This window comes from Chryseobacterium sp. LJ668 (assembly GCF_019613955.1).
GTDB lineage: Bacteria > Bacteroidota > Bacteroidia > Flavobacteriales > Weeksellaceae > Chryseobacterium.
Window position 1 is genome coordinate 3250758 of the sequence record NZ_CP080443.1, and the last position, 115343, is coordinate 3366100.

Below are 115343 nucleotides of genomic sequence, written 5' to 3' on the forward strand. Positions count from 1 at the left end.
TTTCGGACGGTATTTTCTTGCAGATACTATAAAGTTTTCCATAGCCCAAAAGTAAGAAATATAGTTCTAATCTGAAAGTATAAATTTTCAAATCAAAACAATATCAAACTTAAATTTCCAGTAATAATTATTTCTTCTGGTACGCAAAATCTATGATATCAGTTATTGCTTTCTCAATTTTTTTTCTTCCGGCCTCAGATTTTGTATCAATTCCACAGAAAGTGCTCCCATTGTGCGCCGTGTACAGATTAAGATGATAAATTCCTGCAACAAGCAATGCGGTAATAGCTCTGTATTCTTCAGATTTTTCTCCAAAATACGGATCTGTGATATTTGTAAATAAACTTTCACCTACCTCTTCACGTTGCTCAAACAATTTTTTCAGAATAAGACGGCTTTCAGATAGTTCCCAAACAATTATTTTTTGTAGCTCTTTATTTTTTCTCAATCCTTCAAACTGATTAAGTAAAGCGATTTTAGACATTTCTTTACCACCGTCAGACAGATCGACATCCATCTTTTTTTCATCTACCCTGCTCCAATAATCCTGTGATCTTATATATTCATCGATCAACTTGTCTGTACTTCCAAAATACTCATAGATTAATTTCTTATCAAATCCTGCAACAGCAGCGATTTTACTTACCATCAATCCAGAATAACCTTTGGTTTTTAAGATCTTCCCTACTGCGTTCAGTAGTTTCTGTTTTGTTTTCTCTTTATCCCTTATCGGACCTTGTACAACTTTTCTAGGCATGGTCTATTATTTAATATTGCAAAAGCAATTTATTATTTATAATTTAAGAGCTGAAACTCTGAATTTTAATATAAAGAGAATAAAAACAGCCCTATTATTATATTAAACATCATCCTTATGTTATAGTGAATTGTATAAATTCCCACATTGAGGATAAAGATTTATAATAAATACGATATTAATATGGATTTGGATTTGGCTATAATCTAAATTTTATTCTTGCAAAAATTTATATCAAATTTCTCACAAGTATTTTTAATGATTCGTTAAACTGGTATTATTTTATAGATATGAATTAACGATTTGATAAAAAGCTCTTTAACAACAAAATCACATATATAAATTTAACATAATGTATTTATTTAATTCATTTTTTTAACAAAAACAATATTATTTGAATAAATACAAATTAAAACACTAAATTTTTATCTTTCAAATATACTTATTTTGGAATCGTTTTTGATAAAAAATAATTTATAAATAAACTTTATTTTAATAATAATAGTATATTTATACACTAAATAAAATCAAATGAATTTTGAATTGCTAAAAGATGCGGTCGCTTTGCTGGAAGAATTTGATATCATCAACAAAAAATCTTCATACCCTTCTTCTATTGAGGGATTTAAGTTGTGGATATGTGACAATGAATCTCAGAAAAAATCCGACTATGATAATGAAGCTTACTGGGAAGGCAAAGAAAATGGCAGAACCATAGAAAGTGCCATTACTACACTGATTGTTCATCTTAATCGATACGCAAAAACATATTCTAAATCTGCAATATCAGATTCTGATTTTTCTACACAGGAAGATTTCATTTACCTTATTAATCTTAAATCTTTTGGAGCTATGTCTAAAATCGATTTAATCAAAAAAAATATTCATGAAAAGCCCGTGGGAAATCTAATAATCAACAGACTTTTAAAACAAAAATGGATTGAACAAAACGACTCACTTGAGGATAAAAGGATAAAATTGATTAATATCACAGAAAAAGGTCTCGAAGTACTTGAAAATCAGATGCTAAAAATTCGTCAGGCTACAAAGATTGTTTCAGGTAATCTCAGCCAGCAAGAAAAAATGGACTTGATCAGAATTCTCAATAAATTAGACCAATTTCATCATCCGATTTACAGTAAAAATGTCAATAATAAAGATCTCATTGATACCGTTTATAAAGATTTTTTAAGTGAAAGTAATTAATATGAAGAAAATAGCGGTAATAGGATCAGGATTTTCAGGGTTGTCGGCAGCGGCTTACTCTGCCCAAAGAGGACATGAAGTTCATGTCTTCGAAAAAAACAGCAGTTTAGGAGGAAGAGCCAGAAAATTCACGACTGACAATGGTTATGTTTTTGATATGGGACCAAGCTGGTACTGGATGCCCGATATTATCGAGAATTTTTTCATCGATTTTAATCAAAAAACTTCAGATTTTTACGAGCTCATTCCATTAAATCCGCAGTTTGAAATGGTTTTTTCTGATGGAACGATGAAAATTCCACATGATTACAGTGAAATGCGACGCTTGTTTGAAGACACAGAAGCAGGTGCCGGGAGAAAGTTAGATGAGTTTATGAGTGATGCAAAATATAAATATGAAGTCGGCATGCAAGATTTTGTCAATAAACCTTGTCACTCATGGTTGGAATTTGTATCGCCAAAAATTGCTAAAAGTGCATTGAAACTGGATCTGCTTTCCAACTTTCACACTTTTGTAAGAAAATATTTTAAAAATCCTAAGCTTATCATGCTGATGGAGTTTCCCGTAATTTTTCTTGGTGCTGCTCCGAAAGATATTCCGGCATTGTACAGTTTGATGAACTATGGCGGTTACAAACTGGGGACTTGGTACCCGATGGGCGGATTTTCAAAAATCATTGATGCTATGGCAGAAGTTGCGAAAAATCAGGGTGTTCATTTTCACTTAAATTCAACAATAAATTCCATACAAATCAATCAAAATAAAGCTACGGCAATATCGGTAAATGGTGAAGATATTGAATTTGACACGGTCATTGCATCTTCAGATTATCATCATACAGAAAACAGTCTACTACCGGAAAAATACAGAAATTACAGTGAAGATTACTGGAAAAAACGGACTTTTGCCCCGTCTTGTTTGATCTATTATTTAGGATTTAAAGAAAAAATACCCAATCTTAAACATCATACTTTGTTCTTTGAAAATGATTTGGATTTGCATACAACAGAAATTTATGATGATAAAAAATGGCCTACAAAACCATTATTTTACGTTTGCTGTCCTTCAAAAACCGATTCTAATGTTGCACCAGAAAATTGTGAAAATATATTTCTTTTAATGCCGGTTGCCACTGGTCTTGAAGATACTGAGGAAGTAAGAGAAAAATATTTTAACGAAATGATTGCCAGGCTCGAAAAACATACGGAAACAACTAATTTAAAATCTAAGTTAGACTATAAAAAAAGTTATTGCATCAAAGATTTCAAAGAAGATTATAACGCATATGGAGGAAATGCATACGGATTGGCCAATACACTCTCTCAAACCGCTGTTTTAAAACCTTCATTAAAAAATAAAAAAGTCAACAATTTATTTTATACCGGGCAATTGACCGTTCCAGGACCGGGAGTTCCACCCTCGATCATTTCAGGAAAAATTGCGGCTCATGAAGCCACCAAATAATTTAGTTATTATGAAAAAACTTTTTGACGATCTATCTTATAAGATCAGTAAACAAACCACTAAACAATACAGTACGAGTTTTTCATTGGGAATTTTGGCTTTGTCACCAAAAATCAGAAATTCAATCTATGCAATTTACGGCTATGTACGTTTGGCTGACGAAATTGTTGACAGCTTTCATGATTTTGACCGTTCTACTCTACTTAGTCGTTTCAGGGAGCAGACCAATCAGGCACTTGAAGAAAAAATTTCATTAAATCCTATTTTACAATGCTTTCAGGAGACCATCCACAGGTACGAAATTGATCTGGCATTAATTTACCAGTTTCTTGACAGTATGGAAATGGATCTTCAGAAAATAGATTATAACTCAGATTTATACAAACAGTATATTCTAGGCTCAGCTGAAGTGGTGGGTTTAATGTGTCTGCATATTTTCGTTGACGGAAATAAAGAGCAATATGAAATTCTGAAACCTTCTGCGATGAAATTGGGTTCAGCTTTTCAGAAAGTCAATTTTTTGAGAGATTTGAAAGATGATTATCAGATTTTGGGACGCACTTATTTTCCGAATGTTGACATTACTTATTTTGATAATTCTGTAAAAGAACATATAGAAAATGATATTCAACAGGAGTTTAAGGAGGCTTTGGAAGGCATTAAGAATCTTCCGAATGCAGCAAGATTTGGGGTTTATCTGGCATACAGATATTACATTTCTTTATTTCGGAAAATCAAAAGAACTCCTGCCAAAAAAATTATCAATCAGAGAATCAGAATTTCAAACGGAAGAAAGTTTTCATTGATGATGAGCAGTTACGTTCAGTATAAAATTTCTTATTTATAGAATAAAATTTACTTTAAAATTATAAAATGGTACACCAGCTCAAAAGAGAACAACAATTAAATTGCGATATAGAAACTGCATGGAAATTCTTTTCATCTGCAAACAATCTTTCTAAAATTACTCCAAAAGACATGAACTTCATTGTGCGTACTCAACTGGAAGATGACGAGATTTACAAAGGAATGATCATTGATTATTATGTTTCACCTATGTTGGGAATTAAGATGGATTGGCAGACAGAGATTACCCAGGTCAATCATCACCAAAACTTTACAGATTTTCAAAAAAAAGGTCCCTATAAATTATGGAATCATTTTCATGAATTTATACCCAATGAAAAAGGCGTTTTGATAAAAGATACAGTAGATTACGAACTTCCGATGGGATTTTTAGGAGAAATCGCGCATAAGATTTTTGTCAAAAGCAAGCTCGAGCATATTTTCAGTTACCGCTATAATATTTTGGAAGAAATGTTTAATTCTAAAAAGCATCAATAATGAATTTTTTAATCGTTTTTTTTACATTTTTTATTATGGAAGGTATGACCTGGATGATACATAAATATATTATGCATGGCTTTTTATGGACACTCCATCGCGATCATCATGATCATAGCAATGAGGGGCATATGGAAAGAAATGACTATTTCTTCGCTATTTTTGCGGTTCCTACAATTGCAATGATGTATTACGGAACGGTGAATAATTTTAATGCTTACTTTTATATTTCTATCGGGATTACATTGTACGGAATGGCATACTTTTTTGTACACGATATATTCATTCATCAACGTTTCAAACTTTTAAGAGATACACAGAATCCTTATTTATTGGCAATAAGAAGAGCTCACAAGCAACATCATAAGCACACAGGGAAAGAAAGTGGCGAATGTTTCGGGTTTCTATGGGTTCCGGTAAAATATTTTAAAATGTATTTCAACAAAAACAAAAAATAGAATCATGTGGCAATACACCTATCTGGCGATCAACTTTTTCACCGTGATTATTTGTTTTTTATTTTCATTTCATCCGAAAATACAGTTTCATAAACATTTTAAAGCATTTATTCTGGCTTCTTTATTAGTTGCCTTTTTTTTTATTGTATGGGATGTCTGGTTTACAAAAAATGGAGTTTGGTGGTTTAATGACAAATATTTGATTGGCAGCCGGCTCTTTGGGCTCCCGATTGAAGAACTGATGTTTTTTATCTGCATTCCATTTTCATGTGTATTTACTTATTTTTGCTTAGATAAATTTTTTAAACTTAATTGGAAAGGGCAGACTGAAAGAATATTTGTCATCGCTTTAATCACAGTTTTATTATGCTTATCCTTCTATTTTGAGCACAAGATATATCCATTTGTAACTTTTCTCACAACCGCTACCAGTCTTTTTGTTCTTTATTTTATTCTAAAAGTCAGATGGATAGGCAAAGCGTCTTTGATATATCTCATTTTGATGCCGGGATTTCTGACGGTGAATGGAATTCTTACCGGAACGGGGCTTGATTCTCCTATCGTGAATTACAATCCTGCGAAAATCATTGGGTTAAGAATTTTCACCATTCCTGTGGAAGATACAATTTATGGATATGAGATGATTCTCTGGAATCTTTTTTTCTTTAAAAAATTCACCACAAATGAAAAAATCAAAATATAATTTGAAATTCTCATAATCACATACCACATGAACAATGCAGGGCATAATATTTGCAAGAGTTTCACTAACTCACTTATACCACAAATATTATGAACGTTACAGATTTAAAAATTAAAAATCTGGTAGATTATAGAGGCCAGATTTTCACAATTACAGAAATTTTTCAAAATGATAAAAATGATTATTCTGTAAAAATTGAAAATGAATATCAGAGCCTTGCTGTACCTGCAGATGTTATTCAACCTATTACTATTAACGAATACTGGCTGGAAAAATTCGGATTCTTAAGAACATATAGTTCTGATCATAGAATACGATATGAAAGACCTGAAAATTTTATAAAATATGACATTGATCTTAATTCTAAAAAGATCGCTGACGGTCTAAAAATTTATGGAAATGCAATAAAATGCAAATATATCCATGAATTTCAGAATATTTTCTCAAGTCTTTTTGGTAAAGAAACCGGAATTTCTTTAAAAAGTATTTTTAAGAACGAAGCTATTGCTTAAGATATTAGCAAGAAAATCTAAATCCTCAACTTTAAAAGCTGAGGATTTATTTATTACTATGATTATGTAATTCTTTTCTTGTTACTGGCCTGTACCCAGTTTCCTTTACCACAATTCTTGCAGTTGCCTGCTGTACCTATCTCCTTTTCCTCCGTAAACCCACAAAATGTACATGAATATTGGCCCACATTTACTATCACCTTCAGAGGTTGATCCAAGGAATGAGGCAAAATGGGTAAACCAAATTTCAAATCTTTTTCGTCATAAAAGAATACACTGATGCCTCCGGATGTTTCTTCAATAGCCATTTCTATCTGTCCCAAATGAGAAACTCCTTGTAATCTTAATTCAGAAAAAAACTCATCGCTTCCTAAGTTTTCTTTTTTAAAATTATCAATAGAGAAAACACCGTCTTGTATCAGACATATCGCTTTTCCTTCCAACAAATTCTCAAATTTTTTAAATCTACCAATGAAATAAGTCAGCAGACTATAAAAAGGAATGATGACCATAAAAACAACAATAGATGAGGCAATTCCAACATCTTTGTAAAACATAGGATCACCTGCTGCAGAGCCTAAACCGATAATAACCACCAATTCAAAAACTGATAGCTGCCTTACGCCTCTTTTTCCCAGTATACGTAAACCGATAATGATGGTCAGGAACATGATGATGGTGCGGAGCACAATTTCTAAGAGGAAAATCCATTCTTCACCACCAAGTAAAAATTCTTTCCATTCAAAATTTGAAAAAATCGAGAGATACATATGTATAATTTATAAAATGATCACAAAAAATACGCCATTGAAGATTGACTATAATAAAAACCTCCGGATCTGAAATTTCAAATTCGGAGGTTTCCACTTTTAATACAAGTTTAATGTGACAATTTACTACTGCAAATCAAAATAGCTACTGTATTTACTCTGCTTGATTTTCGTCACGAAATCATCATAGGCAGGATATCTTATTCCGGTTGCAATATCAATAACAATCTTATTAAGATTTGGTTTAAGCTTTAATCTGATCTGATCAAAACTATAATTATCAGCTTCAGATAAAAAGTTTTTTATCTCATTAAAATTAATGCAATTTTCAACGAGCGTTTGCTTTGATTTCTGAAACGGCATTTCATCAAAAAAAAATTTAATTCGTTCCATATATTTTAGATTTAGTGGTGATTGCTAAGATACGAAAAAAAATCAACAATTTTATGATTACGATCACATTATCAGCAAACTACCGAGGTATAATCAGTTCATAAAACTTTTCTAAAACCTACGAAAAATCTTGTGGTGGTCTGATTTTAGTAGTATAGATTAAAAGTGATTATGGATGCTAAAAATACATCAAGAATCGCACTGGGTGCAATGCTGATCGGTGCAGGAATCGGACATCTTACATTTGCAAGAAAAGAATTTCGGGCTTAGGTTCCGGATGTTATTCCAATAAAAAAAGATGATACGATCGCATATTCAGGAATTGTAGAAATCGCTTTGGGTGCTAGTATAATTGCTTCTCCATCAAGATACAGGAATATATTAGGTAAAATTACTGCTTCATTTTTCATTGCAGTTTTTCCCGGTAATATCTCACAATATCAAAACAGAAGAGATGCCTTTCAATTAGACACTGACAATAAAAGGCTGGCAAGATTATTTATACAGCCACTTCTTATTATATGGGCCTTAAAGTCAATGTGTAAGTAAATGATTAAATATTAAATTTGAAAATATGTTTAAAAAAATTTTAGCAGGTATCGGAGGCGCAATCGTCTTAAATATTGTACATGAAACAATTAGAAAAAACTTCAAAGATGTTCCGCACATTAATGAGCTAGGCGAAGAGGCTTTGCTAAAGCTTACAGGTAGTACACCGATAAATATTTCGGGGAAAGATAGTTTATATGCCGCAACATTGGTAGGAGATATTGTAAGCAATGGCATGTATTATGCAACTACAGCAACGAAAAATGATCTATCTTCCGGCTTGGTAGCAGGAATCTCAGCAATTATGTTGCCTAAACGTATGGGATTAAATGATCAACCCGTGGCAGAAAATATGCAGAAAAAGGCAATGACGGTTGGCTATTACATTTTAGGTGCTTGTGCTACTAAATTTATTTATGACAAAATTAAATAGTCAAGATTCTTAAGTAACTTCTGTTTCCTTAATTCTATTTTTAATAAAGTCAACAGGCCGAATTCCATTCTGTTCTAAAAACACATTTGAGAAGCTCTGCCTGTTGCTAAAACCTGAAGCTGAAGCAATATGTTCTATAGAATATTTCCTCCATTCTCTGTCATCATATATTTTTTGTGTAGCATAATTGATCCTGAGAATATTGATATAAGTGTTGAAATTATTTCCTTTGTATTCGTTGATGACCTGAGACAGATATGAGGTATTGGTTTTAAACTGGTCTGATAATTTTTTAAGGGTTATCCCTTTTTCAAGATATCCTTTATTCATTTCAAAATTATTAATATCGTTTAAAAGCTTTTCAACGATGGTTTTGTCTAATTTTACATTTTTACTGACATCATATTTCAGAGAAATCTCAATATTTTCTGTTACCTTGGCTTCCTCCATCTTTATCAGTAACTGACTGTATTTCTGCTGAATCTGTTTCTGTTTTCTGCTTCTGTAATATACCAATGCACCAAGCAATAAGATAATAACAATGCAGATTATCAACAAAATTTTTCCAAACGAATTGGTTTTTTCGAGGTCTTCTTTTACCTCTAGCAGACTTTTAGTATCATAATCCCTGTGTATTCTGGTCGATAAGTATTTGAAATCTGATGATATTACACTGTCAACCTTTAAAAGCTGGTTAGTATAATACAATTGGTTCTCTGCATCATTCTTTTTTTTATAGTAAGTAATAAGTTCCTCATAATTATTTCTGAGTTCAGGAAGAATAAATTTATACTTATTAAAAATTGAATCTACTTTTTTATAATTTCGCACACCAAGATCCGGATTACCAGTTTTTGTGTAACTCTTTCCTTTATAAAAATAGACATAGGAGGCCCATGTAAAATCATTTACTTTGATAAGAGAAGGAAGTGCTAGATCAAATTCTTTGATAGCTTGAGTATAGTTGCCTTTTGAGAATTCAGAAATACCTATACTTTTTTTAAAATAACTGTTTTCAAGATTAAAATCTTTATTTTTCGGAGTAGATTGTTCAGCTTTTTTCAACAATTGGTCTGCCTGATCAAATTTACCTAAAGCCTGATAACATATGATTGCTTGATGTAAAGAATTTAGGTAACCTTTGGTATTGTTATAGATTAGGTTTTCATGCAAATCAAATTTAGTCTGTGATTCAAAAAAAATAATACACTCTTTAAAAATCTGCAAAGCCTCCTTATAATAACCCAAATAACTTTTAATAACCCCTATATGATACAAATTCTGGTACTTTAAAAATCCGTTTTTAGAATCTTTAAGATATTCATAAGCTTTTAAATATTCGTTTAGTGCGAACTGAAATTCCCGGTAGTTAAAATAATAGATAGCTCCTTTGCTCAAATAAGAATCCCCAATGAAATCACTATTACCCGTCTGCTTTGCTGCAACTATAGCGCTGTCAGCGTATTCTATTTTCTTGTCCTTAGAAAATAAAATTGCATCTTTGTAAGCCTGAAACAATTCTTGATGATTTTGTTCAGATTTTGCCTTAACAATATTTTTATTTAAGTAAATAAATGCTCTTTGGTCATTCTCCTCAAAACTCCAATATTTTTTTCTTACTTCAGAATAAACATCCTGTGAATATAGATATGAAATAATGAAGAAAAAAAAGAAAGAAATTATTCTTTTTATCATCTATTAGTTTCTATAGAAATTATATCCAAATTTAAACAAAATGTTCAACTATTACAACCTTCTTTGTGAAATAAGAAATAACATTTAATTAAATAATAACACGAGCAAAACGATTAGTTCTTGTAAAAATTTGTAAATTTTTACAAGATTATTTATAATATTTCGCTCTTTATTTGCATTATGAAAAGTTCATTTATATATTTGTATACTTTAAAAATTAAAATAAATCTTTAATCATGGTACAAAAATATTTTTTCATTTCAATTATGCTTATGGGCTTAACGCTTATATCTTGTCGCCAGTCTGAAGAATTGAGTACTAATGAAGAGGTTACTACAAATGTTCAGAATATAACAGCTAAAGATAAAGGGAACGAAAATCCAAGTGAGGTTGCAAGAGATTCTACCGATGTAAATCTTGACCCAAATGATCCTCCAAAATCAGGAACTCACTGGAAAATTAAAAAGTAGATACGCACACCAATCACAAATATTTATTCATTGTATTAATCACATTTTAATATTATTAAAGCAAATCTTTACAGATTTGCTTTTTGTTATTCCCACAACTAAAGCATAGTTTCTGGCGTAATTGGTAAATTTCTGAAGCGTTTTCCGGTTGCATTGAAAATAGCATTTGCAATTGCTGGTGCTGCCCCAATGATGCCTACTTCTCCTAAACCTTTTGCTCCACTCGGGTTAAGATTCGTATCTGGTTTGTTGATAAATGAAACTTCAATGATTGGAGCGTCTGCATTCACAGGAAAATGATAACCAGCAAGATCATTTGAGATAATGCTCCCAAGCTTTTCATCAACAGACATTTTTTCCATAAGAGCCATTCCGATTCCACCTATTGCTGCGCCCGAAATCTGATTAGCTGCAGGTTTTTCATTAATGATTTTCCCACCGTCTACAATAACAACCATTTTGTCAACAACTACTTTTCCGGTCTTTGTATTTACTTTAACCTTACAGAAATGCGCTGCTGAAGAACAAAAAGAAAATTTCTTCTTCTCTTCTCCCGCTTCTGATGAAGCTTCTACTTCAACTACTTTTAAATTATTTTTAGTGAAAATATCTTGATAAGAAAGGAAATCCTCACCCTCTTTTTTATAGAAAATACCATTATCAGAAAGTATAATATCTGTAACAACAGCATTTTTAAATTTCTCATTTGAAATTGAGGCATATTCCGCAAGTTTCAACTTTAGAGCGTCACTTACTGCAGCCACTGCTCCACTTATAGATGATAGTCCCGTACTTCCTCCCTGACTTCCGGCTGGTGGCAAATCTGAATTTCCTAATTCAATTTTGATTTTATTTCTAGAAATACCTGAACGTTCGTGCATGATATTTACCATACCAGTACCTGTACCTGTTCCTATGTCGGTCATTGCGGTCTGCAAAACAATATTTCCATCTATGGTCATTTTGATTCCAGCACCGGCTTTGTTTCGTCCTGCGTTCCACATTCCGACAGCCATACCGTAACCAATCTTCCAATCGCCCTCTGTTACAGCTCCGGGTGTTGACTTTCTCAAATTCCAGCTGATCATTTTGGCTCCTTTTTCTACTGCTTCTTTCAGGAAATTGGTTGACCACGGCAATCCGGTTTCAGGATTTTTTTCGAGGGCAAGATTTTTATATCTTAACTGTATAGGATCTATTTTTAGCTGATAGCTCAATTCGTCTAAAGCACTTTCTACTGCAAAATCACCAGTGCAATCTCCGGGGCCTCTCATCCAAGTTGGTGCGCTCAGATTTAAAGGGACAACAGCATTTTCAGTTTTCAAATTATCAAACTGATAAATCAACCTTGTTACTCGTGTTATCCCATCACTGAATTGGTCATAAAGTGCACAGCCGTTTTTTGCCTGGTGCAAAACTCCGGTGATTTTACCATCCTTATCTGCACCTAATTTAATTCTCTGCCATGATGCCGGTCTGTATCCTACAGAATAAAACATTTGTGGCCTTGTCAACATCAATTTAACAGGTCTTTTAACTTGTTTAGCTCCTAAAACTGCTGCAAGAGCATGTGGCCAAACTTTTAACCCTGAACCAAAACCACCACCTACAAATTCACTGATGACCTGAATGTTATCAACAGGGATTCCAAATAATCCTGAGAAAATCTTTTGCACATTGTTGACTCCCTGATTTTTGTCGTGTAATCTCAGTTTGTCATCAGCATACCAGTGAGCAATCGTTGCGTGCATTTCCATGGGATTGTGAATCTCCGCAGCAATAGTATATTCCTGATCTACATAAAATGGTGAGTCGCTCCACGCTTTTTCATCTCCTCTTTCTTTGCCTGCCGGTTTTAGGTCAATTTTATCTTTTGCTTTATTAAAATCAACTTCAAATGGCTCTTTTGTATATTCAATCTTAATTAAAGTAGCAGCATATGTGGCTTCCTCTAATGTTTCAGCAATTACCAAGGCAACAGGTTGTCCTTTAAAGTAAATCTTATCTGTATGAAAAACGGGAAGTCCGAATTTTGATTCTTTTATTTTAGTTTCATCTGCAAATCCAGGAACTGAAGGTTTTTTAAGGTGAGAAATAACATCTATCAATCCTTCTGCCTGCATTGCAGCTTCAGTATTGATAGACCTTATGGTTCCGGAGGCTATTTCACTTGTAACTAAAACCGCATAACAGAGATTATCCACTTGATATTCCGCAGCATATTTCCCGAGCCCTTTTACTTTTGCAATGGCTTCAACACGACCTTCTAAAGGCATGTTAAATTCAGTTTCATCATCAAAAAATCCCATGTTTTTACTCTTTAAAATTTGTTATAAATAAAACTGTTATAAATTGGAAGCATTTTGCAAAGCCAGCTCGATTGCACCTCTCAACATCTTAACTTTATATCCGTTGTGAGCTAAAGGTTTTACTTTCTCAGTTACAATTTCTGATGCTTTTTTAAATACTTCCTCTGATACTTTTTTACCTTTCAGATAATCTTCGGCTTCGTACCATCTCCAAGGTTTGTGGGAGACACCGCCTGAAGCTAATCTCACGTTTTTAATTGTATTCCCTTCCATTTCCAAAGCTGAGGCTACAGAAATCATGGCAAAAGCATACGAAGTACGTTCTCGCAGTTTTACGTAGGAATATTTTTTATGAAATTCATTTTTCGGAACTTCAATATATGTTATGACAGCGTTCTGAGGTAAATTATTATCTAACCAAGGCGTATCTTCCGGCAATTTGTGAAAATCTTTGAACTGAATTATAAATTTTTCGTTTTTAGAATTAATTCCATGAACATTTGCATCTAAGGCGCTCAAAGCAACACATAGATCAGATGGATGAACCGCTACACACTGCTCGTTATAGCCTATTATTGCACTCATTTTGTTATCGCCATTCAAAGCACTACAGCCACTGCCTGGTTTTCTTTTATTGCATGGTGTTGTGATGTCGTAAAAATAGGGACATCGTGTTCGCTGTAGTAGATTTCCGGCAGTACTTGCCATATTTCTGATCTGTGGAGAAGCTCCTGCTAAAACCGCTTTGGTTATTAACGCATAATTTTTCAGTAAATCAGAATCTGTCGTTAAAGCCGTATTTCTAACCATTGCCCCAATGTTCACCGACTTTTCAGACAATTTAATCTCCATTGGCAAAGCATTAGAAATATCAACCATCCCATCGGGTTGTGCAATATTTTTCTTCAGAAGATCAACAATATTGGTTCCTCCGGCGATAAAATCTTTTTTTGCGTTTTTTAGTTGAAGCGCTTCAGCAGAGGTCTTTGCTTTTTCAAATGTAAATGGTTTCATAATGCTGCCACTTTTTGTATAGATTCAACAATTCCGTTGTATGCACCGCAACGGCAGAGATTTCCGCTCATATATTCTTTTATTTCTTCAACAGAACCAGTGCGACCTTCTTTCACGCACGCAACCGCCGACATGATCTGTCCAGGTGTACAATATCCACATTGAAATCCGTCACACTCGATGAACGCTTCCTGCATCGGATGAAGCTGATTTCCAGTGGACAAACCCTCTATTGTTGTAATTTCTTTTCCCGGAACCATTGCAACTAAAGTTAGACAGCTTAATGCTCTTTCGCCATTAATATGAACGGTACATGCGCCACATTGCCCGTGGTCACAACCTTTTTTAGTTCCGGTAAGATAAAGGTTTTCACGAAGGACGTCTAAGAGTGTGGAACGACTGTCTGTTTTAATTTCATGTAATTTTTTATTAACCGATATTTTTATGGGTAAGATTGTTTTCTTTGGCAGAATAAAATCTTTAACGTCCTGATAAAAAGCTTTGACAGATGTCGGAATTGCAGAAAATAATGCTACAATAACTGTACTTTTTAAAAAGGATCTTCTGCTGTGATTAGTTTTGTCAGACATATCTGATATTTTTTTTGAGAAGGGCTGAATTAATTTATTTGAATCTAATTTTTAAAAATGATTCAATGCTATCAAATTTAATGAAAACTTCCAGTAAAAGTTACTAACTAAATCTAAACTTATAGTTATACAGCGTAATTTATAATCGAAATAAATTAAATTCATAATAAAAAATCCAACAAAATATTTTCTGTTGGATTGTATTATAAAACTTACAAGATTTACTGAATCACATAGCTTAATTTGCTGACTGTATGTGCCGAAAAATATCCTAACGCACCATTGCTGATATTACTCGGAGGGTTTGAAGGGGTGATTCCACCGCCGGGACCGCCACCATCAATAATCTGTAACAGTGCAGAAAAATAAGTAAAGACATTGGTATCGATACACTGCATTTCTACATAAATGGTATCTCCCACTTTTGTTTTTTCAGTTTCGCCGTCTTCATCATCATTCGGAAGCAACAAAGGTCTTTGATTCAACAATCCGTTGTTGACATTATCGGAGAAAGCTTCATATATTTTTTTTGAATTATTTACCCTGTAGCTAAAAAGATATCTGTTTCCCAACGAGTAAGGATCTGTAAAAATAGGCAATAGTGTATATGATAATTCCCCTGCGACCATAAAAGAATCTTGCTGTAAATCTTCAAGCAAAACAGGTTGCGGCATTGTACTCGTTGCAGTATACTCTTTCCCTTCTGCTGAAATTTTTAAAGTATATGTTCTTCCCGGCACAGCAGTAAAAGTTGTCGTTTGATAAATCCCCTGACCGATATGATTTAAAGTTTCGGTCTGTCCGGTATTGTCGCTTAATACTACTAAAGCATTACTTACGACCGGATACATATTGTTTTCAGTAAATGCCACAGATTTATTAATTTTCACCTGATAAGGCCCCGGCTGATTGGTTACATTTGCTTCAATGACGATATTTCCGCTTTGATCATCTAAGTCTAAGTCAATTTCTTTCTCACAACTCGTCAATAAAAATAGTGAGACAATGATTAAAAATATATTTTTCATATGTAGTGTACATTGTTTTTTAAGGTCATCTTTAATGGCTTACCTTGATTGATTATGCACCTTCAATCATGGCGATTTCATTAAATTAAAATTTAAAGTTATACGTTATATTGGGTACAAATTTGAAAAGTGAAGTCTGCATAGCACGAGTTGTTCCCAGTTTTTCAGGGTTGTCTTCAAACGCAATGGTATAAGCATTTTCTCTTCCGTAAACATTATAGATTCCGAATGACCATGAGCTTTGAAAACGTTTGTTGTTGCCCGGTTCATAGGTTGCACTCAAATCCATCCTGTGGTAGGCAGGCATTCTATCTGCATTTCGTTTGCTGTATTGAAAGATTGTTTGTCCCAGAAGTTCATATTTCCCTGTCGGGAACGTCACAGCATTTCCTGTACTGTAAACAAATAATCCTGAAAAGGACCATTTAGGATTCAGCTCATACGTTGCGACTACTGATAAATCGTGTGTTTTATCCTGTCTCGCATTATACCAGTTGTTATCGTTGATCCCGTTTATTTTTCTTTCTGTTTTTGATAAGGTGTAGGAGATCCATCCAGTCAGTTTCCCGCTTTTCTTTTTTGCAATAATTTCAAAACCGTAAGCTCTTCCTTTTCCAAATAATAATTCGGCTTCTACATCAGCTGCGGTATCAAATGTAATTTCTGCTCCGTTTTTATAGTCTATTTGATTCTGCATTAATTTATAATAAACTTCTGCATTGATCTCATAATTATTGTTATTGAAGTTTCTGCTATAACCTGCGCTGATTTGATCTGCAATTTCAGGTTTTACCGTATAGCTGCTTCCAATCCACTGATCGGTGGGGTTTCCGCTGCTACTGTTGCTAAGCAGGTGAAGATTCTGAGTATTTCTTGCATAACCACCTTTGATACTGCTCACTTCATTGATCCTGTAATTAGCCGTAATCCGCGGTTCCAGATTGATATATGTTTTTCCGAATTTGCCTTTTTCTAAAAATTGACTGTCGGTCAAAACTCCGTTATTATAAGTATTAAAAGTATCTCCACCTAAAACGCTGAACATTGATAATCTTAAACCATAATTTACCGTCAGCTTTTCAGTTGCTTTAAAATCATCGTTGATATACAATGCATTTTCCCATGAATATCTGGAATTTCTAGGAAAACTGCTCACACTTGTTCCCGAAGCGCTGCTCGGTGTAATTGTATGGTAAATTGATTGAAGACCAAAACGAACGGAATGCTTGTTCCCTGCAAACCATGAAAAATCCTGCTTCAAATTCCAGTCTTGGATCTGCGAATCTAATCCAAAAGTATTGTCATTGCTCGTAAGGCTGACTTTGTAATCATAATTGCTGTAAATGAATGAAGTATTTGAGAATAATTTGCTATTGATGATGCTGTTCCAGCGCAAAGTAGCTGTAGTATTTCCCCAATCGGTAGCAAATGTGTTACCCAATCCCAAAACATCTCTTCCAAAATATCCGGATATGTACAAACGGTTATTTTCGTTGATCTGGTAATTGGCTTTTAAATTTAAATCATAAAAGTACAGCTTGCTGTCTTTAAAATCATCTGTTGCTTTTAAGAAAACATCGGCATAGGTTCGTCTTCCTGAAACGATGAATGAAGATTTTTCTTTCTGAATAGGCCCTTCCACACTTAATCTACTACTGATCAAACCAATTCCGCCATTGACGTTGTAATCTTTGTTGTTTCCGTCTTTCATTTTAACATCCATTACAGAAGAAAGTCGGCCACCGTATTGTGCGGGACTGTTTCCTTTAATGATGCTTGCATCTTTTAGGGCATCACTGTTAAAAGTGCTGAAAAATCCCAGTAAATGTGATGCATTATACACGGGTGCTTCATCCAATAAAATCAAATTCTGATCGGTTGCACCTCCTCGTACGCTGAATCCGCTGCTTCCTTCTCCGTTACTTTTGATGCCGGGTAAAAGCTGAATGGTTTTCAAAACATCTTTTTCGCCAAAAAGAACAGGAAGTTTTTCTATGCTTTTGATGCTTAACGTTTCTGTCCCCATCTGCGCTGATGTCAGATTTTTATCTTTTTTTACTGCTGAAATGATGACTTCATCAATTTGTGTTGTCCTTTCTTTTTCCTGGTTTAAAATCAAATCTAATTTTACATTTTGATCAAGTTGCACGGTCTGCCTGTAGTTCTCATAACCACCATATGCAACGGCAACAGTATAATTTCCCTGTGGTAGAGAAAGTGAGTAAAATCCATATTCATTGGCTGTGATATTGATTGTGGGATCTTCTTCCACTTTTATTGTGGCCCCGATAACGAGTTCGCCGTTCTTTCCGTCTCTTACTGTTCCGCTGATCGTCCTCTGTTCCTGAGCGAAAGCTGTAATGCTGAAAACGGAAAGCCCGATTGTGGTAAAAATTTTACAATAGTTTGCCTGCATTCTTAGATGATGTTAAAATATTTTGTACTTGAAAGCCTAAAGATAAGCTTTAATTAAGCCGACCTGAAAGTGAAGAAACGGATAAAGTGACTTTTAATTGTTTTTGATTATATGAATTTTCGTTCATGAAAAAATCCTCAGTCTGTGAGATAGAGGATTTTTAGTCATACAAAAAAAACAATAACTGATTGCTAGCTTTTAATATATTTCGCTACCTTATCTTCCAAATCATCAAGATTAAAAGGTTTTGCCACATAATCATCTGCCTGTGCACTTGCGGCCAATGTAACAATATCATTATTTGCGGTTACGTAAATTACCGGAATATGCTTGTAATCATCATGGCTTTTCAGAAGTTTTGTAGCTTCTACACCGCCAATATTGGGAATCCAGTTATCCATCAAGATAACATCCGGCTTAAACTGCGAAACTTTTTGTATAATGTCATGTGATGTCTCTGAAATCTCGACTTCATATCCTCCTTCTTCAAAAATGATACTGATGACTTCAAGAATAACTTTATCATCATCAAAAATCAAAATTTTCTTCTTGCTCATATTTTTATTTAATTTATTTAATGAAATTATTTTACTGTTTATTTAACTGATTGATATACTCTGCCAATTCTTTTGGCCCTATCAACAAATCATAATCTACCTGATCGGCTGCCTGTCTCGGCATATAATCAACTTCGGCGGTTTCCGGGTTTTGAATCCAGACTTTTCCTTTATTTTTTTTAATGTATTTTAAACCTTCTACTCCATCAACACTGGCTCCTGAAAGCAGAACTCCCACCATGTTTTCTCCAAAAGTTTCTGCGGCAGATTTGAACGTTACATCAATTGACGGTCGAGAATAATTCATCTTTTCTGAACTGTCAAGAGAAACCGTCATCTTATTTTCAAACAACAGATGATAATCTGCGGGAACTATATATATCGTGCTCTTCTGAATATCGGTTTTATCTTCAATTTCAACGACCTGCATGGAAGTAAACTGTTGCAGTAATGTTGGCAGAATACTTGATGAATGAGCTTTTCTGTGAACAACCAAAAGAATCGAAAAACTAAAATCTGCTTCAAGATTTTTTATCATGTCAATAATTACCTGCAGACTTCCGGCAGATCCTCCGATGACGAGTATTTCGAAATTGTTGTTTTGCACTTCCATTCCAGTAACTAATTATGGTCTACTTTTTTCCAGATTTTCTGATCATCAATCTGGTGATAAAATTTATCTAAATTGGAGAACCGCAGAGTTTCTTTTGATCCTAAAGCGAGATAGCCTAAATTTTCTAAACTAGCATTAAAAAGATTAAAAACTCTTTCCTGCAAAGCTTTTTCAAAATAGATCAGCACATTTCTGCAAATGATTAGCTGAAAACTGTTGAATGAACTATCTGACACGAGATTATGTGTCGATAAAATCAGTTTTTCTTGCAGGCTTTTATCAAAACGTACGCTGTCATAATTTGCAGTATAATAATCAGAAAAATCTTCTTTCCCGCCGGAAAGCATATAATTTTCAGAATATATTTTCATCTGATGCATCGGGAAAACCCCTGATCTTGCTGTTTCTAAAACTGAAGGATTAATATCTGTACCGTAAATAAGACACTTATGATACAGATTGGCCTCTTTCAGCAAAATAGCCATAGAATAGGCTTCTTCACCAGTCGCACATCCTGCAACCCATATTCTTATCAACGGATATGTTCCCAGCTGGGGCAAAATTTCTTCTCTCAGCTTTTTAAAAAAATGTGGGTCCCGGAACATTTCTGTTACATTAACCGTAATTTCCTGTATGAAATGTTTGAGATAATTAGGATCGTTAAGAACCGTATATCGGAGTTCTGCAAAGCTAGTAAAACGGTCAATGAGACAGATACGATTGACCCTGCGTTTGAAGGATGCTCTGCTGTATAAAGAAAAATCGTATCCGTACAAATCGTACACATCTTTGATAAGATATTCTATTTCTTCATCTTTTACGATACTTGGTTCCAGCATTTAAGATAATTTTTCTATCGCGATTAAGAGCAAATCTACATCAATCGGCTTTTTAATATAATCCTGAGCTCCTGCATCAAGACATTTTTGACGGTCTTCTTCCATTGCCTGTGCCGTCACTGCAATCACAGGGATATGACTGATTGACGGCGTTTGGCGTATCAATTTAACGGCTTCATATCCATCCATTTCAGGCATCATCATATCCATCAATACCAAATCAATCGCAGGATTTTTTTCTAAAATCTGAATAGCATCTTTTGCCGTTGTACAGGTTTCCAATTCAAAACCGCGGGCTTTTAACGTTAATTTCAGAGCAAATATATTACGGGGATCATCATCCACAATCAAAATTTTCTTTTGCATAAGAGATTCTGTAATTTAACTTTCGTATAACCAGACGCGCAACAAAGACAGCAGCTGATCTATATCCACAGGTTTTGTAATATAATCTGAAGCACCCGCCTGTATACATTTATCACGGTCACCAATCATTGATTTTGCAGTTACTGCGATAATCGGAAGCCTTTTGAATTTCGGCATTTTCCTAATTTCCTGAATCGTTTCATAACCATCCATTTCCGGCATCATCATATCCATCAAAACAACATCGATATCCTGATGTTCGTTGATCTGCTCTAGAGCCTGAACACCATCCATCGCAAGAACAACCTCCACTTTATATTTTTCTAAAGCTTTAGTCAGAGAAAAAATATTACGGACATCATCATCAGTAATCAGAATTTTTTTACCACTGAGAACTTCTGTTAATGACCCTAAAGTTTTATTTCTGATGGTTTCTACCGAGCTGTTTTTCTCTTCAACCAAATGTAAAAATAATCCTACCTCATCTAAAATACGCTGGTAAGAATGTGCCGTTTTTACAACTATAGAATCAGCATATTGTTTTATTTTTAATTCTTCCGAAGTTGATAAATTGCGTTCTGTAAAAATAATAATCGGAAGATTTTCTAATCCTTCATACCCTTTGATAGATTCTATAATTTTATAGGCGTTTCTTCTGTTTGGCCCGATATCTAAAATTACACAGTCGACCTGATCGGTATTGAAAGCTCTCACGCTATCCTCCACATTATCTTCTACAGAAAGCGAAATGTCAAAATTGCTTAGGAAATAAGACAATGCATTGGCATGTTTAGCATTTTCTTCTACAATCAGCACTTTTTGCGGAGACTTTTTCAGGGCATCCTCTATTTTTTTGAATATGCCGTTCATCTGTTGCAGTGCAACAGGTTTATTAATAAAATCAATTGCCCCTTTCATCAGACTTTCCTGCTTTACATGTAACGATGACATCATATGTACCGGAATCGGTTTGGTCTGAAAATTAGATTTTAATTCGTCCATTACCTCCCAGCCATCTTTTACGGGAAGCTGAACATCCAAGAGAATTGCAACCGGACGATACTGTATCGCAGCAGATAAGGCCTGGTCTCCCCTTACCACTACTACCCCTTTATATTTTTGCATTCTTGCATATTTTAGTAATGCTTTGGCAAAATTGGTATCATCTTCAACAATTAAAATAACTTTATCATCTTTTCCGATGCTACTTCTGTCGTCGTCTACATCGTCAGGTATTTCTAAAGTTTTGAATGATGCTGAAATATCACCTTCATTGTAATCAATTATATGTTTAATTTCTTCCACATCTTCTAAAATGACATTTACCAAACTTTGATCTGATCCTGAATTTGACTGAACAACTTTCAGTTCTTCTTTTACCGGAATGATTAAACTGAATTCGCTGCCTTCATTGACTTTACTTTTCAGTTCTAGATAACCACCTAATAATTTAGCAATTTCACGGCTGATTGACAAGCCTAAACCTGTTCCGCCAAATTTACGCTGTGTAGATCCGTCTGCCTGCTGAAAGGCCTCAAAAATAATTTTCTGCTTATCATCCGGAATTCCGATTCCGGTATCCTTTACGGAGAAAATGATGAAATTTTTATTTTTCGGGTCTTTTTTAATATTTAATTCTACACTTCCTTTTTTTGTAAATTTTAAAGCGTTTGATAAAAGATTTCTCAGCACCTGATCCAAACGCAAACGGTCGGTTTCTAAGGTTTTTGCCAAATCATCTTCAATATTGATGTTAAATTCAATCCCTTTTTCTTTTACCAAAGGATTTATTAAACTTTTTAAATCATTTACCACTTCATCAATTACAACATCCTGATACTCAAGAGACATTTTACCGGATTCTATTTTGGCTAAATCTAGAATTTCATCAATTAATGTTAAAAGGCTACTTCCGGAACTCTGAATGACCTTTGCTGATTCGATCTGATCTTCGTTTAAGTTTTCATCAGGATTTTCTGCCATCAAACGGGAGAGAAGCAAAATTGAGTTCAATGGTGTTCGTAACTCATGCGACATATTTGCTAAGAATTCAGATTTGTACTGAGTACTGAGTGCGAGCTCTTCGGCTTTTCTCTGAATTTCAATATTGCGTTCTGCAATAAGATGGTTTTTTTCTTCAAGTAATTTTGAGCGCTCTTCCAGCTCGGTGTTGATCTGCATCAATTCTTCCTGTTGTACCTTCAGCTCTTCTTCTGAAGCCTGAAGCTTTTGGGTCTGAGCCTCGAGCTCTGTATTTAGATTTTCTAATTCAGAATGCTGAACCTGCAGCTCTTCTGACTGTGCTTGAGTTTCTTCCAATAAACGCTGCTCTTTCTCACGGCCTTTGGCGGAGCGTAAAGCAATACCAATATTTCTGCTGCTTTCAACAAAATAGTCGATTCTGTCCTGATCGAAATTTTTATCTGAACTTAGTTCTAAAACTCCAATGGTCTGTCTGTCAATCGTCACAGGAATTAACAAAATAGCTTTGATTTTCATTTTGCTGCCTGCAAAAGTGACTGCAAAGTCATTTTCATCTAAATCATTGTAGGCTTTCGGCTTTTTCTGGACAAAAACCTGCCCCACCATTCCTTCTCCCGGATCAAAAAACTGTTTCATACTGTCTTCTAATCCAAAAGAGCTGCTTAGTTTTAATTTTCCGTTATCTTCTATTAAATAAATAGCACCATTGATGCAGTTTCCGTATTCAATTAACTGATTGAGAGCGTCTGTAGTTACCTGTTTTATAGATTTGTTACCGACCAGAGATTCATTTAATAAGGCCAGACCTTTCTGACGCCAATCACTCTTATTAATCTCATCAAAAGATAGTTTAAGAGAATCTGTCATATGATTTAATGATTCTACAAGATCGCCTAAATCACCATCAAAATCATCTACTATTTTTTGATTGTAATCACCATTTGAAACCCTGTTGGCTACCTGCTGAATGATATTTACACGTTTAGAAATTTCAAGCTCTTTTGCTTTTAATTCTTTCTCTAGTTTGTCTCTTCGGAGTAGATCATTGCGCAGCTTTACATAAAAAAATGCTGTAACAGCAATTGCTGCCATAGATGAAAGTATGATAAATAATACTGTTGTGTTGGATGAGCTGTCTAGATCTTTATTCTTTTTTTCGAGTCCGTTTTCTTCAAATTTTACAAAATCGCGGACAAGAAGACGGCATTTATCCATGTACAATTTGCTCATCAGGATCTGCTCTTGAGTCATCGCAACACCTCGACGTTTATTTATTACAAACTGCTTTAAATTATCAATATTATTATTGACATTTTGTTCAAGGGTTTTCAGGCGTTGGAGTTGAGAAGGATCGGTAATATCTAATGATTTTACATAATCAATTGATTTTGAATATTCGGCTAAGCTCTGATTGTAAGGCTCTAAAAAACTTTCTTTTCCTGTCAGCTGATATCCTCTGTTCCCTGTCTCTGCATTCAAAATTGAAATTAAAACATCTTTCACAGCCGTGACAGATTTTCTGCTTTTTGAAACACTTTCACGGTGCTGCATCTGATTTTTAATGCTTAGATACGATGCGACCGAACTCGCTATTAAAATGAATATAGAAAAACCAATTCCGATTTGGAGATTTCTTATTACTTTTTTCGGCATAAAAAAAATTAATTTAAAGGTAATGTAAAATAAAATGTAGATCCCTGATCTATCTTACTGGAGAGGCCAATTGTTCCGTGGTGTTGTTTGATAATCTCTGAGCAGATGTATAAACCGATGCCCATCCCCTGAAACTGTACAGATGATTCTTCAACCCGGTAAAACTTACGGAAGACAGCATCCTGTTTAAAATCAGGAATTCCTATCCCGAAATCTGTGACGCTTACCTTCACTTCATTATCATCTACGAATGTGGTAACAATAACCTGATTGTTTTCCGGTGAATATTTGAGAGCATTGGTTAAAAAATTAATCAATACCTGCTCAATACGAATCGCATCAAAAGAAATCAGCTGATTAATTTTGCTGATATGGCGGTCAATTTTTACGTTGGGATTGTCGTGTGTCTGCACTATAGTATCGATCGTATTATGAAGCAGGGCTTCCAGATCGGCAGGTTTTTTATTGATTTTCAATTTACCGTTTTCGATCTTTGAAACATCCAGCAAATCTGTGATCAGCGTATTTAATTTTTCTACCTGATCTAAAGCTTTGGTTACAAAAACGGCTTCCGTGCTTTCGCTGTAAGATTTTAGTTTTCTATCGAGAAGCTGCATATAGGCCTTGATACTCGTAAGCGGTGTTTTGAGTTCGTGGCTGGCAATACTCAGAAATTCATCTTTTTCTTTTTCAACTTTTTTCTGGTCTTCAATATCGGTAAAAGTGCCTACCCAGTTTTTTACTTTTTCGTTCTGATAAACTGGCGACATTCTCAAAAGATGATATCTATACTCGTCGGAATCTTTATTTTTGATTCTTATTTCCAGTTCCAGAGCTCTGCCTTTTTTTCTACATCTTTCAAATTCTTCTTGTATATTGAGATCGTCTTCATGTGTCTGCGGAAATTCCTGATCAGACGATGAATATTCAAACCATTTTTTGTTTACAAAGTTCACATTACCATTTTCATCTAATGTAAAAGCGATTTGTGGCAATGCTTCGAGCATGAGATGAAAGTGGTCAATCTCAGATTTCATAGATACCTGCGCTTCTCTTCTACCCTTTACTTCCAGCTCCAGACTTTGTTGCGCCTTTTTCATTGCAATACTATTTTCCTGTAGGTTGTAAAAAGTTTTTACTTTGAGCAATAAAATTTCTGGATCTATAGGTTTGGTCACATAATCCATCCCGCCGGAATCGTATCCTTTTGTAATGAATCTTTTATCCGTATTGACTGCAGATAAAAATATGATGGGAATTTCTTTGGTCTTGCTGTACCCGGCAAAAGTTTCTGCCACTTCAAACCCGTCCATACCGGGCATCTGGACATCTAAAATAATCAATGCATAATTATTTTTCAATGCTTTTCCCAATGCTTCTTCACCAGAATTGGCAGTATCAACCTGAAAATCTTTGGATTCTAGTAATTTCTTTAACGAATAAATATTATTTTCGTTATCATCGACAATTAAGATCATAAAACGTAAAATAAACTTGTAAGAGGTTCATACTTGTTTAGCAATCAAAAATACTCACAAATTTTTAGAAAACATATATTATTTAAAGAATATTGAACCGATATGATATTATGGCAATAATAATTATGAACATAATATCTTAATGATTAAAGATCAATATTGTTTTATAACTCATTTTTAATACCACAATGATCAAATATTGATGCCTACAAATATCATTTTGCTAATAAATGATAAATTCAAAATTACAAATGACTTTCTAGAAATTTAAAAATGGCATACTTTATTCTATGTCTTAAACTAAATTTAAATTATGACCTATAAAGAAGCATTGCAACACAAAAAAGAATCATTAGAAAAAGCTGATGAATCATTACTAAAACTATATCACCTTGTTATCACACCGGCCAATACTGAGGAAAGCTATAAATACATCGAAGACTTTACAAAAGATCCTGACTCTTTCGATGATGAAAGCTGTAAAAAGTATTGTACAGATAATGAATATGAGGTTGTAAGCTTTAAAAAAGAAGAGGACAAATAGAAGTAACTGCTATTGTAAATGAAGATGGATTTTATTCCATCTTTTTTTGGGTAAAAAGCATTATTATTGGAAAAAATAATAAGAGGTAGTTGTATACTAACAAGCTAATTAACCGGAAGTTGTTGGCGGATAGTTGAAGTATCCGGATAAAGTTTGTAATAAACAATCAAATTACGTTTGAAATGTTTTGTCTGATTATAAATTAAACTGCGTAAGCAGATTTATTCATAAAAATATTTTTCCCGGAAATTCTGTTTTTTGTGATACTGTAAATAATTTCTACCGAAAAAAATGAGAGCTCATACAATACGTATCTGGTATTGCTGACTGTGTTTTCGTTAATCATTCTACCCTGATTCAGTACCATATCATATTGTGCATCATCGGGAAGATTTGTAAAATCGTAGTAAGAAATGTTCATTGCTATATACTTTTTGATAAAAACCAATTTACATTATTGATTTACTAATCATAAGCAATTTATCGACCAATTTTTTAAAATCTCTGAAAATTATTTCTTTTTTAAGTCTCAATAAATGATAAAGAGAAATTTAATGCTGTTAATTTAATATTTTTAGCATCATCTTATTTTTCACAGGATTGGCATACATTGATAAAAAGCTTTGCATAGAAATAACATCGGATGTATCAATACGCATTTCAAGCCTTCGTTCAAATAATTGTTTTTCCTGGTCTGTATATTTTTCAGAAAAATGATTTGTTTGACCTAATAAATCATAAGCAATATAATTAGTAGGCCAAAGCTGGTAATTTTGTATAATGGAAGCATCAATCATCTGGGCAATTGCCTGCAGTTGCTTATTTTTATTATCACAATCTGGACCTAAATGATCGAACTGAGAATTTAAAACATCACCGGCATGAAGGTGAATTCGCTTTTTCTGTCCGAGAACACCACTGATCATTGTTGCAAAATCTTCATCTTTATCTTTTACATAGACCTCATCGTTATGCTTTGCCAAGAGTTGTGGCATTTTAAGAACATCAGTCGGGTCGTATTCATAAGAAATCGACAAGGGAACAATTTTTAGTTTTTTAAAAAAATCGGTTAGTGACATATTTCCGGCTGCCATAGCAATCATTTTAAGTACACCCTGCTGCGTAGAATCATTACCATCTTTGGTACGCCCTTCACGCTGAGCAATCCAGACTGAGCGTTTTTCCTGATGCAATAATTCAAAAATATATTCAGATAATAGCCTGGAGCTCTTCAGTTGATCACGCAATGGCAAACCTCTCTGAACTAAAAAATTACGGTTTAGTTTCGCCAATTTATGAATAAACGATTTCTCAACAAGATTATCCCCGATTGCTGAAGATGTCATGATAAGGCCGCTTTCCAGCAATACCAAATTGAGCAGCGAGGTATCTAAGATAATATCTCTGTGATTGGATATGAAAAGATAAGTTGTATTCTTGTCGAGTTTATCAAATCCTGAAATGGTTAATCCTTCAGAACTTTTTTCAAGTATGGTACGAATGGTTTGCGATATAAAATTTCTTTGAAAATCAAATATCGAATGAGTATCGTTAAATTTCTTTAGCCAAATGCTCTCATCGACTTCAGGAAAGGTAAAATTCATCAGCGCTTTCATCATTGGATGACGGGCTATGCTTTGCAGGGCTTCATTGACTTCACTATCATGAAAAGACCGGATATCATCAAACTTCGACATGGGATCAGATTTAACAGCTGCAAAAGAACAAAAATTTTTTCAGGAGTGAGTAATAATATTTGAATACATTTATCAGTTTGATAACATATTTTTACTATCATGTTCAGAAAATTAATTTTAAACATTTCTGTAATTTATTTGAATAAATCAAAATGGTTTTCTGATTAAGGCTATTTGTCAGCGGCACAACCTTTGAAGTATTTGCTGTTACAATATCTATTTTATGAATAATAAAACAATATTAGAAAAAGCAAATGCTGCAGTATCAGAAGGAGACCATGAGACTTTTCTCAGCTATTGCACTGATAATACAAAATGGACATTCGTAGGAGACAGAGTAATCTCAGGAAAAGAAAAAATACGGCAATATATGGCAGATGCTTACAAAAAACCGCCAAAATTTGATGTTGACTACATAATTGCTGAAGCAGATTACGTAACAGCTGTGGGAACCATAAGCCTTTTCGAAGACGATAATCAATGGGTAGATTACTATTACTGTGATGTCTGGAGATTTGAAAATGGTAAAATGGCTGAACTGAGAGCTTTTGTGATTGAAAAATAGCTGAAAAAATAATCATTTAAATAAGAAGTATTAAAATATCCGTCACGTTGAACATGAAGAAATTAATCTCAACCCTTATCGCAGGTACCGCGGCAACAGCTGCCGTTATTTATTTTTCTGGTTACGGATATATATTTAAAGCTCTTGCCATCAATTTAAAAAAAGGTCCTTTTACGCCTTCTACTGATGATGAGGAAAAGTTCCCATCCCGAGAAGTTCCCAATTTACATCCTCAGCCATGGGAAAAAGATGCCTCTTATAACAGCATTATCCTTAACGAAAATATTCTTAAAGATCTTACAAAAACACGGGCATCATCTCTTGTCATCATACGCGACAACAAATTGCTTTATGAGCAATACTGGAAAGATCACGATGCATCTTCATTGATGAATTCTTTTTCGATGGCTAAAGGTATTTTAGCCATTTTAGTTGGCTGTGCTATTGACGATGGCTACCTGAAGTCTGAGGATCAGCTGGTATCATCTGTATTTCCTGTTTATAAGTCCAGCCATTTTGGGAAATTTCTTACTATCCGTCATCTGATGATGATGCAGGCTGGCTTAGACTGGAAGGAAGAATACCATCATCCTTTTGCACCCAACTCTAAACAGTATTTTGTTGATGATCTTGCAGAGCAGGCATTCAATCTTGAAATAAAAGAAATGCCGGGAGAAAAATATGAGTATCAAAGCGCAGCAGCCCAGCTTTTGGGTTTGGTTTTAAAAAAAGTAATCGGCAGAGAACTTTCAACGTATCTTTCAGAAAAAATATGGCAGCCTCTGGGAATGGAATTTTCAGCTAAATGGAGCACCGATGAGAAAGGAATGGAAAAAGCATTTTGCTGTATTCATGCGACTCCCAGAGATTTTGCAAAAATTGGGCAGCTTATCATGCAAAGCGGTAGCTGGGAAGATAAACAGATTATCAGTAAAGAATATTGTCAAAGGCTGCTGGCTCCTACAGAACTCAATGATGCGTTTTGCTATACCATTTGGGCAGATGATGAGAGCGATATAAAATACCGGTTTTTTTACGGATTTCTGGGTCAGTTTATCATTATGATTCCCGAAAAGAAAATGGTAATTGTAAAAACGGGATTTTATAACAGGCTGGATGTTGATAAAAAACAACGGCCACTTCAGGTGAAGCTACTTACAGATGAATTGTGCAAGATCTGTTAAATTCATCGTCATTGAAAAATAATGGATTCTTTATGCAAAAAAAAGTTATCTCCGAAATACCTCTGAGATTTTCATCACATCGATATTTCAGAAATAACTTTTAGCAGATTCATTGATGAAACACTACTTCATCAATTGTCTGGTAATTATTTTACGGCAGTTTTCGTCTTTTCAGATTCCATTAAATGATGCTCTAAAGTAGGAACAGTTTTGCCTGCGAAAGTTTTTAGTGAAGTTTCAGAACCTTCAGAAGCTTCTTTTTTGAATTCTGCGATATCTTTTTTATGATCAGTAACCATAAGATCAGCATACATACGGTCAAATTCTGCACCTTTCTTCATTTTCAGATCGTCATATTTTTTTTGTTGGTCAGCATTCAAACTGCTTGGCAACGTATATCCTGTTGCGGTTGCCCATGCTTTCAGTTCGTCATTGGCTTTACCATGATCTTTTGCCATCATTGCGCCTAATGATTTTACAGCTGCATTGGTACCATTACTTGCTGCAAGCTCACCCATCATTACTTCCATCATGCCTCCTGTTGCTGCTGCATCCGCAAATTTTTTGTCCTGATCATTAAGAGATGCCGCTGCATTCGTAGCGTTTGGTGTTGCAGTAGAATCAGCAGGTACTGTAGATGAATCCATAGAAGTTGCTGTTGTCGTAGAGTCTGCAGACTGATCACCTACAGTAGTTTCTTTTTTGTTACATGCTAACATAGCAGTAATCGCCAAAATTGATAAGATTGAGTTTTTCATAAATATATATTTGGTTGAGTAAATTGCAATATGATATTGCTTGATCTTGTGGTAACAATTTGTTTGCCAAAATTTTAATTAAATGTTTCATATCTGCCTTTATATTAAAAATTTAGATATATTTATATATACTTAGATATAAACTTCTTTTTTTAATACATTTTTTTCATTTAAATCGTTAAGCTTTGACTTCATAGTTTAATTTTAATTTTTCAGAACACAGTCGAGTAAGCAAAAGTTCTTTCGCATTTTTGCTTTTTCTACATTTATAATACTCTACAGATTTCATGGTATAAAATTGGTACAGATTAGAAAGAATTTTCTTTGGAAATTTTTGCAGCTATAAAATGCATCTTTTAAAGAAAAATAATTTACACTAATCACAAAAATCACATCATGAACCGAGACGGAAACAACAAAAGCTTCTGGGAAAGCACAATTAATAATGATCTTCCCAAATCCCAAGTTAATACAGATTACGATACCATTATTGTCGGTGCAGGAATAACAGGTGTCACCTTGGCGAAAGAATTACAAAGCCGCGGGCGAAGCTGTCTACTGATTGAAAAGGAAAATCCCGGCTTTGGAACAACCGGTGGTACAACATCTCATCTTAATAATTTTTTTGACTCCTCTTACGATGAAATCATTGACAACTTCGGTGAAGAGCAAGCAATTTTATTGGCAGATGCGGCAAAAGAAACGATACGTTATGTGAAACAAAACGTTTTGCAGTATCATATATCATGCGATTATAGTGAGTGCAATCATTATCTTTTCAGCGTAGATGATAAGCAGACCAAACAGCTGGATAAAATTCTGGAAGCACATGGTAAAGTAGGTATTCCAACCGAACAGACCTACACTATTCCATTCGATTTAGAATTTAAAAATGCTATAGAAATAAAGGGTCAGGCTCAGTTTCATCCATTACGGTACATTAATAAATTACTAAAAGAATATACCAAACAAGGTGGAGCAATTGTTACCGAAACTCAGGTTACAGATATTGAAAATAAAGACGGACGGATAACCGTAAAAACAAATACAGATTCTGTTTATACCTCAAATAATCTAGTCTGGGCAACTCATATACCTCCCGGAAACAATAGATTTAGTGTGCTTTTGGCACCATACAGAAGCTACGTTGCTACATTGAAACTAGACAATCCGGTAAAAACCATGGCACAGACTGCTGATCTCTACGATCCTTATCATTATGTGAGATATCACAAATCCAATGATGATTACTATTTGATTGTCGGAGGATTTGATCACAAGACAGGGGATGAAAATGACACAGAAAAACCATTTGAAGACCTCATGGAATATGTGAATGAAAATTTTAAATACAAAGAAGTGGCGGCAAAATGGTCTTCACAATATTATTTATCTGCCGATGGCCTACCATATATCGGTAAAATGCCGGGTGAAGAAAATATCTATATCTCTACAGGGTTTAGCGGTAACGGTATTACCTTCGGAACCATGACCTCGCTTGTTATTCCTGATTTGCTTGACAATAGAGAAACTGAACTCTCAAAGTTGCTTTCGCCCAGCAGAATAAAACCTGTAGCAAGTGCCAGAAATGTCATTAATGAAGTGGTCTCTGCATCTGTACATTTTGTAAAAGATAAGTTCGTATCAGATAAAATTGCTGAGCTGGAAGAAATTAGTAATGGTGAAGGAAAAATCATCAAACATGATGGTAAAACTTACGCCGCATACCGGGACGCTAAGTCTCAGCTTCATCTGTTGAGCCCGGTTTGTCCGCACACCGGATGCAATGTCACCTGGAATCCTTCTGAAATATCCTGGGACTGCCCTTGTCACGGCAGCCGCTTTGATATTGAAGGCAAACTTTTAAACGGACCCGCAATGTCTGGTCTTGAAAAAATTGAAGAGGTAGAATAAAATTATATGATATCACCTTTCAATTAAATCTTTAAAATACCACTAAAATCAAGAAACTTTGATCATAATTTTATAGCAGTCCGGTTCCAGACCGGACTTTTTTTAATGCTCGTCATAAGGCATATCAACAGGTTTTGATTCTGGTGAACCTTTCTCTCTCAGCCAGATAGATAAGATGACTATTGATGCAACAGCTAAAAACTCGCTTTGCCAATTTTGGAAAGATTCAAACCAAAAACGTGAGTCTACAATATATTGCTGTGCACTTTCAAAAGGAAGTTTTTTTGCAATCTGTTCTGTACGGTACTCTACAAAGCTTCCGTAGAAATGAAAAATAAAACTGACCAAGAATAGTAAACCAAATGCAATTGACAGAGAATGTTTATATAGACTGAGCCATACTCCACCTCGTTTTACAGGCCAGGGCGCTCTGGGATGTACTTGAGGCTCACGATCGACATCTTCCTTTCCTTCTATTGGCTTAGATTCGCTTGAGCCCTTTTGCCTTAGAAAAACCGTAAGCAGTACATACAGCATCATTTGCAAAAACTCACTTTCCCAATTCTCAAAAGTTGCCTGAATAAAATGACCGCTGTGCAGATATTCTCCTCTGGTGAGTAACTTCTGGCCCTCTTCTGCTAATTCTTTATTTTCAGTTTTCCATCCCGTTACAAACTGTCCATACCAGCAGACGATCATGAGCGTTATCAGGACGATACCGAGACTATTGCGATAAAAAAAATTATGTTTTGCCATTGTATATTTTTATAAACATTAAATTAAGTATAAATTTTGGTTTGATAAATATTTTTAGAATTTGATGCGCTGGCAATTTGCAATTTATAGTGTCTTAAAATTATGATTTTAATCACATCAAAACGAGAGAATTTTTAACGAGTTAAATAGTATTATCTACAAATGTCACCTCGCATTTACTAGTAAAATATATTCAGACAATAATATTATAAATAAAAAGACCGGCATAATGATACCGATCAGTTGTGTAAGCATATTAATAGCTTACTCCGTTAAGATATATAAGAATTTGTGTTCTTCCTTGTTATTATGATAATTAAAAGAGATAATTATTACTGGTAATTTATTGCATGTATTTTATTTTATTTATTTGTGAAGTTACACATAAAAATTCTTTTATATACATAATTTAATTAAAATTTTTATTCATAAACATATAATTTCTTACTATTTGCAATCTATTCAACTTAAAAAGATTTTTTATATCTTATATTTGACAAATCGCAGGAACCAAAAGAATAGCTTTAGTCATTATGTCACATATTTTCAGAGCGTACCGCTATACTGTCGCTATACTCATTCTATACTCAGAATATTTTTGTATATTATAGAATCTGCGTTTTTTCTGACAGATTGGCAGGGAGGTCGGTAGCGGTTACTGTTATCTTATCTTCGGTCAGATCAGTATTCTGCACAGTGGCAATATAGATCCATTCTGCACCCTGCATCACTGCTGATCCTTCTTCTACGAGGCTGCCGTCTGAATTTTCTATTTTTACCATTACTCCTGTAACGCCAAAATCATCTGTTACCGTCACTCTTATGGTATCCCCTGGATTCCCGGTGTAAGCAGAGAGATCCACGGTTTCAATATCTGGTGCATTTAAAAGGTCAGCAACCGCCACATTAAACGTAGTTTTTCCCTCGCTCTTATCTGACATTCCTTCATAAAGCTCTTTTTTATCGGGATCTGCCAGAACTGATTTTGCATACAATATTGCTTTCTGAAATTTGAGCCTATGAGCCTGCTGTTTTTCTGAAGCTTCCCCTGTACGTTCTCTTGGTACTTTAGACACGATGGTTTTACCATTTCTTTGGCTAAATACCAATAAGTCCCTTACTTTTCCACTTAATCCGTGGGTCACAATATTATTTTTACTTTCTGCCATTTTTGTGTTTTTAATTGTTTATCTAAAAATATTATTTGAGTTATCACGATGTACAAATATAGATTGTATCAGATAAAATTAATAATCGAACTTGTAGATTTTTATCTACAAACTGTTAATTTTCCTAATAATTATAATTTAATTCAGCCAAAAGTTTTAGATTTGCAACAGAAACCCATTGATTTTGAAAAATTTTACTATTTTGCTTTCCCGTAAAATTGACGTGCTGAATATAATGCATTCAGGCATTTTTCTAAAATGCATAAGTTTCCTTTTTCTTTTTTTTCACATTTGTTTTGTATATGCTCAGGATCATGTAGACCTCCAAAATCGGGATTCAGTATCAGTAATAGTGATCAAAGGCGGAATAATATTTTCATCTGATGAAAGTTTTAATCAGCAGATCCTTAAAAAAAGATCCTCATTACAGGTTCACATGTTTCTTATACCGGTGATAGTGATCAAAAACAGTGGGCAAGCTCAGACTCGGAAACAAAAAAATCTTCAGATAAAACTACGATCGCCAAAATAAAAAATGGTCAGAAAGATAAAACTGCGAAAGACTTGCATGATATTGCGGCAGAAATAGCTAAGTATGAGGCAAAGAAGGAAAATTTTCAAAAGAAATATATCAGTTTACCTCTATCCTCTTTAATTTTTACTGGTGTTCAGAGTAATGGTAAAAGCTTTATAAGCCCTACATCGTTTCAATACAAAGTAGATAAAACAGACAGTAGAAAAATTTATCTTATTATTCAGAATGCTCTTGATTTTCTATATCACAAGCAATACACCTACTGTAACAGCCAGCCTCTACATGAGTGTTACTGCATTATCTTTTCGGTAAGACCACCGCCTTTTTTCATTTAAAATAAATTCAAATTTTACGTATGTCTCTAAAGATTAATTTAAGACATACATTTTTAAACACATAATTTAAAAAATGAAAAAAATAAATATTCTTTTTTATGCTAAATCATTAGCATTCATATTCCTGTTCTTTTCCTTTTCTGTTGTATATGCACAGGACACCGACGGAGACGGGACCGCAAACTCAATAGATCTTGATGACGATAATGACGGAATTTTAGATGCTATAGAATGTACAGCAAGTAATACGGTAACCAACCCTTCTTTTACAGTGAATGCTGCAGGATGGACATCAAACCCTTCTTGGATTGCTAATGCAGGAAATGTAAGCATTACCGATAATAATGTAACCAATGTAGATATATCGCAGTCATTAAGCAATCTCGCCAATACAAATAGCGTTATTCCGTTAACGGTGACGATAGGTGCGCAGGATGGAAGTAATGCGGCAGGTTCTACAGGAAGTCTGCAGATATTATTAAACAATACCCTTTTTGCCACCATCAGTAACAGTACAACAAGAACTGTTGGAGTTAATAATGTTACCATTACCCTTTCGAATGGCGCAACCTCTACATTTACAGCTTTTAGTACAGCAAGTGTTACGGGTTTCACACGGCAGACCTTTACCCTGAATATTCCCAATACTGGTATTCCAAGTACTTCCACATTAGTATTCAGGGCAACTATTGCCTTGGATGACTGGTTGCTAGATGATGTTTCGGTACCGGTATTTTCCTGTGACACAGATGGGGATACTGTTTTTAACCATTTAGATTTCGATTCTGATGGCGACGGATGCTTTGATGCCATTGAAGGTGACGAAAATGTGCTGCCTTCACAGTTAAATGCCAACGGAAGCATTAATACTACAGCTACGGGAGGCATAGGAACCACTGCAGGAACCAATAACGGGGTTCCTAATCTTGTGAATTCCGGCGGAAGCGCAGATATAGGCGGCGATATTGGACAGGGATTTGCCGATTCGCAAAACAGTACCGTAAATACCCAGTGTATTGACACAGATTCAGATGGAATTCCAAATAACATTGATCTAGATGATGACAACGATGGGATATCAGATAGTAATGAAGGCTTCTGTATCTCACAGGGGGTATACTCTTTTGATAGCACGGCAACATTAGCCGCTGCATCTTTCGGAGCTAATGGCGGTACTTTTAATCTGGTATATAATCTTACATCAGGTACAGCAGTAACTGCCTTGGGAAATAGTTTTACAGTTCCTTTTACGTATTCAGATTTAAACAATGCAGTGAATGCACAAAACCATATCTGGAACTCATTCGGTACCAATTCTACTTCTTTTCTTATTATTCCCGGTACCACTTCTTTATACACCGGCTTACCGGCGACTAATACTACGAATGAAGACACCACTGGGGCTTCACCTGCTACAGCAGACGGCAATTTCAGATTCCTTTTGAGATCCGGCGCAATTTTACAGCTGGGAACTTTTACCACTACCATAGGGAATTTGCCGGTGGTAACGGGCGTGTCTACCTACAGCAGCAATACTTCTCTGGCTTTATTTTCAGGCTTTAATGCAACTTCCGTAGGAGGAAGTATATTTAGTGACGGGTACTATGCCAAAATGCAGCTTCAAAATACGGCAAATCCTGTAAATACAGGAAATACATTATCGTTGCCGGTAAATTATGGCAGCAATTATGTATGGGATTATACAGCCTTTACAGCCAATGCAGGTACAGGAGCGAATGCTGTAGGAAGAGGCCTTGTTACTATAAACCAGAATACCGTAACATACTGTAATCACAGGGATACTGATAATGACGGAACACCGGATTATCTTGACCTTGATTCTGACGGTGATGGATGTTTTGATGCCCTTGAAGGAGACGAAAATGTTCTTACTGCACAATTGAATCCTAACGGAAGCATTTCAGGAGCAGTTGACACTCAGGGTGTGCCTGTGCGTGTAAACACTGGTGGATCTGCAGATATAGGATCAGATCAGGGACAAGGTGCAGGCACTTCAACCAATTCATTGAATCAGGATGCACAGTGTATATCGGCAGTCGGATGTACCAATACGATGTACCTTTCTCAAACGAATATTTTATACAGTATTGGGACTGCAACAAATCCTTTTACCTATACCCAGATTGGATCACCTGCGGCAGTAAACTATAATGCGATAGGGGTTAACCCACTCGATGGGTTTATATATGGATTGATTCCTAATACCACTACGCTTATCCGTGTGAATGCAGATGGTACTACTAACACACTTGGGAATGTAACAGGGTTGCCGGGTGGGGCATCAACCTATATTACCGGAGAAATAGACAACTTAGGTAATTATTATGTGAAAGCCGGCGGACTCAATAATGAACTGTATAGGATCAATCTTTCTACCTTAACGGCTACATTGATTACGCTTTCAACAAGTGTTAATCTCTCGGATTTTGCATACAGTGTAAGTACAGGACTTTTATATGGTGTCAATACTTCAAACGGTCAATTGGTTTCAATTAATCCGAATACCGGTCTGGTTACCGGAATAGGAATTACACCCGGCGGCCAGAATTTTGGGGCTATGTTTGCCTCCAGTACCGGTGAGATCTATGGTGCTAACAATGTGGGTGGATTTTATCAGTTTAATATCATTACCGGGAGTAGAGTGTTGCTTTCCAATGCACCTGCGAGTAACGTAAATGACGGGGCACATTGTGTGACTGCTCCGATAGCTTTTGGAACCGATCTTTCGGTAACCAAAACAGATGGGGTGACCACCTATGCATCCGGTACAGTCACTACGTACACGGTAACTGTGAGTAACAGCGGCCCGACCGGAGCTCAGGGAGCCACGGTTTCAGATCCGGTTCCTGCAGGAATTCCTGCGGCCAATGTGAGCTATACTGCAGCAGTATCCGGTGGGGCAACCACCTCGGTATCGGGTACGCAGACCGGTGCCATCAACGATGTGATCAATATTCCGATTGGTGGTACAGTAACCTACACGGTTTCGGTAAGTATTCCTTTTGCGTATACAGGAAATCTTGTGAATACGGCAACCGTTACCGCTCCTTCCAACATCACCGATAGCAACACTGCAAATAATACGGCAACGGATACCGATACTCAGGCGGTATGCTACAGACCTGTTGTAACGACTGGTACTATATTAAATACCAATCACGGAATCACTTCTCTGAACAGAGCAGGAAGCGATGCAGCGTCAGGTAACTGGCCAATGGTAAGAAAAGGAGCATGGACTGTTTTAGAATCAAAAACAAAAGGTTTTGTATTGAATAGATTAACGACAGCTCAGATTGCAGCGATCCCTGCAGGAAATTTAGTTGAAGGTATGATGGTTTATAATATTACATTAGATTGTCTGCAGGTTAATACCACAGGAACTCCGGCAGGATGGTCTTGTTTTAATAATCAGACATGTCCGTCGAACTAGAATTTGTTAATAATTAAAGAAAATTAAAATGAAAAATATATTCACAGTACTATTTGCATTATTTTCAGTATTTGTTTTTTCCCAAGTAGCTATCGGGAAAACAACAGTGGCTTCACCATCGGTCTCCTTAGATTTCGGAACTGAAAACAAAGGAATTGTTTTGCCATGGGTTACCTCTACAGGCGCAGTTACCGGTGTGGTAAATGGAACAATGGTTTATGATCTTACTGATAAAAAAGTAAAAGTAAAATATAATGCAGCCTGGAAGGACTTATCTGTAAATACTCAAGGTACTACAGTTGATCCTTTGACTTCTATTGACGGAGTTACCATTCAAAATGCAGGGACCGAAGATATACTTGCGAAAGTGGCAATAGGAACGCTTTCTGGAACCCCCGGTATTTTAGTTCTGGAAGATTCTGACAAGGCAATGGTTTTGCCAAAAGTTGCTAGTCCGCATCTTAACATCATTAATCCGGCTCCCGGAATGATTGTTTATGATACGTTCAATAAGCAGCTGGCTGTTTTTAACGGTAACGTCTGGTCTTTCTGGAAACAGTAAAATTATTAACATCACTATAAATGAAGCCACTTCTTTTCGAAGTGGCTTTTTTGCTCAATCAATTTAACATACAAGATCTGACGTGGTTTTTACGTTTTTCAGTTATAGAGGCGTACCCATCAGTAATCAAATGCTTTCAATGCTGACTTTAATTATAATCTTTTTATGAACAAACCATTTCATTGAATAAGAAAAGCCATTCTGCTGAATGGCTCTCCTTGTTCCTTTATAAGTGGTCTTATCATTTTAGTTTTCTCAATTCAGAAATTATTTAATCGTAATTGACATATTCGGAACCACAATATCACCTGTAGACCCGGAATAACGTTGTGCAAATATTTCTATATAATCATTATTCACAAGTTCTGTAGTTCCGTTGATAGGAATTACCACAATATCATTAGTAGCCGAGCCTCTTCCGTATACTTTGAACTGGCTTAGCACCGTTCCGTTCTTTGCAATATAGATAATATACGTTCCTGCTGCAGGCACCTGAAAAGATACAGAACCTGTAATCTGGAATATTCTCTTGTTTTTCCCAACATACTTTAATCTGTTTGGTACTCCGTCTGTTGAAAATCTAAATAAATTTGAAGAGGTAGAAATTGAGCTTAAAGTACCAATTTTCACAATATTACTTGGATTGCTAGTGTTGAAACTAACTCCTATACCACTTCCTACAGCATAGTCTACGGTAAAATCTCCAACTGCATTGTTGTCAGATTCTGTCGGGATGCCGGAAGATCTTACGATCCAGTTATTATTAAAATTATATCCGGGAAATGTTCCTGTAGTATATGGCTTAATATAACCTGCCGAATTGGTACCTGTAAAAACTACAGATTCCAAAATTCCGCTTCCTACTGACAGACCGGCCGTAGAAACATCAAAGCCAGTCGCGGTACCAAGTTCTACATGACTGAAACCACCCTGTTTTTCAACCAGACTAAATGCACCTGTCAACTTTTCGTAAGTGCCTGAATTATTACCGAACCAACCCAAATTACTGAGCAATAACTGCGATATGTTGTTGTAGGTGATCCCATTGGTATTCCCTATAAATTGTACAATGCTTAAGAAAACCAAGCCAAAGCCGGAAATTGTTCCTACAGAATTGGAGCCTGTAACCACACAATCTCTGAACACAAGGTTTTGTGCAGCGGTTCCATTAAGATTAAATACATTTCCTCCTGTAGCAGTTATTGTAACATTTTTTATACTTCCTCCTGTAGCGCCTTCGAAAATATTCCCGGTTGGACGTATAATAATATCATTATTGGTATCTATGCCCTGAATATATGAATTGTTGATATCGATAGGAAAATCAAACTGTACCTGGCCATTAATCTCATATAAAGTATTGGCATTCATCACATATTTTGATCCGCCACCCGCTGCTAGTTCAGCAGATAGTACGGTAGATAAAACATCTGTCGATTTTATACGCTTAAAATTTGATCTGGCAGTTAAACCACTACTTACAGGCGACCAAGACGCTGTAGAACTCGTATAATAATGAAACAATTTTAATGTAGTATCGTATACAAGTAAGCCATCTACAGGTGTAGAAATTGCTATTCTCTGTGCTGTGGTCATCCTTGGAGCCAACATTCCTTTCGTTGTAGAGCTGAGATCTAATATAGAACTTGCATCTGGCGTCGTAGTACCAATTCCTACCTGAGAAAAAGCTAAGTTACAACATAGAAAAAGTGCTAACAGCGATAATTTTTGATAATAACTAAAAATAAAGATCTTAATCATAATGGGTATATTTTATTAAATTCAAAATGTTAAAATAACCATTATCTGAGTTCGATCAACTTCGCTCAAAAAGCTGTGTCAATTGATTATAAGACTTAAAAACTGAGAACACACGATAAATAAGATTATTAAATACCTGCAAATGTAATCTAAATAAAACATAAAATACTATGATTTTGCTCATAATAATCAATTATATTTTTTTATTATTATAAAATTTTTAATAATATTTTGTTTTTATTAAAAATTCATTAACATCTATTTTCAGTAAATATCAGGTATCAAGCCGAGAACTGCTAGAAATTGAAAATAAATCAATACGCCAAATGATGACTGTAGGCAAAGATTTAGATAATAAAATTTTAAATTATAATTATAAAAAAGATAAAGATTATTATAAAATATTAAGAATATTTTAATTACCAAATTTTTTTGTATTGATTTTCTTTTCCTTTACTTTGATGATAAAATCAGGAACTGTTGATATTTTCCCTGCTGTAATCTGGATTTTCTGAGTTTTAATTTCTGAGAAAGTATTATTGGGAAGTGACGATTCGCTCAGAACGACTGTGTAATCTCCGGTCGGAAGAAAAGAGCTGAAATTACCTTCATCGTCCGTAAATATTTTCTGCACGGGCTGATCATCTTTTAAAATACTGAAGGTAATGCCAGAGCCTCTTCGCTCAAAATCAACTGCAGTTTTTACATTATAATCGAATGAAACCTTCCCTTTTAGAGAACCATTTTGATGAAGAGGTATCAAAAGATCATGAACATAGCCGTCTACATTAAATTCAGCTTCGTCATAGTACCACCCTTGCTGGATCAACTGTTTCAGATTATATTTTCCAAAAGGAACGCCTTTATATGATGCTTCACCAAATTTATTGGTCTGCAATGCGACATTATTGATAGTGAGAATATAATCTGCGGCAGGCTCTTCATTTTCATCATAGATATTGTTGCCATTGGTATCGTAAAAAGCATATGCTTTAATATTAGATTTTTTAGAAGAGTTTAAAACATTTTTACGGAGATTTAAACTAACGCCAACTTCAAATGTCATAATGCTGCTATTAACAGCTCCTGAAGAATAGTTATACCAAGATGAATTTAAAAATGCACTAAAATTTTTTCCGCTATATTTTGAATTGATAAAAGCAGATGGCGACTTGCCATAGACTGCATCATCAATATAGGATACTCCGGTGCTGAAAATAATTTTATCTTTAAAAAAGCTGTCATTATAAAACAGAGAGAAAGTCATCTTTCTGTATTCTTCCGTTCCTATTAATGTTGAAAATGCATATTCGGACAAGTAATAGCTCCCTGACTGAAAAATAGTATTGATATTGAATTTTTTGAAGCTGTAATTACCACTTAATTTCATCTGAAACTGCTTAGTTTCAGATGATGGGTATTTGACCAGTCCTGTCTCTATACCTACTATCAGAGTTTGCCTAGAAGGACTATTGACCCAGGATATCTGCTCAATTATACGATGAGCTGTCATACGTCTGACATCCTGATCGTTCCAGCCAGAAAACAGATTATTATAGCTGTTTGAACCTTCATTTTGATATTGATACAGTATATTGAATGTAAAATCTTTTACTTTAGGAAACCTGTTCCCGATCTCAAATCTTTTATTTTGCGACAGCTGAGCCCTGTCATAGAAGAAAAACTTTGGTGAGAAATCAGAAATACTGATGTTTGCATGCAGACTCTGTTTTTTAATCTGAGTCGAAATGTTCTGCTGCAACAACAGACTTCCTCTTCTGTTTCCGGGATAGTAATCTGAACTGTAGAAATAATTCCCGTTGAGATAAAACTGATCAATTTTCCCCGAATAATTAGTTTCAGCGGCCATAGAAGGCTTTACAGAAGTTTGAGATTCATACACACTTACTCCGCCGTTAAGCTTTGCATTGACTCTCCAGAATTCATTAAAGTCATAGTTGCCTTCAGTTCCCAAAGTGTGATGCTTCACCTTTTCGAACGGATCATGGCGGTAAATATAAGCGGCAGATAAATTCCGGGTACTGTTGTTAGACTGTAGAGTTCCTTTCGTAAAAAAGCCGTATCCGTTTTTTAGCCAGCCGTTCTTTTCGGTAAGATTAAAATTCTGATCTACGAAACCTACTTCCAGCTTCTGATTTTTCGAAAATGTATGAACGTACTCAGCACCTCTTCCAACAAGAGTCATATCCAAAAGCTTATTGATGCTTCCCACATTGTATTCGCTTTTTCCCTGTCTGAAAATAAGATTGGTATTGGTGACCAATGGATTTTGTTGGCTGTTTAGAATGGCGATATTTCCTCTTACAAATAGAGATCCTGCGGACAGATTAACTCCTCCGGAACCTGTTATCTGAAAAATATCTACTTCTTTTCCAACTTTTCTGTAGCTCGTGGTAATCTGGTTCTGATTTTCTTCTGAAAAATTATACAGATCAAGATTCTGGTATTTCTGAACACTTGATATATTCTGTACACTTATATTAGCAGAACCAAACAGTTCTTTTTCAGGATTTCTGAAGCCCGTAATGCTAATCACAAAATTAGACTGTCTTGCTAAAGCTTTTGACGGAAGATAGGTAAAGGTAAATACAGAATCTTTTTTAGCCTTGATGCTTGCATTCTGTTCAAAAAAAATATTGGGTTCTGACGGGTCCGGAAATTTGCAGACTACCGTAAGATCCTGAGTAACATTTCCTGTATTTGAAACTTTCACTTTAACTGAAATGGGATCATCTGCTAAAGATCGATAATAAGAGGTCACAAGCGGACTGATCGTAAGACTGGAATCTATATTGATGATATGCTGAATCTCTTTCTGAACCATTAAAGCTCCCGACTGGCTTAGAAGTCTGGTAACAATTACAGAAGTTCCTGCATCAGCAGCTTCATCAATCATCATTTTTACGGGTATATATCTGACTTCGTTTGGTCCTAAAGTGATCTGGAGATCTTCACCATTAATGTTTTTGAAACCTTTTGGGCATACAAAATTCAATTTTCCCTGAAAAATTTCTGATTGTTGATTTTTGACAGTAATGACCAAATTGAGCAGCCTTGATTTTTGTGCTGATGCAATATTTTCAACATCTAAAATAATATTTGATTCAATTTTTTGTGCGCGAAAATTACTGCCCCCAAAAAGAAACAACATTATACTTAGAAAAAGCTTTAATTTGAAAAAACGCATTGAAAAATATTATTGAGGCATAATTTCGTACTGAAGCGTTGTAGCATAATCTTCAGGCTTTGCATTGATCAGGCGTTCATCTTGCGGAGATGTAAAATATTTTATATCGTAATTATAAGATGTATTTTGAGAACTGATAGCCTGAGCCAACGTTTGGCTCGACATATTTAAAGTGATAGGATGTACCGTCTGATTCGGATGATCCAGAGGTGACAGCAACAAATGAATAACCCCTACAGGAATAGAAGTGCCCGTAGAAGAAATAAGATCGTTTTGCAGCGATCTTACTTTAATCTGAAAATTGCCTGTACTTGTTACCATCAATCCGTTTGAGTACGTAACAGAAGTTCCGTTAATATAATCCTGCATACTTTTAAACTCTAAAACACCATTCGCTGCATTCATATTTATTTTGAGTGTCATCACATCGGCCGGTGGTGTTCCTGTAATATTACCGATCTGAAACTGAAACTGATGACTTATCTTCCCTATAACAGAGTTGTACTGATCGTATGCTGTAAACTCAACAGGTGCCGTAAATTTTGTCCATGCCGGAAAGGCTGCGAGATATGAACCTCCTAAGGCCGTCATGGCATATTTCAACTGCAGATTATAATAACCATTAGGCTTTGCAGGTACATTATACAGCGGCGCATTAGACTGAGGAATCAAAAAAACTTCACTATTTTCCTGAAGCATTACATTCAAAGAAGCACCAATCTCAGCAATTGACGGTATTGGGTTGGGATATGACTGGCCGGTAGATGAGATCGGCTGAAAAGCTATTTTATTCGCAGGAATGATATAGGCACCATCGTTAGACTGAATACTCTGCTTGAGTCTTACCGACAGCTTCCAGTAAGGTAAATTGATATTTCCATTTCCTGCAAATGTTACGGTATAGGCATCAGGGTTTGTTTCACCACTGTATGAACTGATCTGCATATACCCATTGACCCACGAGGTAAAGGAAACCTGTGCTTTTGCAGATATACATATGAAAATAAATAGTAAAAAATGAAATTTACTCATAATTAAAATTTAATTCTCCAATCTCCAACGATGAAGGGTCTCCGTAGTCGATCATTACCGATGCATTGTAAGATCCTTTTTCAAGCACACTTCCCATCGGAATAGTGATTTTTCTGAGATCACCTGGTAAGGTATAAAAAACTATATCATCAACTGGAACTTTTTTCCCTGTACTGGTGTTGATGATTTCGGTTGAGATCTTTCCGTCTACCCAGATCGAAGACTGATTTTCAAATTGTAAAGCCAGATTGCTTTTAGCTTTATCAAATTTCAGATCTTTTATTTCGACTTTTTTGGTAACAGCCTCTGCAGATTTATGGAATATTTTAATACCCGAGCGAATACTTACCTTAATATTTGCACCTTTACTGTCTACATCATCCACAGGATTCATTTGGCTGATGTACAAAAGCGCGGTGTGCGAAGAAAGAGTATCTTTAGCAATAGCGGGAACCGTGATGGTAACATCCAGCTCCTTTCGTTCTCCAGGCGCCAGTGTAAAATAATTGTCACTTTTTTTTACAGAAATCCAGCTTGCACAAGAATTCTTCAATGTATTGGCAGCGTGCATCATGTTTTCTCCGTATTGGTCATATTGCCAGTCACCAAGACTTACTGCAAGATCAAGAGAATTTTTTGTGCTTACGTTGGTTACCGTAATTTTTTGCGTACTGCTGCTTCCTGATCCGGAGTCGAAATATACTCTGGGAGGCGAGACTGAGATACCGGTCTGAGCACTGATCTGGATCACTAAAAAATAAAACAGGAAAGTAATTTTATTCATTATAATTTTTTAAAATAAAAAAAGTGTCACAGTTTCTCATGACACTTATTAATTTTGATCCGAAACCAATTATTGGCTTACGATCGTATAAGTCAATTCAGTAGTATATACTGTAGGGTCCTGACCTGCGATATAATTGTCTATATACGCATTAGCACCTGCACCCTTATACTCTATGTTGATTTTTTTGTTTACACCACCAGTTGTAGATGTTACCAAAGTAGCTTCATTAGCTGATAACTGTACGTTTTGTGCATACTGAGCTCCATTTACAGCCTCAGATCCTGCAGTAGCTTTAATCTGGATCGTGTTTGCCTGGATACTCTTACCACCATTTTGCATAGCTGCATTAGCACTTTTTACTTTCACCTGAAAACCTCCTGTACTGAATACGTTCAAATGATCCGCATTAACAGAAGTTACACCATTGGCATAGTCATCTTTTGTTACGTAATCAAGGTTTACGATTTTTTGAGCGTTATTTACCACCAATGTTTGAATTGGCTTTAATCTAACGTTTAATGTTACATTTTGAGCATTAACTGTTGCGAACCCCAAGACAGCAAGGGAGCCCATCACGAATTGTTTCATTTAAAATTGTTTAATTGTTTCTTAGTAAGTTTCTGGGTGCAAAATTACTCACTTTTGACATTATGGAATTGTGAAAAAATACCTAAATATTGTGAAATTTAACAGTGATTTAAAACAATGTTAACAGTTTGTTTTTATTAAATTATCAATCATAATATTAATATATTAACTATAATTCAATATGATTTATTTATGAAGAAAATAATTTGATGACTTTAAATATTATGTAAACATATTGAGAAAGAATATTTAAAATAAAAAACTATTCATCGCATAGTATTATTATTAAAAAAGTATATTTTACTCCTATAAATTTAAATAATCAGAAATATGTTGAATGATTAATTTTCAGTCAGAAAGACGAAAACAGAAAAAAAGATAAATTGGCAGGCTAATTCGTTTGCTAAATTGTAACAACTCTCAACTCAGACGGTTTTTTACCGGTATGTTTTTTTATAAAATTACTAAAGTTACCTTCATCACTAAATCCCATATCGTAAGAAATCTCAGAAATCGTCATATCTGAATATTTTATAGCTTTCTCACATTCAAGTTTAATTTTATCAATAATGATCTGCTTTGCCGATTTGCCATAAACATATTCTGTCATTTCGGTAAGCCTTCTCGCAGATAATCTCAACTCATCTGCATAATAAGAAACTTTTTTTGCAGTTTTGAAATCGCGCTGAAGCAAAATTTTAAATCTGTTCACATTTGAAACAAACATTAAGCGTTCGTCATTTTCACTATGGTGTTCTTCAACGTGCAAGTAGGCATCCAAAATCAAAGCTTCAATTGCGTTATGTACCGCTGAAATATAAAGGCTTTCGTCTTTATCTTTAAATTTTGACAATCGCTCTACCAATATAATCTTATTGTAATCGGTATTGCCAAAATAGGGAGCAATAAAAATTTCTGATTGAAAATTATAGAATACCTGAGAATTCAGGAAGAGACTGTCTTTAGATGACCGATCGTAGAAATCTGATGAAAATGCGATTACATAAATCTCTTTACGATAGGCATCACCGAATTCAACATCTTTCTGTGGGCCTATAAAAACAGCATTTCCCCCTTTTATATTGTAGTTGATTTGCCCTACGGTAAGCTCAAGATCTTCTGAAACCAAATATATATTGTAAAAATTTGAGGTATTAAACTTATTGCTGTAATTATTTCTTTTAATAATGTCGCTCACCAAAGTGATACTAAAACCTATTTTTTCAAGTTGATTTGTTATTGTATACATCAGAACATTAGTTTAAATCCCATTACCGAGACGCTAAAATACAAAAATAAACAGTTATTAATATTAATAAATTGTAATAATACACTTATATGTGATGATTCATTTAAAATCAGGATCTTTTACAACTAAATATTTAATTATTATTTAAAATCATTGAAAACTTACACAGACAGTACCATTATCGTATACTTTTTCCCCATAGTAGAAACATAATGATTTATTTGTTTAAATACAGGATGTAAGTCAATGCATAATTATAAATTGTGAAATAATCTATTGTTTTTTTATATATTTACAATAAATTATGAATAATTCATGAAAAAGAAAGTTGTCCTTATTCAGGATAATGCTGAGATTTTGGATGCGATGGATGAAGTTTTGAAAGATGAGGGCTATCAGGTAACCTCTTCATTGACTACTGAGCCTATCGAAAAAATTGAACATATTGAGCCCGATGTCATTATTGTTGATGATCACATTAAGGGCCATAAAAAAGGTTCTGAGGTTATAGAAGAAATAAAATCTGATCCTCAAACTGAGGATTTATCAGCAATCCTTACCTCCACATCTATTAATCTAAAAGAGAAAGCAGACGAATGCGGAGCAGATGATTATATTGAAAAGCCATTTGATATAGATCACCTTATTGAGGTTGTCAAAAAAAATACCTAGTTATGTTATGTGTTAACACCTTTTGGCAATTCAAAACTTATTTCATTAATTATTAAAATGTATTTATAATAAGGTCTGATTCTTTTTCAGATCTTTTTTGTGAAATCTACTTAACATTACTATATCCAAAATCATTTAAAAGATAAACGATTTAAAAATATTTATTTTTTCTTGCATAGTTGGCTTTGTTTTTGCCAAGCAAGGGTATGAAAACTATTTTTATTGTAGAAGATGAGACAGGCATTAGAGATGCATTGCAATTGCTCCTGTCATTTGAAAATTATGATGTACGTTCTTTTTCTACCGTAAAGGCGTTCAACGAAAGGGACAAATCTGCAGTTCCTGATATTTTTATACTGGATGTGATGCTTCCCGACGGATTGGGTACAGATTTGTGCAATCAGCTTAAAAAAGAACCGGAAACTTTTGATATTCCCGTTGTTATTATCAGTGCACATGCTAAGGCTGAAAATATCATCAATTCTTGTGAGGCAGATGAATTTATTCCTAAACCTTTTGACATAGATGATGTTCTGATGAAGATTGAAAGACTGACTAATTAGGCAGATAAGATTAATATACAATTTACATATGATTTATTAGTTTTATGCAATCAAATATCCACCTGTAAATTTTCTTGAAACTACCTCGCTCATACTATCATCATACTGACGCCGCCTTTCTTGCAAAAGATTTGTTAGGAAAAGTATTGTTGACCTGCAAAGATGGCAACTTAACCGCCGGGATTATTGTAGAAACAGAAGCCTATTTTGGTGTCGATGACAAAGCATCGCACGCATTCGGCGGAAAACGGACATCCCGCACTGAGGCGATGTATCAGGAAGGCGGCACGGCTTACGTTTATCTATGTTATGGCATTCATCATCTGCTGAATATTGTTACATCAGTTGAAAATGATCCCAAGTGCGTCCTTATCCGGGGCATTGAACCTTTAATAGGTTTAGAATTCATGGAAATAAGAAGAAAAATGAAGGCTACCAGGAAAGAAATTTCATCAGGACCCGGCTCTGTTGCAAAAGCGCTGGGAATAGATTCTTCATTTAATCAAAAAATATTCACAGGAGACGAAATATACATTGAAGATCATGGGATATCTTACGAAAGTTCCCAAATCAGCACTGCAGCAAGAATCGGCATTTCGTATGCGCAGGAACATGCAGATTTGCCTTTACGCTTTTATGTAGCAGATTCTAAATATGCAAAAAAACATAATTTGAATTAATAATATTAAAGTTTTTTTGTAATGCTTATAGGTTTCACCTCATACAATTTCAAAGATTGTAATTGAAGAAAATCATTACTCATTTCAAGACCCTTTTAATAAAAAATTTTTCCGTCCACGATTTTTACAAAGTTTTCCTTCTCCATCAATTTAACGATCCTTACCACAGTCTCCGTTCTCAGGCCGGTCATTCCAGCTAACTGTTTTCTGGTATAAGGTATCTCATACTGAAAACGTCTGAACTTCTTTTCTTTAATTTTGAGGTAATCAATCACCGCCATGATCCTGTTTCGGGAGTCGCTGTAAGCCACTTTGTTCATAAGTATCTGATGATAATTAATATGCAGGCAGGTGTATTCATACAACTTGACTGTTGTCTCAGGATTTTTTTCCAAAAGCTTATAAAATTCATCTCTACCCAAAGCATAAACTGTGATCTGACTTAAAGCAACTGCATTAACCGTATAAAGACTTTCCGAAAAGAGAAATGTTTCCCCTACGGGATCTCCTATTCCGGAAATCTGGTGAATAAACTCATTTAGCCCAATCTTGTCACTGGTAATTTTTAGGCTTCCGCTTTTGATCTGATAATAGTTGTAAGGATATGTATGTGTTGAAATAAGATACTCATCTTTTTCCAGAGTGATAATCTGAGCTCCATGTGCTTTCAGCAATTGTTCATCAATAATCATAATCTGCCATTTAATGATTAAGAAAGTTCAGGTTACGTTTAAGAATAAACAAAAGATGAGCTTTACGTATAATTTACTAAGATACAAAGAATTACTCAGAGATATTGTGATTAAGGTCACAATCACACTTTACCCTGATATGATACATTTAAAGATTAATTTTCATTTTATAATGAATACTTTAGTTTAAAAACAATTATCTATTCAGAGTATGTTTTAAAACATACTTTTTACGAAATACATTTATTATCTTTAAAACCTGAAATCTGAGATCGGAACTTCCCTTCTAAATAATTGTACAGTACGAAATTTTCATGAATTATAAACTTGAGCGCCAGCTAAAGGACTCACACTCTAAAATAATATTTAATAACATATTTTTTGACACCTTTAAAATAAACATTATTGAACGATATACGGGGCGGATGAATTTTAATCCTACTCTATTAGAAGTTTACATTAAAGTAAGAACATTAGATGACCAACTTATCAAAAAGAAAGATGGCAATATCCGAATACATCTTGTTGGTGAAGAATTTATGATCTATAAGAGACTCGCTGGAGTTTTTAATTCGCTACGATATCAAAATAAACTTGAAGTCCGCGAAAGTGCAGATCAGGATTTCGTCTATTTTATTATCCGGCTGGTGATTGCTAGTTATGAACTAAGCTGATAAAGTATAATACTTAATATTCACGGGCCTTAAACGATAATATATAGAAATCAGCTATTTAAAAAAACTGTATCATTACTATTTAATATTAATACAATTTGCCTTCAAAAGCTGTACTCCGTGTATATAAATACCAGGTCTTTAAATCCTACCATTTCAGCCTTTTCTATAATTTTGGCTATTACTATTTAATGATTAACTTTACTTTTCACTGAATTAATCTTTATCCTATGAAAAAAATAATACTGTTTCTATTATTTCCTTTCTTTTTAACTGCCTGTGGTGACGATTGCTATAATGCACCGCAGCCGATTCTCTTCGAATTTGTAAATGCTGATAACGAAAACCTGATTACAAATGGAACTCTTGGTACATTTTCGATACGTGATGAAAACCAAGTGGGAATACAGTTGACCAAAACAGATGACGGAAAAGTTATTTTAGAAAATGTAGGATCGTATAACGGCACGAAAAATTACACTTTTTATTCTTCAGTTAGGGTTTTTGATTTTTCTATAGAGTCTTCTGAATTTAATAGTGGATGTGAGGGTTACCAGATCGACAAATTGACCTTTAAAGGTATCGGCATTGATGTCACAGATGAAAAGGGATATTATAAGATTATACTGAAATAAGGAAATTTTGCCTTAAACTTTTCGCATTTAAAATTGACAACTCCACAACTTATGGTCCATACATTTTCTGACAACGATCAAATCAGAGTAGTTTCTTCTTTTTCAGAACTTATAAATACTCATTTTACGGAAACCCAAAATACGGTTGGCTGGCTCAGAAATTTGGATGGAGATTTTAAAGAAATAGTATCAAAACTTCAATTAAATGAAAGCATAACTGAAGTTTACCCGAAAGATATTTTGGAGTTGCAACTATCAAAAGAAGGCAGCATTGCACGGGAAATTATCCTGCAAGATTTACAATTATTAACAGATTTCGGAGCAAAACCATCACTTAATTTACTCAAAAATTACGAACGAGATACAGAGCTTGACTTCATTTCAACAGATGTATATTCTTATCATATCGACCGCTCTCCCATCGCTACCGATACTTTTTTGTGCACGTATTATGGTGCTGCAAGCGATATTTTACCTAATGAAAAGGCTGTGCAAAAAATTTTAATCCCTGAAATCAGAGAAAAACTGAAAGAACTACACAACGATACTGATGCAGAATTCGAAAACTTTTTGGAAGACTGCTGTTTTGATCTGCACTATCAGCCAAAACCCAATGCACAGCCAATAAATTTAGGCATAGGAAATCTTTGGAAATTAGCTGTAGATTATCCTGATCAAAAAGCTTTGCCCTGCATTCATCGTGCTCCTGTAGAAAATGATGGTGAATATCGATTGTTGTTGATTTGCTGACAGATCAGATCAAATGGAAGAAATAAAAATTAAATCATTAAATTTACACAAACTATTGATTAATGGGTGTTCTCAAAAGAAACAATGTCACTGTAAGCGGGAATGGAGAAAATGTGCTTTTTTTTGCTCATGGCTTTGGTTGTGATCAGAATATGTGGCGCTATGTGGCACCTGCATTTCAGGATAATTATACAATAGTACTTTTCGATCATGTAGGCGCAGGAAAATCAGATCTTACTGCATATTCTTTTGAAAAATATGATCAGCTTGATGGCTATGTGGATGACATCATCGAGATCGCCAGAGAGCTTACTATCAATAATGCAGTATTTGTAGGACATTCTGTAAGTGCAGTGATGGGACTTATGGCTGCAAACATTGCTCCCGAACTTTTCAAAAGCCTGATACTGGTGGCGCCATCACCATCATATATTAATCAGGATGGTTATGTAGGCGGATTCAGCAGACCTGAGATTGATGAACTGCTTGAATCATTAAACAGCAATCATTTGGGATGGTCTATGACAATGGCACCTGTCATTATGGGAAATCCTGATCGAGAAGAGCTGGGTAACGAGCTTGCAAACAGCTTTTGCAATACTGACCCTGAAATCGCTAAACATTTTGCCCGTACTACCTTTTTAACAGACAAAAGATATATTTTACCTGATACGAATGTGCCTGTACTTATACTCCAGTGCAGCAATGATGTAATTGCGCCTGCAGAAGTTGGACGCTACATGCACAAAAACATTCCCGAAAGCAAACTTGTCATTATGAATGCAACCGGGCATTGTCCCAATTTGAGTGCTCCGGAGGAAACCATTGCAGCGATTAGAAATTTTTTACATGAATCATAATTCGGCTCCCCTTTCAGAAGATTTTGACGATTTTTTTGAATCTTCTTTGTGCGGATTTGTCGTTACCGATCGTGATGGAAAAATCACCCGCATCAACAGATGTGCAGCGATATGGCTCAATGGAAGTGCAGATCAATTTCTTGAAAAACGTTTTTCTGAAATTTTATCAGTTGGCAGTAAGATTTATTTCGAAACTCATCTTTTTCCTTTGCTCCGTATGCAGGGACAATTTGACGAAGTGGCTGCCGAATTGATGGATACGGGTAATGGAAGAATGCCTGTTTACATCAATGGATATGAAAGAAGAGATGAAAATAATCAGCCCCAATTTATGCGATTCACCTTATTTAAGGGTTCAGACAGAAGACTTTATGAGGAAAATCTTAAAATAGCCAAAAAACTTGCAGAGACAGAACTTAATATAGAAAAGCAAAATGCAGTCATCAGAGAGCAGTTCATAGCAGTTTTGGGTCATGATCTGCGGAATCCGCTTGGTGGCATTATGAGTGCAGCTCAATTACTTACAAGATCAGACTTATATGACCGTGATAAAAAACTGGTAAGTATCATACACAACAGCTCAAAAAGGATGTACGAGATGATCAATAACATCATGGATCTCGCACGAGGCAGATTGGGTGGAGGTATTTCGATCAATCCGGTTGCTGTAGATTTAAAGGAGCTGCTGGATCAGGTGAGTGACGAATTACAGGTAAGATGGCCACAAAGAACTATTGAATCAAGATATAATGTCAACAATTTGATAGATTGCGATGCAGCACGCATTTCACAGATGGTTTCTAATCTTTTGGCTAATGCCATTACACACGGATCGTCTGATACTCCAGTGCTGTTAAAAGCCGAAGCGAATGACCGGTTTTGGGAAATTTCGGTAACCAATGAGGGCAACCCAATACCTGAAGAAATTTTAAAAAATCTATTTCATCCTTTCCATCGAAATCATTCAGAATCTCAGCACAATGGTTTGGGTCTGGGATTATACATAGCATCAGAAATTGCAAAATCACATAATGGCGTACTGACGGTTACTTCAGATAATAAACAAACCTGCTTTACATTTCGTGCTCAATTGTAAGTTTTCAATTTTACCGTAGAATTTAAAATGATTATTTTCAACAATAAATCATTAGTATCATTTTTGTACTAAAAAATTATCATAATATTTTTTAAGACTTATAAATTTGATAATTATGCTAAAAAAAGGAGACCATGTAAAATGGCAGTTTCAAAATGGAGAAACTTACTGGATCATCACTGAAATTCATACAAAAGATTTTATATTTATGAATCGCCGGCGCAGAGCATCTGAAGATCAGCCTCAATACGAGGTCATCAGTGAAAAGACTGGCAAAAAAGCAGTACATAAAGGCTCCGCTTTAAAGAAAAATTAAGCATACAAAAAAGAGCAGATAAAATAATTATCTGCTCTTATATAACGTTTGAAAGTTATTTAATGAAGTTAAACTAATTTAACGTTAACTGCATTAACTCCTTTGTTTCCATTTTGTAAATCGAATGTTACGACATCATTTTCACGAATGTTATCTACTAAACCTGAAGTATGTACGAAAACGTCTTGACCACCTGTTGATGGAGTAATAAAACCAAATCCTTTGGTATCGTTAAAGAATTTTACTGTTCCTTGTTGCATTGTAATATGTATTAAAAATTATTGTTCTTATTTAAAAGGATTACATCCTTAAGTGCTTTGATCTAAAAAACCAAAACGATAATAAATTTTTGAAAAAAAAATATGGATGAGTAAAATTTAAGAGCGAAAAATCGAACTTCTTAAAAGGTAGAACACCTAAATATTAATAACAAAATTGAGCGGCTGTTGTGATGTCTGAGTTAATAATCTCATTCAGTCTGATCAGTTGCCTTATTATTCTACAAACCTACAACAATTAAATGACATACACAATTTAAAGTGAGAATTATTTTAAAACATGTGAATGAAGATATATTTTTACATTAAAAAAATAAATTACGGTATAATGATTTAAATTTGACTTTATATAATTAACTAAAAATGGAAAAATTAGCCAAATTTATATTAGTCCTGTTTATTGGTGCTTTTGCACAGTTAGGATATGCTCAAAAAGCCATCTCAACAAAAGAATCAAACAGGTACACGATAGAAGACTGTGTGAACACTTTTGATGTGAATAAAGCTGTAAAAACGAAATCGGGTTATCAATATTGGTTTGCAGATAAAAAAAATACTGAAGAGAATACCTTGAAAATGAGCATTGTTGAGCCTGGGAAATCTACACACGAACCTCATCGCCATCCCGAGGAAGAATTTTTCTATATACTCGAAGGAAAAGCCACTTTTTATCTTGACGGCAACACAGTGGAAGCCGGACCAAATACCAGTTTGTATTGTCCTCCGAATGCCGAACATGGTATAAGCAACGCAGGAAACAGCAACCTAAAATATTTGGTTATTAAAAAAGATTTACGATAAAATAATCATTAGGATTAAATTGATCTTGCTTTAATATTATTTTATCATTCCATTTGAGATGTTTTTGGCTGACTTCTTGCCATCTGTAAATGGAATGGCAGCATGATAGTTCAAAAATTAAATTTTTTATGAAAATATTTCTTACAGGTGCAACCGGCTACATTGGTAAAAGGCTTCTTATTCAACTTCTTTCCGGTGGGCATGAAGTCATTTGCTCTGTAAGAGACAGCAGAAGATTTGACACAAGCCTGTATACAAATCATAAGCACAATCTCACCATTATCGAACAAGATTTTACTGATGAGAAAACGCTGAAACCAATCGACCAAGACATAGATGTCGCGTATTATCTTATTCATTCCATGTCTGCAAATAATAATTTTAGTGAATCTGAAAAAATCTCTTCTAAAAATTTTTCTAAATTAATTTCCGGGACCCGATGTCGACAGGTGATCTACCTAACCGGAATTGTTAATTCTGAAGTATTATCTAAACATTTGCAATCCAGAAAAGATGTTGAGGAGCAACTAAAGTCACCCAACTACAAGCTAACTGTTCTAAGAGCAGGTATCATCATTGGATCAGGTTCTGCTTCTTTTGAAATCATAAGGGATCTTGTGGAAAAACTGCCTGTAATGGTTGCACCTAAATGGTTGAAAACACTTTGCCAGCCGATAGCTGTGCGTAACGTAATCGAGTTTTTAACTGGTGTCATTGACAAAGAATATACTTTTAACCGGCATTTTGACATCGCAGGACCCGATATTTTATCATACAAACAAATGCTTTTAATATTTGCAGAAGAACGAAAGCTAAAAAGAACCATTATATCCGTTCCGGTTTTAAGTCCTAAAATCTCTTCGTATTGGTTATATTTTATCACTTCTACTACTTATGCTCTTGCAAAAAATCTTGTAGACAGCATGAAAATCGATGTAGTTGCCGAAAAGAATGATCTAGCGAATAAGCTAAACATTAAACTCCTGAGTTATCGTGAAAGCTTAAAACTGAGCTTTGATAAAATTGAGCAAAATGACGTACTTTCAACATGGTATGATTCATTCGGAGATTATAGATATTCAAAAAACGTGTGGAATTTTTTAGAAGTTCCTAATAAAGGTGTATTTAAGGATAGAAAAGAAAGAAATATTGTAGATGAACAGCACACTATTCAGAAGATTTTCGGGATTGGCGGAAAGAATGGGTGGTACCATGCTGATTATTTGTGGAGCATCAGAGGGTTGATCGATAAGCTGTTTGGCGGTGTTGGTCTGAAAAGAGGCAGAAAAAATCAGGAGATGCTTTCAGCCGGAGACTCTCTTGATTTTTGGAGGGTTTTGTATGCAAGCCGCGATGAAAAAAGATTACTCTTATTTGCCGAAATGAAATTGCCGGGAGAAGCATGGCTCGACTTTCAGATTAAGGATGGAAAACTCATACAGGAAGCAACTTTTCGTCCGGTAGGTTTATTGGGTAGACTGTATTGGTATGCTTTCCTACCCTTTCATGGATATATTTTTAACGGAATGATTAAAAAATTAATAACCGGTTAAAATAAAATTCTCGCATAGTTCATCATAATATTAATCCTAATATCTCTATTTAGCATTATTTGTTACTTTTGATTATTTGAATATATATAAATACTCGTGATACCAATTCAAATTTTATCTTCTAATTGTTCCAGAAGATTCACCAACCTGAGAATTTTGTGATGAACCGTTTTGAGTGTTTTGTGACGAACCATTTCGAGAGTTTTGCGATGAATCTATTCTGGAAGGATTTGGAATAGCCGCATTCTGAGATTCCTTGTTCAGACTATCTGTTGGCATTGATGAAGAGTTGTTAGTAGGAATGCTGTTGTTATCGGCAGATGCCGAATCTGTATTGTTTGAAGACTCTTTAGATGCATTTTTTGTGCAGCTGATGATCGCAAACGCTAAAACAAGTACTGTAGTGATAACTAATTTCATATTTATTTCTTTGGTGTACTCAAATTTATCATTATCATCACGAGGAAATTATGACTTTGCGCATACCATACAGTAATTTTGAAATATTAATCAATCGGAATCAGAAAAACCAGTAATCGAGTGGATTTGATGTTTAAATTAAAATAGATTAGAATATTTCTAAAAGCTTATACTTTATTATAAATCATACCTAAATCATTATGATTCTTGAACTTTAAGATAGAAATTTTCAAGCCGCTTGAGACCTTCAATCAAAACTATTCTCGGACAGCCAATATTTATTCTTAAAAAACCTTCTCCTGCGGCTCCGTACATTGTTCCTGAGTTTAGCCAGAGTTTTTCTTCCTCTAGTAAAATTTCTGATAATTCCTGGGATGTTTTTTTTATAAGACTGCAATCTAGCCAAACCAGGTAGGTAGCTTCTAAAGTGATCACTTTAATGTCAGGCAGATATTCTTCAATATAATTTTTTAGATACAGAAAGTTTTGATATACATATTCTTTCAATTCCTCCATCCATATTTTTCCATTTTTGTATGCGGCAATCAATGCTTCAACAGCGATAGGATTCGGATAATCTGTTTCCTGAATCTGCAGCGTTTTCTGAATTTTATTTAAATATTTTGCATGATTACCAACTACGTACGAAATCGGCAAACCCGCCAAATTAAACGTTTTGCAAGGTGATCCACAAGTAAAAGAAACAAGATCATGATTTTCGGCGATCGATGCAAAAGCAATATGATGATGGCCTTCAAAAACCAGATCTGCATGGATCTCATCTGAAACAACGATAACCTTATTTCTCGAACAAATCTCAGCAATTTTTTCAAGTTCAATTTTTGACCAAACTTTACCCACGGGATTGTGAGGATTGCAGAGTAATAAAAGTTTGGTGTTCGGATCCGAAGTTTTTGCTTCAAGATCAACGTAATCTATCTGATAATTGCCGTTTTGAAAGATCAGATTATTCTCAACAATACCAAACTGACAGTTTTTACCAATGGTGTAAAAGTGATTGTAAACTGGTGGTTGAATAATTATATTCTCACCGGATTTCACAAAAGTTCTTACAATAGCGGATAGTGTCGGGATCATTCCTGGACCGGGTAAGATCCATTCTTTTTTGATATTAAACTGATGATTTATTGCCCACCAATCAATAATCGCTTCAAAAAAGGCGGGTGGAGTAATGCTGTAACCAAAAACTCCCTGCGATATCTTGTTCACAAGTGCTTCAGTAATTTCGGGCACTGTTTTAAAATCCATATCTGCGACCCACATTGGCAACACTTCTTGATTTTCAGCCAGATCCCATTTTACAGAATTGGTATTTTTTCTGTCAATGATTTCGTCAAAATTATATTTCATCTTTCTCCTGTTAATTTGAATCGAGATAATGTTTCAGATCTGATATTGTCTTTATTTTAAGTTCTTTAGAGTGCGTTTTTCGCATCATCAATGCATAAGAATTATTAAATCCGAGCGGCTGCAGCCATTGAATTCCATATTGCTTTTGAAATTCGGAATTGACGTAATTATAGGTACTCTCAGAATTTTTGGCAACAGATGAAAGTTTTTTTTCGTCAGTTTTTAATAAAACTAAAAGTCCGGTTCCGGTATATTCAGGGTAAAAATCGATGGCATCATTCATCAATGCATCAAAGCAAATTTTAGTTCCGCCCAATCCTGTTTTGGTTTCTACTTTGTAATCGGTATAGCCTTCAATTAACATTTTATAAACTTCTGCCAGAATATACTGCTCCCCGAAAATTTTTGACCCGATCACAATCGTTCCGGCATTTTTGTTTCGTGGATTTTTAAACAAATGAGATTTTATTAAAAAATCTCTGCCTATCTTTTCGGGGGTCTGATGTAGATAATCTGATTGATAATTAAGATCTGTCATTATAGAGTCTGTGAACTTTCCTGCTAACAGATTAAGCGTTTTTTCAAGGTCAGGAAATTTCTGTAAAGTTTTTGTTTTAATAATTGGCGCAGCAAAATAAGGCGGAAAAATCTTCTTGTCATCTTCTAAAACATATAAATCATAGGCTTTAATCCTGCCGTCCGTAGAATATCCGCTGATCAGATCGAGCTCGCCTTCATAAGCTGCTTTGTACATGATTGCATCACTGACAACTTTTGGATTCACATTCAAACCGTACACAGAACGCAAACCGAGATTACCATCCTGCCTTCCCATAAATTCCGGTGTGAAGCCCGCTTTTAATTTTTGGTCAGACTTAGATGTAAGCCAATAACCTGCTCCAACAACTACAAATATGGCAGGAATGGCATATCTTAATCTTCGAAGATTATAATATTTAATTTTTTGAAAAATAGCAATGAGCTTATCCAACAAAACAGCCAATAATGCAGCAGGAATTGCTCCAGCCAAAATCATATTGGTATTGTTTAATGAGATTCCTCCAAAAATAAATTCACCCAAACCACCAGCTGCAACAAAAGATGCCAAAGTTGCCACCCCGACATTGATGACCGCCGCCGTTCTGATTCCTGCAATAATAACTGGCATTGCCAATGGAAGTTCAACCTTAAAAAGCAATTGCATCCGATTCATTCCCACCGCTTTTGCGGCTTCTATGACTGCAGAATTTACCTCCGTAATTCCTGTGTAAGTATTTCGGATAATCGGTAACAAAGCGTAGATCAGTAAGGCAGCAATTGCAGGTGTTACACCAATTCCAAAAGCCGGAATCATAAAACCCAGCAGGGCAATACTCGGAATGGTCTGTAAAATTCCTGCAAAACCCAAAACAGGGCCTGATAATTTTCTTTTTCGGGCAATCAATATTCCTAGTGGCAAGCCGATGATAATTGCCAAAAGCAGTGATAAAAAAGTCAGCCCCAGATGTTGCACAACCTGAGTCAGTAATTTTTCTTGCTGGCTGATAACAAACTGCCATAGAGTTTGCTGTGTCATACAATCTGTAATTTTCGGTACTCGTTAAACGCTTTGATCACCGCTTCGTATTGGTCTGTGTTTTTATTGTCCGAACTTAATTTCTGTAATATTTTCCAGATAGTAGAATCTTTTTGAAAACCAATTTTAAGATCGGCAAGAAATGGGAAAAGTTCTTTTAAAACGGTGACTTTATATTCTAGTAATAATCTGTTTTCTGCGAAGAAATTTTTAACAAAATCATTTTTAGGATGATAAAGGATTTCTTTTGGTGTTCCTACTTGAATGATCTTTCCTTTATCCATTAAACAGATGCGATGTCCCAGTTCAAAAGCTTCCTGAACGTCATGAGTGACGAGAATAATCGTCTTATTTTTTAATTCCTCTAAAGATTTAAATTCTGAATGAATAGTAGCTTTCGTAATGTTGTCTAATGCGCCAAATGGCTCGTCCATCAATAAAATAGGAGGATTAGCAATCAATGCTCTGGCAATTCCTACTCTTTGCTGCTGACCGCCACTTAATTCGCTTGGAAAAAGATTGAGAATATCTGCAGAAAGGTTAAGTTTGTGTAAAAGTTCTTCTGTGCGGCTTTCGATCTTTTTTTTGTCCCATTTCAGGAGCTTTGGAACTGTTGATATATTTTCTTTAATTGTGTAGTGTGGAAACAAACCCGAATTCTGCATCACAAAACCAATTCTCATCCGCAGGTTCTCTACTTTTTGATCACGGATATTTTTTCCGTCAATGAGAATATTTCCTGAGTCAGCTTCAATCAGCCGGTTGATCATTTTCAGGGTCGTTGTTTTGCCACAACCGCTTATCCCCAAAAGTACCAAAATTTCTTTATCATTTGCATGAAAGGAAATATCGTCTACTGCTCTTCTTCCATCAAAATTTTTGGAGACTGATTCAACTGTGATCATACGAAACTATTTAGCCAATCTGATTCCTGTGAACTGCCATTGCAGATGGGTCGGGAAAAAATTGCGGTAGGTATTTCTGCTGTGACCTGCAGGAGTCGCTTCTGAGGCCCCACGAAGAACAGTCTGGTTAACCATGAATTTTCCATTGTATTCTCCGACAGCACCTGCTTCTTTTTTGAAACCGGGATAAGGCAAATAAGCAGAGTTGGTCCATTCCCAACGTTTTCCCCAATCGAAAAGTTCTGATGCAACTTCCCATTCTGCTTCGGTTGGTAAACGCATTTCTTTCCAGGTAGCAAAAGCTGCCGCTTCAAAGAAACTGATATGACAAAGTGGTTCATTAAGGTTAATTTCCTTTAAGCCATTTAAGGTGTAATGCATCCATTTCCCATCAACAAAATGCCAATATAATGGAGAGTTTGCACTGTTCTGTTTTACCCAGTCCCAACCTTCAGCATGCCAATGTCTGAAATCTGAGTAACCTTCAGCTTCCATAAATTGCAGATATTTTCCGTTGGTCACGAGATGGTTTGAAATTTCAAAATCATTCAGGTACACTTTGTGCCTTCCTAATTCATTATCAAAACAAAAACCTTCACCTTCAAAACCAATTTCATAAACTCCTTCGCAAATTCTAATCATTTCCGGTTGAGTAACGGTTTGATCTTTATCTGTAATCTCCTTTTTGTAGGCAGGAAAAAGCGGATTATGTCCTAAAATATATTTAATATCTGTCAATAATAATTCCTGGTGTTGCTGCTCATGATTTAAGCCTAATTCCAACAAAGCTTCAATGCTTTCATTCATTAATTTATTTTGAAGAAAATCATTCATTCTTTCATCAACATATTCTCTGTATCTGTAAACGTCAGCAACAGAGGGACGGCTAAGATTTCCTCTATCTGTACGGATTACTCTTGCACCAACCGTTTCATAATAGCTATTGAACACAAAATTATATTGCGTATCAAAAACTTTATAATCCGGAATATTAGGAATGAGAATAAAGGTCTCAAAAAACCAGGTGGTATGTCCTAAGTGCCATTTGGGTGGACTAACATCTATGATGGGCTGCACGACATAATCTTCTATTTCCAGAGGCTGGCAAATTGCAACGGAGTGATTTCTAATGTCTGAGTAGCGTTTTACCCAGTTTGTAGCAATAATTTCTTCAATGTTTAAAGTTGGATCTACTTTCATCTCAATAATATTTGATTAAACCACCTGCCAAATACAATCTACAAACCATTTTCTGTCGTCATTGATCTCATCAAGAATGTGAAATCCTGAATTCTCAGCTAGCCTTACAATATCATCTCTGGAAAATTTCTGCGAAATCTCCATGTCAATAACTTCATTTTCCTCAAAGCTGAATTCAAAAGTACCGATATGTACATTTTGTTTTACTCTACTTACCAGGAAACTTTTACACGCTCCAGAAATCGGGTTATATGTCTGATAATGCTGAAATTCAGATACGTCGAAATCAGCATCGAGTTCACGATTAATCCTTGAAAGAAGATTCAGGTTAAATGCGGAAGTTATCCCTTCTGCATCATTGTAAGCATTGAGTATCGTATGCGGGTTTTTCTTTAAATCAAATCCAATTAGGAGAAGATCACCCTGATTCAGTTTTCTTTTGAGCTCATGGCAAAAATGATAAGATTCTTCCATATCCATATTTCCGATATTGCCCCCTAAGAAAAGAACTATTTTTCTCCTTTTTGAAATGCTGGTGGCTTTATTGAGCATATCAAAATAATCACCTTCTAAGGCTATAATGTCTAATGAAGGAAGATCATCAGCTAATTTATCCTGTAGCACAGAAAGAATATTTCCTGAAATATCAATCGGCATGTAAGTGAAATCAACTCCTTTATCAACAAAATATTTTAAAAGAAAAGATGATTTCTTTGCATCTCCCGCCCCTAATTCAATCAAATCAAAAGGTTCTTTATTGGATAATATAGTGTCTGCTAATTCTTTAGTTTTATTTTTAAATATATCCAATTCACATTGGGTCAGATAATATTCAGGCATATTCATAATCTTCTGAAAAAGCTGATCACCGGTCTTGTCATAAAAGTATTTTGATAATAATTTTTTCGGATTTTTATTCAATCCTTCTAAGACATCAGATCTAAAACTATCGGTAGTGGCACTTTCCGCGTGTAATTCTGCATCAAGTTGTTGTTTCATATAATTTTTTTGTTTTTAAGCTTTAGCAACTATCTTGCCGATACATAAATTGCATCACTTAACGGTGTGACTCTCAAATTTCATGTAATTTAAAAATACGTTTTATTTTGGAATGCAATTTATTTGTTTATATTTTTAATAAACTTTTGAAAAATAATCGAAGTAATTTTGTTTTCGTGGTTATCAACCGTTACGTGCGATGCATATATATTGATGAAAAGCTTTCTTAATTATTGAATAAAATAATTCAAAATTTCGAACATTATACAACACAAAAATACAAGGTGTAAGGATCAACTCCATTTCCTTGCTTAACCTTCACCATACTACCGTTTTCATACGCTAGATTAAATTTAATATTTGCTTGATATTAGCGCAACACGAATTGACTACTTTTGCCAAGCATTGCTACAATGTAGTTCATTATAATGAAGTATTTTGAAAAAATATATTTAGATTACAAACATCAGGTATACTTTTTTGTCAAAAAGTTTATTTCCAGTACGGAAGATGTGGAAGATGTTGTACAGGAGATTTTTGTACATCTTTGGAAACATTCTTCCGCGCTAAAAAACCCGCAGACTTTAGAATCTGTCATCTTCAAAACTGCTCAACAGGAAGTTTCTAATTTTTACAGAAAAAACAAAATGCTCTTTTCATTTTCGGATGAAACTTTGATAACAGACGAAGCCGATTCAGAAAAAACGGATCACGAATTTAAAGAAGAACAGCTATTAAAAATACAAACCCTTTTGGAAAAAGTTCCCGAAAGAAGCAAAACTTTTTTTTATAAAAACAAATTGGAAAAAATAAGTTATTCACAAATCGCAAGAGAAAATAACATCTCTAAAACAGCCGTAGAAAAGCAAGTAAATAAAGTCATCCGGCACATCAAGGCTAATCTTAGTATGTTTTAACGAAATATTAACCAGTTTAAATAAATCATTAAATCCATCTCTTCGGGGTGGATATTTTTATTTTGCTGCGTAATCATAATAGTATGAAAGATTCTCAAAAACATTTTAGAAAAATCTGGACAAAGGTTTCCGAAGAAAAACAGGAAATGGATTCTGCGGCTGATTCCAGAATCTGGAACGGAATAGAAACGAGAATGAAGCAAAATAATAAACGAAATTATTATTGGATGACTGCGGCCGCTGTTTTGGTACCTTTATTCGGGATCCTGTTATTTTATAAAGATTTTGAGACGAAAAAACAAAAAAATAATTTCTCTGCTATTGTATTGCAAACCAATGAGTCTTCAAAAACTTTCAGATTATCAGATCAGAGTATAATCACCTTAGAACCTCACAGCAGGTTGTCCATCAATAAAGATTTTGGAAAGAAATACAGGAATGTACAATTTGAGGGGAAAGGTTTTTTCTCGATCGCAAAAGATAAATCCAGACCTTTCATCGTAAATGCAGGTGGCTTTACTGTTGAAGTTTTGGGTACAAAATTTTCAGTTGATCAAAGATCAGAAGAGAAAAAAGTACAATTGTTGGAGGGAAAAGTAAAAATAGATCACAACGGCAAACTAACCTACCTCTTGCCCAATGAAAGCTGGAGTACCTCTCCGACAAAAAATGACTTCCATTTTTATGCAGTAACAACTGTACAAACTTTCACTTTTGAAAATACAACATTCGAGGATGCTATATCTAAGATAGAAAACAAATACGGAATAAAAATTACTTATCCCAAAAGCATTGCTAAAAACCAGGTTTCTGGGTCGTTCTCAGGAAACCTGAAAGAGATTCTTTCGATCATCAATTATCCGTTTAATCTAAAAACTACTGTTAAAAATGAATATGAAGTAATACTATATTAAAAAAAACAGCACTAATAATGTGGCGTTATCAGTGCTTGTAATTAATTTAAAACCCGCTTAAGAATAATAGATTAACTCTTCAAATTTATGAAAAAAACTGCAATTTCTATTGCTTTACTCGTCGCTATGGGAATTCCTGTGCAAAATTATGCGCAAACCCAGACCAACATGCCCGTAACAAACAATCAGGGGCAGGTATCACTCGTCAAAATACTTAAAAAATTAGGAAAATCTACCAATACTGAATTCTTTTATTCTGCTTCAGATTTTAAAAATATCTGGATCGATGAAAGCAAAATCAACTATTCATCATTAAAGCAAAGCTTAGATTATCTAAAAAAGAGTGTTCCTTTAGATTATCAAATCCAGAATAATACAGTAACTCTTAGAAAATTAATTTCTAATAATTCTCTTACTGAAAATGAAATAAAACCCCAAAACGACACGATAAATCAGCAGGAGAAAAAAATTGAAGAAGTTGTAGTTGTTGGTTACGGTACACAAAAAAAATCCATTATCACTGGGTCCGTATCTGTAGTGAAAGGCGCTGCAGCAGAAGGACAGCCGATACTTTCAGCCGGAAATCTTTTACAGGGTCTAGCGCCGGGCGTTACAGTAACTACACAAACCGGTGCACCGGGCGGGGATGCGGGGAATATCAGAATCAGAGGGATCAACAGTTTTGGAGGTTCTGACACCAATCCTCTTGTGATCATTGACGGCGTTGCGGGAAATATCAATGATGTTGATGTAAACATGATTGAATCTATTTCCGTACTTAAAGATGCTGCTTCTGCAGCAATATATGGCTCAAGAGCAGCGGGTGGGGTTATTCTTATCACCACAAAACGGGCTAAAGGAAATAAGCTGACAGCACAATACCGAATGTATACCGGTTGGCAAATGGCAACAGCAATACCAAAGGTGACCGATGGTCTTACCTATATGAAAGTATTTAATGATGCCAGTATGAACGACAACGGCACAAAGATTTATACTGATGAAGCGATCAATGCTTTTAAAAATGCATACGACAAAAACCCGGGTAACTATGATTGGCAGAAGGCCATTCTTCAAGGAAGCGGATTTCTTCAGGATCATTATTTTTCGTTATCAGCAAAATCAGGAATTATAAGCGTATCACCATCATTTGGATATTCAAATCAGGAAGGAATTATTAAAAATACCGATTTTACAAGGTTTGTTTTCCGAAATAATATGGACATCACGCCGAATGACCAATGGAACATCAGACTTGATATGTCATTTATCAATAAAGACAGAAAACAGATCGCAGATGAAGGCACCGTGTGGAATTATCTCGGAAGAATGCCGACCAATATTCCTATTTACTATGGCAATAATTATTCTGACGGATGGGTAAAGATCAATCCGGTCGGTTTTATCGAAAATGGAGGAAACCGCAATCAGAATAATTTAGAATTTATAGGAAATATGAACATTTCTTATAAACCTACAGATTGGTTAACATTAAAAGGTATGGTAGCTCCACGCTATCTTACAACGAATATTCATCTCTTCAGAAAAAGTGTGCCCACCTATTACGAAGATGGAACCGAAGCCGGTTCTGCCAATACTTTTACAGAACTTACGGAATCTGCGAGACGCCAGTTTTACGGAACCTATCAGTTTCAGGCGGATGCAAAAAAAGAATTTGGCAAACATAGTTTTGAGCTTCTTGCAGGAGCTTCCAGAGAAACATATAATGAAAAAATCTTATCCGGATACAGGAGAGATTTTCTATATGACAATTACGAGGTGTTAGACGCCGGTGCAGATAACGAAACAAAAGATAACGGCGGAGCAGAATACGAATGGCTTCTGGTTTCTGCATTTGGCAGATTCAATTACAATTACAATCAAAAATATTTATTTGAGGCCAACGTAAGATACGATGGTACTTCAAGGTTTATCGGCAAAAACCGTTGGGCAGTTTTCCCTTCATTTTCTGCCGGATGGGTGGTTTCAAGAGAAAGCTTTTTCGAAAATTTACGAGAAACAATCAGCCTTTTAAAATTCAGAGGTTCTTGGGGGAAACTGGGAAATCAAAATATCAGTTCGTCGTACTACCCTTTCTCAGAACCGTTATCCCTAGGAAGTACTTCTATGAACGGAGTTGTCTATCAAACAATCCAGCAATTAATCATGTCTAATCCTGATCTGAAATGGGAGGAGACTACCATGTCGGGTATTGGCGTCGATTTATCTCTATGGAGAAAATTAGATTTAACCTTTGACCTGTACAACAAAAAAACAGACGGAATTCTTTTAAGATTAAATACTTCTCAGCTTACAGGTTTGGAAGCACCTGTACAAAATGCAGCAACGGTAAGCAACAAAGGTTGGGAAATCGGTGCACAATACAATGAAAGATGGGGAGATTTTAAAATAAATCTCGGTTTCAATCTTTCTGACGTGAAAAATGAAATTATCGACATGAAAGGTCAGTCTTCCGGAACATTGCTTCGTCAGCAGGTTGGCTCTTCGGTGAATTCTATTTACGGATTTATCGCTGACGGATTATATCAAAGCCAAGCAGAAATCAATGCCGGTCCTACACAATTCGGAACTTTAAAACCCGGAGATATCAGATATAAAGATATTGCAGGAGCTTTCGATGCAAACGGAAATCCGATCGGAGACGGAAAAATTACTGATGCCGACAGAACCATTATCGGTAGTACAATTCCGAGATATACTTACGGGTTTAATATGGGCTTTTCTTATAAAGGCCTTAAATTATCTGCATTAATACAGGGAGTTGGAAAAGTTGACGGTTATCTGGATTCTCACTACGTAATTCCTGCCGTCAACTCAAGTGCCGTAAAACCTTGGCAACTGGATTACTGGACACCGGAAAATACAGATGCTGAGTTTCCACGAGTTTCTCTCACTTCCACAAACAATACACAAAACTCAACCAAGTGGATGAGAAGTGCAGCGTATATGAGATTAAAAAATGTACAGATTGGCTATGAATTGCCTAAATCTTTTACAGATAACACCTTTCTGCAGAGCATTTACCTCTACCTCAACGGACAAAACCTTCTGACATTCACAAATTTTTATGAAGGGTACGATCCAGAGATTAATTATAATCTCGGAAGTTCCGATGGCGTTGCTTTGGGAGGGGGAAACTACTATCCGCAGGTAAAAACATTCTCATTCGGTATTGATGTTAAATTTTAATGATAAAAAAATGAAAAACCTTTTAAAAATATTTTTATTGGCCATCATCACTTCTTGCTCAAGTGATATGGATTTAGAACCTCTTAACGGCCCCACTTCCGGAACTTTCCCTGCATCTTATGACGAAGGAAAAATGGGACTTTTTGCAGCATACAGAAATCTCAGCACGATCGATGCTGCGAGTACACCAATTTGGCATGTGATGGATAATATAACAGACATCGGTTATGCAAGACCGGGAACCAACTACACTTCACCCATCACAAGTTCTATCACCACGACCAATGCATTAACCATAAAACCATGGGAAATTCATTATAAAACCATTGCAAGATGTCATGCAGTACTTGACAAATTAGATGGCATTTCAGGACTTACCGCTGCTCAAAAGGCAGAGCTTGGTTCAGAACTAAGATTTATCCGTGCTTATGCGTATTCTCAACTGATCGAGCTTTATGGTGATGTTCCGCTGATTAAATCAGCAGTCACCCTGAACAATTCTAACGTGGCAAGAACTCCTGTTGCAGAAATTCAGCAATTTATTATTGCAGAACTGGGAGCAGTTGCTCCTCAGCTTCCGATTTCCCAATCGCAATACGGAAATGTGCGTGCTTCACGTATCGCAGCCTTGATGCTGAAAGCAAGAGTTGAACTTTACTCAAAACAATACGCAGCAGCGGCGGTTACTTCAAAACAGGCTTTGGATGCAGCTGCCGGTGTCTATAGTTTGACACCATTCAATGCTTCGGTCAATTTTGCAGGTAAAGATCACACCGTGGGAGAGCCCGATCCAAGTAACATATTTGGACATAATGGTTTTTCAACGAGCAAAGAATGGATTTGGGTGGCAGAATTCAACAAAAATGTACCGGGATATCTTCATAATCAGCAATATTATGCAGCATCACGTCTCGGTAAAGGAGTTTGTTATTGGGGACCTACTCAAAATCTTATCGATTCTTACGAAATGACAGACGGTCTGTCAATACTGGAATCTCCGCTGTATGACAATGCAAATCCTTTTAAAAACAGGGATCCACGTTTAGATATGTATGCTGTACGTCCGCATTCAAGATATCTAGGATACCAATTTGAGCCGAATACATCTTTCGTAAAAGTAAACAACTACTGGTCAGCCGGAGTACCAACTCAGGTTACGAATGCCGATGCGACCAATGCGTATCGTTCTTTCAGTGGTTATCTCTGGAGAAAAGTGGTGGACATTGCTGATTTTAATTCAACCTCAGTAAGTGGAAATTCAGATTTGAATGTCGGGATTTTCAGATTATCAGAATTAATGCTGATCCATGCAGAAGCAAAAATAGAATCGAATCAGCTCGATAGTTCTGTGTATGATATGATTAACCAAATCAGAATACGTGCAAAAATGCCGGCTTTACCTACAGGAATGTCTCAAGCGCAATTGAGAAAAGCACTTCGATATGAAAGAAAAGTGGAATTGGCCAATGATGGACTACGATGGTATGACATCAGACGTTGGGGGATTGCAAATAATGTGATGAACGGATATTTATATCTCAACCGTAACGCCAACAACTGGAATAAATCTGTAGTGACCGGCTTTGATGAAAGTGCAAATCCTATTTATAATCATTCACAGGCTTCAGCATCTTTTTCTACACAGCAGGTGGTTTATACAATCAATAAAGACGAATACTGGCCGATCCCGCAATCGGAAATGGATGCGAATCCTAATTTAAAACAAAACCCCGGATATTAGATTAATATGAAGAAGAATATATCAATATTGCTAATACTATTGTCTGCAATAGTTTTTGGGCAGGAAAAATTTCAGACTCCAAAATTAGACCATGAAAAATCATGGAGTATCATACTCATCCCGGATACTCAAAACTATGTGAAATGGAACAGAAATCAGCCTGTTTTAGATCTGATGGTACGATGGATTGAGGATAATATTTCTCCCCTCAATATTAAAATGGTTTGCCAGGTCGGAGATCTGGTGGAGCATAACAATATTTTGAATCAGGGATATGACGGCGACCAAAGTGCAGATGACCAGTGGAAATCTGTGCAGTCAATCCTGGGGAGGCTCAACGGAAAGGTACCTTATGTAGCTGCTACAGGAAATCATGACTTCAGCATTAATGAAGTAGGCCGAAGATTTTCACGCTACAACGAGTTTTTTCCTTCTAATTTTAATTATTTAAATCAGAAATATTTAGCACAGAACTTTTTTAATGATGCCGGCGCACCAAGCATGGAAAACTCCGTTCTGGAACTGAAAGGATTGAACGGGGTGGACTATTTATTTTTCAGCCTTGAATTTGCACCCAGAGATAAAACTTTGGAGTGGGCTAAAAAGGTTTTAGATATGCCTCAGTACAAAAACCACAGATCAATTCTAACGACTCATGCTTTTTTGAATGACAAAGATAAGAGAACGGATAAAGAGAATTCTTGGTTTATGTACGAGCCTTTTCTGGTCAACAATGTGCCGCAAAAATCTAAAACCATCCTGCTTCCGGAGTCTAATAACGGAGAACAAATATGGCAGAAGCTAATACAGCCGTCTCAAAATCTACAACTTGTATTAAGTGGTCATATTTCTGGTGAGGGTTTCCGTGTAGACCCTAACAGTTATGGAAAAAACGTAAACCAGATGCTTTTTGACATGCAGAGTGAAGGTGGTGGTCATCGTGATGGTAACGGTGGTGACGGCTGGCTCAGAATTATTGAGTTTTATCCCGATAATAAAACGGTGAAAGTGAAAACCTACTCTCCCCTTTTCGGTATTTCGCCGGTCAGCCAAAAAAATGCTTACAAAACAGACCCGAGAAATGAGTTTACTTTTAAATTTTCTGAATAATAACATTCGCATTTTTTGATGATAATCCAATATTTAAAGACTGCTTGATTACAAGCAAATTTCAGAAGTATAAATATGGCCGTGCAATTAAAACTGATGTCACACAACTGGAATTAATCGTTATAAAGCTGAATGGCTACTTAAAAGCTAATTCAATAGAATATGTTAAATGAGTTAGAGAGAACAAGTGGTATCGAAATACATGACTCTATTAAACTAGCAGGAGTACAGGAAGTAGAATATTTAATTGATAAAGACCAACTTATAAAAATTTGGATTATAATGAGTTTGAATTAGTATGGTTGATAAATGAGATAAAGCTTGGGCTAATTTAGATAAGACAAAAAAGCAAGGTAGTATATCTTTAAATCTTTAAGCGGGTGTAGGAGTAAATTTTTCAGCAACTGAATTTTCACGTCTATTTAATGCATCATTAACAGGGCCAATTTGATGGTTGGGAAATGAGGTATTTAAATCGGTAAAAGTTTATTGACATTGCTCAGTATCTTTTCTAACAATAGCTTTTTACCATATGGTAAGTCCGTTGCTCAGAATATAAAGTATCTTTAGATCATGAAAGAGTTTATTGACTACATCTTGCAGTTTGGTCATTTGAATAAGCAGCAAATTGATCTCATTACAAGCAAAGCAACAGAGCTTGACCTTCGTAAAGGCGAATATTTTTCGGAAGCTGGTAAAATTCCCAAACAAGTTGGGTTTATTCTGGAGGGAGTTGTGCGTTTCTGCTATTATAACAACAAAGGTCAAGAGATTACTCATCACTTTATTGACGAGCTCAATTTTGTTTCGGATCAACAAAAGTTTGAGGCACAAATAATAGCTTCTGATTACATTGAGGCAGTTACCGACTGCACACTGCTTTTTTTTTCGAAAAAAGATTGGGACGAAATAGGAAATACTATCGTTGGTTGGGATGTTATTACCGGGCTGATCTTAAAAAACTGTTTATTAAAAACAATTGAAAGAAGAAGTCCATTGGTTTCAGAAGATGCTACTACACGTTACTTATCATTCATCGGAATGTTTCCAAATCTTGTCAATCGAATACCACTTTCTTACGTTGCTTCTTACTTGGGAATTACCCAACAATCATTAAGCAGAATAAGAAAAAATATTCGATAAAATCGCTTTTTACCATTTGTTAAACGTTTTCTTCTATGAGATCCCGAAATTTGTATTATTAATTTAAATGACAAAAAAATGGACAAAAAAGTAGTATTAATTACAGGTACAAATAGTGGATTCGGATGGCTTACTGCCAATAGTGTAGCAGCTTTAGGACATAAAGTGTATGCTACGATGAGAAATACGGACGGAAAAAATGCCAATAAAGCAAAAGCCTTAGCAGAGGTAGAAAACATCACTATTCTTGATGTATCATTAACTGATGAAGCAAGTGTAAAAAGTGCAATCGACACCATTATAGCTAAAGAAGGAACCATTGATATCTTGGTAAACAATGCAGGTATTTCAATGTTTGGTGTTGCGGAAAGTTCTAGTCCTGAAGATTTGCAGAGAATGATCGATGTTAATGTGGTCGCTCCCTGGAGACTGATGAAACTGGCATTACCTTTTATGCGTAAACAATCAGAAGGTTTAATTATCAATATTTCGAGTGGATGGGGTCGATTCTCAGCTCCTTTTTTTGCAATGTATGGTGCATCAAAATTTGCTCTTGAAGGTTTAAGCGAAAGTTTGCATTATGAATTACGACCATTTGGAGTTGATGTAGCCATTATTCAACCAGGCTCGTTTCCTACCGAGATGTCTCAGAAGGTTCAATTCGGTTCTGATACATCCGTTATTGATGATTATAAAATGATCGCTGATATTCCGGATAAAATATTTGGAGCAGTTGGTCAAATGTTTGAAAGGGTAAAACCTAATCCACAGGAGGTTGCAGACGCAGTAGTAAACCTGATCAATTTGCCAAAAGGGCAAAGACCGCTAAGAACAGTTGCAGACCCATCAACAGGCGAAATTGTTAAAACAGCTAATGACGCGGTAGAAACCGAATATACAAAAGTTTTAACAGCGTTTGGAATGCAGGAACTTTTGCCATAATTTAATTTAAAATACTCCAAAGTTTCTGGCTTTGGAGTATTTTTTTTGTTTCAAAATTAGAATTCTCTATGATAAAAACGTTTCTATTTTAAGCCGTTATATAAAATCTAACCATTCATTTTTAATTCGGCTAAATATTGGTGAACCTGACTGATTGCCATAGAACCTTCACCTACCGCAGAGGCCACTCTTTTTACAGACCCTTTCCGAACATCGCCGACGGCATAGAAACCGGGAATACTCGTCTCAAGAGATTGTGGCTTTCTTTTTTTGTAGATAGAAGATTCAGCCATTGCCGATTCAATAACATCAGGACCTGTGTAAATAAATCCTTTATCATCCATTGAAACAATTCCGTTTAACCATTCCGTGCACGGTTTTGCTCCTATAAAGGTGAATAAATTTGAAATACCTATCACTTGTGTCGTGCCATCTGTATCAAGTATCAAAGATTCCAAATAATGCGTTCCATTAAGCTGAGTAATATTGCTGTTCTTATGAACGATGATATTCGGAGTGGTCTCAATTCTCTGAACCAGATAATCGCTCATTTTGGCTCCAAGATCATTCCCACGAATAATTACATGAACCTCATGAGCATGTTCTGCTAAAAACAATGCAGCTTGGCCCGCAGAATTCCCGCCTCCAATCACTCCTACCAATTCATTTTTACATGCAGAGGCATTCATTCCTGTAGCTGAGTAGAAAACTCCACTACCTTCAAATTTTTCAATATTATCTACCGGCAAACGTCTGTAGTTGGCTCCGGTCGCTGCAATGACAGATTTTGCTTTAATGTTTTTACCATTTGAAGCGCACAAGATGAAGTAACTACCATTGTACTCTACTTTTTCTGCCTTCTGCGGGATAGAAAGCGTGCATCCAAATTTCTGGGCCTGAATGTATGCCTTATTGGCGAGATCATTCCCGGATATCCCGGTCGGAAAGCCTAAGTAATTTTCGATTTTTGAACTTTTTCCGGCTTGTCCTCCCGGAGCATTTCCATCAATGGTAATAACAGACAGTCCTTCTGAGGCGGCATATACACTTGCTGCCAAACCCGATGGACCCGCTCCTACTACCAGAACATCAAATATTTCATCCGTAAATTCAATTAAAACACCCGTTTTTCTTGCAATTTCAGCAACAGTAGGTTTTTTCGAAATCTCTCCTGAAATGCTTATAACGATCGGTAAATCTTCATTTAGCAGACCAAAACTATGTAAAAGCTCTTGAGCTTCTTCTGAAACATCGGTATTGAGGAACGTGTGCCAAATGTGGTTTTTTTCCAGAAAATCTCGTAACGCATAAGTTTCCTTAGATTTTTCGGGACCAACCACTTTTATACCCCCATTAAATTCTTTCAACATGGTTTCCTGTCTTTGAATAAAAGCAGTCAAAAGAACATCACATATATCGCTGTGCTTCGATATGATTTCTTTAAGTTGAATAGGTGTAATGCTAAGAACGGTAGTGCCTTTTAAAGCATAGGCGCTAAATGGTATACTTCTGTCGGATAGCATACTGTTATCACCTGTAAATTCATTGATTCTATGAGTTGCCAATACTTGATTTTTATTAAACGGATCTTTGATGACAACTGCTCCGTCTAAAATGACATAAAAATTATATGCGCTATCCCCAGCTTCAAAAACTGCGGTTTCTTTTTCAAAGGTCATTACGGTACCTGACTCTTTTAGAATACTGATTTGTTTTTGGGTGAGTACCGGAAATCTTGGATCAGTCATTGTTTGTAAAATTAAATGATATGGATATTTTTTTATGTTTGAATTTTTTCACCTTTCATCGACATGCAGTAAGTGGAATAATCTGAATTAAGATTCCTTATACAATAATGCCCCGGAAGGACATTTTTCTATTTGCGTCTTTAAATCTTTCACAGATGCGTGTTCACAATTAAGCCATGGTGATGCTTTTGGATGTAAACCTGCGGCAGGCTTTTTACACCAACATCGGCATGGATGCACATTTTGGGTTTCCAAACGATAGTGAAATCTCTTTTTTATATTCTTTTTATATCTCCCAAAATTAATTATTGTTTTGTAATACGTCTCTAATATTTTTTTCTTTTTTGAACATCGCTGCCGCAAAAGGACATAACGGAATGATTTTCATTTCTTTTTCCCTAGCCATCTCAACAATTTTGTACAACATTTGAAGACCAACTTTTTTACCCATGTATTCTGGCTCAACCTCAGTGTGGTCAATGATGAGCAAATGTTCTCCTGCTGAGGAGTATGTCATTGCTCCCGCCCTCTTTTCATTATCCCTTGCTATGGCAAAGCCTCCGTTTTCGCGCTCTTTGATGAATATTTTCATAACATGAAACAAATTTAGATTTATCATTAGTAATTAAAGACGACATTTGACAACAAATATCGTAGACATAGATCTACAAATCGAAGGAAAATTATTATTAAATTTCTAACAAAAATCAATTTATTTGAAATCGAAGGCTTTAAAAGAATCGGTCATTAAAGAAAATTGAATCCGATATTTTGTATTATTTAAATCTTAACTCAATCGAAAAACAGAATCTTGTCCGCATCACTGAAATATTTTCAAATTCAAAAAATAATTAACTTTGTTTGAGCTAATATTATTCCATGCATCCACTATTGAACTATATCAATCGATACACTACTACCCCAATTTCTGTAGAAGATTTTAAAGTCTTTCAGAGTTACTTTATCAAGAAAAAGCTGCGAAAAAAACAATTCCTGTTAGAAGAGGGAGAAATCTGCAAATATTTTGCATTTATCGTAAGAGGTGCCATGAGACAATACTACACAGACGAAAAAGGTACTGAACATATTGTCAATCTTTTTGTTGAGAATTGGTGGGCAGGTGACCGTGAAAGTTTTGCAATGTCAACACCAAGCGCATATCACATTGATGCATGGGAAGATTGTGAAGTTTTTTTGGTCACGAGAGAAAGCAGCATAAAATTAGCTCAAGAATGTCCTGCTTTCAATGAACTTTTATTAAAACTTGATGAGAGAAATAATATCGCAACACAGAGAAGAATAACATCTTCGATCAGTTCTGTTGCAGAAAAACGTTATAATGATTTTGTTGAATGTCACCCCTATTTTGTTTCTCGATTCCCTCAGCATATTATCGCATCTTATTTAGGAATAACAAAAGATACACTAAGCAGAGTACGAAAAAAGTTACTTAGAAAGTAGCTCTTGCCAGTCTCTGATTTAGACATATATCTACTTTTTTTTTCGTCTTTTATCTACTATTTTGATGGCTTATTTCATCCATTTTTGTGATACTAATTATATCATAAAAAAATGGAAAAGTCTCCGAAAATCGGCCTTCAAGGTCTTTTGCGTCCTGAGGACAGCATTGTTGTACTGATTGATCATCAGCCTTATCAATTTACCAACCTCAACAGTCATGAGCCGACAATGATTGTAAATAATGCGACAGGGCTCGCCAAAGCAGCAAAAATTTTTAATGTTCCTACAATACTTACCACCGTTATTGAGGAACGGGGTGGAAACATTATCAAACAACTGCAGGATGTCTACCCTGATCAAAAACCTATTAACAGGACATTCATCAATACATGGGAAGACCCGAAGGTTACCGACATCGTAAAAGAAAGCGGTCGTAAGCAGCTGATTCTTGCTGGTTTATGGACAGAGATCTGTGTGGCGATGCCTGCAATTCAGGCATTAGGTGAAGGTTATGATGTTTTTGTGGTGACCGATGCGAGTGGTTCAACAACATTAGAAGCACATGATATGGCAGTACGCCGTATGGTTCAGGTAGGTATTGTACCAATCAATTGGCTTGCGGTGATCGCTGAGTGGCAGCGAGATTGGGCACGTATGGAAACAGCAGGTCAGCTGTCTGAAGTGATCATTGAACATGGTGGCGCAAGCGGTGTAGCACTTGCATGGGAACTGCAGCTTCTGAATACTCCTGTATCTACAAATTAAACATTTTGCAGCACGTCTTGCGATCATCAAGATGTGCTTTTTGTTAAAAAAAAACCTAAAATCAAGAATATGAAAAATCAAGAAATCCAAATGATGGAAGACAACCTTCAACAGGTTTGGAATGAAAAAAATTCCACCACAAGACTGGAAGCTATCAAAAAAATATACGGGGAAGAAGCTAAACTGTACCATGTAGGACATAAGGTAAAGGGATTAGATGCCATTAATGATAGTGTAACTACAACACTTCAAAAATTACCACCTGATTTTATTTTCACTCAACTTAAACCTGTTACCATAAATAATAATTTGGGCAGACTCATCTGGGGAGCCGGTCCTGAAAGCCAGCCGCATGTTGCTACAGGAATGGATATCGCCCATTTTAAAGATGGAAAAATTAAATCATTGTATGTTTTTCTTGATTAAGCAAAAAGAGAAATGTTTTATCATGTTGTTTATTTGATCTAGATGAAATAAGATCATGTTCTGTCATTAAATGAAAGACAATAAAATTAAAATTAATAAAATTGAAAAATAAAGAAATCGTAGTAAAAGCAATGAATGAATTGTTTCACGAAAAAGACAGTACTGCTTTAGACCGCTATTGGCATGAATCATATGTTCAGCACAATCCTGCAATGATTAGCGGGCACCAAGGTCTCAAAGATCTTTTAACCATCCTAGATCCAAAGTTTAGATGGCAACCGGGTATTATTGTCGAAGAAGGAAATGTTGTTATCAGTCACAGCGTAGTCAACGGTTGGGGTACAGTACCGGTAATTGTTGTGGATATCTTTCGGATCGAAGATGGTAAAATTGCCGAGCATTGGGATGTCGTTCAGGAAGAAATTCCTGCATCAAAATCTGCAAATGGAAATTCAATGAACTCTTTTAATATGATTAAAAATGACAAATAAATTAATAGGCAACAAATACAGAATGGAAATGGACGGTTTGAAAACAGAACTGTTTTTCGATTCCGATGAATCTTTAGTTTTTACCATTATTGAAGGAGGCTCATTAACTAAAAATGGTTACTCAGAAAAAGTAAAAACGAACATTGCAGAAATACGAGCCAATGTTTATATGGTTGCTTGGAAAGAAATTTCGGGCGCAACCGTTACACATATTGAAGATCATGAAAATGGAATTATTTATAGCAATGCCACCTTGCCTGACGGTAGTTTTTATACAATGAAAGGAACTATCAATGGGATCGACGAAGGATTATCCTAATCTATTGTCCAAAAATAAAAGAGGAGTGCCGCAAACCAAATTATGTATCTTACTGTTTGGATAGGAAGTGCGTATGCTACAATCGTTATTAAGGAAACAGTTAAGTGTAAAACGGTTATCTTTTTGATCCACTAGAACCTGTAGAAAAATGTATTATGACAGAAAATCATATCAGCCAGACGTTATTAAGGAAGTATGTACCTGGTCTGATGGGGTCTACACTCATAATCTGTTCAAAAACGCAGGCGGCACCTCGTGCGGAAATCCACTGTATGAAATTCCTAATTAATTAAAGTAAAGGGTGCTATTACGCACCCTTCATTTGTTTATGAATCCATTATTGTCGTTTATATTCTAAATTAATTATAACTTCCTATACTATTACTTAGTGAATCTTGAATCCATGCTTCTTTAGTAACTACTTAGTGGCACACAATGACAGCTATGGTTTCCTCTGCTGTATACGCTCAAGTTTATGTTTACTAATCGATTACTGATGATTTATAACTATTATAGGGTGACATTAAGGATGTATATTTTTTACCTACCATAACTGGTGCGTATATATCTAGTCCGAGAGATGATTTAAGATCTAACTAGCCTTTTTCGCCGTCATAGTTAGTAGAGTTATAAGCTAAACCAACTAAATCATCCATGAAACTCTCATTGCCATTGTTTGTATTATAGCTATACTTTTTTAATAATGCAAATAAATCTAATGAAGTATTAAGGGTAATATTTTTCTTGTCATTGGTTTTTGCTACTCCTCCAAATGTGCCCGTCTCATCATTAGTAAATAAGAAGTCAAAAGAATTATTTAATGTGCCGACTCTTTGACTTTTATTAACATCATATAGATTTATTAAATTAAAATATTAATTTTCAATTATTTATCGCACTCTTCTTCAATCTGAGATTTCTTATAATTGTAAATATGTAGCAGATCCAAATAACAACGGCTCTGCTTTTAACGCATTAATATGTTAAGTGGGTTACGAAATCGATCCTCAATTGTTTAAATATACTAACTTTTCATATTCAGTCTTTCCTCCTGAAGATCTAGCAGCCGAAGATGTTTTCTGATTATTTCTTCATCTAAAAGAAGTTCTTCACGGTTTTTATTGATCAGCCAACTTCTCTGAGTTTCGAGAATATCAATATAAATATTCCTGTATTCATCAAAATTTAGAATAATCTCAGAGCTGCTCAGCTGGTTTTCATATTTCTGCAATTGCTCTTTCAAAGCCGGAAAGCTGCCTATCTTATCAAAATAATCGCTCCTTATTTTATCAATTGCTACTTCAGCAAGACTGTTTCGAATTTCATAATCGATCTCTTTTTCACTTTTTACAAAGTCCTTGTCAATTGGAGGAAATCTTTTAATTAAAACAGGTAGAGTAAGCCCCTGTAACAACAGAGTGGAAAGAATAACAATAAAAGTGATAAAAAGGATCAGATTTCTCTGTGGAAAAGGCGTTCCGTCATCAAGAGTCAAAGGAATGGAAAGTGCTGCCGCCAAAGATACTACGCCTCTCATACCAGTCCATCCGATAATCATGGGCGTTTTCCAACCCGGTGATTCTGCATCTGCAACGGTGATAAAATTTCGCATTATTAAAGTGGTAATCACCGCAGCATATCCTGCAAAAACTCTCACAATAATCAGGACAGCAGTAACGGCAACGCCATATCCGATTGCAGTAAGCAGATCAGTTTCACCTAAGCCGGAAACAATTTCAGGTAAATCTAAACCGATCAACATGAATACAATCCCATTTAACAAAAAACAAAAACTTTCCCAAACTGTTACCGTACGTATTCTTGAAGCACTGCTTAAAAAATCATGACTGCGATATGAAAGAAACAATCCGCCGGTTACTACCGCCAAAACTCCTGACGCATGGAGCTGTTCCGCTACCAAATACATTGAAAATGGAGCAATGAAAGTAAGCAGAATATCAATGTTGGAATCAGTCGGCAAAATTTTATGCATTTTCATAAAAATATACGCAATGACGACTCCGATTCCGACACCACCAACACACATCCATACAAAACTTCCTGCTGCCTCTTGCCAAACAAATTGTCCCGTTGCAGCGGCAATCATTGCAAACCTAAAGATAATCAGGGAAGAAGCATCGTTCAGCAGACTTTCACCTTCGAGTATCGAGGCGAGGCTTTTCGGCACTTTGACAAATTTTAAAATTGCTCCCGCACTGACTGCATCCGGCGGAGAAACGATTCCACCTAATAAAAACCCAAGGGCCAGAGAAAACCCGGGAATAAAATAATTGGCGAAAACAGCTACTGATAATGCAGTAAAAAAAACGACTACAAATGCAAAACTGAAAATAATCCGGCGCCATCGCCAAAGTTCTTTCCAGGACGTAGACCATGCAGCTTCATAAAGCAGCGGAGGTAAAAAAATAATAAATAATAATTCTGGCTCTATTTTAATAAGTGGTACACCGGGGATAAAACTGATAAGAAGTCCAGCTAAAACCAGCAATACAGGATATGCGACCTGTATTTTTTTGGCAAGCATAATCAGCATGGTGATGAGAAGTACCAAAAACAGGTAAAATTCAAAATTTTCAAGCATATAGAAATTTTAGATATCTAAATATATGTTAAATTATAAAATTATTTATTGTTTATTACAAATATAATGAGCTTAGAATCACAACGGGAAATGTTGTCCATTCGTAAAGAATCTATATTTTAATCATATAACCTACCATGTAGGATTTTTACTTCGATTCTTCGACGACCTGTAATGACATCATAACTTAAATTATGTACGCTGTTCTTTTTTTTCCCTATATTTAAGCAGATCTTAGTAGATGAAAACTGTATGTTTATTGCTGTTACAACAAATATTAATGGAGGTAATCCTGATGATGGAAGGACAGAATTTGTAGTCAGTTAAATGCGTTTCTTTGGCACGCAATTTTTTACGGTCATTGTGCCACGATTCTGCCACAAAAATTATGTTTTATTATAAAAAATTTAGCCATTATAAAAACACAAAAAAAGCTGTAATTACTTAAATTACAGCTTCTTAATAGATTTTTTGAGCGTTTTTGAAAAGTTTTTTTTCCTTACTCTGCGGAGAGAGAGGGATTCGAACCCCCGGACCTGTTACAGTCAATAGTTTTCAAGACTATCGCAATCGACCACTCTGCCATCTCTCCTTCAACTCAGATTACATCTTCGTTTTCAGTGGTGCAAATATAAAACGTTTTTCGATTCTGACAAAATATATTTTTATTAAATTATTCATTATACATTAATAAGCTAAAAATCAGTTTAATTATTTTCACAACCATGAAGTATGAATTTTCATTCCTAAAATTACAGCTCCAAAACCGAGCACCACGCTCAGAATTATATATAAAAACAGTGCGGTATAATTTTGATTCTGCCATAACGAAAAGCTTTCAGCAGAAAAAGTAGAAAATGTTGTAAAACCTCCGCAAAATCCTGTAATCAGAAGATATTTTAAATAATTATCCGCTTTCAGAAAGTATGATGTAAGAAAACCGATGATACAACATCCCAGTATATTCACCACAAAAGTTCCCATCGGAAATGCGTTGATTTTCCAGAGTTTTTGTGTGTAATCTGAAATAAGATAACGCAGTATGCTTCCAGCTCCACCACCCAAAAAAACAAGTAAAACATTTTTCATAATAAAACAAACGCACCACTTCGGGTGCGTTTTTATATTTTAAATTTGAAAGTTAATGTAATTCAGCTAAATATTTTTCAGCATCCATGGCTGCCATACAGCCGCTTCCTGCTGCCGTGATCGCTTGTCTGTAAATATGATCCTGAACATCTCCTGCAGCAAAAACTCCGGGCAAATTAGTTTTCGTAGATCCTTTTTCAGTGGCGATATATCCGTTTTCATCCAGATTGATCTGGCCTACAAAAATATCAGTATTCGGTTTGTGACCGATAGCGATAAAGATACCGTGAACATCAACTATTGATTTCTCCTGAGTCTGATTATTGATTACAACCGCTCTTTCAACCAGATTATTTTCACCTTCTATGCCAATCAATTCATGATGAAATTTCACTTCAATATTCGGAGTATTTGAAACGCGGTGAATCATTGCTTTTGAAGCCCTGAATTGATCTTTTCTTACCAGCATTGTTACTTTATTCACCAATTTTGCCAGGTAAGTCGCTTCTTCAGCGGCAGTATCACCAGCTCCTACTACAACAACATCTTTACCTCGATAAAAAAAGCCATCACAGGTTGCACATGCCGAAACACCCCCTCCGTTATATTTTTTTTCGTCATCTAAGCCTAAATATTTTGCCGTAGCACCGGTAGAAATAATTACGGTTTTAGCAAAAAGCTCTTTATTACCTGCATATAATTTATGAATACCACCAACTTCCTTTGAAAATTCGACTTTGGTAATCATTTCATAATGCACTTTTGTATCAAATCTTTCTGCCTGCTTCTGCAGATCCATCATCATTTCAGGACCTGTAATTCCTTCAGGATAACCAGGGAAATTATCAACTTCAGTGGTTGTAGTCAACTGCCCTCCAGGCTCTAAACCAGTATATAGTTGAGGTTTAAGGTCTGCTCTTGCTGCATAAATTGCTGCTGTAAAACCGGAAGGTCCAGATCCTACGATCACACAATCTAAAATATTTTCTTCCATAATTCTCTTTTCAAAAAGATTTAAATTTTAAGACATCAAAGTTCGTGATTTTTACTATTTAATTAAAGAAAAATTAATGTTAGTTTTCGATATCTAATATGCCGAATTTCAATGGTTGATCGTTATTAGCTTCTGGTGGTTGGTTATGGGTTTTTTTAGGTTGTTTTGGAGGGTTTAACTAATAACTGACAACCATACCTAAACAATGATAACTAAATCAGACTTTCATCTTAATCTTATCAACATTGATAATTTTATAAACTAATTCCTTAATAAGTTCCGCTTCACTCATATTAACTGCGCCCAACCCTTTACCTTTCATATCAAATTCTCTCAAGATGGAAATTACTCTGGTCGAATGTTTCAAAGGAAAGAGTCTTGCAGCTTCGGCATAATCTTTCAAAAAATAAGGATTAACACCCATCTGCGATGCAATAACCTGTGGTGACTGACCCAACATCGTGTTATACATAATAACATTCGAAAAATAATTGTAAAGACTTGACAGCAACATTACAAAAGGATTATTTTTCGGATTTTTTCCCATAAAATGAGCGATTTTGAATGCCGCGTTTGCATTTTTTGTTCCTAAAGCTTTCTGAAGTTCAAAAACATTAAACTCTTTGCTGATTCCGATGTGGTTTTCAACGATGGTTCCGTCTAAGATCTGATCTTCTTTAAGGATAATTTTCAGTTTTCCCAGCTCATTTGAAATTCTTGAAAGGTCGTTTCCAAGATATTCTGCGAGAAGATGAGAAATATTGGGGGCAGTTTTTATTTTTAATCTCAGACATTCGTCAGCAATCCATTTCGGGAGATTGTGATCTTTGAAAGATTCGCTTAAAAAAAGTGCGTTTAATTTATCCAGAGATTTAGTTACCTTTTTTCGGCTGTCGAGCTTCTTATGCTTGTGTGCGAAAACTAAAACTGTTGACAGAACAGGATTTTCTGCGTACGCTTCCAACGCCCTACTTTCTTCATCATTAAATTTTAAATCCTGCGCTTCTTTTACGATAATTACCTGCTTATCACCCATCATCGGAAACTGCCTTGCTAAAGAAAGTACCTCTTGATAGGAAGTATCTTTTCCGTAAGTGACGGTTTGATTAAAAGCTTTTTCGTCTTCCTCTAAAAACTCATGCTCCAGGGCTTTTACGGCAACGTCAATAAAGTAAGGTTCTTCTCCGTGAAAAAAATAAATCGGTAAAACTTCTTTATTTTTAATATTTTTGAGGATTAAATCTAATTCTTTCATCTTTATAAATGGAACTTCCCAAACTGAATTTTCAGGAAACTTTTGATTTTAAATTCAAGAAAGACAAAGATAAGTTTTTTATCTATGACTTGGTGCGCAAAACTTACCTTTTGCTGACGCCTGAAGAATGGGTGAGACAGCATTGGATCCACTATTATCTCACAGTAAAATCGTATTCTGTATCAGCATTAATTACAGAAAAAAAGATCGTTCTGAACGGCTTAACCAAAAGAATTGATCTCTTGATTACTGAAAAAGCCCAGCCAAAAATTTTGATTGAATGCAAAGCTTCACAGATCAAGCTGACAGAAAAGACTTTCGAGCAAACTGCACGTTACAACTCGATTATCGGGGCAAAAGAAATTATTTTAACAAACGGTTTACAACATATCAATGCCTATTACGAAAATGGAGAATATCAATTCTATAAAGCTGAATGATATAAAAATCAGATTTAATGACCCCACCATCACTTAAAAACTTTATACAAAAACGATGCAGATAAAAAACATCATTTTCGATTTCGGAGGCGTTTTAATGGATTGGAACCCGAGATATTTCTTCAAAGACTACTTTAATGATGATGAAAGAATGGAATATTTTCTCGAAAATATAGCGCAGGACGAATGGAATATTGAACAAGACAGAGGAAGAACACTTTTAGAGGGTACAGAAATTCAGGTTAAAAAATTTCCGGAGTGGGAAAAAGAAATTAGAGCATATTATGACAATTGGGAAGTGATGCTGAAAAGTGACATCCCGCATCACGTGGAAGTTTTGAGAAAGCTTGGAAACACTGATTATCATTTGTTCGGACTGACTAACTGGTCTGAAGAAACATTTCCTTATGCATTAGATACTTATGATTTCTTCAATCTTTTTGATGGTAAAATTGTGGTTTCAGGAACAGAAAAACTCATCAAACCAGATCCTGCAATCTGGCATGTGCTGTTAAAAAGATATAATATTATTGCTGAAGAATCTGTTTTTATAGATGATAATTTGAAGAACATTGAAATGGCAAAAAATTTAGGTTTTTATACAATTCATATCAAGCCAGAAACCGATTTAAAGGAAGAATTGACTAAATTAGGAGTTGAAATTTAAGAAGATTTCAAAAAAATATTATCGAGCACTGTATTTTCATTCAAAGATATTTTAATTATAAAGATTTTATGGGATGATTGGTGTAATTTGTGTTCAATTAAATTAAAAATAAATTACGAAATATGATACGATCAATTTTATTATCCGCTTTCTTACTGGGTTCCGGAACCTTTTTCAGCCAAAATTTAAAATCAGTTTCTTATCAGGACGGTTCGCAAAAACTGAACGGTTTGGTAACGTCAAACGCAGAAAAAAAACTTCCCGGAGTTTTGATTCTTCCCGCCTGGAAAGGAATTGACGATGAGGCAAAAACTGCAGCCTTAGATTTGGAAAAACAGGGATATGTTGCATTTATCGCTGATATTTATGGTGAAGGAAATGTACCGAAAGACAATGATTCGGCAGGAAAAACAGCAGGGTTTTACAAGAAAGATTATGCTGCTTATCAAAAAAGAATTTCTCTGGCTTTGGAACAGCTGAAGAAAAACGGCGCTATTCCTGAGAAAATTGCTGTGATCGGATATTGTTTTGGAGGAACCGGAGCTTTAGAATCTGCAAGAGGGAATTTACCCGTTGTAGGTGTAGTTTCTATTCATGGAAGCATCGGAAAAGATCAATCCAGACCGAATGAAGCGATTTCAACGAAAATTTTAGTGGAAAATCCCGCAGAAGATAAAGGAGTAACTCCTGAAGATTACAATAATCTTGTAAAAGAGATGAATGAGGGAAAAGCTGACTGGCAAATCATCACCTACGCCAATTCAAAACACACTTTTACTGACCCGAAATCTCCTGATTACAATCCCGTAATGGCAAAAAGAGCGTGGAATCACACATTGATGTTTTTAAAAGAAATTTTGAAATAATTAAATTTACAAATAAAAATAACCTCAAATATTTGAGGTTATTTTTTTATATTTCACCGGTTGTATTACAGTTAGAACACCACCAATATTCTTTTTCTTTATCTTTCAACTTCGTTTTTGTTTTCTTTTCGCAATTTTCACAAATACATTCGTCAGCTTCATTTTCTTTAGCTTCATAATCGCAATTAAAACAACTCCAACTCGTCAGATGAGTCTTTCCGTTGATAAACCAAGTGAAAGATTTTTCTTCACACTTTGGACAAATTTGTAATGCCATAATTAAATTTTTTCTTCTTCTCTATTCACCAATTCCATCGAAAAAGCAGGAAGACAAATTGCAATATATTCACACGGTTCTGAGAACGGATTACTGTAACGAATTCTTGCTCCTTTTTCAATTAGAATACTCTGTCCTTTTTCTAAAACTACAATTTCGTCGTCAATTTCAAATTGTTTTTTCCCTGAAATAACGATTGTAAATTCATCAAATTCAGGAGTTTGATGCGGCTCGCTCCAGTTTGGCGGAGCAACCATGTGTGCAATCGAAATGTTTTTATTTTGGGTTGAGTTTCCCCAATGTTCTTCTATCAACTTGCCGTCTGTTGTTGGAACGACAAAAGGTGATTTCTGAATTTTATATTTTTTCATGATTAATGGTTTTCTTTTTTGATTTCATACACAAAATTAGTTCGTGTGGGTTCTCCAAAATAAGCTACCTCTTCTTCGGCAATCTTTTGTCCGCCTAGTCGTTCCATAGCAATTTGTGAGCGGAAATTTTCTTTCCCGATATGAAAGTAAACTTGATCAACAAACTGAAAAATATAATCCAGCATCAGTTTTTTAATCTGTGGATTGATGTCTTTCCCCCATGAATTTGTTCCGTAAAAAGTATAACCGATAAAAATACTGTTTTTAGATTCTTCAAAGTCATAAAAACGTGTGCTGCCCAATACATTTCCCGAAGATTTCTCAACAATTTTAAAAGCGCCTTTGCTTTCCATTGCGCCCTGAAAGAAATTTTCAAAAATCTCTCTTTTATACCGGTCTTTATTAGGATGCTGTTCCCAAATCTTGGGATCAGATGCTACATGATACAACAACTCAAAATCCCCTTGCTGTAAGGGGATTAATTGATATTTTTCGTTTTCTAAAAATGGTTGAATAGAAAAATTCATATTTTAAACCTTAGCTTTTTGCTTTTGCAGCGTCAGATTCTATTTTTTTGATTTCCTTTAATTTTTCGGCGATTTTGGTAACGGCTTCAGGTTTTGCAGGTTTTAACGGAACTTCTGCCTGAGCCATGTCCCATTTGATGACAAGATTTCCTGAGTTTTCATCAGTTGGATTTAAGGTGATCTCAAACCATTCTTGCTTGTCTGCCAGTTTATTCACCGGAACGGTAACATCTACAACATCCTGTTTTGGATCATACGTATAAGCGCCCCATTGTTGAAAATCTTTATTTAAAATTACTTTCCACTCTTTTTCCGTAGGTACGATAAATAAGCCGTAAGTTCCTGCAGGAACTAATTTCCCACCGAAATTCACAGACTGCCCAAACGTCACTTTTGTTGATGAGTTGGCCCCTGCTCTCCAAACTTGTCCATAAGGAACAAGTTCTCCGAAAATCTTGCGTCCTTTCACGCCCGGTCTTCCGTAATCGATGCTAATTTTAGACATAGAAAACTGCTGCTCAACTTTTTGGCGCGGGCTCGCCGCCGGTACAGAATAGTCTTGCGCAAAGCTTAAAGATGATGCTGATATGCAAAGTGTAAATAATAACTTTTTCACGTATAAATTTTTGCTAAAAGTACGAAAATGGATATTAGAATTGGTTTTTGAAGGTGATAAATTTTGTTAAAATGTGATTTGTTTAAAACAATAAAAACTTAAAGAATAGATATAAAATTAAAAAAATAACAAATAAATTTTCTACATCACATACCCATCATCATCGCCATATAATAATTGGCACAATGCAAAGAATTTAACAACAAAATATTTTTTTTCATTAAAGGTTTCAAAAATATCTGAAGTCATAATTTCATATTCATAATTTAAAGTGTTCCATTTAAAATTCGGTTTCATTCTCAAGAGTTCATTTCCTTTCTGATCGGTTAATACAAATGATTCTTTAAAAAATCCGGTATGTTTGAAGATGTAATCTTTCCCAATTTGGTCAAAATAAGTATGAACAAAGATATTGCTATCCCAATTCATTGCGAATTTCAGAAGTATATTTTTACCCTCTTTGATTTCAACAGTGGTTCCCAAAAAACCTTTTGGTTCGACCTGATATTTTGAATTAAAGATTTCAAACTCGGCATTAAATTAAACATGTAAAAAAAACGCACCTTAAAAAGATGCGTTTAAAATACTTTAGTAAGAAAATTACATTGTTTCCATTTTGAAAGTCATACTTTCAATCACTTTCAGGATGGCTTCGACGGTGTCCATTGATGTTAAACAAGGAACTCCGTTTTCTACACTCATTCTTCTGATCTGGAAACCGTCTCTCTCAGACTGTTTTCCTTTCGTCATCGTATTAACCACATACTGCACTTTACCTTTCTGAATCAGATCGATCAGGTTGACACTTTCCTCGCCTATTTTGTAGCCTATTTTACACGGTATTCCTTTTTCTGTAAAGAAGTTAGCCGTTCCTTCTGTCGCCCAGATTCTGAAACCTACTTCATGAAATCTTGCCGCCAAATCTGCCGCTTCCTGCTTATGTTTATCAGCTACCGTAAACAAAATTGATCCATGCATCGGGACTTTTCTTCCCGCAGCAACCAGCCCTTTATATAAAGCCTTTTCCAACGTGGTGTCTTTACCCATTACTTCTCCTGTAGACTTCATTTCCGGGCCTAGAGAGATATCGACTTTCGTCAGTTTTGAGAAAGAGAACACCGGAACTTTTACGAAAACACCTTCTTTATTCGGAACTAAACCGTTTTTATAACCTAAATCTTTTAATTTTTGTCCTAAAATAGCTTTCGTAGCCAATTTTGCCATTGGTACATCGGTAATTTTAGATAAGAAAGGCACCGTTCGGGATGACCGTGGATTTACTTCGATCACGTAAACATTACCATCCAATAAAACATACTGAATATTCATTAAACCGATTACGTTCAATCCCTTAGCTAATCTTTCTGTGTAGTCTACCAATGTTTTTATTTCTTCAGAAGAAACATTTTGCGGCGGATAAACAGCAATTGAATCTCCTGAGTGAACTCCGGCTCTTTCGATATGTTCCATAATTCCAGGAATGATCACTGTTTCGCCGTCGCAAATTGCATCTACTTCCACTTCTTTTCCGGTGATATAACGATCTACCAAAACCGGCTGATCCGGACTTGCATCTACCGCAAACTCCATGTAATGAGAAAGTTCGGCTTCGGTATATACGATTTCCATTGCTCTGCCTCCCAAAACATAGCTTGGACGAACCAATACCGGATAACCGATTTCGTTGGCAATTTTTATCGCTTCTTCTTTTGAAGTAGAAGTTTTCCCTAAAGGCTGTGGAATTCCCATTTCCTGAAGAGCTTTTTCAAATTTATCTCTGTTTTCGGCTCTGTCTAAATCTTCCAGTGAAGTTCCTAAAATCTGAACTCCGTAAGCGGCCAATTTATCTGCTAAATTGATGGCGGTTTGTCCACCGAATTGTACCACAACGCCTTTTGGTTTTTCAAGATCGATAATGCTCATCACATCTTCTTCCGTCAAAGGCTCAAAGTATAATTTGTCTGAAATCGAGAAGTCTGTAGAAACTGTTTCCGGGTTATTGTTGATGATTATGGCTTCGTAACCCATCTCTTTGATCGCCCAAACCGAATGAACGGTTGCATAGTCAAACTCAACTCCCTGACCAATTCTGATTGGACCTGAACCTAAAACGACGATTTTTTCTTTGTCTGAGACTACAGATTCATTTTCTTCTTCGTATGTTCCGTAGAAATATGGGGTTTCAGATTCAAACTCAGCAGCGCAGGTGTCGACCATTTTATAAACCGGAATTACCCCGTTTTCTTTTCTGAAATTATAAACTTCACGCTGACTAACTTCCCAAAGATGAGCAATATTTAAATCTGCGAAACCTAATTTTTTAGCTTTAATTAAAGTTTCAACATCAAATTTATGATCAGCAATTGTTTTTTCAAAATCGATCAGCTTTTTGATTTTCCAGATAAAGAATTTATCAATTTTACTCCATTCAACAATCTTTTCCCAGTCGTACCCTCTTCTTAAAGCATCTCCGATAATAAATAATCTTTCGTCATCACAAACTCTGATTCTTCTTTCGATTTCTTCGTCTGTTAGAGCTGCTGCCTGTTTTTTCTTTAATCCTAGATGGCTGAGCCCAGTCTCCAGAGAACGGATGGCTTTCTGTAAAGACTCCTCGAAATTTCTTCCGATAGCCATCACTTCACCTGTTGCTTTCATTTGAGTCGACAATCTTCTGTCTGCCGTTTCAAATTTATCAAAAGGAAATCTTGGGAATTTGGTTACCACATAATCCAAAGCCGGCTCGAAGCAAGCATAAGTTTTTCCTGTAACCGGATTCATGATTTCATCTAGAGTCAATCCAACAGCGATTTTTGCCGCAATTTTAGCAATCGGATAACCTGTTGCTTTACTCGCCAAAGCCGATGAACGGGAAACTCTCGGATTCACCTCGATGATGTAATATTCGAAGGAATGAGGGTCTAAAGCCAACTGTACGTTACATCCTCCTTCTATACCTAAAGCTCTGATGATTTTTAAAGAAGCGTTTCTCAACATCTGGTATTCTCTATCAGAAAGCGTCTGAGAAGGCGCAACAACGATTGAGTCACCTGTATGAACTCCCACCGGATCTATATTTTCCATGTTACAAACCACAATCGCGTTGTCGTTTGCATCACGCATTACTTCGTATTCAATTTCTTTGAAACCTGCGATTGATCTTTCGATCAGACATTGCGTAACCGGACTGTATTTCAGACCTAATTCGGCAATTTCTTTTAATTCGGCTTCATTGGCAGCGATTCCACCACCTGTTCCACCCATGGTGAAAGCAGGACGAACGATTACCGGATAACCTATTTCTTCCGCAAATCTTAATGCACCTTCGACTGTTGTTACGATGTCAGATTCTGGAACGGGTTCGTTTAATTCTCTCATTAATTCACGGAACAAATCTCTGTCTTCCGCTCTGTTAATCGCAGAAAGTGTAGTTCCTAAAACTTCCACTTTACATTCTTCAAGAATCCCTGAATTTTCCAATTCAACCGCCATGTTCAGACCTGTCTGTCCGCCAAGAGTCGGTAAAAGTGCATCGGGACGCTCTTTTCTGATGATGTGACTTACAAACTGAAGTGAAATTGGTTCGATGTAAACCTTGTCAGCGATTTCAACATCCGTCATAATCGTTGCAGGGTTTGAATTGATCAAAATCACCTTGTAGCCTTCTTCTCTTAAGGAAAGACAAGCCTGCGTTCCTGCGTAATCAAATTCCGCTGCCTGACCGATGATAATTGGGCCGGAACCGATTACTAAAATTGTTTTTATATCTGTACGTTTTGCCATTTTTCTTTTTATTATTTTTAAAAATCGAGAAAGATTCAAGACTTTAGATGAATTATAATTATTGATTTAATTTACTTATTAATTCAATAAAATTTTCAAGTTTGTAGCTATTATTTTTTAATTTTTCAATAACGCTCGGATCATTTTTTGATAATTCTAAAATTTTATTCGTATCGACCAAATAAGCCAAAACATTTTCTAAACCTGACGCTTTTACTCTTAACGGTTTATTTCTATCAATTAAAAGAACTTTAAAAGAGTTTCCTTCTTTATTAAACCAAGAACTTTTAGGCTTTGAATTCAAAAGAACGCCTACAACTCCGCCTCCATAAGGATTAAAATTACCAATTGCCTTTCTGTCTTTCTCCTCGTCAAGAATAACCAGCATATAATTTTTTCCAATAACATCAATTTTTGCAAATGTGTCCCACTCAAAAATCCATTGAGCATATATCATATTGAAATACAAATCTTTGTTATATTCGAAAGCCCAAGCTGATTTTTCTTTTTTTGATTTTTTATTGGTTGTTTTGTCTATTTTTTTTCCTGTGACAATATATCCTAGACTCAATTCTTTCACTTCAGTTTCTACAAAAGGCTCAATATATTTATTAGCAACATAATCTTCATAAATACCGAAATACTTAAATTCTTTTGTTGTTTGAGAAAATATTTTCAAAGAAGAAAAAAAAAGTAAAATAGTTACGGACTTTTTCATTTTAAATATATTTAAAACTTAATTATTCTTAAAATCCTCCATTAAAGCAATGAAATCATCAAACAAATAATTCGCATCTTCAGGACCCGGGCTTGCTTCCGGGTGATACTGTACGGAGAAGCATGGATGAATCTTATGTTTTAAACCTTCATTTGTCCTGTCATTCAATGCAATATGGGTTTCAATTAAATCTGTTCCTTTAAGGCTCTCCTGATCAACGGCATAACCGTGGTTTTGAGAAGTAATGGCCACTTTGTTCTTTTCTAAGTCTAAAACAGGGTGGTTTCCTCCTCTGTGACCGAATTTTAATTTGAAAGTTTTTGCGCCACAAGCCAAGCCGATTAATTGGTGTCCAAGACAGATTCCGAAGATGGGAACTTTTCCTAATAATCCGCGGATCATTTCCAAAGCTTGCTGATTGTCTTCAGGATCTCCAGGACCGTTGGATAACATAATTCCATCCGGATCCATTAACAAAATATCTTCTGCAGTAGTATCTTGTGAAACTACAATGATATCGCAGTTTCTTTGAGATAACTCTCTGATTATCCCTAGTTTAGAACCATAATCTACAAGCACTACTTTAAGTCCTCTTCCTGGATTGGCATAAGAGGTTTTTGTTGAAACCTGCTCCACCTGATTGGTGGGGAACGTAGTTGATTTTAATTCTGCAACTGTAGTATTTTCGTCTGCGTCTGCATTCACGATTTTTCCTTTTACCACTCCGGAGTTACGAAGAATTCTTGTCAGTCTTCTGGTATCAATCCCTGAAATTCCTGAAAGATTTTTCTTTTTGAATAATTCATCCAAAGTAATCTGCGTACGGAAATTGGAAGGCAAATCGCAAATTTCTTTTACAATAAGACCTTTGATTGCAGGCTCGATGCTCTCGTAGTCATCACGGTTGATCCCGTAATTTCCGATCAGCGGATACGTCATGCAAACCATCTGACCACAGTATGATGGGTCAGAAATCAATTCCTGATATCCTGTCATTCCGGTATTGAAAACCACCTCTCCTGCTGTTTCCAAATCTGCTCCGAAACCTTCTCCATGAAATACTTCACCGGACTCCAGTATTAATTTTTTCTTCATTTTAACTTTTATCTTTATTTCTATTTTACTTTATTTTTAATCATCTTTGGCTTTGATGATCTTACTTTTTAAACACCCCGTCAAAAATTCTTTGAATTTTCGCCACCCCTCCAGAGGAGGGGAATTTTGTGAGTGCTTTACATTTAAATTATTATTAAGTTCTTTTAATTTTACTTAAAAGAGAACCCTTTCTCTTCCAAAGCATTTTTTAAAATCGCCATTCTTGCGAAGACTCCGTTTTGCATTTGCTTGAAAATTCTTGAGCGTTCACATTCGACCAAATCGGTGTCAATTTCTACTCCCCTATTAATTGGTGCGGGATGCATGATGATCGCTTCTTTTTTCATTGTTTTTTCTCTCTCTTTCGTCAATCCATATTTTCTATGGTATTCTGAAGCTGAGAAACTCATTTTTGAATCGTGTCTTTCGTGCTGGATTCTCAATAACATTAGAACATCTACTTCATGAATCATTTCGTCTACTGAAAGATAAGTTCCATTGATCAGTGCGCCTTCATCAAACCATTGTTCAGGTCCTGAGAAATACACTTTTGCGCCTAATCTTCTTAAAGCTTCTGCATTGGAATTGGCTACACGACTGTGTTTTACATCGCCTACGATTCCAATTTTTAAACCTTCAAATTTTCCGAATTCCTGATAAATGGTCAGAAGATCGAGCAAGCATTGCGAAGGGTGATTACCCGTTCCGTCGCCACCATTGATGACAGGAATGCTGATATTTTTTAATTCATCAAAATACCGGTCTTTTTTATCTCTGATTACGACCAGATTTACGCCTAAACTTTCGATTGTTTTTACCGTATCATATAAACTTTCACCTTTGTTGACAGAACTGTTGGATGCATCAAACGGAACGACCTGCAGACCCAATTTTCTTTCTGCAATATCGAAGCTTGTTTTGGTTCTTGTACTGTCTTCAAAGAAAAGATTGGAACAGAAAACTTCACCTTCAATTTTAGCAGTTTTTCCGTTGGCAAAAGCTAAAGCTTCAGTAAGTATCCTGTTGATTTTCTCTGTACTTAGTTCGGTAATCGTAAACATAAATCTCTTAATTTGTGAACATAAAAAAAGCGAAGAAAATATCTTCGCTTAAAATAAATAAATATCGTAAAGGGCGTCTACGCCCGGTAATTCTAATGATATAAATACTGTGTTATTCATTAGGTGCAAAAATATAACAATTTAACGAAATGGCAAAACCAAAATCTCACAAAATTAAAAAAATACCATCGCCTTATTTTATCTTTAAATATTTTATTGTTAAAACTCAGGATTTTATCATTTAGAAACTATATAAATCTTAAATGATTGCTTAGAAAAATTGAGTATAGAAGACCTTTATTCGCAAATTAACCTTAAATTTAAATTCAAATTTCAAAAAGAGGACATGAGAAATTATCTAATAGAAGATTTACCCCATTATTTCGAAGAGTATAAAAAGTCTATCAAAAATCCTAAAAAATTCTGGGACAAGATTGCTGATCAGAACTTTGTGTGGTACCAAAGATGGAGCAAGGTGGTAAAATATGACATGAATGAAGCCAGAATTTCGTGGTTTAAAAATGCTAAATTAAATATTACAAAAAACTGCCTCGACAGGCACCTTACCGTAAGAGGTGAAAAAACAGCAATCATTTGGGAACCAAACGATCCAAAGGAAAAAGCACAACATATTACATATAACGAATTGTATACTCGGGTCAATAAAACAGCAAACGTTTTGCGTGAGTTGGGCATAGAAAAAGGAGACAGAGTCTGTATTTATCTTCCGATGATTCCTGAATTGGCAATTACCATGTTGGCCTGTGCAAAATTAGGCGCCATTCATTCTGTTATTTTTGCAGGCTTTTCGGCATCTGCTGTAGTTTCCCGAGTCAATGACTGTGGAGCCAAAATGGTAATTACCTCAGACGGAAGCTATCGGGGAAATAAAGTTTTAGATTTAAAATCGATTATTGATGAAGCTTTAGAAAAATGTCCTACCGTAGAAAAGACTCTGGTCGTAAAAAGAACTGACAACGAAGTCAAAATGAAAGAAGGCAGAGACTTCTGGATGGAAGATTTTTACAACAAGGCTTCTGCAGATTTTGTCACCGTTATTATGGATGCAGAAGATCCTTTATTCATCCTGTACACTTCCGGATCAACAGGCAAACCAAAAGGCATGCTTCATACATCGGCTGGATATATGGTTTATACAGCATACACATTTAAAAATGTATTCAGCTATCAGGAAAATGATATTTATTGGTGTACTGCAGATATCGGCTGGATTACAGGGCATTCATACATTCTTTACGGGCCATTACTCAACGGCGCAACGACTGTTATTTTTGAAGGAATTCCTACATACCCAGAACCGGATAGATTTTGGGAAGTGATTGAAAAACATAAAATTACACAGTTTTACACAGCCCCGACAGCGATTCGTTCTTTGGCAAAAGAAAGTTCAGATTGGGTTGACAAACATGATTTAAGCTCATTGAAAGTGATCGGATCTGTCGGCGAACCCATTAACGAAGAAGCATGGCATTGGTTTAACGATCACGTTGGGAAGAAAAAATGCCCGATCGTCGATACATGGTGGCAAACGGAAACTGGCGGAATTATGATCTCACCCCTTCCTTTTGTAACGCCTACAAAACCAACCTACGCAACACTGCCACTTCCAGGTGTTCAGCCTGTTTTAATGGATGATAAACGTAATGAAATTACTGGAAATCAGGTTACTGGAAATCTCTGCATCCGTTTTCCATGGCCCGGAATAGCAAGAACCATTTGGGGAGATCATCAAAGATATAAAGAAACCTACTTTACAGCCTTTCCCGGAAAATATTTCACTGGTGACGGTGCTTTGAGGGATGAAGTGGGATATTACAGAATCACCGGTCGTGTAGATGACGTGGTGATTGTTTCCGGTCACAATTTAGGAACTGCTCCTATTGAAGACAGCATTAATGAACATCCTGCCGTTGCAGAATCTGCGATTGTAGGGTTTCCCCATGATATTAAAGGAAGTGCATTGTATGGTTTCGTAATTCTTAAAGATAGCGGTGCAGGACGTCAGAAAGACAATCTAAAAAAAGAAATTAATCAGTTGATTTCTGATCAAATCGGGCCCATTGCAAAATTGGATAAAATTCAGTTTGTTTCCGGATTGCCAAAAACACGTTCGGGAAAAATTATGCGCAGAATTCTAAGAAAAATCGCAGAGGGAGATTTCAGTAATTTTGGTGATACTTCTACTCTTTTGAATCCTGAAATTGTGGAGGAGATCAAGAATGAAAGAATTTAGATTAATTAAATAATTTTGATCCTTTTTAATTTTTAGATATGCACATAATTTTATTAACAAAAACTCAAAAATGAAATTTATTATTCTTTTGATCGGAACTATTCTATTACAATCTTGTGAGAAAAAAAAACTTAATGAAAAGGAAATTTTAGAAATCATTCATTCACATGAAGAATATAAAGACCTAGAATTAAAAACAGCTTTCTCTTACGGTTATGATTATATTGATTCAATAAAAAGTTTAAGAGAAATAATAAACAAGGAGAGTTTCAATTCTATTTATGAAGCGGATTTCAATCATGATAGCAAAAAAGATTATTTAGTAAATCTCAGCTATCCGAAATCTAAAAATGAGAATGATATTGTGCAAATTTTTATTGAAGATGATCATAAAAATACCCTTGTGATATTGAGCAGTAAAAGAGGTTATCAAATTTTAAATCCCGGAAAGCAAAAAATTTATGATATTATTTCTGCCAAAATTATACGTCACAAAAATCGAGATTTAATTAAATTATTAAGTTTCAAAAAGCATATTGATAATAAAAATGATATATTAAAATATGATACTTTAATGATTAAAAACAACCAATTGACAGAATTCACATCTACCAATTATCATCATATTGAAAAAATAGTATTTAATCAGAATGGCGGTTATGCGCCGGGAAGAATCTACAGTTTAACATTAAAAAAGGATTCAACTATTCTTCATTCGTATTATTATAAAAATTTAAAAGGAAATTATTTTGGAAGAGATAATTTAAGTTTTAAAAATCTATCTAAATATCTAAATGATATTAATTTCAGCAATCTAAAAAACAGATATAGTATTGATTGTAAAGATTGTTCTTCTATTGAAATCGAAATTATTTTTGATAATGGAAAAACAACAAATATCTATGATTACGGAGAAAAAGGAACTTTAGGCCTTACAAAATTTTACGGAAAAATTGACACCATCATGGATAAACAAAAATGGAAAAAAGTCAACTAAATATCTTTGATATTTTATATTCAAGCTGATTATTAGACAGATTATTAAGAAAAAAATCTTGTCAAATAAAATAGATAAATTCTTAATTAATATTAAATTTTTATAGATAAAATAATAAATACTAAATTATTTTAAATTTTTATCAATATTTTGAAAAATATAAGTATCTTTAAGTACCAAAACAAATTACTATGTCAAGCATTTTAGCAGGATTATTTGAACGTCACAGTGATTACAAACGACTTGAAAATGAACTCGAAACTTCCGGATTTAAAGATTCTGATTATATTGTTTATATTTCTGAAGATCAGCATCATTCTCAATATATGGCAAGTGTTGAAATAAAGGATAACGAGCAGGCACAAAACGCAAAAAATATTTTTCATCAAAATTCTGTACTCAAAACTTATCAATTTGAAAATATGAGTATTGATGAAGCTTCTTACAGCACAGTAAAAAAATATATTGATGCGAGAAGTAAAGCTGAAATTCACAACAGCCCGGATGTGAAGAAAAAAACACAGCATACAGGAATGGATTCTGAAGTAAAATTCTAAAATAAAAAACTAAAAACTCATAACCGTAATCCGTAGAATTTATTTCTGCGGATTTTTAGTTTCAGGAATTGACAAATCGCTTTATTTTTCGTATTTTCGTTTAAACAAAGCCTTTTTCATAAATGAGTTACGATCTCGAACAAGAAAATAAAGAAATATTAGCTAGATATAAAGATCTGATTTCTAATACATACCGAACTTTGGATGAAGAGAACAATAAACTCATCCGAAAGGCTTTTGATATTGCATTAGATGCACACAAAGATCAACGAAGAAAGTCTGGTGAACCGTACATTTACCACCCTATCGCAGTAGCAAAAATTGTTGCCAAAGAAATTGGACTGGGTGCAACCTCTATCGCTTGCGGATTACTGCATGATGTGATTGAAGATTCTGATTACACCTACGAAGATTTGAAGAAAATTTTCGGGGAAAGAATCGCGGGTATTGTCAACGGATTGACAAAAATCTCCATCATGAATCATCAGAATATCTCTGTACAGTCTGAAAATTACAGAAAGCTCCTACTCACGCTGTCAGAAGATTTCCGGGTGATTTTGATTAAAATTGCCGACCGTCTCCACAACATGAGAACGCTAGAGAGCATGGCTCCGGATAAGCAGAAAAAAATTGCTTCCGAAACCGTGTATATTTATGCTCCGATGGCTCACCGTCTAGGTTTGTATAATGTAAAATCTGAATTAGAAGATCTTTCTTTAAAATACAACAATCCTGATGTTTTTAATGAAATAACCCAGAAACTCGAGCTTGCCAAAGAAAACAGAGAAAGGTACATTGAAGAATTTAAAAAGGAGGTTACTGAACGATTGAAGGAAGAAGGACTGAATGTAACGATAAAAGGACGTGCAAAAGCTGTCTCTTCGATTTATAGGAAAATGCTGAAGCAGGGCGTTACTTTTGAAGAAGTATTTGATAACTATGCAATAAGAATTATTTATAAATCTGATGCTAAAAATGAAAAATTCCTGGCCTGGAAAATTTATTCGATCGTAACCGATGTTTATCACAGTAACCCATCGAGAATGCGAGACTGGATTACACAGCCACGTTCTACAGGATACGAAAGTTTACATTTAACGGTTCTCGGGCCAGACAAAAAATGGATTGAAGTGCAGATTCGTTCTGAGAGAATGGATGATATAGCCGAAAAAGGAGTTGCCGCACATTACAAATACAAAGAAGGTTATAAGCAAACCAACGATGACCGAAATTTTGAAAACTGGGTTACCGAAATCCGTGAAGTGCTTGAGCAGCAACAGAATTTGACTACATCAGAGCTTTTAGACAATATCAAACTCAATTTATATTCAAAAGAAGTTTTTGTCTTTACACCAAAAGGTGAAATCAAAATTTTGCCTACCAATGCAACAGCTTTAGACTTTGCATTTTCCGTACATTCAGATTTGGGAATGAAATGTCTTGGCGCTAAAATCAACGGAAAGTTGGTTCCGATTTCGTATGTTTTGCAAAACGGTGATCAGGTGGATATCCTTTCATCTCAAAATCAAAAACCGAAATTTGACTGGCTTGATTTTGTAGTGACTTCAAAAGCCAAATCAAAAATAAAAGGCTATCTGAATTCTGAAAAAAACTCTCTGGTTGACGAAGGAAAAGAGATTCTCCAAAGAAAACTGAGACACGCAAAAATTAATTTTAATGATGAAGAAATCAATAAGCTTCAGAAATTTTTTAACCTGAAAACATCTCAGGAATTATTCTTAAAATTCCAAACCAATGAACTGGATGCGAGCAGTTTAAGAAAATATATAGAAAGCAAAAACGTATTTAATAATCTACTTTCAAGATTCCGAAAATCACCGACTAAAAACCAACACTACATCGAGCCTAAAGAAATCAATCTTGATATGATTGTTTTTGGGAAAGATGAAGAAAAACTGAATTATAGCTATGCGAAATGCTGTACTGTTATTCCCGGAGATAAAATTTTTGGTTTCATCACGATTTCGGAAGGTATAAAAGTTCACAGTGATAATTGCCCAAATGCAATCAACCTTAGAGCACAATATGACTATCGGGTAATTGCTGCGAAATGGGTGAATGAAGAAAGCTTCAAAAACCGTATCAAAATAGAAATCGAAGGACTTGATAGAATGGGAATGATCAACGATATCACTACCGTCATCAGCGGCGCAATGGGAATGGATATGAAAAGTATGTCGATAGAATCTAACAACGGGGTTTTCACAGGTAATATCAATTTAGAGGTGAAAAACAGAAGCCAGCTTGATGAAACATTTAAACAGCTAAAAGAAATCAACGGGGTTTCTAAAGTCATCAGAATTTAAAGATGAAACTAAGCATCTATTTCAAGAAGTTTTTTAAAAGCAGCCAATCTTCAGGAATTTTATTGATTGTATGTGTCGCTATTGCATTGGGAATCGCAAATTCTTCTTTGGCTGAAAACTTTCAGAATTTTTTAGATACAGAAATTGGAATCCATCTTTTTCATTTGAAATATCCTGTCAGTATTTGGATCAATGATGGTTTGATGGCAATTTTCTTTCTTTTAGTAGGTCTTGAAATTAAAAGAGAAGTTATAGAGGGTGAACTTTCCTCCTTTAAAAATGCTTCTCTGCCGATATTTGCTGCAATCGGAGGTATGATTGTTCCCGCAATTATTTATACCTTTTTTAATTATGAAACCAAATACAGCAACGGATGGGGAATTCCGATGGCTACTGATATTGCTTTTTCTTTGGCAATTATTTCTATGCTAGGTAAAAAAGTCCCCAATTCTATTAAAATATTTCTGGCTGCACTGGCGATTGTAGATGATCTTGGAGCCATTCTGGTAATTGCAATTTTTTACACAGAGCAGATTCACTGGATGTATATTTTCTCTTCGTTAGGAATTACAGCATTGCTTTTTGTACTGAATTATTTTAAAGTTAAAAATATTATTCTTTATTTGATTCCAGGAGTTTTTCTGTGGTATTTCCTTCATCATTCCGGGATTCACGCAACGATTGCAGGAGTTGTTCTTGCATTTTCAATTCCAACAAATATTTCTACGACAGAGATTTCACCTTTAGAAAAATTAGAACATCAGCTACACTATCCGGTAAGTTTTTTGATCATGCCGATTTTTGCATTGACCAATACCAACATTACTTTTACAAATGGAATGGTTGACGGTTTGTTCAGCGGTTTGGGATTGGGAATTGTGTGTGGACTGATCATCGGAAAACTGGTAGGAATCAATTTATTTTCATTAATAGCTATTAAATTTAAAATAAGTTCGCTCCCTCAAAATGCTTCGTGGACACAGATGTTGGGTGTCGGACTTTTAGCCGGAATCGGTTTTACCATGTCGATTTTTATTGCATTATTGTCATTTAAAGGTAAAATTCAGATTCAGGACGAAGCGAAATTTGCGATTTTGATTGCCTCTTTTATTGCTGCGATTGCAGGATTTGTGATTTTAAATTTAAGCTCATCAAAAACTGTAGAAATTGAAGAAGAATAGCAGTCCTGTTATTCCTCTTACTTAAAGAATGATTGATTAGACTTCATTCTCACCTTTCTTTTTTTCATTTTCTATGCTTCTCGTATGCTCTTCATCACTTTCAAGATTGGGTTCTTCATTTTTTGAATGATAATGTGCGGCTTCTTTTTTGATTTCGTCAGCCAAAAGTTTTTCAACCCTTAATTTTCTTAAAGCCATATTCAGTTCGTTCCCAAAAAGAAGGAGATAAACGTTCACATTTACCCAAACCATTAATAAGATCATACTTCCGATGGATCCGTATAAAACGTTGTATCGGGCGATATTTTTAACGTACAGGGTGAAGAGATAAGTGGTGACAATAAATAAAACAGTCGTAAGAATTGCTCCCGGAACCGCCTGCCTGAATCTGATGATTTTTACAGTTCCCAGCCAGTAAAACATGGCTAAAAGCAAAAAGAAAAACAGCGGAAAAGACACAAAACCAATGATTTTTGAAAGGTTATTAACAAGCCACGAAATATTATAAGTTGGTGTAAAAAGCTTGAGAACAACCTCAGAATAGTATACCCCGAAAAGCGCTAAAAAAACAATGGTTACAAAACCGATGGTAATAAAAAATGACAGGATAAATTCTTTAACGTCGGGAAGTTTCTCTTTAGAATTTTCATTAAATCCGTTGATGATAGAAAATGTTCCGTTGGTTGCAAAAACCAGGGCAATGAGAATTGTTAAATTACTGATTCCCTTCATATTGGGAATAATATTATTTTCAATATATCCTCGTACATCACCTTCAATATTTGATGGAAAAATATTGTGCATCAAAACTTCAAAAATGTAAAACTGAAGCTTGTCATAATGCGGCATATATGGAATTACCGATAATAAAAAGAGGATAAAAGGAAATAGACTCAATGTAAAGCTCCAGGAAATCGCTGCTGCCTTCTTCCCTATTTTTCCTTTAAAAACGCCTGCAAAATAAATCTGGAACAATTGCCAAAGCGATATCCCCAGAAGTGGAATATGTATATCATCTAAAAAATCTTGAACTTTCAAAAGAAAACCCGGAACCTTAATACCCATTTTTTATTTTAAAATTTGATCTATTTTGTCAAACTGCTTATTGACAAATTTAGGTGAATTAATTCTAAAACCCAATCCGAATCTAAATAACCAATCGGTGGCGGAATAAAAATTACCGTTATTGCTATTGATCCAATTAATTTGTGCGCCACCACCGAAAAACCATTTTCCATTATCAAAACCTAATCTGGAGTATGCATTGAGTCCAAAATTAAATTCGTTATAATTCTCATCAATCAAATAACCATAATGAATCTGCGGATAAGCCTCTACAATTGCATACCAGTTTTTGCCGATGATCTTCTGCATTCCACCGCCTGTTTTTATTGTTAATCTGATGTCTTTGGTAACTGAAATATCCCCTGAAGGATCAGAAACATCCATCCCCTGATAGATTATACGCTCGGGATCCTTCATCATATTGTATTGATAAACCAATCCGCTAAGTAAAATAAAATCATTCTTCAAAGGCTTGTGCGTCATATTGGTGTAGGTTCGGTAGCTTTCTTTTTTCCCAATCCACAAATAGCTCGTTTCACCTGTAAAAGACTGATATTTTGCATCCGGAAACTGCATAAAATCATTGCCTAACTCCTGTGTAGATTCATCATCCAAAACCGTTTCAAAAAAACGTTTTGTATCTTCTAAATACAAACCTCTTACCTGATTGTAATTAACAGACTGCCTTATTTTCGGACTCAGAAAAAATGCAAAACCCAGATTGAAGTATTTGGTCTTACCTTTAATATCATCATCATTATTAATCCTCACAAATTTAGGTGCAAAAGAAACGCTTGCATCCAGCCAACGGTATCTCAGGAAAAATTCTGTGTAAAAAGAATCATTCGGTTTTAAGAGAAAGGTCTGACCTTCGTAGAATAAACCAAAAGATCTATTGACATAACTCACACCTCCTACGAACGAAATTTTATTCCGGTCTTCTTCCAGATATTTTTTTTCTGTGGAATCATTAATTCCCTGGCTGAAAGTTAGTATTGACAAACAAAAAAACGACAATGAAAACAATTGAAATTTCATCTTGACTGTGCTGATACTGTAAAAATACAGATTTTAAAATAATTCATTCATTTTTTTATTATAAGTATCTTTGAGCTTTCTTTTTTAAAGCTAATCAATGCGCATCAATCTACTTTGTATCGGGAAAACGGACGATAAAGAAATAACATCACTGATCAATTACTATTTGATCCGACTTCCCAAACATTGGAATTTCGAAATTATTGAAATCCCTGACATTAAAAATGCTAAAAATCTTTCGCCAGACCTTTTAAAAAAAGAAGAAGCAAAATTATTTCAAAATCATATTGACAAAAATGATTGGGTTGCTATTTTAGATGAAAAAGGAAAACAGTTTACCAGCAGAGAATTTTCTCAGAAAATTGATAATTGGATGAATTCTTCCGTGAAAAAAATACATATTTTGATTGGCGGAGCATACGGTTTTTCAGATGAAATTTATGACAGGGCGAACGAAAAAATGTCACTCTCAAAAATGACATTTACACACCAGATGATCCGGTTATTTATCGTTGAACAATTGTATCGTGCTGACCAGATTTTACAGGGAAAACCTTATCATAATGATTGAAATTGAGAAAACTAAATTTTCAGACGAATTTGCCTTTTTGCTTCTCCCACAACAAATGCTACTGAATTTGCAATATTAAAACTACGAATCAATTTAGACATCGGAATTGTTAAATGATTAGGAAACATCTCTAAAATCTCTTTGCTTAATCCCACACTTTCTTTCCCGAAAACCAGCCAGTCACCATCCTGAAAGTTGGTTTCCAGATATGATTTTTCGGCATGTGAGCTCATCAGAAAAACACGTGACGTATCCGGGATGATTTTCATCCATTCTTCAACATTGTCATATTCTGTAACATCAAGGTTCACCCAATAATCTAAACCAGACCGTTTCAGATTTTTGTCGTCTATAACAAACCCCAGTGGATGAATCAGATGTAATTTACTTTCGGTTCCTACACATAATCTCCCGATATTGCCCGTGTTATTGGGTATTTCCGGTTCTACGAGAACAATATTTAACATTGAATAAATCTGGTATTATTAAAATGTATTTAGTATTTATTTTTTAACACATTTTGCAAACTGAACTGTCAAAGCTGCTTTTTCATATCCTGTCGCAACTGCTTTATCTAAACTTGCACATGCTTCTTTTTCTTTGGCCGTATCAAATAATACTAAAGCTTTTGTTACATAAGACTGTGAAAATTTCGGATCGATTGAAATGGCTTTATTAACGTCTGCTAATGCTTCTTTGTATTTTTTTAGCTTTAAATATACATCTGCTCTTCCGTTGTACAATAAAGATTCCGGTTTTTCTGAAAGAAGCTGATTGTAATCTTTCAATGATCCTTCAAGATCTCCGTTACGTTTTTTAAGGTTAGCTAAACCTGTTCGGGCAAAAATATTATCGGGAGCAAAAGTCAGAATCTGGTTTAAATCTTTCTCAGCTAAATCTTTTTTGCCTAAATTTTCGTAGACTTTAGACCTCGTAAGATACATTTCAGCATTCTGATCGTCTATCTTCAGACCATTATTGAGATATTCCAGTGCTTTTGTTTTGCTTCCTTTTTGATTGTGTAGAGACCCTAAATTTGCATACACAGAAGCTGATAACGGGTTAGACTTCAAAGCAGACTCATATGATTTGAACGCTACCGGAATTTTTCCTAATCTTCGTTGTGCCGTTCCTAAATTGTTGAAATATTCAGATTGAAATTTCTGAATATGTTCTTTGTCGGCCAATTTTGTATATTGTTCTTCAGCACACTTATAATCAGCTTTCTGCATGCATTCTTCGGCAGTTTTTTTATCCTGAGCTGAAAAGAAATTGAGCGAAGTGAGCGCTAAAGTAAGAACGAATAGATGTTTTTTCATTTTATATAGTTTGTTTGTTGATGACTTTCTTTGCGAGCATAGAAAATACCACCCCCAATAAAATTCCAACAAACGCCCCCACCAAAATATCTATCGGGAAATGTACTCCTAAATAAATGCGGCTGTAGGATACCACCACGGCCCACACAAATATAACATAAGGAAACCACTTCAGCTTATCTTTTAAGAGAAAACTTAGGTAACTTGCTAAAAAGAAGGTGTTTGAAGAATGAGCAGAATAAAATCCGAATTGGCCGCCACATTTTACGATTCTCATGTAGCCTTGTATAGAAGGGTCATGGCAAGGTCTCAATCTGGCAACACCATATTTAAAGATACCAGATACCTGATCAGAAATCGTTACACCTATTGCTACAAAAAGAAGAATGTAAAGTAGCGATCTTAGCTTGAAATTTTTATAAAGAAAATAAAAGAAAATAATATAAAGCGGAACCCAGATAAATGTCCCGGAAATCATCAGCCAAAACTGATCAAATGGCGTATCTCCTAAATTATTAAGATACAGAAAGACCTTTTTATCTTCTAAAATGATCTCTTCCATTTTATCTGCTTACGGGACCTTCATATGTCTCGTCATCTGAGGGCTTCAGTTTCAGAGGTTCATTAGCCATCGGCTCTCCGATGATATCATTCTGAATGTTTTTTGTAGGATCAAAATCTTTTGCAGCATCTTTTACTTTTTCGATCTCACGCTTTATTTCAGAGACAGGATTATCTGTTTCTTTCATAATTTCGGTTTTGATATCTTCTACTGCACCACGCATTTTTCTCACTCCGGATCCAAGATCCCGGGCAATTTGAGGAAGTTTATCCGGTCCGAATAAAACTACAATCGCAATGGCGATCAGTGCCATTTCTCCAATGCTTAATTCCATTGTGCTAAATTACAAAAGATTATATACAAATGATGTTTTGAAGTGCTATTTTAAATAAATTTTAAGGTTTCTTTTTCTGAAAAGCGTAATAGGTAACTGCTACACTAATAGTCATCAGTAAAAAAGCTAGAAAGAACGGAGCTCCTGAAAATTTGAATGGAGCATTTTTATGTGTGAAATAGAAAAACAATTGTGTCATCATTGGAGGTCCGATAATGGCAGTTGCGCTCATCAAACTCGTTAATGCTCCCTGCAACTCACCTTGCTCATTTGAAGGAACACTTTTGGTGATCACAGATTGCAATGCAGGTCCACAGATTCCGCCTAAACAATAGGGTATTAAGAAAACAAACATCATCCAGCCTTCTGTTGCGAAAGCGAATAATAACATTCCTAATGCATATAAAGCCAAACCGTAATAAATACTTTTCTGTTCACCAAATTTTGGAGTTGTCCATCGAATCAAAACTCCCTGAACCAAACCAACCAATAACCCAACAACACCAAGAGAAATCCCAACCATTCTTTCCGTCCAGTCAAATTCATACATGGTAAAGAAACTCCAGTTGCTCTGAACAGCATGACCGGCGATATAAATTAAAATCAAAGCAACGATCATTCCCGAAATTTCAGGATGTTTTCCTAAGAATTTAAAAGAACCAACAGGATTTGCACGTTTCCAACTGAATTCTCTTCTTTTGTCTTTGTCTAAACTTTCAGGAAGAATAAAGTAACCATATAAAAAATTCAATAAACATAAAACTGCCGCCGCATAAAACGGAACTCTGGCTCCATAATGTCCTAAAATACCTCCGATTACAGGACCAATAATAAATCCGAGCCCGAAAGCCGCACCTATCAAACCAAAATTTTTAGCCCTGTCTTCATCCGTTGAAATGTCAGCAATATAAGCACTTGCAGTAGTAACACTGGCTCCGGTGATTCCTGCAATAATTCTTCCTGCGAAAAGCCAGATTATTGTTGGTGATAATGCCAAAAGAATATAATCAATCGCAAAACCGAAGAGTGAAATCAGAATAATGGGTCGTCGTCCGAACCTGTCACTCAGATTTCCGACAATCGGAGAAAAAATAAACTGTGTAAAAGCATATGCAAAACCCAGCCAGCCACCATATTTAGCAGCCTCACTTATATCAGCATGAATGAGCTCTTTGATCAATGCAGGAACTACGGGAATGATTATTCCCCAACCCGTAATATCTATCAGCAAGGTGATAAAAATAAAGCTCATGGCGGCTTTCTTCTTCGACTTTTCCATAATTGTGCAAAAATAGAAAAATATTGGGAAAAGGAAGGATGTAAGTTTGATGTTTAATATTGAGAAGTAGAGATTTATTACAAACTTAAGAAGCTTTTAAAGTTTTTAAATTTTCTAAACAAAAAAATAACCTTTCGAATGAAAGGTTATTTGCGTAATTGATGTAATTTAAATCTATTTTGAAGCAATAACTTCTTTATTTGTTGATGTTCTACCTTCTACATGATCTTCTTTTCCGGTTTTAAGGAAGTCGTATGCAATTGCTGAAGCAATGAATATGGATGAATAAGTACCGAAACCAATACCGATCAACATAGCAAACATAAATCCTCTCAAGTTATCTCCTCCAAAGATGAAGATGGCAAGGATAACAAGAATGGTTGTAAATGATGTGTTAAACGTTCTACCTAATGTACTCGAGATTGAATCATCAAACAGACCTGCTAATGTAAGTGCTTTCTTTTCTCTCAAATATTCTCTAATTCTGTCGAAAATAATCACAGTATCATTAATAGAATATCCTAACACCGTCAGAATAGCCGCAACAAAATCCTGATTGATCTCCATATTGAATGGCATAATGTTGTGAAGCAGTGAATATGCTCCCAAAATAATAATCGCATCATGGAATAACGCTGCTACAGCACCTAAAGAGAATTGCCATTTTCTGAATCTCACCAAAATATAAATAAAGATCCCGGCTAAAGCAGCAACTACTGCAAGAATACCATGCGTTTGGATATCATCAGCTACAGTTGGTCCTACTTTTTCAGAAGACACAATTCCTGTCTCACCTTTATCTGCAGCTTTGAAATCTTGTAAAGTTGTATTTGCTGGTAAACTAGATTTCAGACCGTCATATAATTTTTGCTCAACAGTCTGATCGGCTTTTAAAGATTCATCATCGATCAAATAATCTGTAGAAATCTTCAGCTGATTCTCACTACCGAAAGTTTTAGCTTCAACAGAAGAATTTTTACCGTCTTCAGTTTTGAATATTTTAATTAAATTCTGTTCGATATTTTCAGCATTTACATCTTTATCAAATCTTACTATATAGTTTCTACCGCCTGTAAAATCGATACCATATTTAAATCCGTTCGTAAAAATAGAGAACAGGCAGATTACAGTTAATACTGCAGATACGATGTAAGCATATTTTCTTTTTCCAATAAAATCGATCCATGTATTTCTGAATAGATTTTTTGTAGGAGCCGTCCAGACAGAAAGAGATTTTCCTTTGTGTAGTCTGCTGAAAATCATTACTCTTGAAAGGAGTACAGATGTAAAGAATGTCATCAAGATACCAATTCCTAACGTCAAGGCAAATCCTTTGATAGGTCCTGTTCCGAATAAGAATAACACTCCTGCTGTCAATAACGTCGTTAAGTGACCATCAATAATCGCACTTAATGCGTGTTTGAAACCATCTTTATATGCTTCAAGGATGCTTTTCCCTGCGAATAATTCTTCTTTTGTTCTTTCGTAAATGATTACGTTGGTATCTACCGCCATCGCCATCGTAAGAACAATACCTGCAATACCCGGAAGTGTAAGTGTAGCCTCCGCGGAATCCATAATTCCGAAAATGTAGAATAAGTTAATGATCATCGCAATTACTGCGTACACCCCTGCTCCACCGTAATAGAAAATAATGTATGCAATAATAAGTAAGAATGCAATACCGAATGAAAGCATCCCTGCATCAATAGATTCCTGACCCAATGAAGGCCCAACCTGAGTTGCCTGAACTACTTTTGCACCTGCCGGTAACTTACCGGCTCCTAAAACGTCCACCAATTCTTTAGCTTCTTCCTGAGAATAGTTTCCTGAAATTCTTGTACTTCCGTTAGGAATGACACTTTGAACATTAGGAGCACTATAAACTCTATCGTCAAGTGTTACTGCAACCGGTTTCTGAAGATTTTTCTCTGTAAGAGTTTTCCAATCTTTAGCACCTTTAGAATCCATCTGCATGCTGACTTCAATTCTTCCTAATTCATCATAAGTAATATTTGCACTTTCAACGGCACCGTCAACAGGAGCTTTCTGATTGACATTACCTCTTACTGCATATAATACCAAGCTGTTTGGGTCAGAAGATTCCGGCTTGTATCCCCACATAAATTGAGTATACTTTAGGTTTCCAGGACGTAATGACTTAGCAATTTTACTGTTTAAAATTTTATTAACTTTCGCAGTGTCAGATAATTTAACACTTCCTACTGCGCTTGGGTTTCCAGATTTACCACCTTGCATAAGTCTGTTGAAATCGGTATTTTTAGCTACTCCGATCGAATCTCCTTTTGATAAGATTGACGTTGTAACAGTCTGAAAATAAGGAGCAACTTCGGGATACTGCTGTACTTCCCAAAACTGAAGTTTTGCAGAAGTCTGAAGCATTTTTTTCACCTTGTCAATGTCTTTCATTCCTGGCATTTCAACAGAAATTCTTGCCGTACCCGGAACTCTCTGAACATTTGGCTGAACAGCTCCCATTTTATCAATTCTGGTTCTGATTACCTCAAAAGCAGTACCTACAGAAAGGTCTATTCTTTTTTTGATGATACTCTGAACCTGCTCATCTGTGGTGTTGAATTTGATCTCAGAAAGATTCGTATTACCAAAAATTTCGGGATCTGCAAGTTTTAGATTTGCACCTTTTGCTTTGTTTACAGCATCAAACTGTACAAAAAAGTTATCGATGTAAGATTTTGTAGAGTTCTTCTGAGCCTCATCTGTTTTGTTTAAAGCTTCAATCAGTACAGGATTTGTTGAATAATTGGTTAAATCATTCACAAGATCTCTCTGATTGATCTCCAAAAGAACATTGATCCCACCTTTAAGGTCAAGACCAAGCTTCATTTCTTTGTCTTTCGCTTTAGTGTAATAAAGTTCTGTGAAACCTAGATTAAGTGTATCCTTAGAAAGTCTTGCGATTTCTTTCTGATACTTTTCCGGATTATCTCCTGCAATAGCAGATGCCTGCTTTTCAATCTTGCCGGCGTACCATGTTGGTAATAGCTCATTTAAGCAAATTAACCCTAGTACAATAGCAACAATTGTAATAAGTCCTTTTCCTTGCATTTTGTTATAACTACGTTAAATTAAGTCGGCAAATATAATGATTTTCTTGATATTTTATGAATTTTTAAGAACAGAAATGGTTTATTTTCAGTTATATCTGTATTCTGTATTCAATTACAAATTTGATAATCTTACTTTATGATCACAATGAATTTTTCAGCAGTCTTTTGGTATGAAATTTTCATTAAACATAATACACTAAATATCAAAATATTATGAAAAGATTATTACTTTCAGCAGTTCTGTTATCTGCAATGAATTTCAGTGCTCAGAATTTTGCGTTGCAGGAATATGCATCGGGATTTACAAGCCCGGTAGAGATTACGCATGCAAACGACAGCAGGTTATTCGTCGTTCAGCAGAACGGAATTATAAAAATCATTCAATCTAATGGAGCCGTTAATTCTGCAGATTTTTTGAATATCAGCTCAAAAGTTAATTTTGGTGGTGAAAGAGGTCTTCTTGGTCTGGCTTTTCATCCCCAATACGCAACCAATGGCTATTTTTTCGTCTACTATAATAACACCGCGGGAAATATTGTCGTTGCAAGATACACGAGAAGCTCTACCAATCCTGATCTTGCAGATGCTACCACAGAAAAGATTTTGCTTAATATTCCCAAACCATTTGACAATCACAACGGTGGAAGTATTCATTTTGCACCTGACGGAAATCTATGGATCGTAACCGGAGATGGAGGAAGCGGTGGCGATCCCAATAATAACGGGCAAAATAAGAATTCGCTGCTTGGGAAGATGTTAAGAATTGATGTGAATGCGACCGGAGCCTATAATATTCCTGCCGGAAACCCTTTCGTTGGAGTTGATGGTGCCGATGAAGTCTGGTCTTACGGTTTGAGGAATGCCTGGAAATTTTCTTTTGACCTTACTACAGGAAACGCCATGATTGCAGACGTGGGACAGGGAGTAATTGAGGAAATCAATAAAATGCCGATTACCACTGCAGGAATTAATTACGGATGGCGATGCTACGAAGGCAACAATACCTACAATACAAGCGGATGCGCTGCTTCGGGTACGATGACATTCCCAATTGCTGTCTATGATCATTCCGGAGGTAAATGCTCTATTACCGGAGGTTATGTGTACAGAGGTACACTTTCACCAGGTCTTCAGGGAAAATATTTCTTCGCAGATTACTGTTCTGAGCAAATCGGAATTTTAGACAGCAGCAACGCAATTACCTGGAGCACAGCATTTAGCGGAAATAATTTTTCAACGTTCGGCGAAGATGTACAAAAAGAATTATATGTTGCAGCCGTTAATAATGGGAAGATTTACAAAATAACAACTTCTACTCTAGGAACGCAGGAGAATCAATTAACTGAAGTCAGAATTTATCCAAACCCGGCATCGGAAAGGGTTTTCATCGAAGGTTTAAGATATACAGACGCAACAATAGGATTGATAAGCACAGAAGGAAAAATAGTTTTAGATGCAATAAAACTGGATAGTGAAAACAGCTTAGATATTACCAGTATTCCTGCCGGAGTCTATTATCTCAATATAAAATCAGGAGATTTAAAGGCGTACAGCCAGAAATTAATAATTAAATAGCAATACGTTTTATAAAGAATTCCACAAAAACATTAATGGAAAAGTTTAAATTTTTTACAAGCTAAGCTTTTCCATTTCTATTCTAATTTTTATGTGTTAATGCTATATATTTATTTTTAGCGATTTTACTTTCATAAAAGCGTCTGACATAATCATATAATAATAATTCATGCGCCCTATTATTTGTAGGAATTATTCTATTTATATTCATGTGTATATAACTAAAAATATAATCCTCAAAATTGATTTTTTCTTTAAGACAAATATCTTTTAAAGTCCCAACAACTTTCTTTAACTCTGAATCTCTCTTCTTTGAAAGAGTAATTATTTTTCTAATTATTGGATCATTGTTCAGTAATAACTCTGATTCATCTATAATTTCTTCTACAAATTTTCTTTTATCCCTATATAATTCATTAAGCACTTTTGAATTGTTTTTATTGTATCCAAACTCATGTTTAAAAGAGTCACTTATTGTACTTATACTTTTCAGCTTTTCTTCAAGATTATTGCCAAAAAAAAGACTTAGATAAGAGTCTATGCTTTTCAACGAAATTTTCCATTTATAATCTTCTATTTCGTGTTCATTAATTATCTTTAAGATCTTTATACAATATTCACTATCTATACAGAATAATGATTCTGTAACATCAATCAATTTTGCATGATATCGTTCGATCTCTTGTTCGTATGTATCCATTTGAATTTTCCAAATAATATCATTTTCGAGATATTTTTTTAATCTAGCCTGAAATAAATTCAAAATAAGACTTATTGAATCTTGATTTTTAAGTTTGATTCTTAACCTAATATGATAATAAGGATCAGAATACCTAATAAAAAAGAATTTTTCTATCTGATTTTCTTTTTCAGCATGTTTAATAATCTTAAATATATAATTTGTTAGGATCTCATCTGCAAATGATATACTCATATAAAACTTTAGATATATCCATTCTGAACCAGGAGTGTACTTTCCTTTCATATCATAATTCATTTTTAAAAAAAGAAACTATAAATTCATTTTTATAAACATTATTCTCTAAATCTCTTGCTACAGAACAATTTGAATCAAATAAAAATTCTTTTAAAGTTATAAAGTTATTTTTTTTAATTATTTCAAATAGTGACATGATACTATTTTCATCTAAGAAATCTATAAACAATTCATTATCCGCTTCACAAAAGATAACAAATTGTGGTATTTTATATTTTTCTCTCCAAATACCAATACTCTCCAGATTATCCTTAGAAATATTATTTTCAATTTCTTCTTTTTTAAAGAACCAAGTTGCAGGACTTAGGATAACATTTTTGTATTTAACTCTAGGAATATATTTAAAACTATTACTTGGGGTAAGTGATACTCCTAATAAATTTTCATTATCATTTTGTATATCACATAATAGTCCAAAGGCAGGAATATTAGACATAGAATGATTTAAAGCATTTGTGTGCGCAATCTTTACTTCACTATTGAGTGTTTTAGATTTTATAATAATTTTATCATTAATAATTGATATTGTTAAATCAGAAACCGGTATACTTTTCTTATCTGGTAAAGAAGAATTGGTAAGAATCGTCAGCTCATAATCTCTCATTTGGGGCCTTATAATTACATTTCCTATTCTCGGATTAGGAATATGTACCATTTCTAGTATAGGCAAGGACGTTAGCTCTTGTTCTTTTTTAGCAATTTCTCTAGTGAAATCATCTATATCGGCACTCATGTGAGAAAATCTCGCCAGCAAGTTTGCACCAGAATTTCCTCCTGCAGAATTTAATTTTAAAATATGTTGATCGTCTTCTTTACCAACGATTTCAAAACTACAATAAAATGTAGGGTATAAATCATGTAAGTTTTTATTTTCAAAGTCTTTATCAGTCAATATTATTTCGTTTTCACCAAG

110 protein-coding genes and 1 tRNA gene (2 of these 111 cut by a window edge) are annotated in these 115343 nt (G+C 35.1%); 49 read left to right on the forward strand and 62 right to left on the reverse strand.

The genetic code is table 11. The annotated features are described in order from the left end of the window. Nucleotides 1-42, reverse strand: the 5' end (the start) of a protein-coding gene (gene dnaX, locus K0U91_RS15205; RefSeq protein ID WP_220179341.1) for a DNA polymerase III subunit gamma/tau. It extends 1044 nt beyond the left edge of the window; 42 of the gene's 1086 nt are visible here — the first part of the coding sequence; its start codon is at nt 40-42; its stop codon lies beyond the left edge, outside the window. A gap of 85 nt (nt 43-127) precedes the next feature. Next, nucleotides 128-757, reverse strand: coding sequence for a TetR/AcrR family transcriptional regulator (locus K0U91_RS15210; RefSeq protein WP_220179342.1), 630 nt, complete (start codon nt 755-757; stop codon nt 128-130). Between the two features lie 531 nt (nt 758-1288). Here K0U91_RS15210 and K0U91_RS15215 point away from each other — a divergent pair. The 7 genes from K0U91_RS15215 (at nt 1289) to K0U91_RS15245 (ending at nt 6445) form a co-directional block, all read left to right on the forward strand. Next, on the forward strand, nt 1289-1963 hold the full coding sequence (locus K0U91_RS15215) for a MarR family winged helix-turn-helix transcriptional regulator (protein ID WP_220179343.1): 675 nt from the start codon (nt 1289-1291) through the stop codon (nt 1961-1963). A gap of 1 nt (nt 1964) precedes the next feature. Beyond that, nucleotides 1965-3428, forward strand: a complete 1464-nt coding sequence (locus K0U91_RS15220; RefSeq protein ID WP_220179344.1) for a phytoene desaturase family protein — start codon at nt 1965-1967, stop codon at nt 3426-3428. A 10-nt stretch (nt 3429-3438) separates the two neighbouring features. After that, nucleotides 3439-4275: a phytoene/squalene synthase family protein gene (locus tag K0U91_RS15225; RefSeq protein ID WP_219968908.1), complete on the forward strand. Its 837-nt coding sequence runs from the start codon at nt 3439-3441 to the stop codon at nt 4273-4275. A gap of 26 nt (nt 4276-4301) precedes the next feature. Further along, the gene (locus K0U91_RS15230; protein WP_220179345.1) at nt 4302-4772 is read left to right on the forward strand and encodes an SRPBCC family protein; all 471 of its coding nucleotides are present in this window, start codon (nt 4302-4304) and stop codon (nt 4770-4772) included. Next, nucleotides 4772-5230: a sterol desaturase family protein gene (locus tag K0U91_RS15235; RefSeq protein ID WP_219968906.1), complete on the forward strand. Its 459-nt coding sequence runs from the start codon at nt 4772-4774 to the stop codon at nt 5228-5230. Before K0U91_RS15230 ends, K0U91_RS15235 begins: the two co-directional genes overlap by 1 nt. Before the next feature lie 4 nt (nt 5231-5234). Beyond that, nucleotides 5235-5933: a lycopene cyclase domain-containing protein gene (locus K0U91_RS15240; protein WP_220179346.1), complete on the forward strand. Its 699-nt coding sequence runs from the start codon at nt 5235-5237 to the stop codon at nt 5931-5933. Nucleotides 5934-6022: 89 nt separating this feature from the next. Beyond that, nucleotides 6023-6445, forward strand: coding sequence for a hypothetical protein (locus tag K0U91_RS15245; RefSeq protein WP_219968904.1), 423 nt, complete (start codon nt 6023-6025; stop codon nt 6443-6445). Nucleotides 6446-6507: 62 nt separating this feature from the next. On the opposite strand, the gene K0U91_RS15250 is transcribed toward K0U91_RS15245, so the two are convergent. Together K0U91_RS15250 and K0U91_RS15255 are read right to left on the reverse strand one after the other, a co-directional pair. Beyond that, entirely contained in the window at nt 6508-7215 is a 708-nt protein-coding gene (locus K0U91_RS15250; protein WP_220179347.1) for a DUF421 domain-containing protein, read from the reverse strand. Nucleotides 7216-7341: 126 nt separating this feature from the next. Then, complete coding sequence (locus K0U91_RS15255; RefSeq protein WP_219968902.1) at nt 7342-7608, reverse strand: hypothetical protein; 267 nt, start codon at nt 7606-7608, stop codon at nt 7342-7344. Nucleotides 7609-8182: 574 nt separating this feature from the next. Here K0U91_RS15255 and K0U91_RS15265 point away from each other — a divergent pair. Further along, entirely contained in the window at nt 8183-8590 is a 408-nt protein-coding gene (locus tag K0U91_RS15265; RefSeq protein WP_220179348.1) for a hypothetical protein, read from the forward strand. A 9-nt stretch (nt 8591-8599) separates the two neighbouring features. On the opposite strand, the gene K0U91_RS15270 is transcribed toward K0U91_RS15265, so the two are convergent. Then, nucleotides 8600-10285, reverse strand: a complete 1686-nt coding sequence (locus K0U91_RS15270; protein ID WP_220179349.1) for a helix-turn-helix domain-containing protein — start codon at nt 10283-10285, stop codon at nt 8600-8602. 236 nt (nt 10286-10521) lie between these two features. On the opposite strand from K0U91_RS15270, the gene K0U91_RS15275 reads away from it, so the two are divergent. Beyond that, a complete protein-coding gene (locus K0U91_RS15275) occupies nt 10522-10755 on the forward strand; it encodes a hypothetical protein (protein ID WP_220179350.1) in 234 nt (77 codons plus the stop codon). A gap of 98 nt (nt 10756-10853) precedes the next feature. Here K0U91_RS15275 and K0U91_RS15280 read toward each other — a convergent pair whose 3' ends face one another. The 11 genes from K0U91_RS15280 to K0U91_RS15330 form a co-directional block, all read right to left on the reverse strand. Then, entirely contained in the window at nt 10854-13064 is a 2211-nt protein-coding gene (locus K0U91_RS15280) for a xanthine dehydrogenase family protein molybdopterin-binding subunit (RefSeq protein ID WP_220179351.1), read from the reverse strand. A gap of 36 nt (nt 13065-13100) precedes the next feature. After that, the gene (locus tag K0U91_RS15285) at nt 13101-14078 is read right to left on the reverse strand and encodes an FAD binding domain-containing protein (protein WP_220179352.1); all 978 of its coding nucleotides are present in this window, start codon (nt 14076-14078) and stop codon (nt 13101-13103) included. Then, nucleotides 14075-14668: a (2Fe-2S)-binding protein gene (locus tag K0U91_RS15290; RefSeq protein WP_219968895.1), complete on the reverse strand. Its 594-nt coding sequence runs from the start codon at nt 14666-14668 to the stop codon at nt 14075-14077. The genes K0U91_RS15285 and K0U91_RS15290 overlap by 4 nt, the downstream gene beginning before the upstream one ends. 221 nt (nt 14669-14889) lie before the next feature. Next, nucleotides 14890-15696, reverse strand: coding sequence for a DUF4249 domain-containing protein (locus tag K0U91_RS15295; RefSeq protein ID WP_220179353.1), 807 nt, complete (start codon nt 15694-15696; stop codon nt 14890-14892). 85 nt (nt 15697-15781) lie between these two features. Further along, a complete protein-coding gene (locus K0U91_RS15300; protein WP_220179354.1) occupies nt 15782-18112 on the reverse strand; it encodes a TonB-dependent receptor in 2331 nt (776 codons plus the stop codon). A 191-nt stretch (nt 18113-18303) separates the two neighbouring features. After that, on the reverse strand, nt 18304-18669 hold the full coding sequence (locus K0U91_RS15305) for a response regulator (RefSeq protein ID WP_219968892.1): 366 nt from the start codon (nt 18667-18669) through the stop codon (nt 18304-18306). Between the two features lie 31 nt (nt 18670-18700). Beyond that, complete coding sequence (locus K0U91_RS15310) at nt 18701-19282, reverse strand: chemotaxis protein CheB (RefSeq protein WP_220179355.1); 582 nt, start codon at nt 19280-19282, stop codon at nt 18701-18703. 8 nt (nt 19283-19290) lie between these two features. After that, entirely contained in the window at nt 19291-20121 is an 831-nt protein-coding gene (locus K0U91_RS15315) for a CheR family methyltransferase (RefSeq protein ID WP_219968890.1), read from the reverse strand. Next, entirely contained in the window at nt 20122-20487 is a 366-nt protein-coding gene (locus K0U91_RS15320) for a response regulator (protein WP_219968889.1), read from the reverse strand. A gap of 15 nt (nt 20488-20502) precedes the next feature. Further along, on the reverse strand, nt 20503-24123 hold the full coding sequence (locus K0U91_RS15325; RefSeq protein ID WP_220179356.1) for a response regulator: 3621 nt from the start codon (nt 24121-24123) through the stop codon (nt 20503-20505). 8 nt (nt 24124-24131) lie between these two features. After that, nucleotides 24132-25601 (reverse strand): hybrid sensor histidine kinase/response regulator, encoded by a 1470-nt coding sequence (locus K0U91_RS15330; RefSeq protein WP_220179357.1) that lies wholly within the window; start codon nt 25599-25601, stop codon nt 24132-24134. A 313-nt stretch (nt 25602-25914) separates the two neighbouring features. On the opposite strand from K0U91_RS15330, the gene K0U91_RS15335 reads away from it, so the two are divergent. Beyond that, nucleotides 25915-26145 (forward strand): hypothetical protein, encoded by a 231-nt coding sequence (locus K0U91_RS15335; RefSeq protein ID WP_219968886.1) that lies wholly within the window; start codon nt 25915-25917, stop codon nt 26143-26145. Nucleotides 26146-26347: 202 nt separating this feature from the next. Here K0U91_RS15335 and K0U91_RS15340 read toward each other — a convergent pair whose 3' ends face one another. Next, a complete protein-coding gene (locus K0U91_RS15340) occupies nt 26348-26566 on the reverse strand; it encodes a hypothetical protein (RefSeq protein ID WP_220179358.1) in 219 nt (72 codons plus the stop codon). Nucleotides 26567-26705: 139 nt separating this feature from the next. Further along, nucleotides 26706-27842, reverse strand: a complete 1137-nt coding sequence (locus tag K0U91_RS15345) for a 1-acyl-sn-glycerol-3-phosphate acyltransferase (RefSeq protein ID WP_220179359.1) — start codon at nt 27840-27842, stop codon at nt 26706-26708. Nucleotides 27843-28065: 223 nt separating this feature from the next. On the opposite strand from K0U91_RS15345, the gene K0U91_RS15350 reads away from it, so the two are divergent. Next, nucleotides 28066-28407 carry a nuclear transport factor 2 family protein gene (locus K0U91_RS15350; RefSeq protein ID WP_219968883.1) on the forward strand — a complete coding sequence of 114 codons (342 nt, stop codon included), beginning with the start codon at nt 28066-28068 and terminating at the stop codon, nt 28405-28407. Nucleotides 28408-28460: 53 nt separating this feature from the next. Next, nucleotides 28461-29591, forward strand: coding sequence for a serine hydrolase domain-containing protein (locus K0U91_RS15355; protein ID WP_220179360.1), 1131 nt, complete (start codon nt 28461-28463; stop codon nt 29589-29591). 146 nt (nt 29592-29737) lie between these two features. Here the strand turns inward: K0U91_RS15355 and K0U91_RS15360 are convergent, their stop codons facing one another. Beyond that, nucleotides 29738-30349 (reverse strand): DUF4142 domain-containing protein, encoded by a 612-nt coding sequence (locus K0U91_RS15360; protein WP_220179361.1) that lies wholly within the window; start codon nt 30347-30349, stop codon nt 29738-29740. Between the two features lie 396 nt (nt 30350-30745). Here K0U91_RS15360 and K0U91_RS15365 point away from each other — a divergent pair, with 396 nt between their 5' ends. Beyond that, the gene (locus tag K0U91_RS15365) at nt 30746-32263 is read left to right on the forward strand and encodes an FAD-dependent oxidoreductase (protein WP_220179362.1); all 1518 of its coding nucleotides are present in this window, start codon (nt 30746-30748) and stop codon (nt 32261-32263) included. A 102-nt stretch (nt 32264-32365) separates the two neighbouring features. On the opposite strand, the gene K0U91_RS15370 is transcribed toward K0U91_RS15365, so the two are convergent. Beyond that, nucleotides 32366-32962 carry a DUF6766 family protein gene (locus K0U91_RS15370; RefSeq protein ID WP_258561846.1) on the reverse strand — a complete coding sequence of 199 codons (597 nt, stop codon included), beginning with the start codon at nt 32960-32962 and terminating at the stop codon, nt 32366-32368. Nucleotides 32963-33624: 662 nt separating this feature from the next. Next, on the reverse strand, nt 33625-34188 hold the full coding sequence (locus K0U91_RS15375) for a hypothetical protein (RefSeq protein ID WP_220179364.1): 564 nt from the start codon (nt 34186-34188) through the stop codon (nt 33625-33627). A 943-nt stretch (nt 34189-35131) separates the two neighbouring features. On the opposite strand from K0U91_RS15375, the gene K0U91_RS15380 reads away from it, so the two are divergent. Beyond that, nucleotides 35132-38509 (forward strand): beta strand repeat-containing protein, encoded by a 3378-nt coding sequence (locus K0U91_RS15380; RefSeq protein ID WP_220179365.1) that lies wholly within the window; start codon nt 35132-35134, stop codon nt 38507-38509. Between the two features lie 28 nt (nt 38510-38537). Further along, the gene (locus K0U91_RS15385) at nt 38538-39071 is read left to right on the forward strand and encodes a hypothetical protein (protein WP_220179366.1); all 534 of its coding nucleotides are present in this window, start codon (nt 38538-38540) and stop codon (nt 39069-39071) included. A gap of 267 nt (nt 39072-39338) precedes the next feature. Here the strand turns inward: K0U91_RS15385 and K0U91_RS15390 are convergent, their stop codons facing one another. The 6 genes from K0U91_RS15390 to K0U91_RS15415 form a co-directional block, all read right to left on the reverse strand. Then, nucleotides 39339-40832 carry a hypothetical protein gene (locus tag K0U91_RS15390; protein WP_220179367.1) on the reverse strand — a complete coding sequence of 498 codons (1494 nt, stop codon included), beginning with the start codon at nt 40830-40832 and terminating at the stop codon, nt 39339-39341. Nucleotides 40833-41247: 415 nt separating this feature from the next. Next, nucleotides 41248-43848, reverse strand: coding sequence for a COG1470 family protein (locus tag K0U91_RS15395; RefSeq protein ID WP_220179368.1), 2601 nt, complete (start codon nt 43846-43848; stop codon nt 41248-41250). 201 nt (nt 43849-44049) lie between these two features. Beyond that, nucleotides 44050-45072, reverse strand: a complete 1023-nt coding sequence (locus tag K0U91_RS15400; protein ID WP_258319551.1) for a hypothetical protein — start codon at nt 45070-45072, stop codon at nt 44050-44052. Continuing rightward, nucleotides 45065-45856 (reverse strand): fimbrial biogenesis chaperone, encoded by a 792-nt coding sequence (locus K0U91_RS15405; RefSeq protein WP_220179369.1) that lies wholly within the window; start codon nt 45854-45856, stop codon nt 45065-45067. Before K0U91_RS15405 ends, K0U91_RS15400 begins: the two co-directional genes overlap by 8 nt. 69 nt (nt 45857-45925) lie before the next feature. Continuing rightward, nucleotides 45926-46447, reverse strand: a complete 522-nt coding sequence (locus tag K0U91_RS15410) for a hypothetical protein (protein WP_219968871.1) — start codon at nt 46445-46447, stop codon at nt 45926-45928. 403 nt (nt 46448-46850) lie between these two features. Next, the gene (locus tag K0U91_RS15415; protein WP_219968870.1) at nt 46851-47696 is read right to left on the reverse strand and encodes a helix-turn-helix domain-containing protein; all 846 of its coding nucleotides are present in this window, start codon (nt 47694-47696) and stop codon (nt 46851-46853) included. A gap of 315 nt (nt 47697-48011) precedes the next feature. On the opposite strand from K0U91_RS15415, the gene K0U91_RS15420 reads away from it, so the two are divergent. The 3 genes from K0U91_RS15420 to K0U91_RS15430 all read left to right on the forward strand — a co-directional run bounded on the left by K0U91_RS15420 (nt 48012) and on the right by K0U91_RS15430 (nt 49611). After that, the gene (locus K0U91_RS15420; protein WP_220179370.1) at nt 48012-48368 is read left to right on the forward strand and encodes a response regulator; all 357 of its coding nucleotides are present in this window, start codon (nt 48012-48014) and stop codon (nt 48366-48368) included. Nucleotides 48369-48574: 206 nt separating this feature from the next. Beyond that, entirely contained in the window at nt 48575-48931 is a 357-nt protein-coding gene (locus tag K0U91_RS15425; protein WP_220179371.1) for a response regulator, read from the forward strand. 74 nt (nt 48932-49005) lie between these two features. Next, nucleotides 49006-49611 (forward strand): DNA-3-methyladenine glycosylase, encoded by a 606-nt coding sequence (locus K0U91_RS15430; protein ID WP_220179372.1) that lies wholly within the window; start codon nt 49006-49008, stop codon nt 49609-49611. Between the two features lie 95 nt (nt 49612-49706). On the opposite strand, the gene K0U91_RS15435 is transcribed toward K0U91_RS15430, so the two are convergent. Further along, on the reverse strand, nt 49707-50303 hold the full coding sequence (locus K0U91_RS15435; RefSeq protein ID WP_219968866.1) for a Crp/Fnr family transcriptional regulator: 597 nt from the start codon (nt 50301-50303) through the stop codon (nt 49707-49709). A gap of 425 nt (nt 50304-50728) precedes the next feature. On the opposite strand from K0U91_RS15435, the gene K0U91_RS15440 reads away from it, so the two are divergent. The 6 genes from K0U91_RS15440 (at nt 50729) to K0U91_RS15465 (ending at nt 54634) form a co-directional block, all read left to right on the forward strand. Then, the gene (locus K0U91_RS15440; RefSeq protein ID WP_258561848.1) at nt 50729-50977 is read left to right on the forward strand and encodes a hypothetical protein; all 249 of its coding nucleotides are present in this window, start codon (nt 50729-50731) and stop codon (nt 50975-50977) included. Between the two features lie 230 nt (nt 50978-51207). Continuing rightward, the gene (locus tag K0U91_RS15445) at nt 51208-51612 is read left to right on the forward strand and encodes a hypothetical protein (protein WP_219968864.1); all 405 of its coding nucleotides are present in this window, start codon (nt 51208-51210) and stop codon (nt 51610-51612) included. A 51-nt stretch (nt 51613-51663) separates the two neighbouring features. After that, nucleotides 51664-52362 (forward strand): DUF1826 domain-containing protein, encoded by a 699-nt coding sequence (locus K0U91_RS15450; RefSeq protein ID WP_220179374.1) that lies wholly within the window; start codon nt 51664-51666, stop codon nt 52360-52362. A gap of 62 nt (nt 52363-52424) precedes the next feature. Continuing rightward, nucleotides 52425-53222, forward strand: a complete 798-nt coding sequence (locus tag K0U91_RS15455; protein WP_220179375.1) for an alpha/beta fold hydrolase — start codon at nt 52425-52427, stop codon at nt 53220-53222. Continuing rightward, nucleotides 53212-54318: a sensor histidine kinase gene (locus tag K0U91_RS15460; RefSeq protein WP_220179376.1), complete on the forward strand. Its 1107-nt coding sequence runs from the start codon at nt 53212-53214 to the stop codon at nt 54316-54318. Before K0U91_RS15455 ends, K0U91_RS15460 begins: the two co-directional genes overlap by 11 nt. A gap of 115 nt (nt 54319-54433) precedes the next feature. After that, nucleotides 54434-54634: a hypervirulence associated TUDOR domain-containing protein gene (locus K0U91_RS15465; protein ID WP_220179377.1), complete on the forward strand. Its 201-nt coding sequence runs from the start codon at nt 54434-54436 to the stop codon at nt 54632-54634. A 68-nt stretch (nt 54635-54702) separates the two neighbouring features. Here K0U91_RS15465 and K0U91_RS15470 read toward each other — a convergent pair whose 3' ends face one another. Beyond that, nucleotides 54703-54894, reverse strand: coding sequence for a cold-shock protein (locus tag K0U91_RS15470; RefSeq protein ID WP_219968859.1), 192 nt, complete (start codon nt 54892-54894; stop codon nt 54703-54705). A 381-nt stretch (nt 54895-55275) separates the two neighbouring features. On the opposite strand from K0U91_RS15470, the gene K0U91_RS15475 reads away from it, so the two are divergent. Further along, entirely contained in the window at nt 55276-55713 is a 438-nt protein-coding gene (locus K0U91_RS15475; RefSeq protein ID WP_220179378.1) for a cupin domain-containing protein, read from the forward strand. A gap of 128 nt (nt 55714-55841) precedes the next feature. Then, nucleotides 55842-57266, forward strand: a complete 1425-nt coding sequence (locus K0U91_RS15480) for an SDR family oxidoreductase (protein WP_220179379.1) — start codon at nt 55842-55844, stop codon at nt 57264-57266. A gap of 114 nt (nt 57267-57380) precedes the next feature. On the opposite strand, the gene K0U91_RS15485 is transcribed toward K0U91_RS15480, so the two are convergent. The 6 genes from K0U91_RS15485 to egtD form a co-directional block, all read right to left on the reverse strand. Continuing rightward, the gene (locus tag K0U91_RS15485) at nt 57381-57686 is read right to left on the reverse strand and encodes a hypothetical protein (RefSeq protein ID WP_220179380.1); all 306 of its coding nucleotides are present in this window, start codon (nt 57684-57686) and stop codon (nt 57381-57383) included. 198 nt (nt 57687-57884) lie between these two features. After that, entirely contained in the window at nt 57885-59057 is a 1173-nt protein-coding gene (locus tag K0U91_RS15490; RefSeq protein ID WP_219968855.1) for a MalY/PatB family protein, read from the reverse strand. Between the two features lie 10 nt (nt 59058-59067). After that, the gene (locus tag K0U91_RS15495; protein WP_220179381.1) at nt 59068-60633 is read right to left on the reverse strand and encodes an ABC transporter permease/substrate-binding protein; all 1566 of its coding nucleotides are present in this window, start codon (nt 60631-60633) and stop codon (nt 59068-59070) included. Then, nucleotides 60630-61538 carry an ABC transporter ATP-binding protein gene (locus K0U91_RS15500; RefSeq protein ID WP_220179382.1) on the reverse strand — a complete coding sequence of 303 codons (909 nt, stop codon included), beginning with the start codon at nt 61536-61538 and terminating at the stop codon, nt 60630-60632. The genes K0U91_RS15495 and K0U91_RS15500 overlap by 4 nt, the downstream gene beginning before the upstream one ends. Nucleotides 61539-61544: 6 nt before the next feature. Beyond that, nucleotides 61545-62738 (reverse strand): ergothioneine biosynthesis protein EgtB, encoded by a 1194-nt coding sequence (gene egtB / locus K0U91_RS15505; protein WP_220179383.1) that lies wholly within the window; start codon nt 62736-62738, stop codon nt 61545-61547. A gap of 15 nt (nt 62739-62753) precedes the next feature. Beyond that, entirely contained in the window at nt 62754-63737 is a 984-nt protein-coding gene (gene egtD / locus K0U91_RS15510) for an L-histidine N(alpha)-methyltransferase (protein WP_220179384.1), read from the reverse strand. Between the two features lie 428 nt (nt 63738-64165). Here egtD and K0U91_RS15515 point away from each other — a divergent pair, with 428 nt between their 5' ends. From K0U91_RS15515 to K0U91_RS15545, 7 genes are all read left to right on the forward strand, one after another. Further along, nucleotides 64166-64654, forward strand: coding sequence for an RNA polymerase sigma factor (locus K0U91_RS15515; RefSeq protein WP_219968850.1), 489 nt, complete (start codon nt 64166-64168; stop codon nt 64652-64654). An 83-nt stretch (nt 64655-64737) separates the two neighbouring features. Then, nucleotides 64738-65568 carry a FecR family protein gene (locus K0U91_RS15520; protein WP_220179385.1) on the forward strand — a complete coding sequence of 277 codons (831 nt, stop codon included), beginning with the start codon at nt 64738-64740 and terminating at the stop codon, nt 65566-65568. 87 nt (nt 65569-65655) lie between these two features. Next, nucleotides 65656-68778: a SusC/RagA family TonB-linked outer membrane protein gene (locus K0U91_RS15525; protein WP_220179386.1), complete on the forward strand. Its 3123-nt coding sequence runs from the start codon at nt 65656-65658 to the stop codon at nt 68776-68778. 10 nt (nt 68779-68788) lie between these two features. Continuing rightward, the gene (locus K0U91_RS15530; protein WP_220179387.1) at nt 68789-70519 is read left to right on the forward strand and encodes a RagB/SusD family nutrient uptake outer membrane protein; all 1731 of its coding nucleotides are present in this window, start codon (nt 68789-68791) and stop codon (nt 70517-70519) included. A 6-nt stretch (nt 70520-70525) separates the two neighbouring features. Beyond that, nucleotides 70526-71629, forward strand: a complete 1104-nt coding sequence (locus K0U91_RS15535) for a metallophosphoesterase (RefSeq protein WP_220179388.1) — start codon at nt 70526-70528, stop codon at nt 71627-71629. Between the two features lie 573 nt (nt 71630-72202). Further along, a complete protein-coding gene (locus K0U91_RS15540) occupies nt 72203-72772 on the forward strand; it encodes a Crp/Fnr family transcriptional regulator (protein ID WP_220179389.1) in 570 nt (189 codons plus the stop codon). Between the two features lie 78 nt (nt 72773-72850). Next, nucleotides 72851-73714 (forward strand): SDR family oxidoreductase, encoded by an 864-nt coding sequence (locus K0U91_RS15545; RefSeq protein ID WP_220179390.1) that lies wholly within the window; start codon nt 72851-72853, stop codon nt 73712-73714. Nucleotides 73715-73821: 107 nt separating this feature from the next. Here the strand turns inward: K0U91_RS15545 and K0U91_RS15550 are convergent, their stop codons facing one another. From K0U91_RS15550 to K0U91_RS15560, 3 genes are all read right to left on the reverse strand, one after another. Continuing rightward, nucleotides 73822-75462 (reverse strand): FAD-dependent oxidoreductase, encoded by a 1641-nt coding sequence (locus K0U91_RS15550; RefSeq protein WP_220179391.1) that lies wholly within the window; start codon nt 75460-75462, stop codon nt 73822-73824. An 87-nt stretch (nt 75463-75549) separates the two neighbouring features. Further along, on the reverse strand, nt 75550-75702 hold the full coding sequence (locus K0U91_RS15555) for a (4Fe-4S)-binding protein (RefSeq protein WP_309148153.1): 153 nt from the start codon (nt 75700-75702) through the stop codon (nt 75550-75552). A gap of 61 nt (nt 75703-75763) precedes the next feature. Beyond that, entirely contained in the window at nt 75764-76054 is a 291-nt protein-coding gene (locus K0U91_RS15560; RefSeq protein ID WP_220179392.1) for a GNAT family N-acetyltransferase, read from the reverse strand. A 287-nt stretch (nt 76055-76341) separates the two neighbouring features. Between K0U91_RS15560 and K0U91_RS15565 the strand changes: the two genes are divergently transcribed. The 6 genes from K0U91_RS15565 (at nt 76342) to K0U91_RS15590 (ending at nt 79213) form a co-directional block, all read left to right on the forward strand. Further along, nucleotides 76342-76923, forward strand: coding sequence for a Crp/Fnr family transcriptional regulator (locus tag K0U91_RS15565; RefSeq protein ID WP_220179393.1), 582 nt, complete (start codon nt 76342-76344; stop codon nt 76921-76923). Between the two features lie 111 nt (nt 76924-77034). Then, nucleotides 77035-77688 (forward strand): hydrolase, encoded by a 654-nt coding sequence (locus K0U91_RS15570; RefSeq protein WP_219968840.1) that lies wholly within the window; start codon nt 77035-77037, stop codon nt 77686-77688. 69 nt (nt 77689-77757) lie between these two features. Then, entirely contained in the window at nt 77758-78114 is a 357-nt protein-coding gene (locus K0U91_RS15575; protein ID WP_220179394.1) for a nuclear transport factor 2 family protein, read from the forward strand. Nucleotides 78115-78215: 101 nt separating this feature from the next. Beyond that, nucleotides 78216-78605 (forward strand): nuclear transport factor 2 family protein, encoded by a 390-nt coding sequence (locus K0U91_RS15580; RefSeq protein WP_220179395.1) that lies wholly within the window; start codon nt 78216-78218, stop codon nt 78603-78605. Continuing rightward, nucleotides 78595-78924: a MoaF-related domain-containing protein gene (locus K0U91_RS15585; RefSeq protein WP_220179396.1), complete on the forward strand. Its 330-nt coding sequence runs from the start codon at nt 78595-78597 to the stop codon at nt 78922-78924. Before K0U91_RS15580 ends, K0U91_RS15585 begins: the two co-directional genes overlap by 11 nt. A gap of 148 nt (nt 78925-79072) precedes the next feature. Then, on the forward strand, nt 79073-79213 hold the full coding sequence (locus tag K0U91_RS15590; RefSeq protein WP_219968836.1) for a hypothetical protein: 141 nt from the start codon (nt 79073-79075) through the stop codon (nt 79211-79213). A gap of 735 nt (nt 79214-79948) precedes the next feature. Here the strand turns inward: K0U91_RS15590 and K0U91_RS15595 are convergent. The 5 genes from K0U91_RS15595 to holA all read right to left on the reverse strand — a co-directional run bounded on the left by K0U91_RS15595 (nt 79949) and on the right by holA (nt 84864). Continuing rightward, a complete protein-coding gene (locus tag K0U91_RS15595) occupies nt 79949-81526 on the reverse strand; it encodes a Na+/H+ antiporter (protein ID WP_219968834.1) in 1578 nt (525 codons plus the stop codon). 507 nt (nt 81527-82033) lie between these two features. Then, nucleotides 82034-82118, reverse strand: a tRNA-Ser gene (locus K0U91_RS15600). Between the two features lie 125 nt (nt 82119-82243). Continuing rightward, a complete protein-coding gene (crcB, locus tag K0U91_RS15605) occupies nt 82244-82615 on the reverse strand; it encodes a fluoride efflux transporter CrcB (RefSeq protein WP_220179397.1) in 372 nt (123 codons plus the stop codon). A 52-nt stretch (nt 82616-82667) separates the two neighbouring features. Continuing rightward, the gene (gene trxB / locus K0U91_RS15610; protein WP_220179398.1) at nt 82668-83609 is read right to left on the reverse strand and encodes a thioredoxin-disulfide reductase; all 942 of its coding nucleotides are present in this window, start codon (nt 83607-83609) and stop codon (nt 82668-82670) included. Nucleotides 83610-83826: 217 nt separating this feature from the next. Next, nucleotides 83827-84864 carry a DNA polymerase III subunit delta gene (holA, locus tag K0U91_RS15615; protein WP_220179399.1) on the reverse strand — a complete coding sequence of 346 codons (1038 nt, stop codon included), beginning with the start codon at nt 84862-84864 and terminating at the stop codon, nt 83827-83829. An 8-nt stretch (nt 84865-84872) separates the two neighbouring features. Here holA and K0U91_RS15620 point away from each other — a divergent pair, with 8 nt between their 5' ends. The 3 genes from K0U91_RS15620 to K0U91_RS15630 all read left to right on the forward strand — a co-directional run bounded on the left by K0U91_RS15620 (nt 84873) and on the right by K0U91_RS15630 (nt 86837). After that, nucleotides 84873-85304 carry a type I restriction enzyme HsdR N-terminal domain-containing protein gene (locus K0U91_RS15620; protein WP_219968677.1) on the forward strand — a complete coding sequence of 144 codons (432 nt, stop codon included), beginning with the start codon at nt 84873-84875 and terminating at the stop codon, nt 85302-85304. A gap of 55 nt (nt 85305-85359) precedes the next feature. Further along, nucleotides 85360-85971 carry an HAD family hydrolase gene (locus K0U91_RS15625; protein WP_220179400.1) on the forward strand — a complete coding sequence of 204 codons (612 nt, stop codon included), beginning with the start codon at nt 85360-85362 and terminating at the stop codon, nt 85969-85971. Between the two features lie 122 nt (nt 85972-86093). Next, complete coding sequence (locus K0U91_RS15630) at nt 86094-86837, forward strand: dienelactone hydrolase family protein (RefSeq protein ID WP_220179401.1); 744 nt, start codon at nt 86094-86096, stop codon at nt 86835-86837. 46 nt (nt 86838-86883) lie between these two features. Here the strand turns inward: K0U91_RS15630 and K0U91_RS15635 are convergent, their stop codons facing one another. From K0U91_RS15635 to K0U91_RS15675, 9 genes are all read right to left on the reverse strand, one after another. After that, complete coding sequence (locus K0U91_RS15635) at nt 86884-87114, reverse strand: hypothetical protein (protein WP_219968674.1); 231 nt, start codon at nt 87112-87114, stop codon at nt 86884-86886. A gap of 2 nt (nt 87115-87116) precedes the next feature. After that, on the reverse strand, nt 87117-87485 hold the full coding sequence (locus tag K0U91_RS15640; protein WP_220179402.1) for a cupin domain-containing protein: 369 nt from the start codon (nt 87483-87485) through the stop codon (nt 87117-87119). Nucleotides 87486-87487: 2 nt separating this feature from the next. After that, the gene (locus tag K0U91_RS15645) at nt 87488-88012 is read right to left on the reverse strand and encodes a GNAT family N-acetyltransferase (RefSeq protein WP_220179403.1); all 525 of its coding nucleotides are present in this window, start codon (nt 88010-88012) and stop codon (nt 87488-87490) included. 10 nt (nt 88013-88022) lie between these two features. Further along, nucleotides 88023-88628 carry a DUF2911 domain-containing protein gene (locus K0U91_RS15650; protein ID WP_220179404.1) on the reverse strand — a complete coding sequence of 202 codons (606 nt, stop codon included), beginning with the start codon at nt 88626-88628 and terminating at the stop codon, nt 88023-88025. 141 nt (nt 88629-88769) lie between these two features. Next, nucleotides 88770-89111 carry a hypothetical protein gene (locus K0U91_RS15655; RefSeq protein WP_220179405.1) on the reverse strand — a complete coding sequence of 114 codons (342 nt, stop codon included), beginning with the start codon at nt 89109-89111 and terminating at the stop codon, nt 88770-88772. Between the two features lie 117 nt (nt 89112-89228). Beyond that, nucleotides 89229-92411, reverse strand: coding sequence for a carbamoyl-phosphate synthase large subunit (carB, locus tag K0U91_RS15660; protein WP_220179406.1), 3183 nt, complete (start codon nt 92409-92411; stop codon nt 89229-89231). 58 nt (nt 92412-92469) lie between these two features. Continuing rightward, a complete protein-coding gene (locus K0U91_RS15665; protein ID WP_220179407.1) occupies nt 92470-93129 on the reverse strand; it encodes a hypothetical protein in 660 nt (219 codons plus the stop codon). Nucleotides 93130-93147: 18 nt separating this feature from the next. Beyond that, nucleotides 93148-94224, reverse strand: a complete 1077-nt coding sequence (locus K0U91_RS15670; RefSeq protein WP_220179408.1) for a carbamoyl phosphate synthase small subunit — start codon at nt 94222-94224, stop codon at nt 93148-93150. Nucleotides 94225-94394: 170 nt separating this feature from the next. Then, entirely contained in the window at nt 94395-95285 is an 891-nt protein-coding gene (locus K0U91_RS15675; protein ID WP_220179409.1) for an aspartate carbamoyltransferase catalytic subunit, read from the reverse strand. A 346-nt stretch (nt 95286-95631) separates the two neighbouring features. Here K0U91_RS15675 and acs point away from each other — a divergent pair, with 346 nt between their 5' ends. From acs to nhaA, 5 genes are all read left to right on the forward strand, one after another. Then, nucleotides 95632-97539: an acetate--CoA ligase gene (acs, locus tag K0U91_RS15680; RefSeq protein WP_219968666.1), complete on the forward strand. Its 1908-nt coding sequence runs from the start codon at nt 95632-95634 to the stop codon at nt 97537-97539. A 70-nt stretch (nt 97540-97609) separates the two neighbouring features. Beyond that, nucleotides 97610-98536 carry a DUF6438 domain-containing protein gene (locus K0U91_RS15685; RefSeq protein WP_220179410.1) on the forward strand — a complete coding sequence of 309 codons (927 nt, stop codon included), beginning with the start codon at nt 97610-97612 and terminating at the stop codon, nt 98534-98536. Nucleotides 98537-98727: 191 nt separating this feature from the next. Beyond that, nucleotides 98728-99093 (forward strand): hypothetical protein, encoded by a 366-nt coding sequence (locus K0U91_RS15690; RefSeq protein ID WP_219968664.1) that lies wholly within the window; start codon nt 98728-98730, stop codon nt 99091-99093. Nucleotides 99094-99215: 122 nt separating this feature from the next. Then, on the forward strand, nt 99216-101420 hold the full coding sequence (locus K0U91_RS15695) for a RelA/SpoT family protein (protein ID WP_220179411.1): 2205 nt from the start codon (nt 99216-99218) through the stop codon (nt 101418-101420). A gap of 2 nt (nt 101421-101422) precedes the next feature. Further along, nucleotides 101423-102601: a Na+/H+ antiporter NhaA gene (gene nhaA, locus K0U91_RS15700; RefSeq protein WP_220179412.1), complete on the forward strand. Its 1179-nt coding sequence runs from the start codon at nt 101423-101425 to the stop codon at nt 102599-102601. A gap of 36 nt (nt 102602-102637) precedes the next feature. Here the strand turns inward: nhaA and K0U91_RS15705 are convergent, their stop codons facing one another. Both K0U91_RS15705 and K0U91_RS15710 read right to left on the reverse strand, forming a co-directional pair. Next, nucleotides 102638-103666, reverse strand: coding sequence for a YihY/virulence factor BrkB family protein (locus K0U91_RS15705; RefSeq protein ID WP_219968661.1), 1029 nt, complete (start codon nt 103664-103666; stop codon nt 102638-102640). Nucleotides 103667-103669: 3 nt separating this feature from the next. Then, the gene (locus K0U91_RS15710) at nt 103670-104668 is read right to left on the reverse strand and encodes a DUF4421 family protein (protein ID WP_220179413.1); all 999 of its coding nucleotides are present in this window, start codon (nt 104666-104668) and stop codon (nt 103670-103672) included. A gap of 133 nt (nt 104669-104801) precedes the next feature. Between K0U91_RS15710 and K0U91_RS15715 the strand changes: the two genes are divergently transcribed. Further along, nucleotides 104802-105275, forward strand: a complete 474-nt coding sequence (locus tag K0U91_RS15715) for a 23S rRNA (pseudouridine(1915)-N(3))-methyltransferase RlmH (protein WP_219968659.1) — start codon at nt 104802-104804, stop codon at nt 105273-105275. Nucleotides 105276-105286: 11 nt separating this feature from the next. Here the strand turns inward: K0U91_RS15715 and K0U91_RS15720 are convergent, their stop codons facing one another. The 6 genes from K0U91_RS15720 to secD form a co-directional block, all read right to left on the reverse strand. After that, nucleotides 105287-105742, reverse strand: a complete 456-nt coding sequence (locus tag K0U91_RS15720) for a tRNA (cytidine(34)-2'-O)-methyltransferase (protein ID WP_219968658.1) — start codon at nt 105740-105742, stop codon at nt 105287-105289. Between the two features lie 36 nt (nt 105743-105778). Further along, nucleotides 105779-106594, reverse strand: a complete 816-nt coding sequence (locus K0U91_RS15725) for a tetratricopeptide repeat protein (protein ID WP_220179414.1) — start codon at nt 106592-106594, stop codon at nt 105779-105781. Between the two features lies 1 nt (nt 106595). Continuing rightward, the gene (locus K0U91_RS15730) at nt 106596-107156 is read right to left on the reverse strand and encodes a phosphatase PAP2 family protein (RefSeq protein WP_220179415.1); all 561 of its coding nucleotides are present in this window, start codon (nt 107154-107156) and stop codon (nt 106596-106598) included. Between the two features lies 1 nt (nt 107157). After that, a complete protein-coding gene (locus K0U91_RS15735) occupies nt 107158-107490 on the reverse strand; it encodes a Sec-independent protein translocase subunit TatA/TatB (protein ID WP_219968655.1) in 333 nt (110 codons plus the stop codon). Nucleotides 107491-107551: 61 nt separating this feature from the next. After that, nucleotides 107552-108769 (reverse strand): TCR/Tet family MFS transporter, encoded by a 1218-nt coding sequence (locus tag K0U91_RS15740; RefSeq protein ID WP_220179416.1) that lies wholly within the window; start codon nt 108767-108769, stop codon nt 107552-107554. A gap of 174 nt (nt 108770-108943) precedes the next feature. Then, nucleotides 108944-111856, reverse strand: coding sequence for a protein translocase subunit SecD (gene secD / locus K0U91_RS15745; RefSeq protein WP_219968653.1), 2913 nt, complete (start codon nt 111854-111856; stop codon nt 108944-108946). Between the two features lie 215 nt (nt 111857-112071). Between secD and K0U91_RS15750 the strand changes: the two genes are divergently transcribed. After that, nucleotides 112072-113433, forward strand: coding sequence for a PQQ-dependent sugar dehydrogenase (locus tag K0U91_RS15750; RefSeq protein ID WP_220179417.1), 1362 nt, complete (start codon nt 112072-112074; stop codon nt 113431-113433). A gap of 82 nt (nt 113434-113515) precedes the next feature. On the opposite strand, the gene K0U91_RS15755 is transcribed toward K0U91_RS15750, so the two are convergent. Both K0U91_RS15755 and K0U91_RS15760 read right to left on the reverse strand, forming a co-directional pair. Continuing rightward, nucleotides 113516-114418 carry a thiopeptide-type bacteriocin biosynthesis protein gene (locus K0U91_RS15755; RefSeq protein ID WP_220179418.1) on the reverse strand — a complete coding sequence of 301 codons (903 nt, stop codon included), beginning with the start codon at nt 114416-114418 and terminating at the stop codon, nt 113516-113518. A gap of 1 nt (nt 114419) precedes the next feature. After that, nucleotides 114420-115343: the 3' end of a lantibiotic dehydratase family protein gene (locus K0U91_RS15760; protein ID WP_220179419.1), read on the reverse strand. It continues 1245 nt past the right edge of the window; 924 of the gene's 2169 nt are visible here — the last part of the coding sequence; its start codon lies beyond the right edge, outside the window; the stop codon is at nt 114420-114422.

Coding starts and splice junctions, on each gene's coding strand:
- K0U91_RS15210 (WP_220179342.1), bottom strand. CDS start 757: ATGCCTAGAAAAGTTGTACAAGGTCCGATAAGGGATAAAGAGAAAACA.
- K0U91_RS15215 (WP_220179343.1), top strand. CDS start 1,289: ATGAATTTTGAATTGCTAAAAGATGCGGTCGCTTTGCTGGAAGAATTT.
- K0U91_RS15220 (WP_220179344.1), top strand. CDS start 1,965: ATGAAGAAAATAGCGGTAATAGGATCAGGATTTTCAGGGTTGTCGGCA.
- K0U91_RS15225 (WP_219968908.1), top strand. CDS start 3,439: ATGAAAAAACTTTTTGACGATCTATCTTATAAGATCAGTAAACAAACC.
- K0U91_RS15230 (WP_220179345.1), top strand. CDS start 4,302: ATGGTACACCAGCTCAAAAGAGAACAACAATTAAATTGCGATATAGAA.
- K0U91_RS15235 (WP_219968906.1), top strand. CDS start 4,772: ATGAATTTTTTAATCGTTTTTTTTACATTTTTTATTATGGAAGGTATG.
- K0U91_RS15240 (WP_220179346.1), top strand. CDS start 5,235: ATGTGGCAATACACCTATCTGGCGATCAACTTTTTCACCGTGATTATT.
- K0U91_RS15245 (WP_219968904.1), top strand. CDS start 6,023: ATGAACGTTACAGATTTAAAAATTAAAAATCTGGTAGATTATAGAGGC.
- K0U91_RS15250 (WP_220179347.1), bottom strand. CDS start 7,215: ATGTATCTCTCGATTTTTTCAAATTTTGAATGGAAAGAATTTTTACTT.
- K0U91_RS15255 (WP_219968902.1), bottom strand. CDS start 7,608: ATGGAACGAATTAAATTTTTTTTTGATGAAATGCCGTTTCAGAAATCA.
- K0U91_RS15265 (WP_220179348.1), top strand. CDS start 8,183: ATGTTTAAAAAAATTTTAGCAGGTATCGGAGGCGCAATCGTCTTAAAT.
- K0U91_RS15270 (WP_220179349.1), bottom strand. CDS start 10,285: ATGATAAAAAGAATAATTTCTTTCTTTTTTTTCTTCATTATTTCATAT.
- K0U91_RS15275 (WP_220179350.1), top strand. CDS start 10,522: ATGGTACAAAAATATTTTTTCATTTCAATTATGCTTATGGGCTTAACG.
- K0U91_RS15280 (WP_220179351.1), bottom strand. CDS start 13,064: ATGGGATTTTTTGATGATGAAACTGAATTTAACATGCCTTTAGAAGGT.
- K0U91_RS15285 (WP_220179352.1), bottom strand. CDS start 14,078: ATGAAACCATTTACATTTGAAAAAGCAAAGACCTCTGCTGAAGCGCTT.
- K0U91_RS15290 (WP_219968895.1), bottom strand. CDS start 14,668: ATGTCTGACAAAACTAATCACAGCAGAAGATCCTTTTTAAAAAGTACA.
- K0U91_RS15295 (WP_220179353.1), bottom strand. CDS start 15,696: ATGAAAAATATATTTTTAATCATTGTCTCACTATTTTTATTGACGAGT.
- K0U91_RS15300 (WP_220179354.1), bottom strand. CDS start 18,112: ATGCAGGCAAACTATTGTAAAATTTTTACCACAATCGGGCTTTCCGTT.
- K0U91_RS15305 (WP_219968892.1), bottom strand. CDS start 18,669: ATGAGCAAGAAGAAAATTTTGATTTTTGATGATGATAAAGTTATTCTT.
- K0U91_RS15310 (WP_220179355.1), bottom strand. CDS start 19,282: ATGGAAGTGCAAAACAACAATTTCGAAATACTCGTCATCGGAGGATCT.
- K0U91_RS15315 (WP_219968890.1), bottom strand. CDS start 20,121: ATGCTGGAACCAAGTATCGTAAAAGATGAAGAAATAGAATATCTTATC.
- K0U91_RS15320 (WP_219968889.1), bottom strand. CDS start 20,487: ATGCAAAAGAAAATTTTGATTGTGGATGATGATCCCCGTAATATATTT.
- K0U91_RS15325 (WP_220179356.1), bottom strand. CDS start 24,123: ATGCCGAAAAAAGTAATAAGAAATCTCCAAATCGGAATTGGTTTTTCT.
- K0U91_RS15330 (WP_220179357.1), bottom strand. CDS start 25,601: ATGATCTTAATTGTCGATGATAACGAAAATAATATTTATTCGTTAAAG.
- K0U91_RS15335 (WP_219968886.1), top strand. CDS start 25,915: ATGACCTATAAAGAAGCATTGCAACACAAAAAAGAATCATTAGAAAAA.
- K0U91_RS15340 (WP_220179358.1), bottom strand. CDS start 26,566: ATGAACATTTCTTACTACGATTTTACAAATCTTCCCGATGATGCACAA.
- K0U91_RS15345 (WP_220179359.1), bottom strand. CDS start 27,842: ATGTCGAAGTTTGATGATATCCGGTCTTTTCATGATAGTGAAGTCAAT.
- K0U91_RS15350 (WP_219968883.1), top strand. CDS start 28,066: ATGAATAATAAAACAATATTAGAAAAAGCAAATGCTGCAGTATCAGAA.
- K0U91_RS15355 (WP_220179360.1), top strand. CDS start 28,461: ATGAAGAAATTAATCTCAACCCTTATCGCAGGTACCGCGGCAACAGCT.
- K0U91_RS15360 (WP_220179361.1), bottom strand. CDS start 30,349: ATGAAAAACTCAATCTTATCAATTTTGGCGATTACTGCTATGTTAGCA.
- K0U91_RS15365 (WP_220179362.1), top strand. CDS start 30,746: ATGAACCGAGACGGAAACAACAAAAGCTTCTGGGAAAGCACAATTAAT.
- K0U91_RS15370 (WP_258561846.1), bottom strand. CDS start 32,962: ATGATCGTCTGCTGGTATGGACAGTTTGTAACGGGATGGAAAACTGAA.
- K0U91_RS15375 (WP_220179364.1), bottom strand. CDS start 34,188: ATGGCAGAAAGTAAAAATAATATTGTGACCCACGGATTAAGTGGAAAA.
- K0U91_RS15380 (WP_220179365.1), top strand. CDS start 35,132: ATGAAAAAAATAAATATTCTTTTTTATGCTAAATCATTAGCATTCATA.
- K0U91_RS15385 (WP_220179366.1), top strand. CDS start 38,538: ATGAAAAATATATTCACAGTACTATTTGCATTATTTTCAGTATTTGTT.
- K0U91_RS15390 (WP_220179367.1), bottom strand. CDS start 40,832: ATGATTAAGATCTTTATTTTTAGTTATTATCAAAAATTATCGCTGTTA.
- K0U91_RS15400 (WP_258319551.1), bottom strand. CDS start 45,072: ATGAGTAAATTTCATTTTTTACTATTTATTTTCATATGTATATCTGCA.
- K0U91_RS15405 (WP_220179369.1), bottom strand. CDS start 45,856: ATGAATAAAATTACTTTCCTGTTTTATTTTTTAGTGATCCAGATCAGT.
- K0U91_RS15410 (WP_219968871.1), bottom strand. CDS start 46,447: ATGAAACAATTCGTGATGGGCTCCCTTGCTGTCTTGGGGTTCGCAACA.
- K0U91_RS15415 (WP_219968870.1), bottom strand. CDS start 47,696: ATGTATACAATAACAAATCAACTTGAAAAAATAGGTTTTAGTATCACT.
- K0U91_RS15420 (WP_220179370.1), top strand. CDS start 48,012: ATGAAAAAGAAAGTTGTCCTTATTCAGGATAATGCTGAGATTTTGGAT.
- K0U91_RS15425 (WP_220179371.1), top strand. CDS start 48,575: ATGAAAACTATTTTTATTGTAGAAGATGAGACAGGCATTAGAGATGCA.
- K0U91_RS15435 (WP_219968866.1), bottom strand. CDS start 50,303: ATGATTATTGATGAACAATTGCTGAAAGCACATGGAGCTCAGATTATC.
- K0U91_RS15440 (WP_258561848.1), top strand. CDS start 50,729: ATGAATTTTAATCCTACTCTATTAGAAGTTTACATTAAAGTAAGAACA.
- K0U91_RS15445 (WP_219968864.1), top strand. CDS start 51,208: ATGAAAAAAATAATACTGTTTCTATTATTTCCTTTCTTTTTAACTGCC.
- K0U91_RS15450 (WP_220179374.1), top strand. CDS start 51,664: ATGGTCCATACATTTTCTGACAACGATCAAATCAGAGTAGTTTCTTCT.
- K0U91_RS15455 (WP_220179375.1), top strand. CDS start 52,425: ATGGGTGTTCTCAAAAGAAACAATGTCACTGTAAGCGGGAATGGAGAA.
- K0U91_RS15460 (WP_220179376.1), top strand. CDS start 53,212: ATGAATCATAATTCGGCTCCCCTTTCAGAAGATTTTGACGATTTTTTT.
- K0U91_RS15465 (WP_220179377.1), top strand. CDS start 54,434: ATGCTAAAAAAAGGAGACCATGTAAAATGGCAGTTTCAAAATGGAGAA.
- K0U91_RS15470 (WP_219968859.1), bottom strand. CDS start 54,894: ATGCAACAAGGAACAGTAAAATTCTTTAACGATACCAAAGGATTTGGT.
- K0U91_RS15475 (WP_220179378.1), top strand. CDS start 55,276: ATGGAAAAATTAGCCAAATTTATATTAGTCCTGTTTATTGGTGCTTTT.
- K0U91_RS15480 (WP_220179379.1), top strand. CDS start 55,842: ATGAAAATATTTCTTACAGGTGCAACCGGCTACATTGGTAAAAGGCTT.
- K0U91_RS15485 (WP_220179380.1), bottom strand. CDS start 57,686: ATGAAATTAGTTATCACTACAGTACTTGTTTTAGCGTTTGCGATCATC.
- K0U91_RS15490 (WP_219968855.1), bottom strand. CDS start 59,057: ATGAAATATAATTTTGACGAAATCATTGACAGAAAAAATACCAATTCT.
- K0U91_RS15495 (WP_220179381.1), bottom strand. CDS start 60,633: ATGACACAGCAAACTCTATGGCAGTTTGTTATCAGCCAGCAAGAAAAA.
- K0U91_RS15500 (WP_220179382.1), bottom strand. CDS start 61,538: ATGATCACAGTTGAATCAGTCTCCAAAAATTTTGATGGAAGAAGAGCA.
- egtB (WP_220179383.1), bottom strand. CDS start 62,738: ATGAAAGTAGATCCAACTTTAAACATTGAAGAAATTATTGCTACAAAC.
- egtD (WP_220179384.1), bottom strand. CDS start 63,737: ATGAAACAACAACTTGATGCAGAATTACACGCGGAAAGTGCCACTACC.
- K0U91_RS15515 (WP_219968850.1), top strand. CDS start 64,166: ATGAAGTATTTTGAAAAAATATATTTAGATTACAAACATCAGGTATAC.
- K0U91_RS15520 (WP_220179385.1), top strand. CDS start 64,738: ATGAAAGATTCTCAAAAACATTTTAGAAAAATCTGGACAAAGGTTTCC.
- K0U91_RS15525 (WP_220179386.1), top strand. CDS start 65,656: ATGAAAAAAACTGCAATTTCTATTGCTTTACTCGTCGCTATGGGAATT.
- K0U91_RS15530 (WP_220179387.1), top strand. CDS start 68,789: ATGAAAAACCTTTTAAAAATATTTTTATTGGCCATCATCACTTCTTGC.
- K0U91_RS15535 (WP_220179388.1), top strand. CDS start 70,526: ATGAAGAAGAATATATCAATATTGCTAATACTATTGTCTGCAATAGTT.
- K0U91_RS15540 (WP_220179389.1), top strand. CDS start 72,203: ATGAAAGAGTTTATTGACTACATCTTGCAGTTTGGTCATTTGAATAAG.
- K0U91_RS15545 (WP_220179390.1), top strand. CDS start 72,851: ATGGACAAAAAAGTAGTATTAATTACAGGTACAAATAGTGGATTCGGA.
- K0U91_RS15550 (WP_220179391.1), bottom strand. CDS start 75,462: ATGACTGATCCAAGATTTCCGGTACTCACCCAAAAACAAATCAGTATT.
- K0U91_RS15560 (WP_220179392.1), bottom strand. CDS start 76,054: ATGAAAATATTCATCAAAGAGCGCGAAAACGGAGGCTTTGCCATAGCA.
- K0U91_RS15565 (WP_220179393.1), top strand. CDS start 76,342: ATGCATCCACTATTGAACTATATCAATCGATACACTACTACCCCAATT.
- K0U91_RS15570 (WP_219968840.1), top strand. CDS start 77,035: ATGGAAAAGTCTCCGAAAATCGGCCTTCAAGGTCTTTTGCGTCCTGAG.
- K0U91_RS15575 (WP_220179394.1), top strand. CDS start 77,758: ATGAAAAATCAAGAAATCCAAATGATGGAAGACAACCTTCAACAGGTT.
- K0U91_RS15585 (WP_220179396.1), top strand. CDS start 78,595: ATGACAAATAAATTAATAGGCAACAAATACAGAATGGAAATGGACGGT.
- K0U91_RS15590 (WP_219968836.1), top strand. CDS start 79,073: ATGTATTATGACAGAAAATCATATCAGCCAGACGTTATTAAGGAAGTA.
- K0U91_RS15595 (WP_219968834.1), bottom strand. CDS start 81,526: ATGCTTGAAAATTTTGAATTTTACCTGTTTTTGGTACTTCTCATCACC.
- crcB (WP_220179397.1), bottom strand. CDS start 82,615: ATGAAAAATGTTTTACTTGTTTTTTTGGGTGGTGGAGCTGGAAGCATA.
- trxB (WP_220179398.1), bottom strand. CDS start 83,609: ATGGAAGAAAATATTTTAGATTGTGTGATCGTAGGATCTGGACCTTCC.
- holA (WP_220179399.1), bottom strand. CDS start 84,864: ATGAAAGAATTAGATTTAATCCTCAAAAATATTAAAAATAAAGAAGTT.
- K0U91_RS15620 (WP_219968677.1), top strand. CDS start 84,873: ATGGAACTTCCCAAACTGAATTTTCAGGAAACTTTTGATTTTAAATTC.
- K0U91_RS15625 (WP_220179400.1), top strand. CDS start 85,360: ATGCAGATAAAAAACATCATTTTCGATTTCGGAGGCGTTTTAATGGAT.
- K0U91_RS15630 (WP_220179401.1), top strand. CDS start 86,094: ATGATACGATCAATTTTATTATCCGCTTTCTTACTGGGTTCCGGAACC.
- K0U91_RS15635 (WP_219968674.1), bottom strand. CDS start 87,114: ATGGCATTACAAATTTGTCCAAAGTGTGAAGAAAAATCTTTCACTTGG.
- K0U91_RS15640 (WP_220179402.1), bottom strand. CDS start 87,485: ATGAAAAAATATAAAATTCAGAAATCACCTTTTGTCGTTCCAACAACA.
- K0U91_RS15645 (WP_220179403.1), bottom strand. CDS start 88,012: ATGAATTTTTCTATTCAACCATTTTTAGAAAACGAAAAATATCAATTA.
- carB (WP_220179406.1), bottom strand. CDS start 92,411: ATGGCAAAACGTACAGATATAAAAACAATTTTAGTAATCGGTTCCGGC.
- K0U91_RS15665 (WP_220179407.1), bottom strand. CDS start 93,129: ATGAAAAAGTCCGTAACTATTTTACTTTTTTTTTCTTCTTTGAAAATA.
- K0U91_RS15670 (WP_220179408.1), bottom strand. CDS start 94,224: ATGAAGAAAAAATTAATACTGGAGTCCGGTGAAGTATTTCATGGAGAA.
- K0U91_RS15675 (WP_220179409.1), bottom strand. CDS start 95,285: ATGTTTACGATTACCGAACTAAGTACAGAGAAAATCAACAGGATACTT.
- acs (WP_219968666.1), top strand. CDS start 95,632: ATGAGAAATTATCTAATAGAAGATTTACCCCATTATTTCGAAGAGTAT.
- K0U91_RS15685 (WP_220179410.1), top strand. CDS start 97,610: ATGAAATTTATTATTCTTTTGATCGGAACTATTCTATTACAATCTTGT.
- K0U91_RS15690 (WP_219968664.1), top strand. CDS start 98,728: ATGTCAAGCATTTTAGCAGGATTATTTGAACGTCACAGTGATTACAAA.
- K0U91_RS15695 (WP_220179411.1), top strand. CDS start 99,216: ATGAGTTACGATCTCGAACAAGAAAATAAAGAAATATTAGCTAGATAT.
- nhaA (WP_220179412.1), top strand. CDS start 101,423: ATGAAACTAAGCATCTATTTCAAGAAGTTTTTTAAAAGCAGCCAATCT.
- K0U91_RS15705 (WP_219968661.1), bottom strand. CDS start 103,666: ATGGGTATTAAGGTTCCGGGTTTTCTTTTGAAAGTTCAAGATTTTTTA.
- K0U91_RS15715 (WP_219968659.1), top strand. CDS start 104,802: ATGCGCATCAATCTACTTTGTATCGGGAAAACGGACGATAAAGAAATA.
- K0U91_RS15720 (WP_219968658.1), bottom strand. CDS start 105,742: ATGTTAAATATTGTTCTCGTAGAACCGGAAATACCCAATAACACGGGC.
- K0U91_RS15725 (WP_220179414.1), bottom strand. CDS start 106,594: ATGAAAAAACATCTATTCGTTCTTACTTTAGCGCTCACTTCGCTCAAT.
- K0U91_RS15730 (WP_220179415.1), bottom strand. CDS start 107,156: ATGGAAGAGATCATTTTAGAAGATAAAAAGGTCTTTCTGTATCTTAAT.
- K0U91_RS15735 (WP_219968655.1), bottom strand. CDS start 107,490: ATGGAATTAAGCATTGGAGAAATGGCACTGATCGCCATTGCGATTGTA.
- K0U91_RS15740 (WP_220179416.1), bottom strand. CDS start 108,769: ATGGAAAAGTCGAAGAAGAAAGCCGCCATGAGCTTTATTTTTATCACC.
- secD (WP_219968653.1), bottom strand. CDS start 111,856: ATGCAAGGAAAAGGACTTATTACAATTGTTGCTATTGTACTAGGGTTA.
- K0U91_RS15750 (WP_220179417.1), top strand. CDS start 112,072: ATGAAAAGATTATTACTTTCAGCAGTTCTGTTATCTGCAATGAATTTC.
- K0U91_RS15755 (WP_220179418.1), bottom strand. CDS start 114,418: ATGAAAGGAAAGTACACTCCTGGTTCAGAATGGATATATCTAAAGTTT.